General features: G+C 66.4%; 83 protein-coding genes (1 of these 83 only partly in view). 22 read left to right on the top strand and 61 right to left on the bottom strand.

Annotated features, from left to right (window positions below; genetic code table 11):
- The 17 genes from ACW2Q0_RS21470 to ACW2Q0_RS21390 all read right to left on the bottom strand — a co-directional run.
- The coding region (locus ACW2Q0_RS21470) for a hypothetical protein (protein ID WP_457192679.1) at positions 1 to 180 on the bottom strand (180 nt) is incomplete at its 3' end.
- 193 nt (positions 181 to 373) lie between these two features.
- Entirely contained in the window at positions 374 to 1,954 is a 1,581-nt protein-coding gene (locus tag ACW2Q0_RS21465; protein WP_457192678.1) for a class I tRNA ligase family protein, read from the bottom strand.
- A 30-nt stretch (positions 1,955 to 1,984) separates the two neighbouring features.
- On the bottom strand, positions 1,985 to 3,799 hold the full coding sequence (glmS, locus tag ACW2Q0_RS21460; RefSeq protein ID WP_457192677.1) for a glutamine--fructose-6-phosphate transaminase (isomerizing): 1,815 nt from the start codon (positions 3,797 to 3,799) through the stop codon (positions 1,985 to 1,987).
- Positions 3,796 to 5,754, bottom strand: coding sequence for an aminotransferase class III-fold pyridoxal phosphate-dependent enzyme (locus ACW2Q0_RS21455; RefSeq protein ID WP_457192676.1), 1,959 nt, complete (start codon positions 5,752 to 5,754; stop codon positions 3,796 to 3,798). The genes glmS and ACW2Q0_RS21455 overlap by 4 nt, the downstream gene beginning before the upstream one ends.
- The gene (locus ACW2Q0_RS21450) at positions 5,751 to 6,914 is read right to left on the bottom strand and encodes an acyl-CoA dehydrogenase family protein (RefSeq protein ID WP_457192675.1); all 1,164 of its coding nucleotides are present in this window, start codon (positions 6,912 to 6,914) and stop codon (positions 5,751 to 5,753) included. Before ACW2Q0_RS21450 ends, ACW2Q0_RS21455 begins: the two co-directional genes overlap by 4 nt.
- A gap of 68 nt (positions 6,915 to 6,982) precedes the next feature.
- Positions 6,983 to 7,360 (bottom strand): pyrophosphatase, encoded by a 378-nt coding sequence (locus ACW2Q0_RS21445; RefSeq protein WP_457192674.1) that lies wholly within the window; start codon positions 7,358 to 7,360, stop codon positions 6,983 to 6,985.
- Positions 7,335 to 8,513 (bottom strand): hypothetical protein, encoded by a 1,179-nt coding sequence (locus tag ACW2Q0_RS21440; RefSeq protein ID WP_457192673.1) that lies wholly within the window; start codon positions 8,511 to 8,513, stop codon positions 7,335 to 7,337. The genes ACW2Q0_RS21445 and ACW2Q0_RS21440 overlap by 26 nt, the downstream gene beginning before the upstream one ends.
- Entirely contained in the window at positions 8,510 to 9,790 is a 1,281-nt protein-coding gene (locus ACW2Q0_RS21435) for a class I SAM-dependent methyltransferase (protein ID WP_457192672.1), read from the bottom strand. Before ACW2Q0_RS21435 ends, ACW2Q0_RS21440 begins: the two co-directional genes overlap by 4 nt.
- Positions 9,787 to 11,082: an aminotransferase class III-fold pyridoxal phosphate-dependent enzyme gene (locus ACW2Q0_RS21430; RefSeq protein WP_457192671.1), complete on the bottom strand. Its 1,296-nt coding sequence runs from the start codon at positions 11,080 to 11,082 to the stop codon at positions 9,787 to 9,789. The genes ACW2Q0_RS21435 and ACW2Q0_RS21430 overlap by 4 nt, the downstream gene beginning before the upstream one ends.
- 23 nt (positions 11,083 to 11,105) lie before the next feature.
- On the bottom strand, positions 11,106 to 12,266 hold the full coding sequence (locus tag ACW2Q0_RS21425; RefSeq protein ID WP_457192670.1) for a hypothetical protein: 1,161 nt from the start codon (positions 12,264 to 12,266) through the stop codon (positions 11,106 to 11,108).
- A complete protein-coding gene (locus ACW2Q0_RS21420; protein WP_457192669.1) occupies positions 12,263 to 12,952 on the bottom strand; it encodes an NTP transferase domain-containing protein in 690 nt (229 codons plus the stop codon). The genes ACW2Q0_RS21425 and ACW2Q0_RS21420 overlap by 4 nt, the downstream gene beginning before the upstream one ends.
- Entirely contained in the window at positions 12,949 to 14,238 is a 1,290-nt protein-coding gene (locus ACW2Q0_RS21415; protein ID WP_457192668.1) for a hypothetical protein, read from the bottom strand. The genes ACW2Q0_RS21420 and ACW2Q0_RS21415 overlap by 4 nt, the downstream gene beginning before the upstream one ends.
- A 10-nt stretch (positions 14,239 to 14,248) precedes the next feature.
- Positions 14,249 to 15,478, bottom strand: a complete 1,230-nt coding sequence (locus ACW2Q0_RS21410; RefSeq protein WP_457192667.1) for a thymidine phosphorylase — start codon at positions 15,476 to 15,478, stop codon at positions 14,249 to 14,251.
- A complete protein-coding gene (locus ACW2Q0_RS21405; protein ID WP_457192666.1) occupies positions 15,478 to 16,317 on the bottom strand; it encodes a TauD/TfdA family dioxygenase in 840 nt (279 codons plus the stop codon). Before ACW2Q0_RS21405 ends, ACW2Q0_RS21410 begins: the two co-directional genes overlap by 1 nt.
- Entirely contained in the window at positions 16,301 to 16,870 is a 570-nt protein-coding gene (locus ACW2Q0_RS21400) for an AAA family ATPase (RefSeq protein WP_457192665.1), read from the bottom strand. Before ACW2Q0_RS21400 ends, ACW2Q0_RS21405 begins: the two co-directional genes overlap by 17 nt.
- Positions 16,855 to 17,493 carry an HAD family hydrolase gene (locus ACW2Q0_RS21395; protein WP_457192664.1) on the bottom strand — a complete coding sequence of 213 codons (639 nt, stop codon included), beginning with the start codon at positions 17,491 to 17,493 and terminating at the stop codon, positions 16,855 to 16,857. Before ACW2Q0_RS21395 ends, ACW2Q0_RS21400 begins: the two co-directional genes overlap by 16 nt.
- Complete coding sequence (locus tag ACW2Q0_RS21390; RefSeq protein WP_457192663.1) at positions 17,490 to 18,734, bottom strand: ATP-grasp domain-containing protein; 1,245 nt, start codon at positions 18,732 to 18,734, stop codon at positions 17,490 to 17,492. Before ACW2Q0_RS21390 ends, ACW2Q0_RS21395 begins: the two co-directional genes overlap by 4 nt.
- Positions 18,735 to 18,991: 257 nt before the next feature.
- Here ACW2Q0_RS21390 and ACW2Q0_RS21385 point away from each other — a divergent pair, with 257 nt between their 5' ends.
- A complete protein-coding gene (locus tag ACW2Q0_RS21385; protein ID WP_457192662.1) occupies positions 18,992 to 20,098 on the top strand; it encodes a helix-turn-helix domain-containing protein in 1,107 nt (368 codons plus the stop codon).
- A gap of 15 nt (positions 20,099 to 20,113) precedes the next feature.
- A complete protein-coding gene (locus ACW2Q0_RS21380; protein WP_457192661.1) occupies positions 20,114 to 20,689 on the top strand; it encodes an HD domain-containing protein in 576 nt (191 codons plus the stop codon).
- Positions 20,690 to 20,887: 198 nt separating this feature from the next.
- On the opposite strand, the gene ACW2Q0_RS21375 is transcribed toward ACW2Q0_RS21380, so the two are convergent.
- The 13 genes from ACW2Q0_RS21375 to ACW2Q0_RS21315 all read right to left on the bottom strand — a co-directional run bounded on the left by ACW2Q0_RS21375 (position 20,888) and on the right by ACW2Q0_RS21315 (position 33,061).
- On the bottom strand, positions 20,888 to 21,463 hold the full coding sequence (locus ACW2Q0_RS21375) for a hypothetical protein (RefSeq protein WP_457192660.1): 576 nt from the start codon (positions 21,461 to 21,463) through the stop codon (positions 20,888 to 20,890).
- A gap of 324 nt (positions 21,464 to 21,787) precedes the next feature.
- On the bottom strand, positions 21,788 to 22,288 hold the full coding sequence (locus ACW2Q0_RS21370) for a hypothetical protein (RefSeq protein WP_457192659.1): 501 nt from the start codon (positions 22,286 to 22,288) through the stop codon (positions 21,788 to 21,790).
- Between the two features lie 86 nt (positions 22,289 to 22,374).
- A complete protein-coding gene (locus ACW2Q0_RS21365; protein WP_457192658.1) occupies positions 22,375 to 23,211 on the bottom strand; it encodes an SAM-dependent methyltransferase in 837 nt (278 codons plus the stop codon).
- A 243-nt stretch (positions 23,212 to 23,454) separates the two neighbouring features.
- Entirely contained in the window at positions 23,455 to 25,284 is a 1,830-nt protein-coding gene (locus ACW2Q0_RS21360; RefSeq protein ID WP_457192657.1) for an acyl-CoA dehydrogenase family protein, read from the bottom strand.
- A gap of 446 nt (positions 25,285 to 25,730) precedes the next feature.
- The gene (locus ACW2Q0_RS21355) at positions 25,731 to 26,228 is read right to left on the bottom strand and encodes a hypothetical protein (RefSeq protein WP_457192656.1); all 498 of its coding nucleotides are present in this window, start codon (positions 26,226 to 26,228) and stop codon (positions 25,731 to 25,733) included.
- Between the two features lie 34 nt (positions 26,229 to 26,262).
- Entirely contained in the window at positions 26,263 to 27,504 is a 1,242-nt protein-coding gene (locus ACW2Q0_RS21350; protein ID WP_457192655.1) for a cytochrome P450, read from the bottom strand.
- Positions 27,505 to 27,516: 12 nt separating this feature from the next.
- Positions 27,517 to 28,758, bottom strand: coding sequence for a cytochrome P450 (locus ACW2Q0_RS21345; RefSeq protein ID WP_457192654.1), 1,242 nt, complete (start codon positions 28,756 to 28,758; stop codon positions 27,517 to 27,519).
- Between the two features lie 142 nt (positions 28,759 to 28,900).
- Positions 28,901 to 29,344: a hypothetical protein gene (locus tag ACW2Q0_RS21340; RefSeq protein ID WP_457192653.1), complete on the bottom strand. Its 444-nt coding sequence runs from the start codon at positions 29,342 to 29,344 to the stop codon at positions 28,901 to 28,903.
- Positions 29,341 to 29,619: a hypothetical protein gene (locus ACW2Q0_RS21335; protein ID WP_457192652.1), complete on the bottom strand. Its 279-nt coding sequence runs from the start codon at positions 29,617 to 29,619 to the stop codon at positions 29,341 to 29,343. The genes ACW2Q0_RS21340 and ACW2Q0_RS21335 overlap by 4 nt, the downstream gene beginning before the upstream one ends.
- A gap of 491 nt (positions 29,620 to 30,110) precedes the next feature.
- On the bottom strand, positions 30,111 to 31,010 hold the full coding sequence (locus tag ACW2Q0_RS21330) for a phosphotransferase enzyme family protein (RefSeq protein WP_457192651.1): 900 nt from the start codon (positions 31,008 to 31,010) through the stop codon (positions 30,111 to 30,113).
- Positions 31,007 to 32,236 carry a helix-turn-helix domain-containing protein gene (locus tag ACW2Q0_RS21325; RefSeq protein ID WP_457192650.1) on the bottom strand — a complete coding sequence of 410 codons (1,230 nt, stop codon included), beginning with the start codon at positions 32,234 to 32,236 and terminating at the stop codon, positions 31,007 to 31,009. Before ACW2Q0_RS21325 ends, ACW2Q0_RS21330 begins: the two co-directional genes overlap by 4 nt.
- Positions 32,236 to 32,562: a hypothetical protein gene (locus ACW2Q0_RS21320; protein WP_457192649.1), complete on the bottom strand. Its 327-nt coding sequence runs from the start codon at positions 32,560 to 32,562 to the stop codon at positions 32,236 to 32,238. The genes ACW2Q0_RS21325 and ACW2Q0_RS21320 overlap by 1 nt, the downstream gene beginning before the upstream one ends.
- Positions 32,555 to 33,061: a hypothetical protein gene (locus tag ACW2Q0_RS21315; protein ID WP_457192648.1), complete on the bottom strand. Its 507-nt coding sequence runs from the start codon at positions 33,059 to 33,061 to the stop codon at positions 32,555 to 32,557. The genes ACW2Q0_RS21320 and ACW2Q0_RS21315 overlap by 8 nt, the downstream gene beginning before the upstream one ends.
- A gap of 218 nt (positions 33,062 to 33,279) precedes the next feature.
- Here ACW2Q0_RS21315 and ACW2Q0_RS21310 point away from each other — a divergent pair, with 218 nt between their 5' ends.
- Positions 33,280 to 34,062, top strand: coding sequence for an aminotransferase class IV family protein (locus ACW2Q0_RS21310; protein ID WP_457192647.1), 783 nt, complete (start codon positions 33,280 to 33,282; stop codon positions 34,060 to 34,062).
- 66 nt (positions 34,063 to 34,128) lie between these two features.
- Complete coding sequence (locus ACW2Q0_RS21305) at positions 34,129 to 35,046, top strand: SUMF1/EgtB/PvdO family nonheme iron enzyme (RefSeq protein WP_457192646.1); 918 nt, start codon at positions 34,129 to 34,131, stop codon at positions 35,044 to 35,046.
- Between the two features lie 104 nt (positions 35,047 to 35,150).
- Here the strand turns inward: ACW2Q0_RS21305 and ACW2Q0_RS21300 are convergent, their stop codons facing one another.
- The 4 genes from ACW2Q0_RS21300 to ACW2Q0_RS21285 form a co-directional block, all read right to left on the bottom strand.
- Positions 35,151 to 36,137: a nucleoside hydrolase gene (locus ACW2Q0_RS21300; RefSeq protein WP_457192645.1), complete on the bottom strand. Its 987-nt coding sequence runs from the start codon at positions 36,135 to 36,137 to the stop codon at positions 35,151 to 35,153.
- Between the two features lie 2 nt (positions 36,138 to 36,139).
- Complete coding sequence (locus ACW2Q0_RS21295; RefSeq protein ID WP_457192644.1) at positions 36,140 to 36,598, bottom strand: hypothetical protein; 459 nt, start codon at positions 36,596 to 36,598, stop codon at positions 36,140 to 36,142.
- A gap of 228 nt (positions 36,599 to 36,826) precedes the next feature.
- Positions 36,827 to 37,273, bottom strand: coding sequence for a hypothetical protein (locus tag ACW2Q0_RS21290; RefSeq protein ID WP_457192643.1), 447 nt, complete (start codon positions 37,271 to 37,273; stop codon positions 36,827 to 36,829).
- Complete coding sequence (locus ACW2Q0_RS21285; protein WP_457192642.1) at positions 37,270 to 37,755, bottom strand: hypothetical protein; 486 nt, start codon at positions 37,753 to 37,755, stop codon at positions 37,270 to 37,272. Before ACW2Q0_RS21285 ends, ACW2Q0_RS21290 begins: the two co-directional genes overlap by 4 nt.
- Positions 37,756 to 37,983: 228 nt before the next feature.
- Between ACW2Q0_RS21285 and ACW2Q0_RS21280 the strand changes: the two genes are divergently transcribed.
- Positions 37,984 to 38,883 carry a helix-turn-helix domain-containing protein gene (locus ACW2Q0_RS21280; RefSeq protein ID WP_457192641.1) on the top strand — a complete coding sequence of 300 codons (900 nt, stop codon included), beginning with the start codon at positions 37,984 to 37,986 and terminating at the stop codon, positions 38,881 to 38,883.
- 19 nt (positions 38,884 to 38,902) lie between these two features.
- Positions 38,903 to 39,286: a DUF397 domain-containing protein gene (locus ACW2Q0_RS21275; protein WP_457192640.1), complete on the top strand. Its 384-nt coding sequence runs from the start codon at positions 38,903 to 38,905 to the stop codon at positions 39,284 to 39,286.
- A 109-nt stretch (positions 39,287 to 39,395) separates the two neighbouring features.
- Here ACW2Q0_RS21275 and ACW2Q0_RS21270 read toward each other — a convergent pair whose 3' ends face one another.
- The 5 genes from ACW2Q0_RS21270 to ACW2Q0_RS21250 form a co-directional block, all read right to left on the bottom strand.
- A complete protein-coding gene (locus ACW2Q0_RS21270) occupies positions 39,396 to 40,511 on the bottom strand; it encodes a hypothetical protein (protein WP_457192639.1) in 1,116 nt (371 codons plus the stop codon).
- Between the two features lie 183 nt (positions 40,512 to 40,694).
- Positions 40,695 to 41,054 carry a hypothetical protein gene (locus tag ACW2Q0_RS21265; protein WP_457192638.1) on the bottom strand — a complete coding sequence of 120 codons (360 nt, stop codon included), beginning with the start codon at positions 41,052 to 41,054 and terminating at the stop codon, positions 40,695 to 40,697.
- Positions 41,055 to 41,087: 33 nt separating this feature from the next.
- Positions 41,088 to 42,107, bottom strand: a complete 1,020-nt coding sequence (locus ACW2Q0_RS21260; RefSeq protein ID WP_457192637.1) for a DUF6744 family protein — start codon at positions 42,105 to 42,107, stop codon at positions 41,088 to 41,090.
- 97 nt (positions 42,108 to 42,204) lie between these two features.
- Positions 42,205 to 43,839 carry a hypothetical protein gene (locus ACW2Q0_RS21255; RefSeq protein ID WP_457192636.1) on the bottom strand — a complete coding sequence of 545 codons (1,635 nt, stop codon included), beginning with the start codon at positions 43,837 to 43,839 and terminating at the stop codon, positions 42,205 to 42,207.
- Between the two features lie 19 nt (positions 43,840 to 43,858).
- Entirely contained in the window at positions 43,859 to 45,076 is a 1,218-nt protein-coding gene (locus tag ACW2Q0_RS21250; RefSeq protein ID WP_457192635.1) for an AAA family ATPase, read from the bottom strand.
- Between the two features lie 93 nt (positions 45,077 to 45,169).
- Here ACW2Q0_RS21250 and ACW2Q0_RS21245 point away from each other — a divergent pair, with 93 nt between their 5' ends.
- The 3 genes from ACW2Q0_RS21245 (at position 45,170) to ACW2Q0_RS21235 (ending at position 46,917) form a co-directional block, all read left to right on the top strand.
- Complete coding sequence (locus tag ACW2Q0_RS21245; protein ID WP_457192634.1) at positions 45,170 to 45,415, top strand: hypothetical protein; 246 nt, start codon at positions 45,170 to 45,172, stop codon at positions 45,413 to 45,415.
- Between the two features lie 56 nt (positions 45,416 to 45,471).
- Positions 45,472 to 46,464, top strand: coding sequence for a hypothetical protein (locus tag ACW2Q0_RS21240; protein WP_457192633.1), 993 nt, complete (start codon positions 45,472 to 45,474; stop codon positions 46,462 to 46,464).
- Positions 46,465 to 46,593: 129 nt separating this feature from the next.
- Positions 46,594 to 46,917 (top strand): hypothetical protein, encoded by a 324-nt coding sequence (locus ACW2Q0_RS21235; protein ID WP_457192632.1) that lies wholly within the window; start codon positions 46,594 to 46,596, stop codon positions 46,915 to 46,917.
- Between the two features lie 48 nt (positions 46,918 to 46,965).
- Here the strand turns inward: ACW2Q0_RS21235 and ACW2Q0_RS21230 are convergent, their stop codons facing one another.
- From ACW2Q0_RS21230 to ACW2Q0_RS21150, 17 genes are all read right to left on the bottom strand, one after another.
- Positions 46,966 to 47,835 (bottom strand): hypothetical protein, encoded by an 870-nt coding sequence (locus tag ACW2Q0_RS21230; protein WP_457192631.1) that lies wholly within the window; start codon positions 47,833 to 47,835, stop codon positions 46,966 to 46,968.
- Between the two features lie 39 nt (positions 47,836 to 47,874).
- A complete protein-coding gene (locus ACW2Q0_RS21225) occupies positions 47,875 to 48,594 on the bottom strand; it encodes a GNAT family N-acetyltransferase (RefSeq protein WP_457192630.1) in 720 nt (239 codons plus the stop codon).
- 332 nt (positions 48,595 to 48,926) lie between these two features.
- Positions 48,927 to 49,580 (bottom strand): DUF4913 domain-containing protein, encoded by a 654-nt coding sequence (locus tag ACW2Q0_RS21220; protein WP_457192629.1) that lies wholly within the window; start codon positions 49,578 to 49,580, stop codon positions 48,927 to 48,929.
- Positions 49,577 to 51,301, bottom strand: a complete 1,725-nt coding sequence (locus ACW2Q0_RS21215) for a type IV secretory system conjugative DNA transfer family protein (protein ID WP_457192628.1) — start codon at positions 51,299 to 51,301, stop codon at positions 49,577 to 49,579. Before ACW2Q0_RS21215 ends, ACW2Q0_RS21220 begins: the two co-directional genes overlap by 4 nt.
- Positions 51,301 to 52,038, bottom strand: coding sequence for a hypothetical protein (locus ACW2Q0_RS21210; protein ID WP_457192627.1), 738 nt, complete (start codon positions 52,036 to 52,038; stop codon positions 51,301 to 51,303). The genes ACW2Q0_RS21215 and ACW2Q0_RS21210 overlap by 1 nt, the downstream gene beginning before the upstream one ends.
- A gap of 25 nt (positions 52,039 to 52,063) precedes the next feature.
- Complete coding sequence (locus tag ACW2Q0_RS21205) at positions 52,064 to 53,701, bottom strand: hypothetical protein (RefSeq protein WP_457192626.1); 1,638 nt, start codon at positions 53,699 to 53,701, stop codon at positions 52,064 to 52,066.
- Positions 53,698 to 55,197, bottom strand: coding sequence for an SCO6880 family protein (locus tag ACW2Q0_RS21200; RefSeq protein WP_457192625.1), 1,500 nt, complete (start codon positions 55,195 to 55,197; stop codon positions 53,698 to 53,700). Before ACW2Q0_RS21200 ends, ACW2Q0_RS21205 begins: the two co-directional genes overlap by 4 nt.
- Positions 55,198 to 55,267: 70 nt before the next feature.
- A complete protein-coding gene (locus ACW2Q0_RS21195; RefSeq protein ID WP_457192624.1) occupies positions 55,268 to 56,935 on the bottom strand; it encodes a hypothetical protein in 1,668 nt (555 codons plus the stop codon).
- Positions 56,936 to 56,950: 15 nt separating this feature from the next.
- Entirely contained in the window at positions 56,951 to 57,622 is a 672-nt protein-coding gene (locus tag ACW2Q0_RS21190; RefSeq protein WP_457192623.1) for a hypothetical protein, read from the bottom strand.
- A 14-nt stretch (positions 57,623 to 57,636) separates the two neighbouring features.
- A complete protein-coding gene (locus tag ACW2Q0_RS21185) occupies positions 57,637 to 58,386 on the bottom strand; it encodes a hypothetical protein (protein WP_457192622.1) in 750 nt (249 codons plus the stop codon).
- A 16-nt stretch (positions 58,387 to 58,402) separates the two neighbouring features.
- Positions 58,403 to 58,849: a hypothetical protein gene (locus tag ACW2Q0_RS21180; RefSeq protein WP_457192621.1), complete on the bottom strand. Its 447-nt coding sequence runs from the start codon at positions 58,847 to 58,849 to the stop codon at positions 58,403 to 58,405.
- On the bottom strand, positions 58,846 to 59,133 hold the full coding sequence (locus ACW2Q0_RS21175) for a hypothetical protein (protein ID WP_029930802.1): 288 nt from the start codon (positions 59,131 to 59,133) through the stop codon (positions 58,846 to 58,848). Before ACW2Q0_RS21175 ends, ACW2Q0_RS21180 begins: the two co-directional genes overlap by 4 nt.
- Positions 59,134 to 59,157: 24 nt before the next feature.
- Positions 59,158 to 59,697: a hypothetical protein gene (locus ACW2Q0_RS21170; protein ID WP_457192620.1), complete on the bottom strand. Its 540-nt coding sequence runs from the start codon at positions 59,695 to 59,697 to the stop codon at positions 59,158 to 59,160.
- Positions 59,694 to 60,197, bottom strand: coding sequence for a hypothetical protein (locus tag ACW2Q0_RS21165; RefSeq protein WP_457192619.1), 504 nt, complete (start codon positions 60,195 to 60,197; stop codon positions 59,694 to 59,696). Before ACW2Q0_RS21165 ends, ACW2Q0_RS21170 begins: the two co-directional genes overlap by 4 nt.
- Positions 60,198 to 60,343: 146 nt before the next feature.
- Positions 60,344 to 61,405: a C40 family peptidase gene (locus ACW2Q0_RS21160; RefSeq protein ID WP_457192618.1), complete on the bottom strand. Its 1,062-nt coding sequence runs from the start codon at positions 61,403 to 61,405 to the stop codon at positions 60,344 to 60,346.
- Between the two features lie 168 nt (positions 61,406 to 61,573).
- On the bottom strand, positions 61,574 to 62,866 hold the full coding sequence (locus tag ACW2Q0_RS21155) for a cutinase family protein (protein ID WP_457192617.1): 1,293 nt from the start codon (positions 62,864 to 62,866) through the stop codon (positions 61,574 to 61,576).
- Positions 62,866 to 64,293: a hypothetical protein gene (locus ACW2Q0_RS21150; RefSeq protein WP_457192616.1), complete on the bottom strand. Its 1,428-nt coding sequence runs from the start codon at positions 64,291 to 64,293 to the stop codon at positions 62,866 to 62,868. The genes ACW2Q0_RS21155 and ACW2Q0_RS21150 overlap by 1 nt, the downstream gene beginning before the upstream one ends.
- Positions 64,294 to 64,564: 271 nt before the next feature.
- Between ACW2Q0_RS21150 and ACW2Q0_RS21145 the strand changes: the two genes are divergently transcribed.
- From ACW2Q0_RS21145 to ACW2Q0_RS21120, 6 genes are all read left to right on the top strand, one after another.
- On the top strand, positions 64,565 to 65,059 hold the full coding sequence (locus ACW2Q0_RS21145) for a helix-turn-helix domain-containing protein (RefSeq protein ID WP_457192615.1): 495 nt from the start codon (positions 64,565 to 64,567) through the stop codon (positions 65,057 to 65,059).
- A 262-nt stretch (positions 65,060 to 65,321) separates the two neighbouring features.
- On the top strand, positions 65,322 to 65,999 hold the full coding sequence (locus ACW2Q0_RS21140) for a hypothetical protein (RefSeq protein WP_457192614.1): 678 nt from the start codon (positions 65,322 to 65,324) through the stop codon (positions 65,997 to 65,999).
- Positions 66,000 to 66,078: 79 nt separating this feature from the next.
- The gene (locus ACW2Q0_RS21135; RefSeq protein ID WP_457192613.1) at positions 66,079 to 66,414 is read left to right on the top strand and encodes a hypothetical protein; all 336 of its coding nucleotides are present in this window, start codon (positions 66,079 to 66,081) and stop codon (positions 66,412 to 66,414) included.
- A gap of 80 nt (positions 66,415 to 66,494) precedes the next feature.
- Positions 66,495 to 67,007, top strand: coding sequence for a hypothetical protein (locus ACW2Q0_RS21130; RefSeq protein WP_457192612.1), 513 nt, complete (start codon positions 66,495 to 66,497; stop codon positions 67,005 to 67,007).
- The gene (locus tag ACW2Q0_RS21125; RefSeq protein ID WP_457192611.1) at positions 67,004 to 68,173 is read left to right on the top strand and encodes an MAB_1171c family putative transporter; all 1,170 of its coding nucleotides are present in this window, start codon (positions 67,004 to 67,006) and stop codon (positions 68,171 to 68,173) included. Before ACW2Q0_RS21130 ends, ACW2Q0_RS21125 begins: the two co-directional genes overlap by 4 nt.
- A gap of 34 nt (positions 68,174 to 68,207) precedes the next feature.
- On the top strand, positions 68,208 to 69,632 hold the full coding sequence (locus ACW2Q0_RS21120) for a cytochrome P450 (RefSeq protein WP_457192610.1): 1,425 nt from the start codon (positions 68,208 to 68,210) through the stop codon (positions 69,630 to 69,632).
- A 17-nt stretch (positions 69,633 to 69,649) separates the two neighbouring features.
- On the opposite strand, the gene ACW2Q0_RS21115 is transcribed toward ACW2Q0_RS21120, so the two are convergent.
- Positions 69,650 to 70,357 carry a class I SAM-dependent methyltransferase gene (locus tag ACW2Q0_RS21115; protein ID WP_457192609.1) on the bottom strand — a complete coding sequence of 236 codons (708 nt, stop codon included), beginning with the start codon at positions 70,355 to 70,357 and terminating at the stop codon, positions 69,650 to 69,652.
- A 268-nt stretch (positions 70,358 to 70,625) separates the two neighbouring features.
- On the opposite strand from ACW2Q0_RS21115, the gene ACW2Q0_RS21110 reads away from it, so the two are divergent.
- Positions 70,626 to 70,883: a hypothetical protein gene (locus tag ACW2Q0_RS21110; RefSeq protein WP_457192608.1), complete on the top strand. Its 258-nt coding sequence runs from the start codon at positions 70,626 to 70,628 to the stop codon at positions 70,881 to 70,883.
- A 199-nt stretch (positions 70,884 to 71,082) separates the two neighbouring features.
- Positions 71,083 to 72,948, top strand: a complete 1,866-nt coding sequence (locus ACW2Q0_RS21105) for a hypothetical protein (RefSeq protein ID WP_457192607.1) — start codon at positions 71,083 to 71,085, stop codon at positions 72,946 to 72,948.
- A 233-nt stretch (positions 72,949 to 73,181) separates the two neighbouring features.
- Here the strand turns inward: ACW2Q0_RS21105 and ACW2Q0_RS21100 are convergent, their stop codons facing one another.
- Positions 73,182 to 73,730, bottom strand: coding sequence for a hypothetical protein (locus ACW2Q0_RS21100; RefSeq protein ID WP_457192606.1), 549 nt, complete (start codon positions 73,728 to 73,730; stop codon positions 73,182 to 73,184).
- Between the two features lie 193 nt (positions 73,731 to 73,923).
- On the opposite strand from ACW2Q0_RS21100, the gene ACW2Q0_RS21095 reads away from it, so the two are divergent.
- The gene (locus ACW2Q0_RS21095; RefSeq protein ID WP_457192605.1) at positions 73,924 to 74,178 is read left to right on the top strand and encodes a hypothetical protein; all 255 of its coding nucleotides are present in this window, start codon (positions 73,924 to 73,926) and stop codon (positions 74,176 to 74,178) included.
- A 261-nt stretch (positions 74,179 to 74,439) separates the two neighbouring features.
- Here ACW2Q0_RS21095 and ACW2Q0_RS21090 read toward each other — a convergent pair whose 3' ends face one another.
- Complete coding sequence (locus ACW2Q0_RS21090; protein WP_457192604.1) at positions 74,440 to 74,637, bottom strand: hypothetical protein; 198 nt, start codon at positions 74,635 to 74,637, stop codon at positions 74,440 to 74,442.
- 243 nt (positions 74,638 to 74,880) lie between these two features.
- On the opposite strand from ACW2Q0_RS21090, the gene ACW2Q0_RS21085 reads away from it, so the two are divergent.
- From ACW2Q0_RS21085 to ACW2Q0_RS21070, 4 genes are all read left to right on the top strand, one after another.
- A complete protein-coding gene (locus ACW2Q0_RS21085; RefSeq protein WP_457192603.1) occupies positions 74,881 to 75,591 on the top strand; it encodes a nucleotide-binding protein in 711 nt (236 codons plus the stop codon).
- Positions 75,591 to 76,493: a ParB/RepB/Spo0J family partition protein gene (locus ACW2Q0_RS21080; RefSeq protein WP_457192602.1), complete on the top strand. Its 903-nt coding sequence runs from the start codon at positions 75,591 to 75,593 to the stop codon at positions 76,491 to 76,493. The genes ACW2Q0_RS21085 and ACW2Q0_RS21080 overlap by 1 nt, the downstream gene beginning before the upstream one ends.
- Positions 76,494 to 76,844: 351 nt before the next feature.
- The gene (locus tag ACW2Q0_RS21075; protein ID WP_457192601.1) at positions 76,845 to 77,564 is read left to right on the top strand and encodes a hypothetical protein; all 720 of its coding nucleotides are present in this window, start codon (positions 76,845 to 76,847) and stop codon (positions 77,562 to 77,564) included.
- A gap of 204 nt (positions 77,565 to 77,768) precedes the next feature.
- Positions 77,769 to 78,215 (top strand): hypothetical protein, encoded by a 447-nt coding sequence (locus ACW2Q0_RS21070; RefSeq protein WP_457192600.1) that lies wholly within the window; start codon positions 77,769 to 77,771, stop codon positions 78,213 to 78,215.
- A gap of 362 nt (positions 78,216 to 78,577) precedes the next feature.
- Here ACW2Q0_RS21070 and ACW2Q0_RS21065 read toward each other — a convergent pair whose 3' ends face one another.
- Positions 78,578 to 79,828 (bottom strand): site-specific integrase, encoded by a 1,251-nt coding sequence (locus tag ACW2Q0_RS21065; RefSeq protein WP_457192599.1) that lies wholly within the window; start codon positions 79,826 to 79,828, stop codon positions 78,578 to 78,580.
- A gap of 90 nt (positions 79,829 to 79,918) precedes the next feature.
- A protein-coding gene (locus tag ACW2Q0_RS21060; protein ID WP_457192598.1) for a hypothetical protein crosses the window boundary here: on the bottom strand, positions 79,919 to 80,894 show its 3' portion. It continues 413 nt past the right edge of the window; the window shows 976 of its 1,389 coding nt (coding positions 414-1,389); the start codon falls outside the window, past its right edge; the stop codon is at positions 79,919 to 79,921.

The following is an 80,894-nucleotide window of genomic DNA, read 5'->3' as shown; positions in this document are numbered from 1 at the left end:
GTCGGCCGGCGATCCGGCAAGGTAGCCGGTCGAGGCCCGCACATGCGTCGCCACTGACACCGGGTGGCCCTTGCCCTCGAAGTAGGCGACAAGGCGGTCCAGCTCGTCGGCGGAGATCGGTGAGGAGGTGGAGACGATCGCGACGCCCCCGGCGGGCCTCACCGCTGGGGGTCGGATCATGGGGCGGTTCATCGGTGTGGCTCTCCTGCTCGTATCGGACCGATGTCGTCGGTTCGGTGTCGCAGACCACGCGCACGCCCACCAGATGCCGCTTTTCTCGACGGCAGAAGGCGGTGATTAGGAGGTTCGTCTCTTAACCGTTCTTCGACCCGCGGCTGCGGAGATCACTTCTAAGATGCGCAGCTTGGGGCCACTACCGAACCGGTCCATCACGGACGGCGTGTTGGTCTTCGAGGCGTATAAAGGGCGTGATCTCGGTCAGCGTTAGATCCATTGTCCTACACTGAATTTGCCGTTGTCGCGGGCTGTGACTCGCGAGGGTGCTGGCAATTGCGCCGAGCTGCATCGGCCGCTCGCTATAGCCGAGCGCGTCCCAGATGTGAGCTGCGACGGCCGGAAGGATCGGGCTGGTGAGCAGGGCGGTGCCGGCCAGCCACGTTGCGATCTCGTCTGCTTCGGGCAGGTTGGTGCTGAACATCCACGTCTTCGCGACATTCGTCGCGGCAGCAAGATCCACATGAGGCGGCGTGAGTCGATGTTGTTGTTCGTCAAGCGCCTGTGCGACCCGGGCATGATCGACGGCTACGGGGGTCGTCTCGTCGAGAGTGTGCAGAGCCGGCGCGAGACGGCGTGTCATCCAGTGCCCCAGCTCGTTGATGCGCGTGATGAGAGCCGCCGGAGTGATGTCGCCGATCCGCAGGTCGAGCGGTTCGTGGGCGAGGCTGTAGCGGAGTTCGTCGGTGGTGATGGTGGTGTTGTCGATGAGGTCGCTGATCCAGATGCCGTGTTGTTTGCTGGTGGAGCATTTGCGGCCGTCGAAGTGGAGCATGTGGTTGACCACGGTGTGATCGAACGGTTTGTATCCGGCCGGGCCAGCCAGTACGTGGGGTGCAACGAGTCCGGCGATGGAGTTGTCGCTGCCGAACAATCCGACCACGGTCACCGGTGAGTCGAGGTCGAAGGAATTGCCGTCTCCTCGGGCGTGGAGGAGTCCGGCGTAGAGGGCGTACCCGTAGTAGGTGTTGGCCAGCACGTGCCCGGCCGGGAGGTCGGTGCTGGTGATGCCCCAGTCGCCGGGCTGGGAGAGCCGGATGCGGGTGTCGGAGTGGTGGAGGTAATTTCGCGGCGCGGTTAGGAATCGGTCCGCGAGCCCGGTGCCGCCCAGTGCTTCGAGGATGCTGTGTGGGTCGGTGGGGCGAGCGAACCAGCTCTTGCAGCGTTCCCACCGGATCGTCTCGTCGGTGAGTCGACTACGCGGTTGCTGGAGTTGATCGGGATGGAAATGATCGCCACAGGCGGTGCAGGTGTTGCCGCCGGCCGGAGCGCCGCAGGTGGGGCAGCTTCCAGCGATCCACACGCCCAACAGCGCCCGGCCGCTGTCGGCGCCGACCGGTATCGACTCGGGGACGAGGTGTGCGGCGTCGCGACGGCGGAGTTTGTCGAGCAGTTGCTCGTGCAGGTAGCGGTAGCGGTAGCGGTGTTCGTCGTGGAAGGGGTCGATCCAGTGGTCGAGTTCGATGCCGAGGGCGTCGAGGTCGTGCTTGATCCCGGCGTGGTAATGGCGGCAGGTCTGTTCCGGGGTGCTGTCGTCGGGAACGGCGGCGAGAACCCAGTTTTCGTAGGCGTCGGTGCCAGTGATCACGGTGGCGGTGTCGCCGGTGCGGCGCAGTGCGCGGGCGATCGCGTCGGCGCGCAGGTAGGGGCCTGCGCCGTGGCCGATGTGCAGGCGTCCATTCGGTGTCGGGCACATCGGGATCAAGAGCCAGTCGGCCACGGCGGAACCCCCCCTTTTTTCTGATGGTTGTCAGCGCACGGTGACGGATTTCGCCAGCGAGCGGGGCTGGTCGATCTCGCGTCCGAGGTCCAGAGCGCAGTAGTAGGCGAGCAGTTGCCCGGCGACCAGATTGAGGATCAGGTCGGCGATGTCGTCGCCGTGGTAGGGCAATGGCAGGTATTCGGCGAAGACACCCAGGTCATCGGCGGGAATATCGGCGGGCCCGATTCCGATGACCGGGCCCTTGCGCGCGGCGATCTCGCTGACCGCGGCAAGGGTTGCCGCGTAGCGGTCGGGTGCGCCGGTATGGGAGGGCAGCAGCGCCACGGTGTAGAAGTGCTCGTCGATCAGGGAGATGGTGCCGTGCTTGAAGAATCCGGCGGCGGCGCCCTCGGCGTGGTGGTAGTTGACTTCCTTGAATTTCAGGGCGCTTTCGCAGGCGGCCGGGTAGAGGATGCCGCGGCCGAGGAAGAACCAGTCCGCGACGTGACTGTATTTGGCGGCCAGTGCCTGCACGCTGGTGGCGGTCGTGGCGATGAACTCGGTCAAGGTGTCACCCAGCCGCGCCAGGGAGTCCTGGTAGGCGGTGTAGTGGCCGTCAGTGAGAGTGCCGTTGGTGTGGCCGGTTTCCAGCGCCAGCCGGGCCAGCAACACAACTTGGCTGACGATGCTCTTGGTGGACAGCACGCAGATCTCCGGGCCCGAGCCTTGGGGCAGCCGGTGGGTGGCCAGTCGCTCCTGGGTGGAGCTGGGCACGTTGCAGATACTGGTGAGCACCGCGCCAGCCGCGATCGCAGCCCGGCACACCTCGAGGGTGTCGAAGGTCTCCCCGGACTGCGAGATCGCCACCAGCGGATCACCGTCGCCGAGCAAAGCCAGGTATTCGGCCTCATCGGACGGCAGCGCTGTCGCCCGTACCCCGGCGAGGCTCTTGAGCAGGTACTGGCCCATCGACGCGACGTAGAACGCGCTTCCGGCGCCGACGAGGGTCACCAGCCGATCTGGCGGGACGATCGCGGTGAACTGGTCCGCCGGTAGCGCCAGCGCGGCGCGAACGGCGGCGGGAGTCTCGTGGATCTCCTTGATCATCCAGTGCGGGTAGCGGCCCTTGTCGGCACGTTCCTGCCGGGCTGCGAGCCGGGTGAATTCGCGCTGCACGGGTTCAGCGGTGTCACCGGCCGCGGCGTAGACCTCGGCCGTGTCGGCTCGCACCGCGACGATGTCGCCGTCGTCGAGGAACAGCACCTCATCGTTGATGCCGTCCAGGGCCATCTGGTCGGAGGCGAGGATGCCGCGGCGTCCGTCGAACGCCACGACCAGCGGGCTTTTGTGCTTGGCACCCCACACCGTTGCGGGGTCGCTCACACTGATGACCGCCAGGGCGTACTCGCCGGCCAGCGCGGCGGTGGTGGCAGCGATGGCATCGCGCATCGACGCACCACCCGCGAGATGGCGGGCAATCAGATGCGCGGCGACCTCGGAATCGGTCTCGGAGGCGAACGTGATGCCGTCGGCCTCCAGCTCGCGACGCAGAGCGAGATGATTCTCGATGACGCCGTTGTGTACCACCGCGACCGCGCGGTCGTAGGACAGGTGCGGGTGGGCGTTGGCGGCGGTGACGCCACCATGGGTGGCCCACCGTGTGTGGCCCAGCGCCAGTGTCGCCTCCGGCAGCCCGGACAGGCGCCCCTCGGCCAGCGCTTTGCCCACCGAGCCGGTGTCCTTGGCCACCGACAGCTCACCGTCGGTGAGACAGCCCAGGCCCCACGAGTCATAGCCGCGGTATTCCAATACGGCTAACTGTTCGGCAGTCAGCCCGGTCACGGTGATCTCGGGCGAGGTCATCCCCACGATGCCGCACATGTTTGGTTGGTTCCTCCGTCGGTTTCCGGGCAGGATCGGGTCCGCGGCGTCAGCCGCGACAATGCGGCCCACAGTATCCCGGCATATGCGGACGCGGTATCGGAGTCCGGATGTACCGGGCGTGCCGGGGCAAGGTAGAAATCGGCCAGCCGCCGCCACATCGCAGCAGCCCTGCTGACCCCGTGTCGATCCACCAGAGCATCGACCAGGCGCTCCAGAAGATTCTCTCGTATCGAATTGCTTGACGCCGGTATCGCGACAAGTGTCTGCAAGATCGTGAACGTTTCCTCGAACAGCGCCGCCTCATGATGAGGGCCGCCGTAGCCGATCTCGAAGTCGATGAGCACGACCGCGGACCGGGGAGTCACGATCGCGTTGCCCGGCCACCGATCCCCGATCACGATGCCGTGGTCGTGCGCTCGTACCACCAGCTCGTAGTGACGCAGCACCAGCCCGTTGATGATCGCCGGGTCGGTGTTCGAATCGGCCAGAACCGTGTGCAGCGCACGGCCGGGTGTCCATCCGTAGTCCACCGCGTCCAACTCTTGGACGGCGTAGACGGGTGTCACTGCGACTCCGATCCGCGCCAGCGTCGCTGTCAGCTCTTGCTGAGCGGCTGGGCTGCGGGTGAGCACCCGCAACCCGGCGACCCGCAGTAACGCCCCCACATATTCTTCGTGCGGGTTCGCCCGCGCAGGCCGGCGCACCACACACCGGGCCCCGGTGTCGGAGCGGGCCTGCTCGATCGTCACCACGGTGGTCAATTCGTCAGCAGTCATGGCGCCGAGACGAGCGACCGCCGCCAACCCTTCGCGCAGATCATCGATCGCAAGCACAAGCGGCGGTTTGATCAGCAGCCGTCGGTCCAGGTCGGTGGTGCGCACGAACAATCCGGCAGTGGCGCACGCGGCGATCGTCTGAGCCGCCCATGTCTCCCGCAACCGCGGCGATCGCAGCGTAACGGTGGCGATCAACCCGGTCTGCCGGACGTCGAATCGATCTCTGTCGAACGTTTTGTCGAGCAGCATGGTGAAATCGGTTGTGCGGTGGTTCATTTCCTGGCGGGTAGCGCACAGCTGGTCGAGTCCGGCCAGCGCGGCAGCACACGACACCGGGTGCCCGCCTGCGGTGAATTCGGCGTCGTTGTATTGCAGCACGGCCATGAGATCGCGGCGCGCGAGCACCGCCGCCAGCGGATACCCCGCCCCCAGGGCTTTGCCCAGACAGATGATGTCCGATCCCACCCCGGTCCATTCGCTGGCGAACAGGTGCTGCCCCAGCCAGCCGAATGACTGCACTTCATCGGTGATCAGCAGTGTTCCTGCGGCGTCACAGGCGTCACGCAGCGCTCGCAGCCCGGCGCGAACATCGGCATCGGACAGGCCGTGCGCCACCATCACCGGGTCGAGGACCGCCGCAGCCAGATCTCGTCGGGTGGCGACCAGCCGAGCCAGCGCCATCGGATCGGGTTCCTCTGCCATGACCGTCGCGTTCGAGTCCGCCAGCATCCGGCCACGGTGCGTTGTGGCCATCCCCAAGGTCAGAAACGATTCACCGTGCCAGGCACCCGGCAGGCAGGCGACCGAACGCCGGCGGGTATGCAGCATCGCCAATTTCACCGCGGTCTCCACCGCGTCGCTTCCGTTGGTCAGTTTGGCGGCGACCACATCCACCCCAGCCGGGGCAACCTGTGCCAGCCTGTCGCACAACGCGAGGAACGGCTCACTGGCAAACCGCGACGACGCGAACTCCACCCGCTGCGCCTGCTCGGTCACCGCCGCGGAGATCGGTGAGAAACGCTGTCCCCATGCAAGATTCAACGTCTGCGCCGCCAGGTCCATGAACCGGCGGCCGTCGGCGACGGTGAAGAAACCACCCTCGGCCGCCACGATCGGCGGATAGCTCGCCTGCACAGCCGTCACTATCGCCCCGCTCATCGACACAGCACCTCGACTCCCAGCAGATCGCGCCCGAACTCGTCGAGCGCGAGCGAACTCATCTCCGCGTGTCCGGAACCGGCAACAATGTCACGCAGCGCACGTTGCGCACGGTGCTGGCGACCGACGAGAGAGGCATCTCCATAGCGGGCCACCAACGCGCACACCTCGAACGCCACCTCGGTCGCGTAGCGGGCCACCGCCCGCAACCGCCGATACGAGCTCTCGGCCACCGCACCGGTGTTCTGAGCCTCCCGCCACACCTGTCTCACGGTCTCGACCCCCAGAGCCCGCGCCCCGTCCACCGCCAGCCGTGACCGTGCAACCTGCGCCACCAGCCCGTCCGGCACACGCCTGCGCTCACCCCCATAGCGGTGACTGGCATGCGCTGTGAACTCCTCGATGGAGCCCTTGGCGACGCCGAGGGCGAATCCCAGATGTTTGATCGCCGCGCGCCGGAAACAGAAATGAGCGCCGCCACGCACGGGAACATCGACGGGATACGGCCATACCTGCGACCACGGAACCACGACATCGGCGACTCGGTAGTCGACTGTGCCCGTCGCCGCCAGACCTGCCCCGTCCCAGCAGTCCACAACCTCGAACTGCGACGCGGGCACCACCGCAGCCAGTTGCTGCGCTTCGGGCCACGGGCAATACACCGGGGATGCGCATCGCCCGATCGCCAGCACCCAATCGGCATAGGCGGCGCCGGTACCGAACGGCCACCGTCCATCCACGAGCAGTCCCGTCCGCGTGGGGACGACCATGTTGCCAAAGGCCCGCTCCTGGAAAGCGATCAACGGAAACGGGCCCCCTGGCGGGAACACCGCATCCACAGCGGTGGCGGGCAGCATCGAGGCCGCTCGCGCTGTGCTGCCAGCCAGCGCCCAAAACAGCCATCCGGTAGAGCCGTCGACGGCACTGACCGCTTCGATCAACTCCATCTCCGTCAGTGGCTCGACCTGGAACCCGCCCACCTCGGTCGGTGCCAGCGCCGCCAAAAGACCCGTTTCGCGCAATGCCTGCATCGCCTCGGTTCCAACCAGTCGCGTGTCCTCGCCAGCGTCGGCGCCCGCGCGCATCACCTCAGCGGTATCGGACACCAACCTCAGAAACTTCTCGCGTACCGCACTGTCAGCCTCAACGACATCACCCATCCCCGATCCCCCTTGCTGCCGTGGTGAATTTGCCATGATCCACTCGAAATCCTTGTCAGCCAACCGAATTAACGTCCACGCGGCCCACCTTGTGTATCGGGTGGGTTGAGATTGATCGTCAGCCACTTGCGGGTGATGCTCGCCCCAAGGTCGGTGCCGCGAGCATGGGCCATCAGCACGGCCTGGCAGACGACGTCGGCGAGTTCGTCATCGACGGCTGTGCGCAGTTGCTCATGAGTCTTTCCGCGTGCCCGGCCCTGCCCGATCGATGCCAGAAACCACTGCACGAGTTCACCGGCCTCTTCGGCTACCTTCATCGCGTACCACTCCGGAGTGCGAGTGATGCCGTATCGGTCGGCGTAGGCCCGCGAGACGCTGTCGAGCTGGCGGCCCAGATCCGCCCAGGGCACTGCGGTGAGGTCATTCCCCTTGTCGTGCATGTTCATCGGTCTCCTTCGCCAGCGGGGCCATTCGGTGTCGGATCAGGTGATCGGCCAGGCTGCCGATCGGAGGCAATTCGTTGTTGGCGGCGGTGAAAGATTCGGTCCCGGCTGCGATTTGCGGTGAGTGCAGTGCAGCGGACGCGGCTGCGTGGACTTGTCTGCGAATGCGGTCGCCCGTTGGATCGACAACGACGCCGGCATGGGCGTCGACGCAGCGGCGAGCGACGAACAGTGTGTCACTGTGCGCCGGTGCGATGATCGGAACGACAGCCCGATGTAGCGCTTCGAGAGTTGATGTGGCGCTGCCGTGACACAGCAGCACGTCTGCCTGCGTCAAATGGTGGAGCAAGTTCAACTCGGCCGTCACCGAGATGTCGGCTCTTGTTCGGGCACTGAGGTATTCGGCCCAGCCGCGCAGGATCGCTCGTTTCGGGGCATTCCGAATCTTCATCGTGATTGATGTGATCCCGGCATCGATCAGACCCAGCAGGGCATTGCCGAGCACTCCTACCGGTGGTTCGGTGACGAAGGTACCGAAATTGATCAGCGCCCGAGGTCGCTTGGGCTGCGAATATCCAGGTACTGGTGTGCCCGTTGCGCGCGACCGGTATCGGTAGCAGCGCAGATTCTCCCGTGGTTGTTCGCTCCCGCTGAAGAACCAGCGCGGCCCGAACGCGACTGTTCCCAGATTCAAGGGCGATCGGAGGTCGTCGGCGTCGTGGCCGCGGACCAGTGTCCGTCGGCGCGCTTCTTCGGCACTACCGTGCGGGGTGGCGGCGTCCGCACACGACACCACCCGCAGAAACGGCACACCGTGGTCGCCGGCTGCCACGGCCGCTCCGCGCTCGGAGGTGTCGCACACGATCAGATCGGGATGGAGTTCGGTGATCAGACGCCCGATGTCACGGCGGCTGCGCTGGCCCATCCGACGAATGATCTCGTCACCGGAGATACCCGAACTGCTCCGCAGATAGCTTTCGAACCCGGCCGGCTGATGCTGCACGTGCAGCGAACCGATGCCGGTGAATGCGGCGACTTCCTGACTGCCGCATAGGTAAACGCGGCAATCTGGTTGGGCGGCAAGGTCTTCCACGAGCGGCAGCAGGGTGTTGCAGTGTCCGGGCCCGGGGGCATAGGCGGCGAGAACGGTCATCATCGCCGGGCCCCACCTCGGAGAAGGGATGTGCCGTCCAGCGGTGTGGACGCGGTTTTCACCTTGTGCGCGCTGTGGATGAGGGTGTCCGGGTTCAAGCGAGTCGCGGTCAGTGCGCCGTCGATGGCGCGGCGCCGGTCATCGTCGGGAATCGCGGCCAGGTATGGGTAGCTGCCGTGGAGCAATGGCGCGATGTAGCGGTGCAGGGGCTGTTGGCTGTTCCACGTCGCGATGATGTCGATCTCGGTGTCGATCCCGGCGGCCGAGAGCCAATCGGTGATGCGGGGATCGTTGCCAGAGCTGACGATGCGACCCGGCCGATGGCCGAGCAGGCGCAACTGGGCGTGAAAGGCCGCGTTGAACGCGGTGACCGGTTCGGGTTGCTCGGTGGAGGAGATGATCCGGATAAGTGCGCCACCGGGGCGAAGCAGCCGCGCGGCCTCGGCGACGGCGAACAGCGGTTCGTCGACGAAACAGAGTGCGGCATGTTCGAATACCACATCGGCGCAGGCATCCGGCAGGCCCACGCTCATGCAGTCCTCCTCGCGGACCCGCACGTGGTCGAAATTGCTGGTGTGCTGTTGTAGGACTGCTCGCATGCCGATGGCGGGTTCGATGGCGACGAGGCTGCGAGTATGCGGTGCGGCGGTGCGGGTGATGGCGCCGGTTCCGGCGCCGAACTCGATGGTGTCGCGCCCGGCCAGCCGACTACGGGCGATCGTGGTGATCGCGTTGGCGAATTCTGGTGCGGCGAAAGGCCGGTCGTGGTCGTAGCGGGCAGCCAACGGCGCGGTGTAGAGCCAGCTGCCCTCGTCGGAGGCGAGGATCTGCCGCGCGGCGGCGGCGACATCGGCGAGCTGGTGGTGGCGGCACCCACCGCCGGTGTGGGGAAGGTGGCGGGCGTAGACGGCCAGCCGCGCGACGCACCAGGCGGCAGCCACCCGACCACACGTGCCGAGGTCGGGGTCCGCAGCGGTCAGGGTGGTGAAGCGTTCGGGGACGTGTCGGTAGCTCGGGGCGGTGGTGTGGCGGATCGGTTGCCGCGTCCAGAGTGCTTCCATGACCGCCGCTATCGTGGCTGCGGCGGTGCGCGGCGCGCGCGCGGCGATGTCGGCGGTGCCGGAGGTCAGATCGCACAGCAGGCACCAGGTGGCGGTGTCGACGTCGTTCAGGACGCTGGTCATTGTGGCGGTGGTCCACCACGGGACGTACTCGAAGTCGTCGGCCGGACGTGCCGGCGCGGGTGGTAGCGCTGGTAGGCCGGTGGCGTGCGTCGTCATGCGTACACGCTCCTGCCGTAGATTTCGACGTTCGCGATCGCGAGCTTCAGTTGCGCGGCCATCGTGGCGAGCTGCTGGGGTGTGGCGTTGAGCGCGGGTGTGAGCATGAGCGCGTTCTGTTTGCAGCCGACGATCAAGCCGCCGCTGGACACACCGCCTTGGCGTGCGGCCGCTGCGATCGCCAAGGCTCGCTCGACGCTGTCGCATTCGGCGACACCCACGCCCCCGTAGGTGCGCAGATCGACGATTCCCGACGCGCGCAGGCACTTTCGGAAGTTGGTGGCGAACCAGTCGGCGGTGGCAGCGGCATATGCCAGGCCATCGGTGCGCAAAAGGTCGATGGTGGCCAGCGCGGCCGCGCAGGCGAGGCCGTGGCCGGAGGTGGTGTGCCCGTAGCGCAGTAGGGCGTCGCCGAATTGGGCACGGATGCTGCGGCGCAGGCACGTGGCGCCCATCGGGACGACGCCGTTGGTCATGCCCTTGCTGATGGCCAGAATGTCGGGCGGGGTGGGCATCGCGTTGACGGCGAACGCCGCCGAGCCGCTGCGACCGAATCCGGTGAACACTTCGTCCACGATCATCAGAGTGTCGAAATTGCTTGTGACTGTGCGCAATTCGTTGAGGAATCCGTCGGGTAGGACGATGCCGCCGCCCACGTTGAGGAACGGCTCTACGATCACCGCTGCCACCCGTTGTGGTCCGGCGGCGGTGATCGCCGCTGCGAATGCGTCGGCGAGTGCCGCAGCTGCGCCGGGTTGGTCGGGGTGGTGATCGGTGGTGAGTTCCACGTGCTGGATCCGGGGTGTGGTCGCCCACTTGGTGTGCAGGATCGGCAGGCCGGACAATGCGGCCGCCAGGGCGGTGCAGCCGTGGTAGCCGAGGGCGAAGGCGATGATGGTGTCGCGCTGGGGTTGGTCGCGGTGGCACCAGTAGTCCATGGCGATGCGGATTGCGCCCTCGATCGCTTCGGATCCGGAATTGACGAACACGAAATCGTCGAGGCCGGTGAGGTCGGCCAGGGCGTCGATGAGGGCTTCGGCGGGCTGTTGCGCGGCCAGTGTTTCATCGACGTGTGCAAGCTGCCGCAGATGCGCGGTGACCGCCTCGGTAATGCGCGGGTGTGCGTGACCGAACGGGGTATTGGCGGCGCCGGCGACACCGTCGAGGTGGCAACGGCCATAGATGTCCCAGACCTCGCAGCCGCAGCCACGCACGAGCTGATGGTGGTACAGGTCGCGGCGTGGGTTGGCCGCGGTGCTGGCAGTGGTCCAGCCGTTCCAGCGTGCTGGCATGACGAAATCCCCTGTCTCTGAAATTAGTTCAGTCGTTGCCGCAGTTGCGCGACGAGCGGTTCGGCGGTGTGCTCGTAGGCCCATTCCTGCGGCGTCGCCGGACGCGGTGGCCGGTCCGATACCAGCACCGCGAGGTAGCTTGCGATCGTGTCGGTATCGGCGGGGTCGACGGCGACGGCCAGACCATCGTCGGCCAGTTCGGTCGCGGTGGCGCCGAATGGATCAACCAGCAGCGTCAGCCCATACAGGCGCGAATCGCGGGCCCGCAGCCGCACACAGGTCTGATTCTCGATCCCGGGACGTGCCAGGCAGACCAGCCCGGCGGCATGACGCAGGTAGCGATCGCGGTCATCGTGGCGCACCGGATGGGTGTGCAGCACCACCTGGTCAGCGATCCCGAGGTCGTGTGAGGCCCGGGTGACTTCGGTGTGTACCGCGTCGGTGTCGGGGTGGGGCGCTGCATGCAGGAACCGCAATCCGACATCGACACCACCGGCGCGAGCCGCCGCGACCGCGCGCACCGCCGCGACCGGGTCCATGAACGTCCACAGACCACCGGTCCACAACACCTCACCGCGACCGTGCCCGGTCGCGCCCGGAATGCGGGCCGCAGCGCGGGGCGAGGTCGTGGTGCTGTAGCCGATCGGGATCGTGGTGATGCGGTGGTCGAGCTGTCGCGATCGGCCCAGATCCTGCGGGGTCAGCAGACCGTACGCGGCCAAGTTCGCGATCAGTGTGGTCCGCTCGACATGGGAGCGGGCGATGAACAAGTCGCTGTGGGTCAGCTGGAATCGGTAAGTATCGACGAGCTGCTGATAGGTGTCGGTGTCGAAGACGCCGCCCAGGCGGAATCGGGGATATTCCAGCTGCTCGATCGGCGGCGCGTTCTCCGACACGATCAGCGTGCCCTCCCGGCGGGCCTGTTCGATGCGACTTGGGTCGGGCATGTCGAAGAAGAACACCGCATCCGCGTCGGTGAGCAGCCCCGGCCAGTCGGCTTCGTCGGTGACCAGTTCGGCGTCGCCGACGTCGATCGGCTCGTGTCCGTCGGTGGTGGGGCTGTAGATGTAGACGGGGAAATGGCAGGCCAGGGCGGCGGCGAGTTCGGCGACCCGCAACCCGATGCCGCTCGTGGTGGTCTGACCCAGCGAGTACGGTCCGGCGTCGAACAGCAGCGTGGTCATGGCAGGACACCTGCTTTCGCGGCCGCCGCCAGATCGGCGGGCTCGTTGAGATTGACGAAATCCGGTCCCCATACCACCGGTGCGTCGATCAGGCATTCGGTGACACCGGCGCACAGACCGTGTGCCAACGGCGCGAGCATCGGCTTGCGCACGGCCAGCGCGGACCAGCACGCATTGAATCCCGCGGTCTCTGTGGGCTTTTCGGCCGCCGCGATCACGATGCCGTCGGTGACGGTCAGGGCTCCCTCACGGCGCAACCGCTGCGGATCACCGGTGCCGGCCGCGACCACGGCGATCGGGTCACCGTTGTGTAGGCGGTCGACTGCGTCACTGAACGCGGGCACCGGATCGGACACGAACACCTGGTCGCCCAGACAGATCAGCACGGTCTCGTCGCACCACGGCGCGGCGGCCAGCAGCCCCGACCCCAATCCGCGATCCACCTCCGAGGGCGACAGCAACACGAATGCCGTGTGGCGGCGCAAGCGTTCGAGATGGCGCACCAGCGCGAGCTTTTCGGCCGACACGACGAGCACCACCTTCACCTCCGGCAACGGGATCCTCTCAAGCGCGGCGAACAGAGGATCGATCACCGCTACCCCAGGGCGCAGCGCATGCAATTCCTTCGGATACACCGCCCCGAACCGGCGCCCAGCGCCGGCCGCGAGCACGACTACCGTCGTCACAGCCACACCCCTTCAGGTTCGGCGGTGCGAGACCACCACGGCCGCTGCCCGATCCGATCGCGCAGCTCGCTCACGAGGGCCGTGGCCCGGCTGGCGTGCCCGTCGCGGGCCATCGCGATCACCGCGGCCAGGTCCCGCATGTCGGTGTCGGTGGCACCGAGCACCGTGGGTTCTGCGGTCCCGAGCCGGAACATCGGCCCCAGGCACCCAGGCAGATCGTGTTGGATGTTCACCCGGATTCCCCAGCGCGCCAACCGATCCGACACAGCGAACGGGTCTTGCAGGCGCACCCAGACTTGATGGGTGTCGGTATATTCGGACTCGGCCCCGGCGAGGTCGAAGCCGTGGTCGGCCAGCGCAGCCGCCAGCACCCGAGCGTTGGTGATCACCGCGCTCGCGTAACCGTTGCCGTAGATCTCGAACTCGAGCGCGGTGCGTGCGGCGGCCAGGGCCGTGGCGAAGTGGTGGCTGCTGACCATCGTGAACTGCGCCTTGCGCAGCAACGCATGAGTGGTCTCGTCGCGGGTGGCCAGCAGCCCCCGATGCGGGCCCGGAAACGTTTTGTGCAGAGAACTGCTGATCGAACCCGCCCCACAGTCCAGCGGGTTGGGGTGCGCGCCGCCGAGCACCAGCCCGAGCGTGTGGCTACAGTCGACGTGCAAACGGGCCGGTGGATAGCGGTGCACCAGCTCCGCCACCGCCGCGACGTCCAGCACATGCCGGGAATTCTGCAAGTCGGCGTACACCAGCGACACCGATCGGGCAGCCAGTACCTGCTCCAGCTGGGCCAGATCGATGTGCCCGTCGACGCAGTCGACCGGCCGCCACCGGTAACCGAACCGGCCGATCAGCTCGCCCGTGGCGTAATGGCCGCCGCTGGCCTGGGAGATCGACACCACCGTAGACCCCGGTGCGCCGCCGAGCGCGGCCAACGCGATCATCATCGCGTTGAGCCCAGAAATCGGACGCAGGTTCACCCACTCAGCGTCGGTGTGCAGTAGTCGTGAAAACGCTGCGCGGCCAGCGTTTTCCAGCTCGGCGATCGGCTCGCCGCCGCGGAACTCCCATTGCCGGGCGGCCAGGTGTTCGTTGAAGTGGTAGCGGTTGCTGTAGTCGGTGCCCAGCAGCGCGTGCGCGGTGGGGCTCATCCGATTCTCGCTGGGGACCAGGTTGATCGCCGTCCGGATCAGCGGCTCGGTGGCGGCGATGCGGGCGGTGATCTCCGCCAGGTGGGCACGCGGATCCGCGGCGACACCGCCGACCGAGTGGAGGTTGGTTGTCTGCACGGTGGCCTGCTCAGTCGTGGAAGTGGCAATGAAGGCCGAGGACGTCGGCGTGCGCGTGACCGGAGACCGGGTCAGGGGCATGGACCTCGAGGACAGGTTGTCCCGCCGAGACCGGTCGTCCCGGCTCGGCCACGATCCGCACACCGCATGTCGCGTCGACGGCAGCAAGCATCTGGGCGGCTTCCCCGACGGGACGCGCATCGACTCCCGTGTATATCGCTGGCCGAGGTGCGTGGTACGTGACGACAACGGGTGCGTGGGTGCTTTCGAGGCCCTTGTCCAGCCACTCCGCATCCCCACCGAGATGGTTCACGTAGTGGCAGAACAACTCGTAGGCATCGCCGGAATTCAGAGCGTTGTCGATGCGCGACCGAGTCGGCTTCCTGGGATCCGGTGCTGGGACCGCGTGCAGAACCTGCTCGGCCAAGCCGGTGACGTGCTCGCGCAACACGGGCGACCCGCCTCCGCGCAGCACGGCGACAGCTTCGCGCAGCTCGAGCAGCGGCCCGGCGGCGGGGGCGAGCGGCTGTGAGGCGTCGCAGGTTGACATCAGCATCCGTCGGCCCGCAGACTCGCCGATTGCGCGCATCAGCCGCACCAACTCGTCGGCGTCGGCTTCGGTGGCCACCACCGCGCCCGGCCCGTACTTGACCTCCAGCGCGATCGTCGCGGCGCCGGTGGCGAGCTTTTTGCTCATGATGCTGGCCGCGATCAACGCCGCGACGTCGACGGTGCCGGTGCGTTCACGCAGTGCGTAGGTGCGGCCGTCGGCGGGCACCAGCTCTGGTGATTGGCCCGCGATGCAGAATCCGACCGTCTCGACGCAGCCGACGAACTCGGTCACGGTTAGATCCAGCCGTAGACCGGGGATGCAGTGCAGTTTGTCGAGCGTGCCGCCGCAGTGCCGCAACGCCGATCCGGTGATCTTCGCGACCCGCAGACCGGTGGCGGCCAGCAGCGGCGCGAGCACGATACTCACATCGTCACCGACACAGCCAGTGCTGTGCTTGTCGACCACCTGCGTGGCGTCAGGCCAGCTCACCTGCTGTCCGGACGCCACATACGCCTGCGTCAACGCCGATGCCTCGGTGTCGCTGTGGCCGCTCATCGCCAGCGTCGTCAGCAGCGAAGCCACTACCGCATCCGGTGTGCCGGGGGCGAGCAGTGCTGCGAACTGCTCCTGTGTGAACTCCATGCCGGTGGTGCGGCGCTGTTCGAGAAGTGTTGCCGCCGAATCCATTACGCTATCTCCTGGGTGTACAGGCCGCGGATGAGTACGCGCTCGCCGATCCCGGCGGTGAATGCGGTGCGGCCGTGTGCGATCCGCCCGTTACACAGCACCAGCCCGGTGCGCGAGGGGATCGCGATGTCCTGCCGATATCGGCCGCCGGGTCGCGACATCGCCCGCAGTTGTTCGACGGCGGCCGCGCGCTGCTCACCGAGGCCGTCGGCCAGCTGCCAGATCTCGGTGCCGTCGTCAGCCCACCGCGTCCGCAGGCCGCGCCCGGCCAGCTCGGCGAACGCGGGCCCGCACGTTCTGGGTGGCGGCTGAAACGACCTCGCTACCCGCGTGAGCGCGTCGTCGATCATCAACGCCGCCGCCCCGGCCGGGTCGATGCGCCGCAGGTCTTCGAATGCCTCGACCGCACGGAAGATCGTGGTATGCCCGCCTTTTCGGGCGGCGCGGTCGAACCACAACAGCGACGTTCCCACGTGCCCGATCGGTTCCAGGGTGCCGTCGGTGTGGAAGCCCTGCGCCGCGCAGGTGCCGAACACCCCGTGACTGGTCGCGGTCGGCGTGGGCGAGATGGTGTTGAACCCGTCGGCGTCGTAGCCGAATCGGTCCGGGTGGGTGGCGTAGACCGTCGGCACATAGGTGCTGCCGAGTTCGAGCAGCCGAGCCGTCTCGGCCAGGACCGACCTCCCCGCCACGGCAGGGTCTTCGACGGTGAACAGAGCGAAACCGTTGCGCTGGCAGTCTTCTCGGATCCGCGCGACCGCCGCGGCCGGGGCCGCATCGAGTGCGGGCCGGGCGGAAGCTGCGGGATCGTCGGTGCAGGTGTCACTGTGGATCGTCATCAGACCCCTCCGGGGTGTCGTCTTTGGCCCACCGCCCAATGGCCTCGGTGATCTCGGCGGCAGCGCGCAGCGGGCTCATGGAGGTGGTGTCGATCACGAGATCGGCCGCATCCGCGAGCCAGTCGTCGCGGGCGGCGATGTAGGTCGGCACGTGCTGCAGGCGCCAACCGGCCGCGCGATGCAGGACCTCGTCTTCGCTGATCCGCTGCCGCAGTACCTCCGGGCTGGCGTCGATCAGTACGTGACGCAGCGAATGTCCCAGTTCACCGATGCTGGTCGCGATTTCGGCCCAGTACTTCTGGTTCAGCACGGTCTGCACGATCACCAAGTGCTGCCCGGTCTCGGTGGCGATATCGTCGGCGACGAATGGGACCAGCCGCCGCCACGACGGAAGGTCCTGGAAGTCGGCGGCTTCGTCGGGGAATTGTGCGCGCAGCATGAACCCGACGAACTCGGGATCGAACAGCCGCCAGTGTTGCGGGTCGGCCGCGACGAGTTCTTTCGCGATCGACGTCTTGCCGGCTCCGAAACTGCCGTTCAGCCAAACGAACAAGATTCCTCCTGGATCGGGTATTCATGGACGAAGGACGACAATGACGATCCCGCGCTGAAATGTGCGACGTGCATGCCGACACTGCGTGCGCCGGGCAGGTTCACCGGTAGGTCGTCGACGACAAGAATCCTGGCCGGGGACACGCCCATCGCGGTGGCGGCGTGCCGATATAGCGCCGGCGCGGGCTTGGTCATCCCGAGGTGTGCGGATACGAAGATGTGGTCGAACGCAGTGTCGACGCCGAACCGCTCCAGGTCCGCGACCAGGATGTCAGTGCTGTCACTCAGCAGCGCCACCACAAACCGCTCCCGAAGCTGCGCCAAGAATTCGATCGCCCCGTCGGCCAGGCGCCCGCGGTCGGCGCTCCACACCCGCACCGCCTCACGGCCACGGCCGTCGAACCGCTGCGCCAGGTTCTCGGCCACCGACTCACGCCACCGGGCGTCGGTGAAGATGCCGAGCTTGGCATATTCGTAGGCGTCGGTGCCGTACGCGGCGGCCGCGATCGCCCCGGTGGGCATGCCTTCGGCGTGTTCACCCGCGCGTTCGCCGTCACCCTGCCAGTAGTGCAGTACGCCATCCCAGTCCAGCAGGACCGCTTCGATGCCCTCGAACCTGGTCATGGCCGCCTCGTCTCCACCCGTACCAGTGCGTCGAAGTCCCGGGTCGCCGCTTTCAACTCCTCGAGGGTGCCGGCGTCAAACACAACGAACCCCGGCCGCGAATGCGAGTCCCGCGACTCCGGGAGCAAGTCGCCCACCTGTGGCGCCGATACCTCCAGCGCGTGGTGCGCCCTCCGGAACTCCTCGAGCCCCTGCACACCCGTGACCACGCCCGGCGCGGCGTGCAGGAACCGGATCGCCGCGAATCGCTCGGCGACCGCATCTATCCGCGGCTGCGTGTGAGCGAGACAGCGCAGCCAGGCGTCGGCGAGGTTGACTCCGTAGGCGAGTTCGATCAGCCATGGGATTCGGTCACCAGGAAACCGGACCGCGCACTCGATCGGGTAGGCGCGCTCGCCATGGATCCGCCACTCCGAATGCAACAGCCCGTCGCTCACCTCCAGCGCCCGCACCAAGCGCCGCGCGCTGCCGGACAGCAGCGCGTGCAGCGGACTCGGCACCACCGCCGGAACCTGGTGGGCCATCTCCGGGAACCAGGGCAGCTCGCCCGCCGTCTTGCCGGTGACATTGACGAACACGATCTCCCCGGCTTGCACCAGCACCTCGACCGAAAACTCCGGACCGCTGCAGTACTCCTCGACCAGATACGTCCATTCCAGCGGTCGATCCAGCGGTTTGTGGGTGCCCTCATCGGTCTGCACCGACTGATCCCACGCCACGGGGATGTCGTCGCGGTCGTCGATGTAGCGCACGCCCAACGAGCCGTTGCGATTGCGGGGCTTGAGCACGATGGGACGGCCCTCGCCGGCATCGAAGAACTCGCCCACCTCGGCGCTGGTGTCGACCGCGCGGAACCGGGGTGTCGGGAACCCCGCACCATCGACGAGCTGCCGGAAAATCAGCTTGTCTGTGCACGCTCGGACGGCGTTCGCACCCGGGTAGCCAATGCCGAGCTTGTCGGCGATGGCGGCCGCGGCCCGCACCGCATGCTCCTTGCCCGGAAGTACCACGTCGAATCCGACCTCGGCGTGCCAGGCCGCACCGACCTCGACCGCTTCATCGCTGAAAACGAAACGCGCGGTGCGGATCTCGCTGACGATCGCGTGATCGAACTCACCCGGATGAGACTCCAACACCGACGGCTCCACCAGCAGAAACACTTGCGGGACATCGGCATCGATGCGCGCAAGCGCCTCGATCAGGCCCGTACTGTAGCCGAGCACCAGCACCCTCCGCGTCATCGCCGACCACCGCCCGCGGCGGTGCACCGCACATGCGGTAGTAGTGTTCGATCTTTCATTCCAGGCACACTCCTTCGTCGATGCCATGAGTGAGAAGCCGTCCGCGCCAATGTCATTGACTGCGTGCGCGGTGAGAGCCGAGTTTGATCGCAGCGCTGTTGGACCGCCGTCTCGACGGTATGCTGACCAGGCCGGACGCTGAACTGACTGGGAGTACGAGTAGAACCTCGCCGCCGATCATCGACACAGGACCGCTCATGGGCCCGCCCCGCGATACACCGACCCGCAGTCAGGGTTCGCGTCTGTACGGCGCTGTGTCCGGGTTCCTGCTCAAATTGCTGCGCGAGGCCACCGGCCTCACACAGGCCGAATTCGCTGAACTGCTCGGCATCGACCAGACCACCGTCTACGGATGGGAAAGCGGCCGACGGCCCCTGGCCCATCTGCGCGCCGGTGACCTGACGCGGCTGCGGATGCTGCTCACTCGCCACGGCGCACCACCGCACGCTCTTGCATTGATCGGCGACGCGCTGGAAGCCGACCTGATCATCGGCGATACCGTCAGCACCAACCCTGCGGTGATCGGCGCCGAGTCGCATCCGCTCGCGGTGAGTGTGCACCAGCGCACCCTCGCCAACTTGATCACCTGGCCTCTCACCGGCCGCCCGCCAGCCCAGCTCGCAGACCTTGCCGAACACCGCGGCCACGGCCCCAGGCCCTCGTCCCCTGTGATCTCCGCCGACGATCGCAGACTGTTCTTCGCTCACCTGCTCGACGTCGCCGACCGCTGCCGATGGCCCGACGATGCGTTGCTGCGCCGCCAGTCCATCTACCTGCTCGGATTCGACGACCGCGCCGAATCCGCCGACTGGCTCACCTGCGAACTCACTCGCGCCCAGCAGTCCATCGACAACGACACCCCGGGCTCGCTGCGAGTCCGCTCGTCGGCGATCGCGCTGGCCGCCACTGGTGATCGAGATCCGTTGCGCGCCTATCTGACTCGCCTGGACCACGCGCAGGCCCAAGCGAACCTGACCTACTATGCGTACTGGGTCGGCGAGCTGCCTGGCGGGGTCCTCGACGACCGTGCCATGATCCGCGCCGACCCTGCCGGCTGGTCCGGACAGCGGCTGCTGCGGCACTTGCTCGACCGGCTCCAGCCCGGCACCGACCAGGCCGACCTCTACGTTCATACCCTCGCCGACCTGATTGCCAGCCATCCGCACTTGCTCACCGCCGACCCCGCTCTGCGGGAAGCGACCCGCACCGCGGTCGACCGGATGAACGCCGACCCCGATCTGATGGCCCAAGCCCGCCAAGACCTGGCTAACGTGGCCTACGCAGTACGCCTGTCCAGCCGATAACGCGGAGGAACAACAATGGATGAACACCAGCTCGGCCCCGACGCCGCAGCCGAGATCGCCGCCTTCGCCTTCGAGATGGGCGTGCTCAAACGCGAGTCGCGCAAGGGCTGGCTCGACGCGCAGATCACCAACCCGGAATCGGTCGCCGACCACACCTGCCGCACCGCGCAACTGGCGGCACTGATCGCCGCTCTCGAAGGCGGCGATGCGGCCAAGGCCGCGCACATGGCGATCTGGCACGACTCCCAGGAGACCCGCACTCGCGACCTCAACAAGACCAGCAAACCGTTCCTGCCCAGCGTCGACCACAACGCCGTCACCGCCGCCCAAGTCGCACGCATGCCCGACACCGTACGAAAGCTGTTGCAGGACACCGTCGCCGAGTTCGAAGCCCAAGCCACCCTCGAAGCGGTCTGCGCCCGCGACGCCGACCGCCTCGAATGCCTGTTCCAAGCCCTGGAATACCAGGCCACGGGCAACACCCTCATGCAGGAATGGATCGACGACTCCCGCACGAAACTCAAGACCACCAGCGCGATCAGCATCGCCGACGCAGCACTCACAACCTCGCCGCTGAAATGGAGGCACTGAACCTCTACCCCAATCCCGGCGCAGCACCGATGTCACATGCACGGCCATCGCCACCTTGAGGCTTCCACCTCCGCACTGCGGCTGACGCGCTGCGATCCGTTCGTCCAGCCGGGCGCGTCGTTGCGCCACAGCCAGTGGCTCCGCAACCTCGACCAGGCCGAGCACGGGTGAGGTATCGCTTTGCGATCCCATGACCGGCTACTGCGACTCGCTTGCCGACTCGGTGACCAGAGGATCCAGATCGAGCGTTTGCCAGGAGCACCAACCCAGCGACCGGGCCGTCAGCAGCGCCGACGCCAAGGCCGTGGTGATCGGCCCCCGCCAGGTATCGCGGGCCTGGTCCAGATACCCGCTCGACAGCTTCGCCGCCTTACAGGTGGCGCGCAGATCAGGCACCGAGATGCCGAGATCGAACGCCGTGTCCACCATCAGCGTGGAGACATCATCGGTCGTCGGCAGCTCACGCCGATGCGCCCACAACAACGCATAGTTGTCGAGGCTCACCAACTCGACTTGCCCTTCGACGGCCGAGCACAGCGGCTTGAGGGCACCCACCAGGTCGTGTCCGGTGATCACCTCGGCGTAGAGGTCGCACTCGGCCATCCGGCGATTGAGCGCGACGGTGAGGTTCGACGGCGTATCGGCGTCGTTCGCGAGGAATTCGTAGCCGAAGGTGAGCCCTCGATGATCTGTGCCCAGGTCGCGAGGTTCCTGCACGTCGAATCGCACATACACCAGCCCGACACCGGGCGCGGTGACCGCCACGGCGGCCACTGTCGGCGTCTCAGGACCGGTAGATCGGCCAGGATCACCGAAGGGCTTCCGAGGGTTCGCGAGATTCGTTGCGTTACTCAATGTTTCGTCTCCATAGATTCATGTATCAGTCCGAGCCGCGCCACGCCGCGCAGCGGCTCACGCGCTCGACCTGTCGTGATGTCGGCCAGCAGCTGCTCACGCCGGGAGCGGGGCGGTGCCGCTATGTAGGCGCTCACCGTCCCGTCGCCCCGGCCGGGACGAGTCGCCGGTCTCCTACCTCGACAACCGCGCCAAAGCCGTCGACGACCCTCATGACGTGCGCGGTGCGTTGCCCGAGAGGCGTCAGCGACCACACCCACGCCGTTCGCTCCCCGGCACCACCACACCTCTGGTGCCTGCGGGCCAGGCTGCGCGCTTCCAGCGACGTGACCGCCGGCACGACCGGCATCGTGCGGGCAGCGGCTGTAGCGGCGGCCAGTTCACCGGCGGTGAGCCCACCGTCAGCGTCGACGAGCGCCTGCAGCGGGGAATGCCGCGTACGGCCAGTTCCGGCGCGACCGCCAAACCGGCTCCGGTGACACCCGCGACCACAGCCAACCGCGGCAACGCCGCGATGTCCGCTGCCTCCGGCTCGACACCGAGCACCACCAGCGCGGGCACCTCGGCGATACCGGGAATGTCCCGGAGATGCCCGCCAGTGGGCAGGCTTTCCCACATCACCGTGAAATCCCGGCTCACCAGACCGTCACGCAGCCGATCGCCCAGGTAAGGCCACGTGGCCTTCAAATATCCGTCGTCGACCACCAGCACGTCCGGGCTGTCCAATGTCGTTCTCTCAAGCATGTGCCTGTGCGATTTCCCCTCGGCGGCCGACTTCGCCCGCCGTTGTTCGGTCTGAATTCGGACTGATTGCGAGACACGAAGGCATGTCATCGAACCCTCCCCACCGCGGCCAAACAACATTCCCCGGTCGAGGCCGGATCCCAGTGGAGAGGACCGGCGTGCAGCGCGTCCATCTGCGGGTCCGGCCGCCAGTTGTGCGCCGCGACCAGGCCGGGGTCGATAAGCTCACAGCTCGACAGGATCTCGGCGATCTCGTCGCGTCGGCGCGGGTGGAATTCGATACCGAAGTCGCGGTAGATCTTCGCCGCACGCTCGACCTCGTCAGTGTCCACATCGCTGGTGACATGGCTGAGAACCACATGCGACCCGGCGGGCAGTGCTGCCGATACCGCATCCACTACGGCGCGCGGGTCAGCGATGAACTCTGCGACGAACCCGAGGCAAACCGCCACGGGCTCAGCAAGATTCATGACCTCGGTAATCTCACGCACGATCGTGCTGGTATCCGTCAGGTCTGCGTGAACGAATACGTTCTGTTCGTCCGCCAGCAGCGCACGACCATGCGCGGCAATCACTGCGTCGTTATCCACGTACAGGGTCCGGGTCGCCGGAACCACCCGGCGCGCGACCTCATGCAGATTCGGCGGGCACGGGTATCCCGAACCGAGTTCGACGAACTGATCTATCCCGCATTCGGCTGCCAGGTGTCGCACCGCGCGCACCAGAAACAGCCGAGCAACGCGGGCGGACTGCTGGAAGACGGTGCAGTCGCGGACGAGCTGTTCGCCGACCTCGCGATCCACCGCGTAGCTGTCTTTACCAGCGCCCAACAGGAAATCGTGGATGCGCCCGCAGTGAGCACGGTTCGGGTCGTGGATTGCGATAGGTTCGGGGCGCCGGGGCTCGTCGTGGTGTCCGTTCATCCGGTCCCGCCCGTCCCATGCTCGACGAGCGGCGCTACTGGAGCGACCACGGCACATCCTTTCTCTATGGCGTGAAAGTCGTTGGTACGAAAGCGGCTAAGTTCTTCTGCCTCGGTTGTCGCCTCCGTCATCGGATTGGCGGTGATGCTCGGCCTCCCTCGACAGGCCGCATCGGGCGGACGCGATGGTCAGTGGGCACGGGCGTGCGGCACTGGGAGCCACATCGCTGGGTAGGTGTCAGCTTCAGCTGGCCTGGCGGACCGAGACGGCAGCGGGCGTGTCGATGTTCGAGCCGGTCAGCGTCCGATACGGGTCGAGGTAGTCGCGTGCGAACAGCGGCGCCCCGGGTAGGGCGGGGATGTTGAAAGCGGCCACGAGTTCGGCCATGGAATCCGCCAGCACGCCGCGGTGCTCGATCAGTTCGGTGTGGATCCGGGTGGCCTGCTCACCGCTCATCAGGCCGTGGACCGTGTACCAGCCGCCGTGCTCGTAGATGCGGCCCAGCGCGTAGGCAGCAGCCGCCGAGTGCAGGAGCCGTTCGGCGTCTGGATGGGGTGCGGTGGCCGCTGCGATGTGCAGTGCGGTCGCGGCCAGGCGTTCCCCGGTCGCGGCGGTCAGCTCCGCGGCCGCGGTGTCCGAACCCCAAACCGGTCCTGCCGCAGCAAAATTGCCTTGGTGTATCCCGGCCGCGATTGTGTGCTCGCGCTTGATCAGCAGCTCGATGTACGGCGGCAGACTGGCGGGGGTCTCCGGCAGGTGCAGCTCGAGCAGGTCCTTGTAGTGTCGTCCGGCCGCGACCTGCATGATCTGGTCGTCACCCTCGGCAGTGGAGATGCCGTCGGCATTGGCGATCCAGTCTGGGATGTAGTTCGAGCGCAGGATGCCCTGCGCGCCGGCGCGGCGGCGGCACGTCACCAGCACGTCATAGGCGGTGCCGGACAGCAGCGGTTTGGCTACCATCGGGCCCAGCGTCGCCCACGGTGATGCGCCGGTCGCGCGGAGTTCGCGTACGTGGCGGCCGAGGATGCTGGTGGCCCAGACCGCCGCCAGTGCGGTCACGATGTCGCGCTGGACCGGTCCGCGGTCGATCATGACCGTCCGGCCTGGGCGGCGCTGACCGGCGTAACCGACGACTCCCGATAGCGCGGCGCGAGCGGTGGCGATTGCTCCGCACGGCAGGTCCACCCGGCCACCACCCAAGGGTTCGCTCGTGCGGGCGAACCGTTGCTCCCACGGCACAGTGCAGTTGAATTCGCCGTTGCTGGTGATGCGTGCCCAGTCCCCGCCCAGCAGCGCCTCGCGCGGCAGTACGCACTCGGCCGGATCGAACACGATCAAGCCGTGGTCCATCGCCGAGGCCGACCCGATCTTCTCCGCCAGCGCCGTCACCCGTACCCCAGGAGCGAGCTGCCCGTCGGCGTCGCGCACGCGCAGCAGAAACGGCAGCACCCCTTCATCGCGGCCGTCGAATTGCAGGCGCGCGGTGACCACTGCGATCTTCGGGGCCCGTCCTGCCACGTTCGGCATGAACTTCGCCGCTTCGACGGCCGGGTTCTCTCCGATGGCCGGGGTCGCCAGCCGGAACCCGCCGACCGCCGGATCCCAGGTGGCGGTCGTGCGGCAGTGGGGTCCGTTGGTGCCGGCCAGCTCGGTCAGCATCAGCACGCCCACTGCCGCGCCGGTATCGAGGTCGGTGGCGCAGCGCTGTACATACTCGGTGTCGATCCCGGAGGCGAGGATGGCGCCCAGCGCCAGGTTGAGGTGCCCGCTCATCAGGGTCAGCACCGAAGGCGCGGCGATCGCCGCCTCCTCGAACAAGACCCCGCGCAGCCGGGGATCACCGGCGATATCGAGCGCGGATCCGCCCATTTCGCGGATGAGTGCTCGCAGCAGATCCGGTGTGCGCGAGTGCTGTTCGGCGTACGTACGTCCGGACGTCGGCATGTCCCGCACGGCGAGCACTGCTTCACGGACCCGTGTGTGCAGCGGGGAGTCTGGGCCGACCAGCACCGTGTGCAGGGAGTCGACGAGATCGGTGTTGAGTGGACCGTCCAGCGTGCCGTGGGTTGTCATGACTGTCCCTTCGGGAGTGCCGGTGATGCGCCCGGTAAAGACGGCCGGGTCGTGTCACCGAATGCAGACACTTTCGTTATTGCGTGCTGAGGTGGAGCTGTGGGTGAAACCGGCAGCGGTGCGTGTGGGTGCACCGGCCCCGCAGGAGGGCATGACAGATCCTGGCGTCACGAATGGACCTGTGGTTCCCTGCGGGGCACTGCTGTGTGCCTATCTCGCTGTAGCCAATAAGCGCTGGGTCGAGAGTTCGGTCATGCGCCGTTCTCGGACCGACGCCGATATCGGCGCGGCACCACCTCCTAATCGCGGGATCTGATTACGGGAATCCGGTCTTGCAGAGGTGACTCACGATGCGACACAACGCGATTCGGTTATGCCATGCCGTCCTCTACGAGCCGGACGCCTTCTGTGCCGCCGAGTGCGCGGCAGCGACTCGGACGAAGGGGTCAGCCGAGCCACAGGCCGGTTGCGTGGAGGGTGCCGACCCAGTCCGAACAGACGTGGCGGCCGCGGGTGAGTGCGCCGAGGACGGCGAACGCTTGCGGGGGTGTCCATGTTTCACACACCGTGGCCAGGACCAGCCAGTCCGCGCGCCATCGCTCGTTGTGATGCGGCACGCTGGCGCCGGCTCGTAGTACGACGGCCATGGTGCGGCCCGGGTGCGGCCACCATCGGCGGTCGAACTGGTCTGTCGGCGTGCTGATTACGTCGGCCAGGGTGAGGGCCTGCTCGAGGTCCAGGACCGCGCGTGCGGTGGCAAGCTGCTGGTCGAAGAACTCGAGGTAGTAGTGAGGGTTCTGGTCGAGAGCGTCGAGTTGCTGAGGGCTCAGGTGCCCTGTGGTGCGGTGGTGGTCGATGAACTCGCGGTGGTAGATGTCGAGGAAGGTGTGCGGGACGGCTGCGCCGTTGTAGTCCAGCGCGAAGGGGGCGGGGTCGATGGTCATCGGTGGTGTCCTCGTTGGGAGCGGGATGCGGGGATCAGTGCAGGCTGACGGGGAAGGCGGACAGGGCCCGGTGGAACGGTCCCGGCCGCCAGGCCGGTCGCCCCAGCGGGCGGGCGTCGGGCAGCATGTCGATGAACCGCGTGATGCCTTCGGTCGCGATCAGACGCGCCACGGCCTGCGCCGGCTTCGGGCACTGGTGCGGCCCGGCGGAATAGCCCAGGCCCCAGCCGGCCTGGAGGTATTTGCCGTCGCCGGTGTTGGCGGCGGGGTCGTTGTTGCAGGAGGCCATGCTGATCACCACCGGCTGGTGGGCGGGCAGCCAGATTCCGTCGACCGTGACCCCTGCCGGCGGATAGGACAGGCAGTAGTTCGCCATCGGCGGGTCGGTGATCTCGTTCTCGGTGACCGCCTCGTTGATCGGCACACCGAAACCGTCCCCGTCTGCCACGAATCGGGGGTCGTTGAATATCAGCCGCAGGGTGTTGGCCAGCAGATTGGTCGTCGGTTCGATACCCGCCCCGTACAAGGTCACCAATTGGTGGATCAGTTCCACATCGTCCAAGCCGGTGTGGTGAGCGATCAGGCGCGAGGTGACATCGTCTCCGGGCGCGGCCTTCTTGGCAGTGATGTGCCCGCCCAGCGATTGGCCCAGCACCTTGTTGACGTGCTCGGTGTGCTCGGTGCTCTCGAACATGCGGGCCAGCGCCCAGGCAACGTCGTCGCCGACCTCGTCGGTGCAGCCGAGTATCCGGTTGAGCACCCCGAACACCAGCGGGCGCGCGTAGTCGGCGATGACGTCTATTCGGTTGGCGTCCTGGATGTCTCGTCGGTGGCACAGGGCATCCAGCAGCTTTTCGGCAGCGTTGATCACCTCGTCGCGCAGGCGGAGCAGATCGATGCCGTCGAGGCTGTCGAGGTTGGCGCGTCGATAGCGGTCGTGGTCGGTTCCGGCGCTGCGCAGCGCGTTGGGCCGGTATTCGATCATCGGTGCGATCGGGCACCCGTCGGGCATGGTGGGCTGCCATCGGCGTGGGTCGGCGGGGAAGCGGTCGGAATCGCGGAGGATGCGCAGCGCAGTGTGGTAGCGGACGACCAGCGTCGCCGGTACGCCGTGGGCGAGTTCGACTGGGACCATGGGGCCCTGGGCGCGCATCCAGGCGTAGACCGTGTGAGGGTCATCGGCGAAGTCCTGGGTGTGGATCAGGGTTCGTTCGCACACGTCCTCGATCGGTGTCGAATCCGCTTCCGACAGGGTGGGGATGGAGTTCAGCGGCACAGCAGTGGTCTCCTACGTGCTTATGGGATGTGGAAGCGGTGATGTCGGGGCGAACGTGACCGGAAGGGCAACCAGCGCACGGTGATACAGGGTTAGTAGCCACTCGATCTGCGTTCGGGGTGCCCGCTGCATGTCGGGGAGGGATTCGAGTAGCAGGTTCAGGGCTTCTTCGGCGATGAGCATCGCTATCGCGGCAGCCGCGTCCGGGCATTTGTGCTGACCGCCGCCCCAAGCCAGATGGGACCGGTTGCCGACCTTCTTGGTCTGGTCGGCGGCCATGACCGGATCAGCGGCGCAGCCGGCCAGGCTGACCAGCACCGGCTGGTGCGGATGCAGGTGTACGCCATCGCGGATCTGTAGGCTCAGGGGAAACCGCGGGCGAAGAGTCGGGCGCGGCGGCTCGACGGCCAGCACGTGCTCGAGCGCGTCCCGCAAGCTCAGCGACCCGCACATCACGTCGCCGCCGAACTCTTTGTCGGTCGTCACCAGCATGAGAGCGTTGGCGATCAGATCGATGGTGGGCAGGCATCCGCTCGTGTACAGCGACAGCACCTGCTGAACCACCTCGTAGTCGTCCAGAGTTTCTGGATGCTCGCACAACCATGAGGTCACATCTGTCCCCGGAGTCGTCTGGGCGGCCTCCACAGCTGACCAGATGAGCGGGGTCAGTGCGCTTGCATCTCCCGTGGTGCGCAATGTCCGGACCGCGGTGTCGGCCTCGTCCCACATATCCGGAGGCAGGCCCAATATCCACGAAAATGTTTGCGCTACAAGTGGAGTCGCGAATTCACCGACGAGATCGGCGGAGCCTTCCATGCAGAATGTCTCGATCAGTCGGGCCGTGAATCGACCGACCGTGGTGCGTAGTGCGTGCTGATCGATGCGTTCGAGGCACTGGCGTACCGTGTGGCGCAACCGTGCGTGATCGGTGCCGCTGGCCTGTGCCAGATCCGGCCGATCCCGGTGCTCGGCACGCTGGTGGGACTGCCTTGCTTTCGGGTCGGTCGGGTAGTGCAGGGGGTCGTCGAGGACTTCGCGGGCGTGTTTGAACCCGATCACCGCGGTCGCTTTTTTCCCCGGCCCAATCTCCACCGGAACCACAAGCCCGTGGTCGCGGTGCATCTGCTGATATGTCCGGTGCGGATCGGCGAAGAACTCAGGCCCGTATAGCTGCACCGCCTGATCGGCGTCGGCGTGCGAGGGGTCGGCGAGCGGGCATGTGCCGGTTCCCGGTGGGGGTGCTGGGGTGGTCAAATGTGCCTCCGGGCAGGGAAAGTGACGTGCTCGGGGCACGACGAATCAAGCCGGTCCGTCGCAGCGGCCGACTATGAGGGGAAGGATCCGGACGCCCATGCGCGGTGAGCGCGGGCCGCCAGGGAAGAACGGTGGTGGGTGGTTAGAGGTAGACGTGCTCGCCGAGGTTGTTCGGCGCCGCCTTCAGGCGGGTAATGCAGTCGTCGTAGGCGCGGGTCGCGCTCACCACACAGGGGATGTTCTCGCAGATGGTCCAGTACGCGACTCGCGCGGCCAGCACACCCGGTCGCGCCGGGCCGAGGTCGAACGCTGTGGCAGCGATCCGGTCGAACTCAGCACACAGACGCAGCTCCGGCGGGTTGGTATCCGCAGGCCCCTCGGCCTGGTCCCAATTGACCGCGGCCGGCGGAGCACTGAACCGCTGGGTGTCCTCGCGGCGCTCCCTGTACAGCAACGCCATCCCGCACGCCACGCTCAGCACCGGATGCGCATCGACAGCGGTGTACTTTCCGCGCAGCGCATCCGACACCGCGCCGATCAACGCCAGCGAGTCCGGCCACGTCTGCGCAATGCTGGCGTCGGTCATATCGTCCCCGCCTGCGCAGGCTTCGGCTCCGGCTCGCCCACCGCTGTGCCGCTGCTCGCCGAACGCAACGGGGCGTACGGGAATTCGCGGCGGCAATCATCCTCTTCCCGCGATCGGGCCAGTCTGCGTACACAAGTGACGGGATGTCCTGCGTGCTGAGACCGCAGGACATGCGCTTGCACGGTGGTGATCTCCGGATCGGGCGGTGTCGCGCAGTCGCCCAGCGCCATCCTGTCGCGCTCCTCGGCGGGCATGTACGACAGCAACTTCGTCATGCACATTCGAATACCTCCCATGTCTTGGGCACCAGCTATCGCCGCGCTATACAGAGCGGCCCCGCAAGGGGTACGGTGCCGACCCGCACAGCTCGGTGTACCGAGGTGAGTAGCGTTCGCGATGCAGCGAAATAACTGGTGCTGGAACCATTTTCGGCAAACCAAGCAACGCCGCACAATAGAGCGCGCGTACCCAATCACTTGTCCAGTTCATGGGTATGCAGGTCAGAGCCAAAAATTGTCTTCGCTACCGTGGGCGCTTACACGCCATGGAAGACCCCGAAACAGCGGCAGACGGCACACCGCCACGGCGAGACGATCAGACCGGATGTGCACGCGACGACCGAGCGCGAAGTTCCGTGCCACAGCGGATATTTCACTGAACTGGCAAGCGCCGAATCATCCTGTGCCGCAGTGGCCCAGGAGAACGCGCTGCGCATCTCGGCCGCTATCCGGTGGATCCCGACCGAGATGCGCAACGCCGATGGTGTCTACATGCCGTGCCAGGTCTCGGTGCCGGTGCCCGGGTTACGCAGCATGCTGAGGCGACGGTGCAGTTCGCGGGCTGCGGCGGCGTTGCCACCGGCTGCGCCGCGAATGTAGCCGGTCAGGGTGTGCAGGTCACGCATCGAGGTCAGCACGGTGAACGCGGGCCAGGTGCGGAACTCCTCGAGGTCGAGCCCGTACGCGCGGAAGAACTGCGCGAGATCCTCTTCCGGGGCCCCGAATCGGAGATGATCGTGACAGCTGAGGACCACGTCCAGCTCGCGGGGGCCGATGCTCGCCTCGTCCCAGTCGCCCAGCACCACTCGATTATCGCCGTCCCACAAGCAATTTCCCGCATACGCATCGCCATGGATGAACCCGACACCCAAGACCGACTCGAGCCTGTTGTAGCGGTCGAGCAGTTCGTGGGCGCGGTCGGACAGCCAGGCAAGATCATCGGGATCGAGAACTCGGCGTGCCGCATCCGAGCTGAGGATCGTGGTCAGCCCGGACAGCGGCGGATACGGGTGAAGTTCCAACGGCGGGGTCGGCAATGCGTGGAGTCGGCGCAGGATGGCGCCGAGGTCTCGCATCGGTGGTTCACCACGCTGGTGCTGCGGGTAGTAGCGCCACACCGTGACGGTGGCGTCATCGATGTCGACAGCGGTGTCCATCAGCGGCTCGGTCACCGGAATGTCGTGCTCGGCCAGCCATCGCGTCAGCGTCAGCCCCGCCTGAAACCGCAAGCCCTGGTGCTGGCTTCGCCCGATCCGGACCACGGCCTGCGGACGCGGCAGCAGCCAAACAGCGTTGCTGTGGGCGCGCAGCAACCGCGCCTCCTGGGCGTCGAGCCCGACCTGTTCACATGCGGCGATGAGGATGTCGTGCGCGGCCAGGTCCGTCATAGCAGGGCCGCGGTCGAGTGTGCGGTGTACCCGCGAATCGTCTCGTGGAGGTCTTGGGCGACGGGTGCTTGGGCATGGCGGTGCTCGCCGATCGCGGCGGTAACGGTATTCATCCCCTCCATGATGACCGTGATCCGCTGCTCGGCGGGAAGTTCCAGGACCGGAGACAGTATTTCCCGCGCGCCTTCGAACTCGTCGCGAGCGATCCGGGACAGGCTCAGCGAGACCCGAGCCAGGGCCTCGTCCCCGTAGGAGCGGTGTTCGGGTGGACCAGCGGTGTATTCGCTGATGGCATCCAGCGCCCACCGCTCGGCATGCTGGTGGTCACCGATCGCCTGATACGCGCAGCCCAGGTAGTAGGCCATCTTCGCGTGCGGGAATGTCAAACTGCCACCGAACGCGGTCACCTCATCAGGCGCATCGCGTGCCTGCTCGGCGGCGGCCACAGTGCGCAACGCGGCGGAACGGGCAAGGCTGATATCACCGAGCCGACCAGCGCAGCGCGCCTGCAACGCGAACAGCCTGACCCGGTAGTCGCCCGGCGGTGCCCACCCGGCTGCGTCGTCGATGACGTGCAGTGCCGTGTGTGGCTGCGGAGACCATTCCGCGATCAGGGCCTTCGTGCCAGCCACCCATGCCCGCAATCCGGGATGCGCGGCTTCCTGGGCCAGCAGCTCGGCAGCCATGACATGCCGCATCGCCGCGTCGGAATTCCCCGCCACGTCATCGGTGAGCTCGCCCAGCAGTTGGACCGCGACCGCCCCCAGCAGGGACAGTTCGCGTCGGCGCTGGAGCCGCCGCGCCTGATCCAGTTGCTGGGCGGCCTGTTTCCGCACACGCAGCAAGTTGGCCAGCAACGGCAGAGGCGGGCGGTGCACGTAATCGCGTGCAATTCGGCTCAGATCACGCGCCAAGCCGTCTTGAGAGATCCCGACCACCGGTTCTTCGCTCACCCACCGCACCAGGTCGGTCGATTCCTGCGCTGCAGTGGTGAGCAGCCGCTGCAACGCGGCGTCGGTGGCCGCCGCCAGCAGGGCCCCATCCGCCTGCAGAACGTCATCGAGGCGAGTGGCCATGTCCGTGGTCGGTGGCCGCTCTCCCTTCTCGATGTGGTGCAGGGTCGTCGGCGCATACACCGCCATCGCCGCGAGAGCCTTGAGCGAGAGACCACGCCGTTCGCGCAGCCTACGCATCAGATCGCCGAACGCGTTGTTACGGTTACTCATCAGGTCTGCCCGACCGCCGCGACGCAACACACATCGTGCGGTAGCGCCGCCTGTTCCGGCCGCCATCGACCGGCGGGGACCAGTCCCGGCTCGAGGAGGTCATCATGACCGCGGCCGCCGCCGAACCCCCGCTCGCGACTGGTCCTGCTCACATCGTGGACCATGCTGCAGATGTTGTGCAGCCATGTCCCTGCTCCGGCGGTGATCAGTCGATCCTGCGGAGCAGGCACCGCCGCCCGGACTGCGGTGGCGTAAGCGTCGCGGCGGGCCACTATGTCACCGTCGGTGATCATCTGCGCCGGACGCAGCAGTGTGCAATCAGCCACGGCGAACCCCAGTGACCGCGGTGACAACCTCGATGTAGGACGGTAGCTCGATGCCTGTCGGCAGGCCGCACAACCACTCCCGGCGATCATTTCCCGGAGTCGGGAGCGCCAGCTCCGTGCCCGCGCCCACGATCGTGGCAGCGGATCGGAACAGGTCCAGCTCCAACCGGTCGACATCATCGTCCGGTGCTGGCACTGCGGTCAGGAACACCCAGATATCGCTGCTGGTGAAGATCGGCAAGGACCGATCTCCCAGCGCTCTGTGTACTGCGGTGCCGCGTTGCCGGGACAGCATCACCGCACGGAAGCGATGCGCGCGGACTGTCAGGGCGTGAGTGGCAGGGTCGTAGCGGGTGCACCCGTACAGGTCTTCGTACAGTGTTCGGTGCCGCCCATAGGATTCGGCGACGCCGAGGGCGGCAGCTAGGTAGGCACCGATAGCGATGTCCGCATCGGCGGAAGAGGTGTCGCGTGCAGAGAGCACCGCGATAGTTGTCATGAGCGTCCTCAGTCACAAATCGAGCGAATAGGGAAGGCGCACCGCAGCATCAGCGAGATCGCAATAACCGCTGCTAGCACGGGATTCGTCATGCACCTCAGCATCGGCACAGCCCGTCTCATGCGGAACTGCATCGACACCGAACCGCACTGAACTTTCACCGAACTTCGCCAACAGGCCCCTGCTGTGCACCGGTTAGCCGGTGGGACACTGGCGGCATGATGGAACTCAACGGCGTGCCGGTCACGGTCGACGACCTCGCTCCGCTGGCGCTGGTCGGCCTCGGCCACTTCACCTCGATGCGGGTCGAAGCCGGTGCGGTCCGCGGCCTCGAACTGCACCTCGATCGGCTGATCCGCGACAGCCGCACGGTCTTCAACGCCGAACTCGATCCCGATCGCGTCCGCGCCTACGTGCGGCAAGCCATCCGCGACGCCGACGGACCGGTAGTTGTCCGAGTGACCATCTACGATCCGACGCTCGAGCTGTCCAAGCCTGGCGCACCCGCCGACCCGCACGTGTTGGTTTCGATGCGGCCCGCACCGGCCGTGCCGTCGACCGCGTTGCGCCTGCAATCGGTCGTGTACTCGCGAGATCTGCCGCGGGTCAAGCACATCGGTCTGTTCGGTGCCCTGCATCAGCGCGGAGTCGCGCAGCGTCAGGGATTCGATGACGTCGTGTTCACCGCCGGTGACGGCTCGATCAGCGAAATCGCTACCAGCAACATCGCTTTCATCACCGGCGAAGGTCACCTGGTGTGGCCGCGCGCCGAAGTCCTCCCCGGCACCACGATGCGACTGCTCAATCAGGTTCTCGACGAAGACGTGGTGACCGAGCGCGTCACCCTGGCCCAGCTCGGCGACTACGCCGGCGCCGTCGGCACCAACGCCGCGACCGGCGTGCGCGCGGTGTCCTGCATCGACGACATCCAATGGCCCGAGCACGAGGTGGTGTCGATCCTCCGGAAAGCTTACGAATCCATTCCGCCGCAGCGGATCTGACGCGCCACCGCCCCCGGCGCCCAGTAGGCTCGGACGCCACCAGATCGAGAAGGGGCGACGCTGTCGATGAAGAGCCTGGTTCGGCCGTGGACCGGAGCCGAAGTAGCCGCGCTGCGCGAAGCCCGGCGAATGTCTTTGATCGAATTCGCCGGGCACCTCGGCGTCAGCGAGCGCATGGTTTCCAAGTGGGAGGCCAAGGGAGCCGACATCAAGCCACGGCCGGTCAATCAGGCTGCTCTCGACACTTCGCTGTCCCGGCTGACCCCCGATGAGCTGACGCGGTTCCTCACCGTCGTACCCGACGACGCGATTGGTGACGCCCCCGACAGTGACCAGCTGATCCGGCCCGACCGCATCCGCCATCCTGTCGACGGCCGCTCCATGACCTGGGTCCCCGAGGGTGTCTTCCTGTCCGGGCCGATGGACCAGCCCGTGTGGCTGCCCGGATTCCACATCGACACCTACCCGGTCACCAACGCCGACTACGCAACCTTCGTGACCGCCACCGGGCACGCGGCGCCCCGGCACTGGGACAACGGCAGGCCACCGGCCGATATCGCCGATCACCCTGTCGTGTGGGTGACCCACGACGACGCCAGCGCCTACGCGCGCTGGGCGGCCAAGAAATTGCCGTCGGCGCACCAGTGGGAGAAGGCGGCCCGCGGCACCTCCGGTGCCACCTGGCCGTGGGGCAACCAGGTCACCCCCGCCAAATGCAACTGCAAGGTCCGCGACGAAACCGGCACAACGACCCCCGTCGACTGCTACAAATCCTCCGTCAGCTCCTACGGCGTCTACGACCTGTGTGGCAACGTCTGGGAATGGCTGTCGACCGAATCCAGACCCGGCCGCTTCGAGCTGAAGGGATCGAGTTTCAACTCCCTGCTCGAGGCCGCCGCCCCGGCAGCATTCAACGACGCCGACTGCGGGATGCTGGATGATGACACCGGATTCCGCTGTGTCGCAATAGAAGTCATGCGCTGAAGACTGCGCCGTCGAGTGATTATCGGTGTCCACTGCCAGGCGGCAGCACTCCAGTCTCCCTGTGGTTTCCGACCCGCGCCAGCGGGGCTCGGCGGCGGCCGCGGTCATGACTGCACCGGTTTCCGGAGCTCGGCGGGCACCGTGGTGAGGGTGCCGATCGAGCAGTCCAATTCGGACGGGTACACGGGCTCCCCATCCCGCAGGGTGGTGGTCACCCATTCGAGAAAGCCGACGTAGTCCACCGACGAGGACAGCCGCGCGATTCGACCGGGGCCCAGATGCATTCGTGCGTCGGGCTCGAGCCGAAACTCGCGATGTTCGAAGGTGACGAAATCTCCCCGCAGCGCCGCGAATGTCAGCGGGTCATGCAGCATGCTCGCGGGGTGAAACCGTGCGAACCACTGGTTGAGATGGTGGGTGATCAACTGCGCCCAGGGTTTGCGGGAGGCTGCGAGTAGACGGTAGATCGGGCTGTCGGCATCCACGGCGAGCGTCCGGGTGAACGTGTGATCCGACAGCACCAGCGCCAGATTCTCGACCCGGCCGACGACCTCGTGGACCGATTTCGGATCTAGCCGGAAGTTGTGCTCGGCCTTGCCGGGCTGATGAAACTCGAGAGCGCCGCCCATCTGCCAGATATGCAGCCGTCGCGCCAAGCCGAGCGGCGCCGGACTGCCTGCATCGGTCAGCAGAAGGTTGGCCAGGTCGGTGAGAGGACCGATTCCCAACCAGCGCAACGGCTTTGACGGGCTATTTCCGCACAGCGAGGCCACTGCCGTATACAGGTCCAGCGGCCATGGATGCGCCCCGGCGGGGAGGAGCCCGTCGGCGGCCCAGTATTTGCTCTCGCCGAGGCTGTGTCCGGCTGCCACGACGACGTCTTGGCGGCCGAGCAAGTCGAGCAGGCGGCGCGCGAACATCGAGCGCCGCCCGTCTGGGAGCTCATCGGCGGTGACGACCAGTTCTAGTCTCGGCTCGGTCATTGCGGCCAGCGCAAGGGTGATTGCGTCATCCGGATCACCACCCGCATCGGTGGAGATGACGAGCGGGCAGTCCTTGAGCGGTACGGCTCCCTCGGCGGTCGTGTCCATGATCAGACCGCCTTCGGCAGGCTCTTCGCGGCGTCCAGGATGATGTCGACGACCGTGTCGAACACGGGTCGGCTCTCAGCGACAGGCTCATCCAGCCAGAACCTGACCTCATCGCACGGACCCGGAAGCATGATCAACGATCCCTGCACGGTGCGAATCGCCTGAAACTTGAACAGCTTCGACAAGATGCGGATCGGGCGCGAGTCCCCCGCCGGCGCGGGTTGAGTCAAGAAGGTCAGGAACCCGGTGGAGCGGTTCCCGATGACCGGTGTGGTCAGCTCACGGCGGACCAACTCGGCGCGCGCCCGCTCACCGAGCGGGCGAGGCATCTGAATAGCGTCCACGGCTCCGGCGCGCAGGATGATGTGCTGGTGCGTGTCGACCTCCGCACCGGCGAATCCGTTCTCCTCGAGGTACCGCGCGCAGCGGGCGGTCGCAGTCTCGGTCAGGGTTGTAGCCATAGCTCCTCACAGGGCATTCGGTGGTCGGGAAGAAGGCCGTCGAAGATCTCCACGGCAGTGATCGCGGGGTTGTGGCACTCGGACCACTTCCGCAAGAAGTTCGCGACCGCTGTCCGGCAACCGCAGTAATCGAAAACCCTGTCAGCCCAAACGAATCGGAGATGAGTGTCCGGCTCGTCGGGACGAGGCGACGTCTGCTTCTGATCCAGATGCGGGGGCATCGCCACTTCACCGCGCAAACCTGGCCGCGCGGATCGCCTCGACCACGTCCTCCGAGGAGGGGCGGTAGGCGTCGGTCGGTAAGCCGTTCAGCCATGTCCGCCCCACGTCATGGGGCGCCGGCAGCCGGATCTCGTCGCCTGCAGATAGCAAACGAGCATCCGTCAGGGAGAGCATTGCGAGCGATGCCGCCTCCAACCTGCGTTGCGCAGGGCTGGTGAGCAGCGTCCACTGTGGCTGTTCTCTTCGGTCCTCGCTGACCACGATCGGCCCTGGGTAAGGCAGTCGCGCTAGCGTTCGCCGCCCGAGCGCCTGCGGAACGACGACAGCACCGACGTTCCCGACTCGGAGCACGATTCCTTCAGCCCCTCCGCGAGCGACCGCGTCCAGGCTGCACACCGTGCGGTAGTAGCGGCAGCGGGTGAGGATCTCATCCAGCTGGTTTGAGGATTTCATCGTCGACCCCCGGCCGCTGTGGGATGTCCTTCGCGGGAAACCTGAAGCATGACTTCGATGACCGCACACATCGGAGGACGAAAGGCGTTGCGCGGCTCCACGATCCAGCTTCGGAAGCCCGAACACTCATCCTGCGGTGACGGTAGGACGATCCAGTCCGCGGCAACGCTGGCATTGAGGTTCAGCAGCGCGACGGTGGCCTCGTACTCACTCCCATCGGGGGGCTCGGTCAAGACGGTGCACCGACCAGATTGCAAATGCGCGATGACAGGGCCAAGCAGCTTCAGCGCCGCCAACCTCGGGCGGACCTGCCGCTCCAGTGCTGACGGCATGACCAATCCGCTAACCGATCCGGAGTTCGCCCCTGTGAAAAGGACGATTCGACCAGCGCTAGCCGTAACGGTCGCTGGAAGAAGCTGCCGGTAGCGGCGGCAGAGTGACGCCACCGTTTCGCCTGAAGTCGCACCGAGATCCGTCGTCATCAGTCCCACCTGCACTGGCTTTGTCTGCGGAGTGACCAGGCCAAACGGTCACGTTTCTATGCTTTGTGTCAGAATGTCACAGTGACATGCATCGTGCAACGCAAACGGCAAACATCGGTGCGTCGTTTCATTTGCCTGGCTCCTGTGCTGAGCCGGTCAAGTGCTGTATCTTGTGACAGAATGTTGGGTGTGACAGAAAGTCACTGTGCGCCAGAGGAGGTGTGACCGGTGTCTCAAGGTTCGATATCGGCCAACGGCTACCGAATCTCGCCCTACAGTCGGCGGCTTCACCTCGGCGATCGGCTACGCGACCTGCGTCAGGAGCAAGACCGCTCGATCCAGCAGGTCGCCAAAGATCTTGATATGGACCGGACTCTGCTGACCCGCATCGAGACCGGTCAGCGCCGTGTCTCAGCTGATGTCAGCATGAAAGTCGCCGAGCACCTCGGCATCGAGCAGCACTCTCCTCGCTGGCAGGAGTTCTACGCGTTGGCACGGGACGCCGCCGAGTCCGGGTGGTGGGAGAGTCGCGCGTTCAAGGGACTCTCGCCGCGCCAAGCCCTGCCCGCAGATCTGGAGGCCGGAGCCAGCCGCATTCGCTGGTACGAATTCGCTCTGGTGCCGGGCCTGCTCCAGTCGCCCGCGTATGTGCGTGCACGCCACGACCAGACGATCACCGACGTCTACGCCAATCCCGTCGAGATTCGCGCCCGCGAACGCCGCCAGCAGGAGGCATTCGTGCCGAATGGTCCGCGGATCGAGGCCATCGTCGAGGAGACGGTCATTCGTCGGCTCATGGTCCCGAAGCCCGCAATGCTCGAACAACTCGAGCACCTGCTCAAACTCATCGACGGCAAAGATCAGGTCGACTTCCGCGTTCTGCCGGTCGGCGGGGAACTCCTCGGCCTGAAAGCGCCGCGCTCGCCCGTCTCGATGTACGACTTCGCCACCGGTGACCCCTCGGTAGTGGTGGCCGAGTCGTTGGCCCAAGATGAGCTCTTGCGCGATCCGGCGCAGGTTGCCGATCATGAGCGGCTGTGGCGCAGGCTGTACGAGATCGCTTTGCCGCCGGAGGAGAGTCGGCAGCTTATCGCCGGGAGCGTAGAGACTTTGAACAGGGAGAAGTGAGAAGGTGAGGAGCAACACCATGACTGGGCGGCCAACCGATGGGTACGTCAAGTCGTCGTACAGCGACTCGGGCGGCAACTGCGTGCTCGTCCGTCGGATCGAAGGCGACCCGAATGTCTTCATCCGCGACAGCAAATTCGGGCGCGGTCTGGGTAACCAACCAGAGGATGAGCCGATTATCGAGATGCCGGCAGCGGCCTGGGCCACATTCGAGGCCCTGGTGCTCGGGCGAACCATCACGGAGGCCGCCGTCGGCTGCCCCGAAATCCAGCACGCCGCCGACAACGGCACCGTACTTCGTGGAACGGATCACACCACGCTTGCCTTCACCGGCGATGAATGGTCCGCCTTCCGCGCCGGCCTGGTTGGCAGGGAGTTCGAACCCCGGAAAGCCGCGGCGTAAGAAACGAATTACGTTGCTATACACCGCAATTCGAGACCAGAAGGTGCCCGTCGACCGCCACCGGCCGACGGGCACCTTCCATTGCAGCGAGTGGCGGAACCGGGTTGGATCAGGAGATAAACCAGTTCCGCAGTGAGGCCCACCGGCTCGGCGTTCGAATTGGATCAGTTTGCAAATCAACCAGTTCGGGGCCGACGAATGTGCGGGTCCATTGCTCGGCGTCAAACAGCTGAGCGTCGCTCAGGCCAGTCGCCCGCTGGAGAGTGTGCGGATATGCCTGGGCGTAGGCGCGGTTGACGGCGGTTGCCGCCTCCGGCGGCATCAGCATCCACTCGGCGCAGAGCCGGGTCACTGTCCACGTCGCCTGGTCGGCGGCGAGGTCTTCGATCACGTCCAACAGCCCGTGAGCCCGTAACCCACGCCAGAGCGACTCCCACCGCCTGAAAGGCGATTGCGGAGACGGCGGGCGATCGGACGGTAGAAGCGGCTGCGGCAGGGCACTGGTTCGAACCCGGGCCAGAAGCGGGAGCCCGAAGACTCGAGCGAAGTGCGCACGGTGAGTCCCGTCATCGAGAACCCGGAATATCGGTCCCGCCGGGCCTTCGACCCGCTCGAGGGGCACCGGCTTCCGGAAGTTGCTGCCCATCATGAAGCGGTCGATCCATGCTTCGAGATCAGCCGCGGTAGCGACTTCGCGCAACGTCAAGCAGAGCCAGGCCAGAGAACGCCGCCAGGCTTCGCCTCGATCGAACTGACCCCACTGTTCGTAGTCCGGCGTGGACACGATCAGCGTCGGATCCACCCAGTCCAAATAGTGCGCCTGTCCCCGCTCGCCGTCACGGACGTGAGGAACGGTGTCCGAGCCGAAGACCGCTATCTGTCTTACCTGCTGCGCAACCGAATTCACCTGCGCTACACGAGTTTCGAGCCAGGAAACAAGTTCTTCGCCCGGGTCCGGATCGCGGACCATGCGCATAGCCGCCGCGCGCGGGCCCGGCGTCGGAAGCTCGGCGCGAAGCACCGCCAGAGCTTCACGGAGCTGCGCTCGTTGCGGCCGATCAACTGCCTCGCGCAGGTGCTTGGCCCACAGCTCGCCAGGGTGGTCGAGCTTGCTGGCACGAACAACAGCAGCATCGTAGACCGCCGGCGCGGTCGAGATCTGCGGGTCAGCGGCGAGGGGTCGGTCGGCTCCGAATCGGCGCAGGACTGCCCCCATCGCGTCCACAGTGGCAGACCATCCCCGGATATGAAGGTCGCCATAGTGTGCGGTAAAGACACCCGAATCTGCTCGTTGGATCACTGGAATATCGCCCCCTGCATAGCATCCCGCTCGGCTTTGCCGCTCAGTATCGCTTCGGGGACCGACAGTCTGGTGACAGAACGCGCGGATGCCGGTCACGAGCGCGCCCTAGTGTTGTTCGTGGTCGAAGCCGAATGCGAGGATCAGCTCCCGAAGCCGCTGCGTGTCGCCGTCAGTCACCGGCTGCCAAGCATTCGAGGGAAGCAGCATGTTCTCCGCCGTGCGCTGATCGCCGATCATCGGGGCGAACCGTATCCGGCCAAGGAGGTCGCCGACCGAGGTGACGACGAGCTCCTCCAGCCGACCGGGGATCTCTTCCTCTACGCGCAGGCCAGCGGCCTTCTGCCAGAGAGGTGTGGCACTGCCCCATCGCAGGCGCTGCGGCGGCCAGATCTCGGACACCCGCACGCTGACCTCGATGGGGGGATCCACCCAACGGCACGGCTGGTATCGCTCCTCATCGAACATATGAGCGACCTTAATTCAATGGTCGGGCCGAGGCTATCCGGCCACCCGCATCAGCTCGGCGAGCTGCATGTTCACCAGCCGTAGCGAGGCGTGGGTGTCCTCAAGGGAGTCGGAGAGCCGTTCGGAGTACTCCGCCGCCCGACGGCTCAGTTGCTGGAATCGGTTGTGCAGGTTGGTGACGGCCGTGTCGCCCGCCCCGGCGGCCTTTGCTGCGGCGATGTCTTCGGCCAGTTTCTCGAGGTCTTCGCGGGCCTGGTTGGTGAATGCGGTGACGATCATTTCGCGCATCTCGTCTTCGTCGGGAAGGGGGACGCGGACGAAATGGCTGCCGGACCCGAACCGGCCCACGACTTCGCGTAGTCCCGCGAGGATTGCCTCGTGCTCGGCAGTGACGAAGTAGACCCCTCCAGTGGGTCGAACCTTCAGTCCCCCAAGGGCTTCCACGTAGCGGCGGACGATGGCACGCAGGCGGTCAGGGCCCATGTAGGTCGAGTGCCAGGTGTGCAGGTCGGCGATCTCCGCGAGCAGCTGCTCGACCCGATCCTGTTCACCCTGGGGGAGGTCTCCGATGGCGGCGGCGTCCGGCTCCACGTGGAGCGTCCCGGCGCCTCCGGCGTCGGTGTCGTCGGAACGGGTGAACGCGACGACACCCAGGCGGGTGTCGTAGGACAGCTTGGTGCGTCCCTCGTCGCGGACCTCACGCACGAGGTGGCGGACCAGTTGGCCGGTGTCGCGGCGGACATGTCGGACCATCAGCGTGGCGACCCGATCGGTGGCGTCGTCGCTGGGTTTGCGGCGCGGCCGGGATTTCCGGTCCGCAGTGGGGTCGTCGAGGGAGTAGACCGCCTTGACTCCCTGCGGCCCGGTGACCCGCTCGAAGGCGTCGTCGGCGCGCAGGGGAGGAGGCAGATGGACTGTGTCCAAATCGAATTCGTCGAACCACTCCTTGAGTTCGTCTGGAGTGACCTCGCCCCGGAAGATCGAGTACAGCACCAGCCAGCCCAGCACCGGGTTGGTTTCGGCTTTGTCGGTGTACTGGTCGAAAACGGTCATCAGGGCCTCCTCATTCAGCCGCAATATATTCAAAACGTTCGTTTTCGTCTCTGTCTTCTGCCGAACCCATGAACTGGGTGAGGCGGGGAGATCGCCGTCAGATCACGCGGAACAGCTCCGCTGCCGGGTGCGGGTTGGTCAGGTCGTCGAGGGTGCGCAGGTTGTCGCACAGCGCTTCCAGCACGCCGCTGCGGCCGGCTGGGTGGCGGGGGTCGGTGATGGCCACCCCGAAGAGCCGGAAGTCCAGCTCGGACTTGGCCGAGTTCCAGGTCCGCATCCATTCCTCGGCTACCTCGGCGTCGCCGTCGGTGATGAGCACGATGTCACCGCCCTGCACCGCGTCGTCGCCGTGGTGTTCGGTGAGGATGTCCACGGCCGTGCCGAGGGGAGTTTGGAAATCGGTTCCGCCGGAAAAGAAGCTCTCGGCGAAGTCGAGTACCTGGTCGAGCGGTGCTTCTCCGGCGGGCAACCGGTGCACGCTGATCTGCTCGGCCGAGGAGAACAGGATGCCGACGAAATCACGGCCTTCGGCGCGGGCCTGGTCGAGCAGCGCGAGCCCGCAGGCTTTCGCCCATGCCTCCGCGCTGGCGATCCGCCCGTCGGGCCCGGTGCGCGGTGCGCACATCGAGGCCGAGCAGTCCAGGCAGGCGATAATCGCGCCGCGGCCACTGTGGGCTTCGCCCATGGTCTCGTAGAGCATCAGTTGCTTCTCGGCGAAGCGGGCGGCGAACACCGCCCGCAACGCGGGGTGCGCGAGATTGGCTGTCTCGGAAGGGATCAGGCGAGTCAGGTCGTCACCGAGGGTGATGCCGACGAGTTCCCCGGCGACATGTTCGAGCTTGCGGGTGCGTTCGGCGGTGGCCATGCGCCGGAACCGGCCGATCAGATCGGTGAACTTCCCCAGCCGGCCGCCCCGCAGGCGCTCGGCCAGCCGGGCCCGCTCGTCGAACGACATCCGTTGCAGCTGACCGGGTCCGAGACCCCAGGCCGCCATCAAGGCCGCCTCCTCGCGCGCCTGTTCGGCGGCGGAGGCCATCGCCTGGCGAGCGCCCGCCCGCAGCGCGGCATCGAGCGCGCCCGCCGCTGCTTCGGCCTGCGCGCGAGCCTGCTGAGCCGCGTCGTCGGCGGCTTGCGCTGCGGCTACCGCATTGTCGACCGCGACGGCTGCCGGGCCGGGCACCGAGCCGTCCTCGTCTGCCTGCTCGGCGGCGGCATCGAGCGCGGCTTCGACTGCGGCAGCCTGGTCGGCGGCCTCCTGCTCAGCCTGCTCGGCCTCGTCGGCGGCCTGCTGGGCGTCTTGGGACTGTTCGAGCATCTGGGCCAAGGTCGAGCGCTGGGCGATCACCGCCATCGCCGCGGCGTACTCGTCGCCGACGGTCTCCCGGTGCAGATCGGCGTACTCCGGAGTGCCGATCAGGGCGGTGACGATGGCGTGGTTGGGCAGCCGGGTGGGTTCGACCTCGGCCTGTTCGCGCAAGACGGGATCGGCCTTGTAGACGGTGAGGAAGACATCGCGCAGCAGATCGGGCACGTAGTCGAAGCGCTGGGACAGCTCCTCTTCGACCTCGGCCAGCGCAGTGGCCTGCTCACGCACCTCGGTCCAGGTCATCGCGTCGAACCGGTCGCCCTCCACGACGGTGACGTGCCGCGCAGGCGCGGCTGTGCCCAGGCCGACCCATCGGCCCGCCTTGCGGGCCAGATCGGCGAACTTGCGCAGGGTCTTGCCGGACATCGAAACCATCCCCCTTCGGTCAGTTGTTGCCGGTCAGGGTGTTGACATCTACGCCGAGCGCTTCAGTCATCACCCGGGCGTAGACCGCCTTGTGTCGGGCCAGCGTCGCGTCCACTGTGGTGGTGGACCGGCCTGCGGCCAACGAGTTGCGGCGCAACTCCTCGAGCCGTTTGCCCGCCTTGCCGAGCTTGTGGTTGGCCTCCTTGATCGCCCACTGCGACAACGTTTCTCGCGATTGACCGGCTTTGGCGTCGAGCTGGGCAGCCATCTCGGCGATGGCGTCGGATAGGTCCATCGCTTCCCGCGCATCGGGGTTGACCAGCGCGAGCACCTCCCGTTCGACGGTGGGCCGTTCGGCGACCGAATCCCACAGCACATGGGTGAGCATCGGCAGGTCGTTGTCGTCGACCTCGGCGCGGCCGTCGAGGAACGCCGACGCCTGGAGCAGACGAATGGCCTGCTTCCAGCGTCGATCCGACGCCACGAGCGACTGCCGGCGCAGCGAGGTCCGCAGCTGGCAGACGGTATCGACCACCCCGTCCGGCACCGTCACGGCCGGGACGTCGATCGTGACCGCCTGCTGCAACGCCGCGAGCGTGACCGTGGTCGGCGCGGCGGCGGCCGCGGGGACCTGGACAGCGGAGCGGATGAGAGCGGCGAAGTTCGACGGATCGGCCAGATAGCCGACCTCGAGCCGCACGAGCAGGCGATCGTAGATCGCGGCGCTCTCCTCCCCGCTAGGCAGCTCGTTGGAAGCGGTGATAGCCGAGATCAACGGGCAACTGATCGGGGCCCCACCGGATTCGGGGTGATACAGCCTCTCGTTCAGGAAGGCCAGGGTCTCGTTGAGTGCGCCCACCGAGCACTTGAAGATCTCGTCCATGAATGCGATATGGCAGGTCGTGGCCCGACCTTCGAACAGCTGGGTGTAGCGGCCCTGGGTCAGGGCGGCGACATCGACCGGGCCGAACATCTTCTTCGGATCGGTGAATTTGCTCAGCAGGATCTCCCACATCTGCGCGTCGACGATCCGGCCGGTCAGCTCGCGCGCCAGCTCGGATTTCGCGGTGCCGGGCGGGCCGAGGATCAGCGAGTGCTTGCCCGCCAGGATCGCAGCGACCACCGCGCGAACGACCTCGGAGCGTTCGTAGAACAGCTCAGACAACTCCGTGCTCACCGCGCGTAGCTTGCTCGCGGTCTCGGCCGAATCGTGTACCACCTGCTGTTTCGTGCTCATAACCTCTCCCCGATTTAATGGGTACCCATTTATTGCCACCGACACTAGCACAGGGGTTGGACAAGTGGGTACCCACTAAGTGAGGATGGTGGGATGACGTCCGGCGACCCGCACAAGGCCAAGCAGCGATCCTGGCGTCCCGAGAACGATGAGTACTTCGGCGCGAAGGATCTCCTCGAAGCGCGGGGGAGCGGGCTGACGGAGTACCTGCGGGCGTGCGTGCGCTGGCTGCAAGCCGATCCGGATGCGGCGTTGGAGACGCTGGGCGAGCACTGGCCCGAACCGCGCACCCGCGGCCGCCCTCGTGCGGAGGAGCCAGCGGCGGAGCCGCATCGCTGACTGCGACCCCGATAGGGTTGTGCCTGAACAGATCTCGTGGACCAGGAGGACGGAGCATGGGGCACATCCGTATACCGGATCCGGAGTTCTGGTGGCTGGCCCGCCGCGACGATGTCGCCTGGCTCGAGGATCCGGACGTGGCCGACGGCAAGGTCCGCTGGCCCGATCGTGACCGTCTGAACTGGCGAGCCATCGCAGCGACCGTCAATGCGATCGCGGAACGCCTCGATGACGCGACCGCGCTCCTGGAGCTCGACGAGGACGGGGTCGGCCTGGTTCCGTGTGCTCTGGAAGCGCTCGGTGACGTCGAGCGCGACGTCGTGCGGCGGTGGTTCACCGAGCCGCCGGTGTTCGATCCATGGGACGACGCCCCGAGCAATGGACGTCATCGGCTGTGGGGCGTGTGGTCGGTGGAGCCGGCCGTGCGGCTTCCGGTGCGGTCGGAGATTCTCGGATACGCGCGGCAGGCGGAGATCAGCCGATCCGGCGACTATCCGAAGCAGCTGCGCCGGGTGCGCTGGTTCGACTCCTCCCAGGGCGCGAACCAGCGGTACGCCCGCACTCTCGAGCAGGCCATGCGCGGGCAGCTGCCCGGCCCGGATGAGGAGGCGGAGCCCGTGATCGAGCGGCCTCTCGGCTCACCCGCCGGGCCCGCTCCCGCCATGCTGGAGACCGAGCCCGGTCAGGAGCTCGCGGTTGCTAATTTCTCCGGTAGGCGCACCCACTCGTATCCCATTGAGGTGTGGCAGCTTTCGGACGGCCGCCGCGTCGCCATTGTCTCCGAGACGTTCTCGGCGGCGTCGCTGATGAATGCCGCCGAGCGCATCATGGCCGCCGTTCATCGGCAGTGGCCGAACGCGCTGATACTGGAACACTGGCTGTCCGACAGCACACACGGCACCGCGGGCAGGCACGGTGGCTACTGCTGGTCCAGTGGCATTGGTGGCTACCGGCCCGCCGACCTCGCCGACCTGTTCAACCACGGCCTCGACCTTCGCGATGACGTGGGCGGTCCGGACGCAGCTACACTCAACCCGCCCCGTCGGTGAACTTTCCCGGCGGGTGCAGCCATTTTCGGGCATGAACGCCCGCCGCCGGGCTGCTCATTTTTCCGGCGAATGCGACACGTTCGCGCTGTTCAGCGTGGCGAAGACCCGAGAGCGATAACGTGCGGCGTCATGGGCTACCAGCGCATCGCACCAGGCCAGAGCGTCGCCGACCACACCGACGCGCTGCTCGCGCGGATCGCGAGCGAGCTGACCGGCAAAGGACATCGGCTTGCCGACACCGAGGTCCACATGAATGTCACTGACCGCGCCGATGACGAGGTCGCGTTGATCCAGCAACGTGCCGAGCAGATCGGTTTCGGTGCAATCGTTTTCGTCGACGATCGTCAGCCGTCTCGCTCTGGCACCGTTCCCAGCTCCACACTGGGTCCGCTCGCGAGTTCGGTCGCCGCCGAGGCGCGAGCCGCACGCATCCTCGGCGACAAGTTCGACTGAACTGGGGCAGCTGGAACCGCCACTCCGCGCTCAGTACTCCGGTCTCCGCTATCGAGTGGTGAGAAGCTCGTCGAGGCGGACGTGCTGTCCGGGAGCGATCTCGAAGAAGCAGTCCTGCTGTTCGTCGATATGGGTAGGTGCTTGGCCGACGGCGTCGAGTAGGGCGTGCAAGCGCGGGTAGGGCGCGTCGCGGACTCGTTCGACGATGCCGGGGCGGCGCCACCACTCGATCGCGGCGGATGCCAGATTGACCCCTGCGTTCCGCAGTCGAGTCTCGCCGTCCGGGGCGAGGGCGTAGGCGCCGGTGGTGATCATCTCGTCGTCCTCGGCGACCACCGTGTAGTCCAGGATCAGCTCTTCGCGCGGGACGGTCATCCGGGTGCCGACGAGAAGACGGCCTTCTGCCAACGCCGCTCGCGCCCGCTCCCCGCCGGCGAGCACTCCGCCGGGTCGCCCGACGATGGGCAGAGGCATCGAGGCGCGAGCTTCGGGATACTGCATCACGGTCGTGTCGATCCATCGCCCGGAGCCGGGGAGGTACAGCACGCAGTGGCCGCTGTAATCCTTTCCGTCCCAATGGTGTTCACCACCGCCGTATCGCGTCAGTGGTCCTCTGTCGCGGTGGCTGATCACCAGTTGCACGGCGGTGGGCCGGGCCAGAACTCCGATGACGTCGTATGCCTGCTGCAACGTCAGCGCGGCAGAGACACACATGTTGGCCTGGTGGCCGCTGGAGTGATGAAGCCACAGAAACGGCGGCAGCATCTCTACCAGCTGATCCGGCGGTGCGGTACCGAGCATGGTCGCGATCACCTGCTCGGGGATTCCCAACCGGCCCGGGTTGTATCCGGTGCGGCCCCGGCTCGGCTTTCGAGCTCCGTTCGTGCGTTTTGGCTTGCGCCCCTTCGACTTCGGCATTGCGAGTCGACCCCCTTCGCTGATCAATCGGTGGGTTGGTCAGTGGAACCGCTTGGTGAAGAAGCGTTCGCTGGGCATGGGTGAGGGCCCGGCGGTGAATCCGAAGATCGACGAGAAATCCAGACCGACCCCGGTGGGGTGGATGGTGAATCCGATGTTGCGGTAGAAGCGTTCCAATCCGTGATCATCGGCCTCGAACTGGCCGTAGAGCAGATCGGCCTGGGAGCGCTGCACGATGTCGAGGGCGGTGCGTACCAGCGCGGTTCCGGCGCCGCTGCGGCGGTGCGCGTCGTCGACGGAGACGAAATGCAGTTTCGAGGTACGCAAAATCCCGTTCATCACCGGCTGCATCCCGGCCTGCGGGGGCAGCATGGACAGGAAGTACTCCGACGGGCCCGCCAGCAGACCACCCACCGGACCGCTGTCGTCCACCGCGACCAGCGCGAAGGTGTGCGCCCACGTCATGGCTTCGAGTTGGCCAGCGCGAAACGCTCGCTCGTCAGCGTCGTGTCCGGCCTCGAAATCGAGAGCGGTGGCCAGGAATCCGTTGGTGTGCGCCTCGATGAGCCTGCGTGCGGTGAGGGGCCCGCCCGCATCCGCCATACTTGCCCATTTCTCGAACTGGGCGAGCTCGTCGACGCCCCCAGCGTGGCGGATCTGCACTAAGGAACCGGCCGCGGTCACCACGGGGTTCGGTAGTTCTGGTCGTGCCGATTTCGCAGCGGCGCGCTTTTCGCGATTGCGACGGCCCTTCGACATGCGATCCCCCTACGGTGTGTATGCCGCGCGGATATCTGTGGTCGCCGAGGTTACAGCGGCCCACCGACAAGTCTGACCGTGCAGGACGCGGCTGAGACGCGGAATCGACATCTGGAGAGGATTGCCGCACAACGGAATTACGCACCGAGGCCCCAGTGTCAGCGCGGGAAAGCAGTGCGGAGGGAAGGCGGCGGGATCCGGTCTGGGGAGGAGTCCGGACGTTGCGCGCCTTCCCTCCGCGCGGATGCCGTCACCGGCGTGGTGGTGGGCCGAGGGGAGTGGTGCCTCCCACCGTGCCTTGTTGGTGACGGCGTGGCTTGGGCGAGAAGGGATTACGGTCTGAAGCTCGCGGGGACGACCGGTACGAACTTGGCGTCGGGGTCGTGGTTGTCGGGGGTGCAGGAGTAGAAGGGGCCGCTCGGGCTGCTCAGGGTGTTGAACAGCGGGTAGAAGAAGTCGCGGAAGTACACGGCCATGGCGGCCCCTGGTTGTACGACCGCTTCCAGCCAGGCGCGGCGCAGCGACCACAGCACCGTGGTTGCCTCGGGGTGCTCGTACCATTCCGAGCACCAGCAGATCGCGCCGTTGGCGGTGCTGGTGGCCGAGCGGGGCAGTTTGCGCTGGGTCCACTCACCGATATTGCCGATCACCCATTCCAGCAGCACATCCATGTCGATTTGGTCAGGGTCAGCGCCAGCAGGGGCCGCATCGGCCGCGGCTGCCCCGCCGGCTCCGGCCGTGTTCGCGGCCGCACCGGATGCCGCTTCGGCGGGTGCGGTCGCGGCCATCCGGTCGGCGAGCACGCCGAGGGCGGTTTCGAACTCGTCGAGGCCCTGAGCGGATCGGGCGGCGGTGGCGTCGACGCGCTCGACTCTCGTGGACAGCAACCGGTTTTGGTTGCGCATCTCGACGAGCGCTTCGCCGAGGGAGGCGAGCTGGTCGCGCAGCTCGGCGAGTTCGGTGTCCGGGGATTCGTCGGTGCTCACGCCGCACCCGCTTTCGCCTTTTCGTCGAGTCGCCGACGCAGCGCCTGGGCGACCGGGTTGGCCGGGCCCAGGTGCTTGATCGCGGCGTTCTGCACCTCCTTGGTGGCCTCGTCGCGGACTCGTTCGATATCGCCCTTATCCGGCTCGGTGTACCAGGGGATGAGGTCGATCAGCACCGGGCGCGATGACTGCCGGATCAGCAGCGCATTGTGCTTCTTCATGGCGGCGATCTCTTCGACGGGCATGATCGGTTCCAGCGATCCGCGGTCGTTGGAGGTGGTGACACCACCGGGACCGTGGGAGCGGCGGCGCTCGCGTGGCTTGTACTGGCCGACAAGGCCGGAGATCTTGCGCAGGAACGGCTCGTCTTGCAGTCCGGCGCCGAGGATGCGCACCGTTGATGCGCCCCACAACGCGGCCGCCTCGTCGGCGCCCCAGGTCGAAATGATCTGCGCTTCGGACTGGAAGATCGCGGTGACGCACATCGACTTCGACCCCAGATGCGACGCCAGCTTCGGCAGTCGCTTGATCTTGCAGATATTGGCGCATTCGTCGAGGACGAGAGTCATCGGTGGATCGACGCGGCCACCGTGGGCCGAGGCAACGTCGTCGCCGAATTCGAAGATCTTGGCGACCATGGCCGAGATCACCGCACCGGCGCTGCCCGAGCCCTCTTGGGTCATCAGGTACAGCGTCGGGGCCTTGCCATCCTCGTAGGCGAACAGGCTCCACAGGTCGAGCTCGGCGATCTTCTCCGTGGTCGGCTGCTCCCACGTATTCGGCGGGGTGATCCAGCGCAGGGTCTCCTCGTCCTGGATCGAGGCCAGCGCGGTCTGGGCTTCACCGTAGACACCGCCTCGGGTCTCGGCGGGAAGGTCGAGAACGGCGGCGAAGGCGTTGCCCGCGCGGCGATTTCCGTGCTGGTGCAGGATGTCGATCGGCTTGTCGGAGTAGGTGTCGATCCAGTCCAAGACGTCCCGCATGGTGCGCCCGCTCAGCGCGGCCGCCAGCAGCGCCCACGACAGCAGGTTCTTGCCGGTCGGCGCGAAGAACGGGTCCTCGTTCTGGCCCGAGCCCGCGCCGCGGTTCTCCTCGATGAAGTGCTCGGCGATCTTCTTGGCGTCGAGCAGCGTCGTGATGCCGGAAAGGATGTTCCACCACCAGGTTTGGGCGGCATAGGCGATCTGGCTGGGGTCGAAGACGTAGACTGGCCCGACATCCTTGCGCAGGGCCCCGGTGAGGATCCACAGATCGGGTTTGTTCGATGTGGCGATCACCGCGCCGGGGGCGGACAGGATGCGCGGCACAGCGACGGCGGAGGTCTTGTTGCTGCGCGGGCCCATCAGCACGATGGTGAAGTCCTCCCAGGAGGCGTAGATCAGCTTGCCCAGCAGGCGACCGATCAACGGTGCCAGCTCCCGCATGGACACGCCCTTGGCGGATTCGATGGAGGCGCGCAGGCCCACACCACGCTGGGCGGCCTTCTTGCCGAGCATGTCCGGGATCTGGCTCTTGTCCCGCAACAGCTTCTCCGGCGTCTCCCTCGGCCACGCCTTCCAGGCCGCCCACGCCAGTGCGGCGGCCAGCAAGACCAGCAGCACCGCGACCAGACCGATCACGAGCCATGACGTGCCTTGTTCGTGGATTCGGTAGACGCCGTAGCCGATTCCCGCCACGACGAACACCGCGATCCACACCCAGGCCAGCGCGGAGTCTCCCATCACGCACCCCTTCGCAGAGCGCCGACGTTCACCACCCGCACCGGCATCCCCGCGTCCTGAGCCCCTAGCAGCAGCTCGGCCCGCAACGCGGCGGCCGCGCCCGCGCTGCGGGTGCCGGGCACCTCGACGACGAAGATCTCCCGATGCGCGGCGAGCGCACCCGAATCGAGCACCGGCAGCTGCTCGACCGCCGGCCCCGCACCCGCCTGCGGGCTCAGGGCGGCGAGGATCGCGCCGTGATCCAGCGGCAGCATGGCCTGGCGGACCACAGCCCAGATCGCGGCCTGTTCACCGGTCGGCGCTTCGCCGAAGGCGTCCAGATCCGCGGTCGGACCGCCTTCACCCCGCAGCTCCAGCAGACGGTAGGGCTCACTGAGGTCGCCGGTGTGGATCCAGTCGAGCACGTCGGTGAGGCTGCGTCGCCCACGCACGGCGGCCAGCAGCAGGTTCGCGGTCAGCAGCGACGCCTCCGGGACGAAGAATAACGCGCCTTCGTCTTGGACCACGGAGAACAGCGCCTCGGCGATGCGGTCGGCGTCGGCGGCATCACGGATGCTGGCCAGCAGATCCCACCGAAAAGTGGTTGCCGGGCCGGGCATTTCGGGGTTCCATACAAGACCCCGGCCCCACCAGCGACGCGGCAGCACCGCCACATGGTCGGTCACCGTGATGACCATGGCGGCGGTACTGCCACCCGGATCGTGGTTCCAGTCCGGTGCGGAGATGACGTCCCGCATCACGATCCTTTCCCGAGTCGGTCGCTCATGCTGCATGGCTCCTCCGTTCAGAGGCGGAATCGTCGAGTCCGGAGAAGGCACCGTCGGTGTTGTAGAGCTCGAGCTCTTCCGGTGTCAGGTCGACATTCACTGGCAACCCCATGCGCGATCCGGATTTGATGAGGTACTTGCCTCGGCCGGGATGACGCTGGCCGGGCACCCAGGTCGGTGGCGCGGACCACCGGGTCACCAGTTCTTTCTCACCGCTGGTGAACGGTGAAATCGCGTGCAGCCGTTCCATTTCGGCGTTGTCGAGCCCACCGATGACCTTGATGGCGTTGCGGGCGACCATGCCCTTGGCCTTGGCGCGGTCGGCCTCGGTCGGCAGCGCTTCCAGGTCGGTGATGGAGTGGGTACTCTGCGCTGAGACCACCCCGCGCGCCCGGTTGAGGCGGGTCATCCGGTCGGACTTCTCGACCAGGCCGGGAGCCGCGCGCAGCGCCCGCCACAGCTCGTCCTGGGGCTGGAAGACATTGCGGCGCTGCCCGGCGGCCTGCTTGCCCTCGATCAGGCCCGCCGACCACGCCCACGCGCACATCATCGCGGCGGCCACCACATCGTCACCGTCGTCCTCAACTGCCTTGAGCGACAACGACACTGCGGGCAGATCGGCGTCGATGGAGAAGCTCGACGACCGGTCGAACATGCCCTTGATCGGTCCCTCGCACAACAACACCAGGGTGTTGCGCAGCTCCCGGATCTCGCGCCGGTACTCGTGCTCGTCGCGGGCGGCGACCACACGCAGCAGGGGAGTACCGGCAGCGTCGAGAATGTTCACCAGCGCCGGGATCGTGGGATCGGGCAAGCCGTGCCGCTGGCTGGCGGCGTCGGCCTGGTCGACGGCCATCGCCAGCAGCAGCCGCTCGGTAGCGGTGAGATCCTGTCCGCCGACGATCGTGATCAGCGATTCCAGCAGGTCCAGACGACGGCCACGGGCCTGGGAGACCAGTTGCTCGCGCTGGGTGCCGACCGCCGCGCGGATCGCGCCGCGCAGCGGCCCCAGGTCCAGCGGGTTGAGGCTGTGCAGGCCGCGACCGATTCGGAACACTTTGCCATCCAACGCTTCTACGATCGGGGTGTACTCGTCTTTGATGTCGCCGGGGATCACCGCGGCGAACCCGAACGCGACCAGACCGACGAGCAGCCGCTTGATCGCGGTGGACTTTCCGATGCCGGGCTGTCCCTGCACCCACAGGCCGGTGTTGGTGACCAGGCCGTCGACCAGCCACTGCGACGGGTCGAGCCCGATGGGCTCGGCGGTGTGCAAGTGACGGCCGAACGGGACGCCGCGCACCCTGGCACCGGAGGCGGCCGGGAACGGGTACAGGCCCTGGACCTGAGTGGTCGTGCCCGCATACAGCCGGCCCGCGTCGACATTGTGGGCGTACCCACCGAAGGGCCGGTAGTCACCGCGTGCGCCGGGGATCGGGGGCAGGGACTCGAAGGGCATGAACGGATTGAACGGTGCTTGCCCGGGTTCTTCCGGGTCGAGCGGTTCCTGCTTGCGGTAGGCGGGGATGACTCCCAGCTTGGCCAGCCAGCGTTCGGCCAGGCCCGCTTGTGCTCCGGCGCGGTGCAGCCGGGCAACGGATTCGGCTTCGGAGACGAGCTCGGTGGTGGTCATGCCAGCCACCTCTGCGCCGCGCTACGAGAGAGCCCGGACGTGGGCTCGATGCCGTAGCCGAGGGAGGCCGCGAACGCGGCGGGCTGTGCGCCGCGGGCCCGGCGGAACTGCAATTTGGTGTTGCTGATGCGGTCCTCGACGTCGGCGCAGGCGGCGGCGAGGGTTTCTTCGTTGCGCACCGTGGTGGTGACGTACATGGTGAACTGGCCCAGGCCCGCGCCCATCGACTCTTCCTGGGCGGCCTTGCGGGCGCGCACCCGGTCGTCGTATTCGCGCTGGGTCTCGTCCTTCTTGGTCTTGGCGTTCCAGATCCGGCGCAGGGTGCCGGCCTGGATCTCGCGCTCGACGATTTCGGCGGCGGCCGCGGCGCTGTAGGGCCGGTAGACCATCGAGAATCGGCGGTAGTACTTTCCGGGGCTGACCAGTTTGAGCAGGATGTGGTGGCGCACAACGCTACTGGGCATTCCCTTGAGCACCCAGGTCACCGAATAGCCGGAGTCGTGGTAGTAGACGTCCTTGGTGGTTTCGGTGCGCAGGGCGCTTCCGTCGGTCCAGGTCAGCAGCTCGTCGGTCTCCTTATCGGGGGTATCGGACAGGAAGATCCGGATGGCGGGGTCGAACGCGGCGCGGATATTGCGGATCACCGAGGCGGTGCTGGCGCGGTCGGTCACGGTCGCTCCGGCCGCCGCCAGGGCGGACTCGATGCGGGGCAGCCACCGCACCACCTCGGCCGCGCCCTCGGAAAGGGTCTTGGGCTGGGGGGATGCCTTGGACAGATCGAAGTTCACCGCGACCCGCATCTGGATGTCGGCAGTGGTCGAACGTGACTGGTTGACGGCCTTTTCCATGATCTTCTTGGCCAGCTCGGGAGCGTTCTTGCCATCGCGCTCCATGCGGGCCAGGGTGTAGGCGCGCTGGTCGACGCCGCCGGTCGGGGAGGATTCGCAGGTGAACACCACCGAGGAGATGATCGGGGTGAAACCCAGGTCAGCCAGCCAGCCGCCATAGTTGCGGACCCAGGCGTTGGTGTCGGCGGTGTCGGCCAGGGTGATGCCGACTGGGGACACCTTCAGCACCGCCGACAGGATGCCGGTACGGCGGTTCCAGATCAGGCACTGGTTGCCGCCGCGACCGTCTTCGACCGTCAACGGCATCAGCGGGGCCAGCACGCCAGGCATGTTCTCCCCGCGCGGAACCTCCTCGAGCACGTCCGCGGCGTAGGCGTCGCTGTTGTGGCGGTTGCCCCACCATGCGCGCACGTTCCAGCTCACGTGCTCGACGACGGTGCGCCGCGAATCGCCCATCGGGACGATGGTCAGCGCCAGCACGGGGATGGCGATGAACAGTCCGATGAAAGCCAGAAACAGGTTGATGAACGTGGTGAAGGCCAAGCCCACCACCGTGGCCAGGATGATGGCCGTGCCGCTGGTTCCGAGACGACCCAGGCCGAAGCCCTTGACCTCTCGAAATCCGCCGTAACCGGGTGTGTCGCTCATCGTGTGCTCCTAACGTGTGCCTGCCTTGCGGTGTGCTGGGGTGTCCGGACTCGGTGAGATGTGTTGGCGCTCATTGCCGCTCCGGCCCGAGGTCGTCGCCGGTCATCTCCGAGCTGACGTCGTCGGCGGCCGCGGCGGCCGAGCTGGCCGCCGAGAGCCCCGCTTGGATCGCCATGGAGGCCCCGCCCGTGGCTGCCCCTGCGGCGCCTGCGGCCGCCGTTGATCCGCCACCGGCCGCAGCGGCTCCGCCAGCTTCGGAGGCCCCGGCGACGTCGACGCCGGAGCCGCCGCTGTCGCTCGGTGTGGCGGGTGTCCCGGAGGCATCGGGGTTTTCGGGCTGCGGGCCGGGTCCGGCTTCGAGTTCGAGGCCGTTGTTGCCGGTGCCGATGGCCTTGGGCGAGGACCCAGATTCCAGCTGGGACTGTCCGCCGCCGGAGGTCAGGGCCTGCGAGCCCCCGTTGCCTGGTGACGGGTCGTGCTCGCCTCCGCCGCCGGGACCGGTGGCGGACATGAAGTTCGCGAATCCATCTCCACCAGAGGAGGATCCGGAACCTGACCCGCTGCCGCCCATGGCTGCAGCGGCGCCGAGGGCACCGCCGGCCAGGCCGCCGACTGCGACGCCGAGTGCGCCAGAGCCGCCGGAGACGTGCATACCCATGAAGTCAAAGAACTTCAGCATCGCCGGGAGGGCGATCACCGCGAGCGCGACCACCATCAGGCCGGTGACCAGAGTGGTCAGCGATTGTTCCTGGCCGATGAGCTGGAAGCCGAGTGAATAGATGAACGCCGCCATCGGTTTGTAAAGCACCAGCGCCACGCAGGTGGAGGCGATGCGGGGGAACCATTGTCGTCCCCAGGTAGTGAGCTGTCCGGCGGCGGCGAACAGAATCATGTTGTACAGCACGATGATTCCGGCTTGGCGGATGAAGCCCATCACCCACTGGATCGCGCCGAGGAGGAAGGCGACGATGCCCAGCAGCAGCACGCCGCCGGGATTGCCGATGGTGGAGGTGCCCAGCATCGCCTGCACCCGCTGGCCGAACTGGTTGGCGTCGGTGTCGATCATCTGGTGGGCGAAGTCGTCTCCGGCGTGGATTGCGCCGGAGAGCACGATCAGCGCCATCGAGGAGATGACGACGTATTTGACTCCGCCGAGCAGGACCTGCGCGCCGGGCTCGGTGCGGCGGCTGACCATCATCACCATGGCGGAGGTCAAGATCCCGGCCATCATGATGAAGAACACGACCTTCTGCACCGGTGCCTTGCCCGCCATCACTCCGGCGTAGGACAGACTGATCGAGTCGGTGCCGATCCACCAGGTCATCGACTCGACCAGCAGGTCACCGGAGAACTTACCGATGGATTCGGCGGCCTTGCCGAATGCGGAGTCCACGGCCTTGCCGACGGTGTTGTCGGCGACGGTTCCCGGGCTCAGGTCGATCGTGGTTTCCTTTGCCCCGTTGTTGATTTGCGCCCGATACAGGGTGTCGTCGTTCGGGTAGAGGTAGCCGGTATCCGGGTTGCCGTCGCAGCCAGGGAACTGGGGATGGTCAGAGCACCAGATCACACCGTCTTTGTCGCGCCAGCTCTTCTGCTCGGCGGTCAGTTCAGACAGCTTCTGCGGCATGTTCGCTGGTGGCGCGGCCGAGACCAGCGCAGCGGGCCCGGCCACCAGCAGCGCCAGCAGCAACCCGACCAGCATTAGTGGCCGCAGCCTCGAACGTGTCCCGGTGCTCATCGCACGTCCTCTCTCCTAGAAGGTCGTGAACCCTTTCAGGCCCGTGGAATTCGGAAGTTCGGGAAGGCCGGAATCGACCTGGTAGACCCAGTCGTTGCCGTCCCAGAGAACGGCGCGGCGTTGGAAGTCGTAGCCGCCCTTGTTGGACGGGACCGCGAAGTAGATCCGCGCGAAAGTCGGTGTGTAGGTGGCGAACTGGAAGGCAATCGGTTGGCGGAAGGCTGCTTCGAACTCTTCCGAGGACAGGTTGCGGGTCTGGGTGACCGCGTTGCGCACCTGCTGCTGCTGACCAAGATCGGCACGTACCTGGGTGCCGAGCAGCTGCTCGTAGCGGGTGTCGGTCAGCACGCGTGTGGAGATCTGCCAGGCCGCGATGAGCGCGCCTTGCGGGGTGTGGGTGTAGCCGTGGGCACGCGGACCGTCGACCTGGGCGGGCCCGTCCGCGCCGAAGGGCAGGCGGACGCCGTTGATCAGCTTCCATTCCAGGTCGCGCGGCGGCGTCGCGGTGGCGACGGCACCGGGCGTGGCCGGGGTCGCGGAATCGGTTGTCCGGTCGCGCATTACGGCGACCACGACGATTCCGACGATCACGACCAGCACGGCGGCCGCGGCCACCAGCAGCCAGCGGCGCGGCAGGCGCGGGCCTCGGCTCGCGGGGCGTTCGGCGAATTCCCGGGTGGTGAACATCGACGTCTCCTTCGCTACAGCGGGGTGAATCCGGTCAGGTCTGCCGCTTCCGGCAGCGCCGGTGCGATCAGATCACTGCTGTAGCGCCAATCGCCATCGCGCCATACCACTGCCTGACGGGCGATCCGGTAGGAACCGGAAGGTCGGGGGTAGGCGTAATAGACGGTGGCGGCGTCGCCGGTGTAGGCGCCGACCTTGAATCCGGCGGGCTGAACGGTGCTGGCCTGCACCGCCGCCGGGTCCGGGCGGGGCTGGGTATTGCGGGCGGTGACGATCTGCAGGCGGTCGGCATCCGGGATCGCGGCCTGGGCATCGAGGATGCGCACGAAGTCCGGCGAGTACAGGATCCGCATGCTGATCTGGAGTGCGGCGATGGCCGCGCCCTGCGGGGTGTGAGCGTAGCCGGCCGCGACCGCGCCATCGATGCGGGTGGGCCCATCCGAGCCGCTGAACGGCAAGGGTGCGCCGTCGACGCGCTGCCAGGACACTCCCTGCGGTGCAGCGGTCAGCCAGTCCGGATCGGCGGGGCTACGGCTGACGGGAACCTGGGGGACCAGCGACCCCTTCGCGGTGGTCGTCACGACGGTTGTTGTGCCTGTAGTGGTTCCGGTGCTCGTGGCGTCGTTCCCGCCGTCGGAGCCGGAGCCGACCAGCGCGACGGTGACGAGAACCAGCGCCGCGGCGCAGGCGGCTCCGACCAGATACCGGCGGCGCACCCCTGTCAGAGGGGTCTTGTCGCGAAACTCTCGTGTGGTCAGTGGCATTGTGGCTCAACCTCTTTCACAGAAATGTGTTGATGACGGTGTAGGCCGACCCGGACAGCACCGTGGCGCCGAGGACGACGGGCAGGGAGTGCAGGGCCTTCTTGGCCTGTTCCGAGCGGCCTCGGATGCCCACCATCAGCACTCCGGCGGTGATCAGCACTCCGCCGACCGCGCAAGCGAGCGCGAGCGTGCGCAGCCAGCCGAGCGCGTCGGCGATGAAGGAATCCAGATCGCCGGGGGCGTTCGCGGGATCTCCACCGAACTTGTCCCACTGCACGCCACCGGTTTTGGGGTCGCGAATGGGGATCTGTTCCCCGCTGCCGCCGCCTCCGGGACTCTGGGGGCTGAGCTGCTGGCTCGGGGAGGGGGCCGGGGCGGTCGTCGGCGGCTGAGCGTGCACGGCTCCGGCCCCCGCCACGGTCAGCACCGCGGTGAGCACGAACGCCCAGACGGCCCGTTTCATTGGAACGCCTGGATGATTCCGCCCGCGCCGCCGGTGATGACGACGCCGAGGATGACCATCGGCAGGTGCCCGAGGGCGTTCTTGGCGGTGTCGCTACGCCCACGCAACCCGATGAACAGCATCCCCGCTACGGCTAGCAGTCCGCCGAAAGCCAGGGCATAGCAGATGGTCTTGGCGTAGCCAAGGACGTCGTTGACGCGATTGCCCAGCTCGCCGGGCAGTTCCTTGGCGGGCGGGTTGGGCACCTGGGCCAGCCAGTCGGCGGCCAGTAGCAGTGTGGACATTGGCTTTCCTTTCTTTGTGATCGGTTAGGACACCCGCATGACGGGGCGTTCATGTTCGTCGTCGGCGGATTCGGGATCGGAGTCGCTGGCGGCGGTCGTGGTTTCGCGTTCGATGGCGGCGATCACGGCGTGGACCAGCTCGTCACGGAACTTGCGGGCGGGGTCAGCCCACCTGTAGGTCTTGCGGTCGGCATCGAAGACGCCGGTGGCCAGCAGTTCCCAGGGGTTGTCACTGGCGGCCAGGGGCGAGAACCAGCCCAGCCGCAGCACCGGGGTGGCCAGGTTGGTGGCGGCCATCTTCAGCCGTCGTTCCACCACCGCGGGCCAGCGACCTTCGCTACCAGCGACGACGACCAGGACCGGGCGCACGGGCATCTTCTGAGCGGTGCTGATGGCCCAGCTCACCGCGACGGCGGTCGCGCGGGTCACCAGGACATCAACGCTCTGGGTGCCGTTGGCTTCGATGACGCCCATGTCGATGCCGTCGAGCAGATGCGCCACCGTGGTCGTGCCGACGCCACCGGCGATTCCGCCGATCACCGGTCGCCGCGGGCGCGCGCTCATCGCGAACCCACCTGGGACACGCGCCAGTCAGCGCCGATCTTGACCAGAGCGAGACCGACCACCAGGTGGCGGTCCGGCAGGGGCCCGTCCGGAGTGCTGACCTTCTGGGTGATCTCGAGCAGCCGCGTCGCCGAGGTCGCGGTGTCGGCGGGTGCGCCGGCCTCCACGCCGGGGCGGACGCCATCGGCGGGCACGGTCAGCACGGCCGAGCGGGCGGTCAGATCCAGCCAGTCCGCGCCGGGCCCAGCGATCGGCGGATAGTCGCGCAACAACTGCGCGAGCCGGGGCTCGAGCAGCGGCACCGCCCGCAGCTTGGCGTCGTGCGGATCGAGGTCGCGTGTGGTGTCCCATCCGTACCAAATCCGTGCCACCGCAACGGCAACCGCGTCGATGCTGGTCTGGTCGACCGGACCGATCTCGGCCGGGAGCGTGGCCGGAGCCGCCAGTGGCGTCGACGGCGGCGTCGCCGGAACCCGGGAGGTGGTCTCAGATGGCGTCACGAACGAGGTGCTCGGCGCGGTCGGCGTCTGGCTGCTGTGCTCCGAGCTGTCCGACGAGCACCCTGCCACTACCAACGCGACCCCGGCTAGCGCGGCGGCGTGTATTGTCCACATAGTTCTTGGCGTCATTGTTTTTGGATTCCTGCTCATCCGAACCGCCTGACTTCGATTCCCGATCCCAAATTCGACAAAGGCGACACTTTAACCACTTCGCCCGACTGGGGGGCCTCCACCATTTTTCCGTCGCCGATTGCAATTCCGACGTGCTGCGGATTTCCTCCGCCAGGAAAAACGATGTCCCCCGGCTGAATATCCCCGGGCGTCACCCGCTGCCCGCGCGAATCATTGAGAATATATGTGGTGTAGTGGGGAAGCTGCATTGTTTTCCCACTCGCCTGACCGACGGCATAAACGACGAGGCCGGAGCAGTCGAATCCCACCTTTCCGTAGTCGCCGTAGGAATCGGCGACACCTCCGTCATGAATTCCCTGCGACGGCCCGTCGAGGCCACCTCCGCCCCAGGCGTACGGGGTGCCCTGCCAGCACAGCGCCGCGGCGGCCACGTTCGCGCCGAATGCCGCGCCGGGGCGGAACTGGCTGCAATTGGCCAACACGCCGCCACCGGTGCCGATCTGGGTGTACTTGGCCATCTTGGCCTTGACTCCTGGCGCGTATCCCTCGGTCTCGCCATTGATGATCTGGGGGCCGCCGTTGGCCAACACGCAGCCGTATCCGCAGTTGTAGGCATTGAGCACGATGTCGATCAGGTCGCCCTTGATACGGCCGCTGGCCAGGTCCTTCTTGGCCTGCGCGGCGGTCGTACAGTCGAACTTGGCCTGCGCCATGATCGCGTCGGGAGGATCGAAGGGTGAGATGACGCCGTTGCCGTTGGCGTCGGTGCCGTAGGAGGGCCAGGTGTAGGGCATGAACTGGCTCAGCCCTTCCGCGCCTTTCGGGGACACCGCCTTGGCGTTCCAGCCCGATTCCTGCTCGATCTGCGCGGCAATGAGCGGGGCCGAGATCTCCTCGCAAAGCGTGCCCGCCCGGATGACCCACGCCTCGTATTCCGGCGGAACGGTGCCGGTCGCCAGCTTTCCCTGTGCGAAACTCGGATTGTCTTTGTCGCCGTCGACGAAGACCGCGACGATCAGCACCGGAATCATGATGAGCGCCATCGCCAGCGCTGCCCATTTCGACGGTGATTTCATCGCGGTCACACCTCCCCAGATGTGTTGAAAGTTCGTATCCACCGCATATCGACGGTGCTGTATTTCTCCGGTGTCCAAACGACGAGAGAACGGGTGTAAAGTGGCCACTCTCTTCCGCTGGCGTCCGGCACTCCCATACCGAGCGCCAGCGGAAAGAAAGTCACCGGGTCACAAACCGGCCTGAATTTTCGAGGTCAGCCATTTCACGATCCATTGCGTGGCGGTGTCGCCACTGTCGTCGACCTTGTAGCTGCTGGCGTAGGAACGGTGCGCGTTCAGCAGCAGGTACGACACCGCTTGCGATGCCTGCTGGATGAGCTCATCGGGCTTGGTCAGCGACACCAGGGCGTCGAACTCGGGCATATTGATCACCTTGGCGACGTCGTCGAGCATCGTGGAGGAGAACACCATCTCCGCCAACGCGATCGGCAGCGTCTCCGGCGAAGTCGCCGCTGCCACACCGAGTTTGGTGAACTCGGTGATCACCGACCTGGCGGCCTTGGCTATGACCGTCGGATCGGCCTCGGCGACGTTCTTCACCAGCTCGAGGCCCTTGCCAATGAGGTAGTCCGGCAGGTCCTCGGGGGTGAGGTTGAGCAGCGGGACCACCGCCGCGACGACCTTGCTCTTGCCCGACAGCGAGCACACCGAGTCGTTGGGCGCGCACATCGTGGTCACCCGCTCGGCCAGCACGCCCATGCCGCCGTCGCGTTCACCGAGGACACCCTCGCCGCCGGGGTTGGAGCCGATCAGGGTCTCCGAGACCGACGAGAGCTTGGTGTTCTTCGCCGAGGTCGTAGTCGTGCTGTTGGAATCGGACGTCGAGGACGCCGAGCGTTTCGGGTCAGACAGCAGCGCTCCGGCCAGGATCCGCGACGGGTCGATGACACCCTTGCGGTTGCCGACCTTGGACAGGAAATCACCGGCGATCAACGCGCCCTGGCTGTAGCCGAGCACGACGAACTTCGACAGCGGGCACGCCTCGGCCAATTCCTTGGCCCGCGTCTCCAGCGCCGACTCGCCGTTCGCCCGGGATTGGGTGAGCGTGAGCGGATTTCCGGTGAACATGCCCGCGATGGGGCCGCCCACCTGCGCCACGTAGGGCACCTGCTCGGCACGCACCGACGCCATCTTCGGCTTCTGCGCGGCGGAGGTGCGCGTCGATGAGGACCGCACCGCCGTAGCCAGTGGTGTCGCCACCGTGACGGTCGGAGGTGCCGAATTCAGCGCTGTCAGAAGCGGACTGGTGATCTGACCGAGCATTCCTGGCACGGTGTTGCGGTCGGCGCCGGCGTTGGTCTCCCAGGTGCCGGGGACGGCCAGCGCGATCACGTCCGAGCAGTCCACCGGCGCGGGGGCCGGGTCCGGCTCTGCTGACGCAGCCACCGGGACGGTGTAGATCAGCGCTGCCGCCATCATCAGCGAGCTGGCTGCCCGCCAGCCGATCGTCGGGGCCGACATCAGCGCACCAGCCCTTGCACGGCGGCCAACGCACCGTTGGCCGCGTCGGTCAAGGGCCCGAGCTGCTCAGGGGTGAACGGAGGCTGCTCGGCGACGACGTTGGTGACGGCATCGGCCACCGCCGCAGTCTCCGGAGTGCTCTTGGCGGCGGTCACCACGTTCTGGGCGAACTGGCCCACGGTCGTGTTGATCTGCTCGGCCAGCGGCTGCGCTTGCCATGCCTGCGCTGCGGCCTCACCGGCCGAAGCGACCGCGTCGAGCGCCTGCTGCCCGCCGGGCTGTGCCTGCACCCAGTCCACTGCCTGCTCACCCGTGGCGACGGCGGCGTCGGCCTGCGCGCGAAGCTGATCGTGCAGCGAGGGGGCTGGCACAGGCGAAGCGGGCGGAACTTCCGGCGGCGCAACGTAATCCGAGCCATCACCGGCCGTGGCAACGCCACCGGCGAGTGCTCCGACCGCAGCACCGGCAGCACCGCCAGCCAGCGCGGCGGGGATGCCCAGCGCGGCAGCGCCGACTGCAGCGCCGACTCCCGCGCCGACCGCGGTTCCGGCCACGCCAGACGTGACGGTGCCCAGGCCCGGCACGGGGATCAGCGTCCCGACTGCCGCACCGGCGATCCCGCCGATCGTGCCACCGATCAGGCCACCCCCTACCGCGCCGATGACGGCCAGCGGCACACCGGCACCGGCCGCACCGACGCAGAACCCGGTCAGACCGCCCACCACCATCGCGGCGGACATGAGATCGGCGCGTGAGGCGTTGATGCCGACCGACTGGAGCGCGGCGTTGGTGTCGCGCTGCATGAGCGCGATGTGGCCGTTGACCTTCCACGCGACATCGGCGGGCACCCAGTCGGGCCGGTCGACGGTCAGATCACCCAGACCCAGCTTGTCCGGTGCTGGCGGAATGATCACCTTCGGCGGCTCCACCGGTCCTGGGGCGTGCAAGCTGGGCAGATCCTGGGCCAGCGACGGCGAGTCCTGCTGCTGTTGCGGCACCGGCCGCTGCGGAGTCGTCGACGGGCTGGTGTAGCCCCCACCAGACGGCGGGGTTGGGTTGCGGTACTGGCTGGGATCGCTCGGCAGCGCGGGCGAGGGGATCACATTGCCCAGCGGCGACTGCTCCTGCGGCTGCTGAGGAACCTGGGGGACCGGCGGGGTGGTTGTCACACCGGGCTGTTCCTGCGGCTTGGCGGGACCGGTGATTCCCGGCTGTTCCGATGGAGCGGCCTGCGCCAGTCCGGAGGCGGTCAGCAGGACAGCGGTCGCGACGGCCGGTGCCACCGCGACACGGATGAGGTCGGTTCGTTTCCCTGTGAAGCGGTGGGTGCCCGCTCCGGTCCCGACGTGCCAGAATCCGGCATAACGGATAGGAGTTTCGGGCTTATCGCTACGCGCGCTCGACGCGGCACGATCTAGTGTTGTCATTGCAGAGCCTTCCTGAGTTTCTGCACTTGCTCCAGGGGCGGTTGCATCCGCGAATCCCTGGAGTGATCACTGGGCCTTCCTCCCGTTGCACCGGGGGGAAGGTTCCTTCACTTCGTGACCCCTGGTGGCCTCCGCTGCGGTTGCACCCGCAGGTTCGGCACTCGGTGTCACACCCTCACGTGTTTCCTATCGGCCTACCTTTCTGGAATGATACGTTATTCCCATACGATACTTGCATACGTTGCGAGACTTCTCTAGGGGGTGCGGCAAGGTGTCTCCTGATGGATCACCGACCCCGGCGCGCGCGGTGACGCGGCGCATCACACGCGGATTCGACCCCGAGGCGCTGCGGCGTGCCCGCGAGGAGCACCCCAACGAGGACTTGCGCCGCCGGGCCGAAGTCGCGCGATTGGCGGAGGTCGGTGTCGCGACGATCCAGCAGTGGGAGACCGGCAAGAAGTCTCCTCAGGTCAACCTGCTGTTTCGGGTCGCGAAGCTGCTCGGGGTTTCGATGGAGGAGCTCGTGCCGATTCCGCGCGACAAGCGCTACCTGCGTGACTGGCGCGTCCTGCGTGGTCTGCTGGAATCGGATCTGGCTGCACTCACCGGGATCAGTGGCTCGTCCATCGGCCGCCTCGAAGAAGGATCGGCCGCCCTGACCGACGAGAACGCCGGCCGCCTCGCCGCCGCGCTGGGGATTTCGTCCGACGAAGTGCGCGCTTCCTATGAACGTGCGCGCCAGCGGGATATCGGCGCACCTGCCTGAGTGCCCATCCTGCTCCAGACTTCGCCTTTTCGGCATCGTGAACCCCTTGGCTCCGGGCTCTGCCGAGACTCTGAGCGGTTCCGGCAGGTGAGATCGTCTAACGCGAGCGCTTCGTGAGATCGCACACCTCCGGAGCGTAGTTTCCCGAGACGTTGCTCGCAAGCACTTTTCACTAAGAAATCGCTAACATATATCGACGGAGCACTATTTTCGTGACTGGAATAGCTGACTTCCTACGAACATCTGACTACACTTCTGCTCCATGCCCTCCGGACATCCAGAGTTCTTCGCGGACGTCGTCAAGGCTCGCCGTGAGTGCCTCAGCCTGACCATGGCAGAGGTGCGCGCTGCGGGCGGGCCCGCCGTGCCGACTCTGGTCCGGACCGAGCGCGGTGACCTGGACAACCCGCAGAAGCAGATCTTCGCCAAGTTCGACACCGGCTTGCGCTGGGTGTCGGGATCTGCGGCGGCGGCGTACTGGAGCGCGAAGAAGCCGGTCGGCCTCGAGGAACAGCGGAAGGCGACCCCGTTGCAGCTGGCGGGTTCCGATGTGCAGGTCTCCCTCGACCGCATCCTTGCGTTGATGGGTTTGCAGCGAGACCTCAATGCCGCCGTCGATACCGGTCGGGAGCTCCCGCCCGAGGCTGTACAAGATCTCGCCACGCGGTTCAATCGGGAGGTCAGCCTGATAGTCGGCCGCTGGGCCACCACTATGCTGGAACGCAACCGCGGCAAGGACGCGGCGCATCCCGGGCTCGAAACCGTCTTCGCTGATGCGCTGTCCGCTCCGGTCGACCCCGGCAACCCGGACGCCGAAGAGCAGTTGTATCGGCGTTGGCTGCTCGGCGGCCGCTCGGCTGCTGGCCTCGGGGAGGAGCAACGCCAGAAGTTCGAGCAGCGCTACCGGCAGCGAGGAGGTGATCGGGATGCGGACCGATGACGGTGCCCAGCTGCCCTTGAGCGCGCGACTGAACCAGCTGTTCGCTACGTTCCATACCCGCACGGAGCCCGAGCAATCGGTGGACGACGTCGCGCGGTCGGTCAGCGCGACGCTGGGGAAGATCGTATCCGCCGCTGAAGTCGATGCTCTGCGCACGGGCGCCCACGATGACCGGCCATTCGACACCGAAACGCTGACGGCCATCGCGCAGCACTTTCAAGTCCCGGCGGTCTATCTCAACGGCGACGACGCCGCGGCTGCGGCTATCGACAGGGAACTGCGCCTGCTGGCAGCAGCCCGCGATGCCGGTGTCCGGCATCTGGCTCTGCGCGGCGACGAGGTCGACATCGAGAAGCTCGCCGGTGAGTTCTCGCGGTTGGCTGACGACCCACAGACTCCTGACCAGGACAATTAGAGTTCGGAAGTAGGGAACATGATCAACAGCGTGGGCAGAGAATATGCGCCCGCGACTGATCGGAAAGGGGGAGGGACGTAATGGACGATCTGGCCGCGCGATTCCAAGAATTGAGTCGCCTGGTGCCGATCCCTTACCCGTGGGACACCGAGCAATACGTTGCCCGTGTAGCCGAGTACCGCGGGCGGCCGATCACCATTCGCCCGATCGACCCGGGCGCGCTGTCGGGTACTGGCTGTGGAACGGGCAGCGGACTGTGGATCGCGCGGGAGGACGACGACATCATCATGTACGGCGCCGATACCGACTGGCACGCTGATCACATCGTCGCCCACGAGATCGGGCACATGCTGCTCGGCCACGGTTCGACCGTGAGCGAGTCCCCAATGAGCGCAAACGATCTGCCGCTGGAGGCGCTGATGCCATCGCTTTCGCTGGACGCTATCCGCAGCGTCCTACGCCGCCAGGACTACGGCAACGACCGCGAACGCGCCGCCGAAACCTTCGCCGATATGGTGATGGTCGAAGCGACTCTGCCCCGCCGGCAACCGAGCCGGTTCCGGTCGACCTTCTTCCTGGGTCGGCACCGATGACCTCCCCGATCCCAGGCATCATCGCCTGGCCGGTGCTGGCATTGATCGCCCTGATCACTGCTGGTCGATGGTGGTTGCTGCGCAATGGTGACACCAACCGGCTCATCAACCGCGCGCTCACCGCGGCGCTGGTCGGGCTGCTACTGCGTGAGGCGCGAGTCCAGAAGTTGCTCGTGGTATTGCTGCCGTTCGACGACGCCAATGTCGTGAACGTCGCACGACAGCTGTCCTTCGGGTTCATTGTGCTGACCGTCTCGTGCATCTACGGAATCGCACAGTTGTGGGCTGGCGCGGACCCCGCCCAGACCTGGCGCAGGCAGCGCACTTACGACCTGGTCGCGATCACGGCCAGCGTCATCGTGCTGATCGCTGGAACTCCCGCGCGCCGCGCCGATCAGCTCATCGACCAGGCCATGGGTTGGCCCGCCGTCATTGCGTGGATGGCGTTCTACCTGCCGATCGGCGCCACCGCACTGCTGGTGGCCCGCATCAGCGTCCACGAAATGCGGACCGCCGACGCGAACACCACCTGGCGCGAACGCACGCTCTACCTCGGCGTTCTGGGCATCGCGATCGTCATCGGTCTGGATGCCGCATCCACCCCCATCCTCACTGCCGCCGAAGTCATCCAGGACAAGCCCTCGACCGATCCCGAGATGGACACCAAGGCGCTGACCTTCTTTATCGCAACCATCTGGGCTGGGGGCGTGGTCGCAGTGCCGCTGATCAGCACAGTCCTGACCCTCACCGGGTGGGACCGCACCGGCCGCTACTGCCGACGCCTGCGGCCACTGTGGCGCGACCTCACCGCGGCTGTGCCGGAAATCGTGCTGGAGCTGCCAAGTGGCCGGCGCGGACAGATCGAACCGGCAACTCGCCTGCACCGCATGACCGTTGAGATCCGCGACAGCCTGCTGCACCTCAAACGCTACTGCGACAGCGAAGCCGAGCTGGACGACACCAGCCAGGACCCCCACACCTACGCCCGCCGCATCGCAAAGGCGATCGACGCCAAGCAAGCCGGACAAGCGCCTGTGGCTAGCTCCTCGATGCCCCGCAATCCCGCGCAACTGGGTGCGCGTGACCTCACCGCCGAGCTGCGCCAGCTCCTCGCGCTCGCCAAGGCGTGGCCGCACGCGCGTCGCCTGACCACCACCCACGGGTAGCCGATGACACGGCCCCTGACCAGATAGGACCCCCATGGCAGTGAGCACGACCAGCACCAACCTCAATCCCGCACTGCCACACCCACGTTGGCGGCTACCGTTCCTCGGCGACCTGCTGACGATCAACCCCGTCAAGCCGACCCAGACCTCTATGCGTGACGCCCAACAGTTGGGTCCGATCTTCGAGCGCCGGATCGTCAACTGGCCCATGATCGTCGTGTCCGGCGCTGACCTCATCGCCGAGATCAACGACGAGGCCAACTGGACCAAGCACGTCGGGGTGTTGTTCAAGAAGATCCGCCCCGTCGCCCGTGACGGCCTGTTTACCGCGTACAACCATGAACCCAACTGGGCCAAGGCGCACAACATCCTCGCTCCCGCCTTCACCCAAGCGTCGATGCGCGGCTACCACCAGACCATGGGCGATGCGGTCGGCGAGCTACTGGATTACTGGGGTGAGCGCGAAGGCGAAAAGGTCGATGTCGCCGAAGACATGAACAAGCTGACACTTGAGATCATCTCCCGTGCTGGCTTCGCCTACTCTTTCGATTCGTTCACCCGTGATGACGTAGACCCGTTCGTCGCCGCGATGCTGCGCGGATTGACCTACATCAACCGCAATTCCAACCTCCCGCCGCTCTTGCAAAAGACGTTGGGCCGCCGCGCCGCGGCGCAGCACAAACGCGATATCGTCTACGTCCATCGCGTCGTTGACGACGTGATCGCCGCCCGCAAGGCCGGCGGCACCGTTGGCGAGCACGGTGATCTGCTCGACCGGATGCTTACCGTGCCCGACCCGGACACCGGCGAGCAGCTCGACGCGCTCAACATCCGCAACCAGATCTTGACCTTCCTGGTAGCCGGCCACGAAACCAGCGCTGGAGTCCTCTCGTTCGCCCTCTATGAGCTCGCCCGCAACCCTGAGCTCGCCGCGAAGGCCCGCGCCGAAATCGACGAGCGTTTCCCCGGCCGCGACCGGCCGAGCATCGCGTTCGAGGACGTGGCCCGGCTGCGCTACGTCCGCCGCATCGTCGACGAGACCTTGAGGTTGTGGCCGATCGCTCCCGGCTATTTCCGCGAAGCCCGTCACGAGACCACTATCGGCAAGGGCCGCTACCGGTTCGACAAGGGTGACTGGGTGTTCGTGCTCACCCTCCAGGCGCACCGCGACAAGAGCACCTGGGGCCCCGACGCTGAAGAATTCGACCCCGACCGCTGGCTACCGGAACGACAGCGAGACCTCGGCCAACAGGACTACAAGCCCGTCTACAAGCCCTTCGGCACGGGCACACGGGCCTGCATCGGCCGCCAGTTCGCCTACCACGAGATCATGCTCGCCCTCGCTCACGTCCTGCACGCATTCGATTTCGAGCACGACCCCGGCTATAAGCTGGATATCGCCGAGCAGATCACCCTCAAACCCCGCGGATTCAAACTCCGGCTGAGCCGTCGGCAGTGACCGTGGCAGAGCTGCATTCAGCGCCGCGGACGCTGCGCGGTGAACAGCGTGACATCACCGACCTCGGCGATAGAGAACTTCTTGAACGCGGCCGCCAAGGACGCCTCGAGCCCCGCCCGATCGTCGTCGGTGTTATTGAACGCACCGACCTGCCCATACGCCAGGGAAAGAGCTCGTCCGAAAAGCGTGCTCGGCCGTCGATTGAGGATCGTGGACCCGAACAGCACACCATCATCGGCCAGGACGTGAGCCAGATGACCGAACGCCACACCCTTCTGCGCGAAACTGCCTGGCACGCAGTGGAGCACGAAGTTCAAAGCGATCGAGTCGAACCCGTAACCGGCACCCTCTGGGACCGGCTCCGACACGCTGCCCGACACCGTGCTCACCACACAATCGCCCGCAGCTTCCAACCGCTGCCGGGTATATGCCAGCGGCGTGGGATTCAGGTCCATCAATGTGATGGAGCACTCGGCAGGCAGCTCTGCATTGGCCAGATACCACCCCGATCCTGGGCCGACCTCAAGGTGGCGCCGACCAAGGTGCTCGTTGTACAGATGCAGCATGACCTCGGGACTACACCGCCACGCGAACCGGTTCGAGAACTGGATGACCCAAAGGTCGTAGACGCCCAAGAACGGGCGCGTGTACGGCGCCACGGCCGCGCGAGCCGCATCAACATCGTCTCTGACCAATGTATTCATCCCGCCATCGGAAGCAGCCACCTACGACCCCCTCACTTCGCTAATCGGCCTCACTGGGCCCGTGCACCCGCCAAGGATCCCACAGCCATCAGCAGTGTGGTGACGATCACTCACGCGGCGCGGCCGGTGCCCCGGCCGCTGGCGGACCATCGTGCTGACCTCGAGTTTCGATCTTGTGCGTTAATGTATCTAAAGAGTCTAATAGTCGGGAGAGGAGGACTTCATCTTGGTTAACCAACATCAGCGTGTCGCGTGCAAGACGCTAGCTCTCCATGCAAGGATGTCGCGCATGGCTGGAGTAAAGCGCCTGTCGTACACCCCGAAGACGTACGGCTTCAAGCTGCACCAAAACGTCGACAAGCTGATCGACGAACTGGCCGCCGCCGAAACTGGTGGCGATCGGAGCAGGCTGCTGACGTTGTTGGTATGCGAGCGGCGCGGAGTCCAAGTCGAAGAGATCCTTGTACCTGACGAGCAGAACCAGGAAGTCCTACCAACGAGCAGCAGGAGCCAGGAGGTTTCGAGGAAGCGGAAGTCGGTCGCGTAGTTAGGGGCGACTCACGCCAGAGCGCCTCACGACGAGACAACGCGGAATATCAGACGTCCAACTGAACAATCGACCGGGTTAACCACATGGACGGAAGCCCTCAGCCACGCCTAGCCGAGAGCTCCCGGTACGTCCATGGGGGATGAGTTTTGCCCTCTCATCTCCGCGGTGCACCCCCTCAGCAACGAAAGGCCATCCCTTGCTGAAGGAATCCAGGGTCGAGAATACCGCACGCCCAAAATCCGGTTCAACTGAAACGGCGAAGCGTGTCGAAAACTCACCCTCCTCAGAACGGAGCGGCGGGCCTCCACCGCCACCAAACCGCGATCTTCGAGAGCTGGACCGAGTCATCTATGCCGGTCCTTACGTCCTCATCGACGCCGAGAACCGTTCGCCCCGTCGTACCCGCTCCCTTGAGGAGGCGTACGCCGCGATTGGGAAAGGCGAAGTGGTCACCGCCGGCGGAACGCTGAGGCCCGGCGTCCTCGGAGCCGATATAGACCCGCTGTCCGGCGATGCCGTACTGGGCGACGCCGTCGCTGAAATTCTTGTGGCATGGCTGCACACTCAGGGACTGAAGTACGTCGCACGCGAATCCGGCCGGCCAGGAGGGCGGCATGTCATCGGGGCCCGTGCTTCACAAAAGCAGGCGGAGCAGTGGAACCAGCTGTGCGAGAAGCTCACAAAAGATTACGGCGTTCCCGTCGATGACCGCTCAGGCAGCGTCCTGCGCCTGCTGGACGCACCGCATCGCAAGGGCTATGCCTGCCGTGTTCTCGGCGGAACGCTGACTCCGGCGGCTATCCCGGCCACAAACAAGCCCACCGCAGTGGTGTGCGCGTCGCAGCCCCGTCGACGTCGCCCCCGCCAATCAGGCGCGGCAACTGGACCCGACACGTCTCGTTCGGCACGCGAATACGGCCAAGTATGTGCGATGGTCCGCAGCGGCTACACGGCAGCGCAAGCGTGGGAAGTCCAGAACCGATCCGGCACAAAGGCTTCCGAGCGTGGAGAACACCGCTGGAGGAGGTACGTTTGGGTCGATGCCCACACGACAGTGTGCGCCGAACAAGGTCTAACGGCAGAGCAGGCCTGGCAGCGCGTGAGCTCCGCAAGCCCGGCTGTATGCCGCAAGATCGGCCGGAAGAAGTGGCAACACATTTGGGACCGGGCCGCTGATCAGGCAGCGCTCCAGCGCCCTCGCCGCCGCCAGTCCGTCGAGCAGCCACACGCCGAGTCGGCCGCCGACAACGCTCAGATCGCCGCTGTATCGGCTGGACTAAAGGCCGCTCTCGATGCGACCGACCTCGGAGTCCGCCCACAACGACGGAAGAACTGCGAGATCTTTCTGCTGAACCTGGCATCCGTCTTCATTCGGCGAGAAGGGTCAATCTCCGTACGTGACATCGCACTTCGCGCGGGAATCGATGTGAAGACCGTGCGCGTGTGCCGGGATCTGCTCATCGAGCACGAGCTTCTCACGACAGCGCACCACTACGGCGGAGGGGCAAAGGACTGCCACGCCTACGCTATTGGGCCCGCGGCTCAACGCTTCATTGATGCGGAGCTTTCGAAAAATTCCCCCACTTGTCCGAAGGACACCCCCCTCCCCCCAGCCCCCTCCGGCCGCGCCGACCGCACTCTACTCCGCCACCGCTTCACCCGTGAACGCCACCACTGGCGCACACGCTGCGCAGCTCTCGAAGACCTCCCACCAGGAGAAAGCCTCGCAACGAGCTCCTCTCCAGCAGTGAAGGCGTACCGGTCCCTGCGCTACCAACAGCGCTGGTGGCGCAACCTGACATGCGAGCAGCAAGAAGGTCGTCGAGCTGCGCGAAGGCAGACCTTGGAAGCTCTGGCATCATCTGCGCGCTCGGCCTGGTTCGACTGGCTCGATAAGCGGAACAGCCTGGCGGACACGGCCTCCCGCGTCTCGGCGGGCTCGTTCACAGAGGAGGACCGTAAGGTATTGGCCTTCGCGCCGCGCACAGTTCACATGGGGTTGCGGGACCCCGATTGGCGAGGCGGAATTCAGAGGAGTTCCCAGTTGACACTGGCCGCCTAGTGTGCATTCTCGGGCGTGGAAGGAAGCCCTTCGCCAGTTCGGATGTGTTCAGCCACAAGTCTCCAGGCGCAATGACCGTCGGCCGCCGGACCGGCCGCCGGTCACTGCTGCCGGGGGACTTGATCATCCGTAACATTGTCGGCTTCGGCCGAGTCGAGTCGAGTCCGCTGGGCTGCTTCTCGGCTTCTCGGTGGCGGGAGTGCTCGCGACATCCCGACAGATTTGTCCAGGTGCTATACGGCGATGACGCTGTGTAGTGGGTGGTGCACGATGTACTGCCAGTCTGCGGCGGGGCAGTTGGCGACGGCGAGGGTGTCCAAGGCATCGACTCCGCCGCCAGCGACCAGGGAGAGGGCCGTCTCGCCGACCATGAAGTTGCCTTGCATGGCACCGCATCCGGTGCAGCAGACAGCGAGGACTGCGGTGCGGCGTGTTTTGCTGTGCGTCCGCCGGATCGTCGCCTCGATCTCCGTGCAGCCGGCTGATCGCAGCAGTTGGGCTGCGGTGGACATTGCGTTGTCATCTTCGGTGGTGAACAGCCCGCAATAGCCTCGGGCGGGACGGTCGGGGTACATGCCACAAACACAGACGGTGGCGAGACTGCATTTCCAGCAGGGCCGGGTCAGACCAAGCACGCGGATGCGGACCGATTTGGCGCAGCCGGTCGGCGCGGGTAGTTCCCAGTCGAACTCGTCTGGATCGACGCCGTTCGAGAAAGTCTCTGATAACCAGTGACAGGTCGCGCATTCGATTCTCCAGCCGGAGTCCGAGTCGCCGGACAAGAACCCGCCTTCGGCGTAGACCCATACCGAACACCACGAACATCCGCCCGCGTACCGGTTCCTCATCACCACACCGCCTCGATCGCCCGTCCGAAATCGTGCCCATGCGAGCTGCTGATGGGACAGGTGGCTGCCCTGCACGCTCAGGCCGGTGCCGAAATCATCGGCCCGGCAATGATATTGGATGGTTCGATTGACTCAATCTGATTGGAGCGAACCGAAACCGCGCGAGCAGGCCCGCGTCGTTGTGGGCGCGCCGGTGAGGGTCGTGCTCGGCGCGATGGGCGATGCGGTCGTGGAGCACCTGTTGAGGGGCGGTGCGGTGGATGATGCGGATTTCGGCGAACTCGGCCACACGCAGCAGGTTCGGGCGTCCGCCAAGGCGCAGCAGCTGACTGCCGCTGCAATGTCCGCCGAAACAACGGCGACCTTTGGGCAGGCCGACTGAAAGTTCCCACACTGCGAACAGGCGGTAAACCGCGGTTTACCCCGGCGGGCGAGGCAATTGCCTGACGATCCCGCGTGGCTCTTCCCGTCAAAACTTCCCACACTGCGGGGTCACTAAAACGCCCGTTTTGATCGCTAGGGCCGACCCGCCGGAGCGCTACACAGCCTCATTGCTTGCCGAACTGTCACAGTGACGAAATGGCTCAAGGGCAGACGTTGGACTCTGGACGGGTCCGAATTGACCCTCCGCGGGATGTGGACGTCAGCTCTCGGGCATCCGCCCCTCCTCGTCCGGTCGGGGCACCCCGGCAGAGTCCAACCATGCATTAACGGCATCGTCCACAGTCTTCGAAATGACGTAGCCGCGCTTCTTGATCCACTCAAGCCGCGCAATCGTTGAAGCGTGCAACTGCGTACCGAACTGCTTCTTACCGACACCCTTGCGCACCGGCAGCTCCACAGCCGGCCCCGAGGACACCGCTGCTTCGCCGTGGGCGGGTGTACTTGGGACAGCCTTCACAAGTGGCTCCTCCAATGAGATAGACATTGGTCGTGTGGTCCGTTCGACGAATCGCCGTCGTAAGCGTTGACACTAGAAATCTATCTTATATTCTCTCTTACAGCCGTAGTCTCCATCGCGGCGATTCTCAATCAAATCCGAAGTAGCCCACTACAACTGGGCGAAGTAAACGGAGGTAGAACCATGGCGTATGTCGAGGTCGTTCTGAACCAGAAGGGTGGCGTCGGCAAGAGCACCCTGACCGTCAACTTGGCGGCTACGACGGCCGACGCCCTCACTGGATCTGATCCCGACGCGTTTTCGCCGGTCGCGGCCGTCAGTATCGACCCGCAGGGGTCGGCGGTTTGGTGGGCTGACAGGGTGAAGTCTTTGCCGTTCCACATCGTTCAGGCGCACGACAACGTCGATGGACTGCGAAGTCTTAAGGATGGCAACCGCATCAAGCATGTGTACGTCGACACCCCCGGCTGGATCGGCCAGGAGGACGGTGAGAGCGACAGCGATGCGCTTGGCAGCGGCGCATCGGCCGATGCACTTCGCGCAGTGCTCGACCTTGCAGACCACGTCCTCGTGCCTGTTGAGCCTGAGCCGCTGGGCTTCGATCCAACCGCCCGCACGATCGAGAAGGTCATCAAGCCGCGCGGTTTGGACTTCACGGTGGTCATCAACAATTGGGATCCGCGTGATGGCGACTCAGATCTCAAGCAGACCATGAACTACATCAACCGCGCCGGATGGCCCTTGGCCAACACCGTGATTCGGCATTACAAGGTCCACACCCGGGCCGCGGCCGACGGGCTCGTCGTCACGGAGTATCCCCGCAACCGTGTCTCGATGCTGGCACAGGCGGACTTCAGCAAACTGGCTCTGGAGCTGAAGGCAGGAGCCCGCTGATGGCAAAGGGAGGACGTGCCGACTTCGCCGATCTCCTGGACTCGACCGGCGCGAACTCAACGGTCGATGGCCGCAACGCGCCGCCGGCTCGTGAACAGGCGCCTCGTGCGCACGTACCTGACGGGAAACCATTAGAGATCAGTCTCGAAGATCTCATCGGCAATCCACTCAATCCACGCGAGAAGGTGAATGTCGATGACCTCGCATCCATCGCGGAGATCCAGCTCCAACCCGCACTCATCGTGGATCGTGACGCATTCCTGAAACTGTGGCCGGATCTCAAGTCGCAACTTGGTTCAGCCAAATATGTCGTCGTCAACGGGAACCGGCGTTTGCGGGCGGCCCACGAGTACGGACGCACCACCCTCGAAGTCGTGATTAAGAACGAAGTCGCAGCGACACGAGCGACGCTTCGTGCGGCATCGCTCCGCGAGAACGTCGAACGAGAGAACCTCGACGTGATCGATGAAGCACGGGGAGTTCAGGCACTCGTCGAAGACTGTGACGGTAATGGTGCTGCGGCCGGCCGACAGCTCGGGAAGTCGAAAATGTGGGTCTCGCAGAGGCTCACCTTGCTGAAGCTCGCCCCGGAACTCCAAGCGAAGCTGCGGGCGGGTGAGCTGGCGGTCCGGGATGCGCGTGAACTCGGCCGTGTTCCGGAGCCGGAACAGGTAGCTCGATGGGCGGCCCTGCTTGAAAAGAAGCTCAGCGGGGATGACGACAGCGGCGGCTCGAGGTCGGAGCCACAGAGCATTGACGCTGTGAAGATCGCCAAGACGCTCAAGAAGTGGGGCGCTGGCACCAACGTCCTTGCGTCGGCGCTCTACACCCATCTCGACCAGGACGGCGTTAGCGATCTGATCGAGCAACTGAACCAGATCTCCGCCTCCAGCGATCAGTAGATCGCTGACTACGAGGGTTCACTGAACTTCGGAAGCATCCGGCCCCGACGGGCCGACTGTGTGGGAAGTTTGCGATGGGGCGGTAAACCGCGGTTTACCGCCCCATCCGCAGTCTGTGCGCGCTCTATCGGAGGACTGGAGGGTAAACCGCGGTTTACCCTCCAGTCCTCCTTCGCTCTGTACACACCGAAACTTCCCACACTGCATGGTCGGGTAGACCGCGACTTAACCAAAGATCTCAAGGCGCACTCCCAGTCGGGCGAACTGAACAGGGGCCTCGTTGACCGATTGGCCTCCTTCGTTTCCTCCTCAAAGCCAGCTCCACGCGGGCGGGAGTGGGACCATCGAGGAATGGCCGAACAAACAAGCGACGGCCCGCCCGAGCTGCTGGCGCCGGTCGATGTGACGGCGGCGCGAACCCTGACCGGTGAGTTGCGGGACGCGATCGCCGATGTAGGGCGCGCGGGCGCCGTGCTCGCCGAACGGGTGCGCCGGGCGCACCGTGCCCGGGTATGGCTGGCGCTCGGTTACACCTCATGGGCCGACTACGCCCACACCGAGCTCGGCATCAGCCGCGCCCAGGCGTACCGGCTGATCGAGATCGCAACAACCACACAGAGCCTGCTGGAGGCTGGCACCGCGCTCGGGCTGTCTCCCGCGGGAGACATCGGACTGTCCGGCCGGGCCCTACGGGATCTGCACGGCCGCGTCGAGGAGTTCGCCGCCGAACTCGCCGAGCGAGTCGCCGCCGCCGGTGGCCCGATCGCCGCCGACGATGTCACCGCGCTTATGCGCGATGTCGCCCGCGCGATCCGCACCCGTCCCGCTCCGCGCGCGGTGACGGGTAGACCGGAACACGCCAAGGACCGCGCGCTCGTCGAGCAGCTGCATAGGACAGCCGCCGAGATCGGGGAGCTGATCCTGGAATTCGCGCCCGCCTACCAACCCGAAACCGACGTCGCTGAGCTCGTGAGCATGTTCGCCAACGACATCGGCCTGCCCGCCGACGAAGCCCTGGCCTACCGGCGCTACGCCATCACCGGTGACGTGCGCTGCCTCGACCTCGTCTGACCTCGCCTCCGGCGCCCAAACCAGCCCAGATTTGGCAGTTCAAGGAGAAATGAGAGGGTAAACCGCGGTTTACCCCCACGTCCCCAACACGCGATCCGCCCGAGCTTCGGCGGCGTCGAGTAGGGCTTCGATGTCTGCCAGTGAGTCGAGTCCGCGCTTCCGGGCGGCGGTACCTCGCTCGAAGTATTCACCGAGTGGAGGAGCATGGTCCTCGGATACGGGTGTGGCTTCCGAGGGGGGCTCGTCGGCTCGTTGCCGCTTTCGCGGGCGATGAGCGGGTGCTCGGCCGAGGAGGTGGGAGGCGGTGATTATCCCGATAGAGCCCGGGGTGAGTGGCGTGGGTTTGAGGGCAGGGTTGCCGTCGCGATCGAGCGCAAAGAGCAGCGGGCCCGGAGCACCGGCCGGTCGGTCGACGTCGATCTCCGGGAGGCTCTGTCGTTCGAGGTGGTGTTCAAGAAGGTAGACCGCTGTCGGTCGCGGGACGACATCGAGAACTGCCGACCATCGGCGGAAGGCTCCGACGGGGCAGTGGGCCGAGTCCTCGGTGGCGCCGAGGGTTACGAGAGGCCCAGAACCGACCGTGACTCGTTCGGACGTGACAGTGATCTCCTGGCGCATGAGGGAGGCGATCTGAGCGAACGGAAGACCTGAGCGCGCCAGGTGCAGAATCGTCGCGTCGCGTCGGCCGAAAAGCCCTGCGGGCCATCCCCAGACCGGCAGGCTCGGCAGGATGTTGTCGATAAGACCTTGAAGCCGTGCTGTCCGCTCGGCGCGTGCAGCGTTCAGAGTTTCTCTGAGGGCAGGGGCCCGGCCGGGTGCGGGCAGTCCCGCGGCGCGGTGGGCCCAGTTGATGGCGCTGAGGCGACCTCGTTGTGTGGCAGGTGCGGCCGGTGAGGCGGTGAGGTATGCACCGATCACGGTCGGGTCGGCGGGCAATGGCGTGTGACCGTGGGCGATGCACCAGTCGGTGAAGCGTTCCCAGTCGTACCGGTAGCGCATCGCCTGGTCGGGGTTCACCACGGCAGGCGGGTGGCGGCATTGCCGACGAGGGGCGCGTGTTCGCGGGCGTAGACGCGCAGCATGGCTACGGATTTGTGACGGGTTTGGCGTTGGATTTCGTAGTCGCTGGCGCCGAGTCGGTGGCTTTGGGTGACGAAGCCGCTGCGCAGTGAGTGCCCCGCGTACGCGGCGGCTTCGTCATCGTCGTACCCGACTGCTATTAACCGGCGGCGGAGCATATCGCCGACGGCTTCTGCTGTCAGGGCGGTGGAGGCGATGTTGCCGTGCCGGTCGACTGCACGGAAGGCCGGGTTCTTCGGGTCTGGGAATTCGGGCCAGCGCCCGCGGCAAACGTGCCGCTCATAGCGGTCGGCGCTCTTGCTCAGCAGGCGCTGCACGTGGCTACGGCCGCCGGCGTCATGGGCGGTCACCAGGTCGAGCCATCGTCGCCAGGCGCAGGGTGGACAGGTGGCGGGGTCGGTGCCGCGCGGGAGCGCGACCACCACTTCTTCCTCCTGCGATCCCTTCGAGATCCGCAGCCGGACGTGGAGTCCGTCGTGCCGGTGCGGGGTGATGTCTTCGAGCCATCGCTCGGTCATCTCTGAGGCCCGGAACGCCCCGGTGAAGCCCATCAGCAGCAGTGCGGCGTCGCGGTGAGCTGCGATGCGTTGAGCGCCGGTGTCGGCTTGGCGCCGGGCCTCGCTGACCAGTTCGCGGACGTCATCGACGAGGACGGGTTCGGCGCGTTTGGGCCTGCGCTCGCCCTTGTCGCGGCAGGCCCTGCGGATACCGTTCAGGACCTCGGTGACGATCCGCGCCGAGCCTGGATGCGGGAAGCCAGCCGCGCGATGGCGGTCTCCGATTGCGGCTACCCACCGGGTGAGGGTCGGTGGCGCGTAGCGTCGCAGCCCCTTCTTGTCGTGCAGTGCGGCGGCTTCGCTGATGTAGAGCGCGACGGTGAAGGGGTGGGCGGGCAGCGCCTGGTGCCCCCGCGTCGCGTTGTCTGCACACCAGCGTTCGAAGCGTCGCCAGTCGGTCGTGTAGGAGCGAATCGTGTTGCGCGCCTGCGCTGTTGCGGTGGACTCCCCGATCAGCCGGACATCCTCGGCGGACAGCGACGGCAGCGGTGCTACCGCCAGCTCTGCGTCAGAGTCCAGATCGGTAATCCCGAGCGGTGTCAACGCCTCTCGGATGCGGTCGATCTCCGCGTCGGCCAGCGCCGGTGCCGCCGCCGGGCGGTAGACCTCGATCTCCTTGCCGGTCACGTGCAGGAGCATAGCTGCGCGGACCGACATCCTCACTGGCACAGAAGGATTCTGTGTCGGTGGTTGGAATGGGCGCTGGGAATGCTGGGGTCAGTTGGTCTGCGTGGCGGTGGTTTCCAGATCGGTGGGCAGTGCGCGTTCGAAGAACCCGTTGTAGACCTCGGCGGGGAGCCTGCCCGACACTCGCAGGCATTCGCGGAGCGTGCGGGCGATGGTGGCCCGATCGAGTTCCAACTCGGGAGAGCGGTCGGCTTCGCCGACAACCTCACCAACGAGGCTTCGCGCGTGTGGTGGGTAATGGGCGATGAGCCAGTCCAGGCTCTTGGCGACAGAGGGCGCGATCACGATCCAGTCGGGGCGCAGTCGTTCCCCGCGCCGCAGCTGGTCGCGCAGCGCGTAGAACAGGGTGTTGCGCTGGTTGTCGATGTCGGCGATCCGGTCGAGGTCGTTGATCACGAAGAGCGCGAGATCGCGAGCGACGGCGGTGACTGTTTCCTTGTTGCGCTGGCCGATGACCCACCAGCGCCGTCGTTTCGGAACGCCCCAGAAGTAGTGGGTGTATTCCTCGGTGAGCCGGTAGAACAGGGCGGCGATTCCGCGTGGCATCGGGTTGTCGGGGCTGGCGGCGAGTACTTCTCCGATCCCGGCGGCCGATCGGTTTCGGGCCTCGATCCAGTCGGCGGCGACAGGCCGGGACCACAATGCCCGTCCGCCGAGGACCAATTGGGGATCGGGCAACAGCCCTTCCCCGCGAGCGCGGTAGCCGCGCACGGTGCCCGGTGCCAGTCCCGCCATGGCCGCGAGCTGGGTGGCGTTGATGAGCTGATCCGCGGCCAGTTCGGGCGCATGCAGGCTGATCACGCAGTTTTCCAGCGGGCGGCCGTCGCTGGTCCGCAGGTGCTCCCAGAGCGCGAGGTCGTCGAGCCAGTGCGGTGATCCCGCGCTGTCGAGCTCGACATCTTCGACCGTGAGCAGTCGGCCGCGCTCGGAATCGGCGGGAGCGGATGCCAATTGGCTTGCCGCTGTGATGGTTTCGGCTCCGGCGACAGGCCGTAGCGCGTAGCCG

It is taken from the genome of Nocardia citri, from assembly GCF_054065835.1.
This window is presented reverse-complemented; position numbering and strand designations above follow the sequence as displayed.

Coding starts and splice junctions, on each gene's coding strand:
- glmS (WP_457192677.1), bottom strand. CDS start 3,799: ATGACCTCGCCCGAGATCACCGTGACCGGGCTGACTGCCGAACAGTTA.
- ACW2Q0_RS21455 (WP_457192676.1), bottom strand. CDS start 5,754: ATGAGCGGGGCGATAGTGACGGCTGTGCAGGCGAGCTATCCGCCGATC.
- ACW2Q0_RS21450 (WP_457192675.1), bottom strand. CDS start 6,914: ATGGGTGATGTCGTTGAGGCTGACAGTGCGGTACGCGAGAAGTTTCTG.
- ACW2Q0_RS21445 (WP_457192674.1), bottom strand. CDS start 7,360: ATGAACATGCACGACAAGGGGAATGACCTCACCGCAGTGCCCTGGGCG.
- ACW2Q0_RS21440 (WP_457192673.1), bottom strand. CDS start 8,513: ATGATGACCGTTCTCGCCGCCTATGCCCCCGGGCCCGGACACTGCAAC.
- ACW2Q0_RS21435 (WP_457192672.1), bottom strand. CDS start 9,790: ATGACGACGCACGCCACCGGCCTACCAGCGCTACCACCCGCGCCGGCA.
- ACW2Q0_RS21430 (WP_457192671.1), bottom strand. CDS start 11,082: ATGCCAGCACGCTGGAACGGCTGGACCACTGCCAGCACCGCGGCCAAC.
- ACW2Q0_RS21425 (WP_457192670.1), bottom strand. CDS start 12,266: ATGACCACGCTGCTGTTCGACGCCGGACCGTACTCGCTGGGTCAGACC.
- ACW2Q0_RS21410 (WP_457192667.1), bottom strand. CDS start 15,478: ATGGATTCGGCGGCAACACTTCTCGAACAGCGCCGCACCACCGGCATG.
- ACW2Q0_RS21405 (WP_457192666.1), bottom strand. CDS start 16,317: ATGACGATCCACAGTGACACCTGCACCGACGATCCCGCAGCTTCCGCC.
- ACW2Q0_RS21395 (WP_457192664.1), bottom strand. CDS start 17,493: ATGACCAGGTTCGAGGGCATCGAAGCGGTCCTGCTGGACTGGGATGGC.
- ACW2Q0_RS21390 (WP_457192663.1), bottom strand. CDS start 18,734: ATGACGCGGAGGGTGCTGGTGCTCGGCTACAGTACGGGCCTGATCGAG.
- ACW2Q0_RS21385 (WP_457192662.1), top strand. CDS start 18,992: ATGGGCCCGCCCCGCGATACACCGACCCGCAGTCAGGGTTCGCGTCTG.
- ACW2Q0_RS21380 (WP_457192661.1), top strand. CDS start 20,114: ATGGATGAACACCAGCTCGGCCCCGACGCCGCAGCCGAGATCGCCGCC.
- ACW2Q0_RS21370 (WP_457192659.1), bottom strand. CDS start 22,288: ATGCTTGAGAGAACGACATTGGACAGCCCGGACGTGCTGGTGGTCGAC.
- ACW2Q0_RS21365 (WP_457192658.1), bottom strand. CDS start 23,211: ATGAACGGACACCACGACGAGCCCCGGCGCCCCGAACCTATCGCAATC.
- ACW2Q0_RS21360 (WP_457192657.1), bottom strand. CDS start 25,284: ATGACAACCCACGGCACGCTGGACGGTCCACTCAACACCGATCTCGTC.
- ACW2Q0_RS21355 (WP_457192656.1), bottom strand. CDS start 26,228: ATGACCATCGACCCCGCCCCCTTCGCGCTGGACTACAACGGCGCAGCC.
- ACW2Q0_RS21340 (WP_457192653.1), bottom strand. CDS start 29,344: ATGACCGACGCCAGCATTGCGCAGACGTGGCCGGACTCGCTGGCGTTG.
- ACW2Q0_RS21335 (WP_457192652.1), bottom strand. CDS start 29,619: ATGACGAAGTTGCTGTCGTACATGCCCGCCGAGGAGCGCGACAGGATG.
- ACW2Q0_RS21330 (WP_457192651.1), bottom strand. CDS start 31,010: ATGACGGACCTGGCCGCGCACGACATCCTCATCGCCGCATGTGAACAG.
- ACW2Q0_RS21325 (WP_457192650.1), bottom strand. CDS start 32,236: ATGAGTAACCGTAACAACGCGTTCGGCGATCTGATGCGTAGGCTGCGC.
- ACW2Q0_RS21315 (WP_457192648.1), bottom strand. CDS start 33,061: ATGACAACTATCGCGGTGCTCTCTGCACGCGACACCTCTTCCGCCGAT.
- ACW2Q0_RS21310 (WP_457192647.1), top strand. CDS start 33,280: ATGATGGAACTCAACGGCGTGCCGGTCACGGTCGACGACCTCGCTCCG.
- ACW2Q0_RS21305 (WP_457192646.1), top strand. CDS start 34,129: ATGAAGAGCCTGGTTCGGCCGTGGACCGGAGCCGAAGTAGCCGCGCTG.
- ACW2Q0_RS21300 (WP_457192645.1), bottom strand. CDS start 36,137: ATGGACACGACCGCCGAGGGAGCCGTACCGCTCAAGGACTGCCCGCTC.
- ACW2Q0_RS21295 (WP_457192644.1), bottom strand. CDS start 36,598: ATGGCTACAACCCTGACCGAGACTGCGACCGCCCGCTGCGCGCGGTAC.
- ACW2Q0_RS21290 (WP_457192643.1), bottom strand. CDS start 37,273: ATGAAATCCTCAAACCAGCTGGATGAGATCCTCACCCGCTGCCGCTAC.
- ACW2Q0_RS21285 (WP_457192642.1), bottom strand. CDS start 37,755: ATGACGACGGATCTCGGTGCGACTTCAGGCGAAACGGTGGCGTCACTC.
- ACW2Q0_RS21275 (WP_457192640.1), top strand. CDS start 38,903: ATGACTGGGCGGCCAACCGATGGGTACGTCAAGTCGTCGTACAGCGAC.
- ACW2Q0_RS21265 (WP_457192638.1), bottom strand. CDS start 41,054: ATGTTCGATGAGGAGCGATACCAGCCGTGCCGTTGGGTGGATCCCCCC.
- ACW2Q0_RS21260 (WP_457192637.1), bottom strand. CDS start 42,107: ATGACCGTTTTCGACCAGTACACCGACAAAGCCGAAACCAACCCGGTG.
- ACW2Q0_RS21255 (WP_457192636.1), bottom strand. CDS start 43,839: ATGTCCGGCAAGACCCTGCGCAAGTTCGCCGATCTGGCCCGCAAGGCG.
- ACW2Q0_RS21250 (WP_457192635.1), bottom strand. CDS start 45,076: ATGAGCACGAAACAGCAGGTGGTACACGATTCGGCCGAGACCGCGAGC.
- ACW2Q0_RS21245 (WP_457192634.1), top strand. CDS start 45,170: ATGACGTCCGGCGACCCGCACAAGGCCAAGCAGCGATCCTGGCGTCCC.
- ACW2Q0_RS21240 (WP_457192633.1), top strand. CDS start 45,472: ATGGGGCACATCCGTATACCGGATCCGGAGTTCTGGTGGCTGGCCCGC.
- ACW2Q0_RS21235 (WP_457192632.1), top strand. CDS start 46,594: ATGGGCTACCAGCGCATCGCACCAGGCCAGAGCGTCGCCGACCACACC.
- ACW2Q0_RS21230 (WP_457192631.1), bottom strand. CDS start 47,835: ATGCCGAAGTCGAAGGGGCGCAAGCCAAAACGCACGAACGGAGCTCGA.
- ACW2Q0_RS21225 (WP_457192630.1), bottom strand. CDS start 48,594: ATGTCGAAGGGCCGTCGCAATCGCGAAAAGCGCGCCGCTGCGAAATCG.
- ACW2Q0_RS21215 (WP_457192628.1), bottom strand. CDS start 51,301: ATGGGAGACTCCGCGCTGGCCTGGGTGTGGATCGCGGTGTTCGTCGTG.
- ACW2Q0_RS21210 (WP_457192627.1), bottom strand. CDS start 52,038: ATGCGGGACGTCATCTCCGCACCGGACTGGAACCACGATCCGGGTGGC.
- ACW2Q0_RS21205 (WP_457192626.1), bottom strand. CDS start 53,701: ATGACCACCACCGAGCTCGTCTCCGAAGCCGAATCCGTTGCCCGGCTG.
- ACW2Q0_RS21200 (WP_457192625.1), bottom strand. CDS start 55,197: ATGAGCGACACACCCGGTTACGGCGGATTTCGAGAGGTCAAGGGCTTC.
- ACW2Q0_RS21195 (WP_457192624.1), bottom strand. CDS start 56,935: ATGAGCACCGGGACACGTTCGAGGCTGCGGCCACTAATGCTGGTCGGG.
- ACW2Q0_RS21190 (WP_457192623.1), bottom strand. CDS start 57,622: ATGTTCACCACCCGGGAATTCGCCGAACGCCCCGCGAGCCGAGGCCCG.
- ACW2Q0_RS21185 (WP_457192622.1), bottom strand. CDS start 58,386: ATGCCACTGACCACACGAGAGTTTCGCGACAAGACCCCTCTGACAGGG.
- ACW2Q0_RS21180 (WP_457192621.1), bottom strand. CDS start 58,849: ATGAAACGGGCCGTCTGGGCGTTCGTGCTCACCGCGGTGCTGACCGTG.
- ACW2Q0_RS21175 (WP_029930802.1), bottom strand. CDS start 59,133: ATGTCCACACTGCTACTGGCCGCCGACTGGCTGGCCCAGGTGCCCAAC.
- ACW2Q0_RS21170 (WP_457192620.1), bottom strand. CDS start 59,697: ATGAGCGCGCGCCCGCGGCGACCGGTGATCGGCGGAATCGCCGGTGGC.
- ACW2Q0_RS21160 (WP_457192618.1), bottom strand. CDS start 61,405: ATGAAATCACCGTCGAAATGGGCAGCGCTGGCGATGGCGCTCATCATG.
- ACW2Q0_RS21155 (WP_457192617.1), bottom strand. CDS start 62,866: ATGTCGGCCCCGACGATCGGCTGGCGGGCAGCCAGCTCGCTGATGATG.
- ACW2Q0_RS21150 (WP_457192616.1), bottom strand. CDS start 64,293: ATGACAACACTAGATCGTGCCGCGTCGAGCGCGCGTAGCGATAAGCCC.
- ACW2Q0_RS21140 (WP_457192614.1), top strand. CDS start 65,322: ATGCCCTCCGGACATCCAGAGTTCTTCGCGGACGTCGTCAAGGCTCGC.
- ACW2Q0_RS21130 (WP_457192612.1), top strand. CDS start 66,495: ATGGACGATCTGGCCGCGCGATTCCAAGAATTGAGTCGCCTGGTGCCG.
- ACW2Q0_RS21125 (WP_457192611.1), top strand. CDS start 67,004: ATGACCTCCCCGATCCCAGGCATCATCGCCTGGCCGGTGCTGGCATTG.
- ACW2Q0_RS21120 (WP_457192610.1), top strand. CDS start 68,208: ATGGCAGTGAGCACGACCAGCACCAACCTCAATCCCGCACTGCCACAC.
- ACW2Q0_RS21110 (WP_457192608.1), top strand. CDS start 70,626: ATGGCTGGAGTAAAGCGCCTGTCGTACACCCCGAAGACGTACGGCTTC.
- ACW2Q0_RS21085 (WP_457192603.1), top strand. CDS start 74,881: ATGGCGTATGTCGAGGTCGTTCTGAACCAGAAGGGTGGCGTCGGCAAG.
- ACW2Q0_RS21080 (WP_457192602.1), top strand. CDS start 75,591: ATGGCAAAGGGAGGACGTGCCGACTTCGCCGATCTCCTGGACTCGACC.
- ACW2Q0_RS21075 (WP_457192601.1), top strand. CDS start 76,845: ATGGCCGAACAAACAAGCGACGGCCCGCCCGAGCTGCTGGCGCCGGTC.
- ACW2Q0_RS21070 (WP_457192600.1), top strand. CDS start 77,769: ATGGTCCTCGGATACGGGTGTGGCTTCCGAGGGGGGCTCGTCGGCTCG.